The organism is Sinorhizobium medicae (assembly GCF_007827695.1).
GTDB lineage: Bacteria > Pseudomonadota > Alphaproteobacteria > Rhizobiales > Rhizobiaceae > Sinorhizobium > Sinorhizobium medicae.
On record NZ_VITA01000018.1, the window covers coordinates 1 to 112,742 of the forward strand.

Consider the following 112,742-nt stretch of genomic DNA (forward strand, 5'->3'; position numbering starts at 1 on the left):
CATCTCCGCGCCCGGCCTCCTTCGCCCTAACCCGGGAGCAAAATGAATGAGGCACCGTGGTAATATCGGGGAGCATCGTTAGGTGCGGCAATACGCCGTCTCATCCTGATCGCCGCGCTATACTTGCTGGACGTGGCCCTGGCAAAATCGAATATCAAGCTGCGCTGGTTCTACGAAGTGACCAATCTGTCCACCTCGCTCGGTCTGGTCGATGCCCTTAGGGATTTCAGTCCTGCCGCGCATGACGACCCCCCGCAGGATGACCATCCGTTCTTGAACACACGCCCGATTAGCGATCCCGAGATATCGCGTACCATCGGCGTGGTCCGCCGTCGCGGCGGCACCCTGTCGCCGGCCGCGGAAAGGTTTCTCAAGATGCTGATGGGCGTATGGGGCAGTAATTGAGGCGAGACCTTATGCGCGTCAAGTTGAGGTGAACAGATGTGTCAGCGGATCACGCACTTGAGCCTGCTGGGGTCGCTTACCCGCTCCGTTCACAAGGGATCTTGCCCGGTGAATCCACAGAATAGCGGGGCGTTCGCTGCAAGCAGCGCCGACAGACGGTCAGCGACAGCGCGGACGGATTCCCGCTCCCGCTCGTCATCATGCAGCACGATCCACAAGTGGTGGCTCAGCTCGTCAATCACGTGGCCCGCCCGAAGGAAGCCGGGATCGCGATCGCCGATGAAGCACGGCAGAACACCGACGCCCGCTCCCGCCTTCACAAGATCGAACATCGAACGAGGTGCATTCACCCAGTTTGTGATGAACTGGCCCCGATGTTCAAACGTCCACCGCTTCCACCGCTGATTTGCGACGTCGGTGCCGAGCGACACCCAGTTGTTGTTGCGTTGCTGATCAAAACCCTGGGCGCAGTAGGGCGCGTAGGCGATCCGGACGGAACGGCGGGCAGCGACATTACCAGTCTCCGGCCGCTCGGCGGCTAGTCCTATGTCTGCTTCGCGGTACGTCAGGTCCAGGATGGCCTCGGAAGTTTTGAAACACACGCGAAACGAGTCGCTGGGCGACCACAGGTGGTTGAAGCTCGCGGCCGTGAAGCACGACAACGTGCTGTCGGAAAGAAGCCGCACCATTGGCAGCGAGTGCACCGACTCCTGCCAGTTGTGGATATCTTGCGCCGCCTCATACATCGCCTTCACGCGCTCCAGCAGAACGTGTCCGTCCGGTGCAAGCTCGTATCCCGTACGCGCCCGTACAAACAACGCTCTCCCAATGGCGCGTTCAAGCGCCAGCATGCGCCGTCCGATTGTAGGCGCGCTGACGCCCGCCCTCTCGGCGGCACCCGCCAGCCCGCCTTGTTCAGCGACGTGCAGGAACAAACGAAGATCATCCCAATTCTCGAGTTTCATCTCTGAAACGTGCCTTTCGCTTGTGCGTCTACATCTTCAAGCCGCCACGAACCACATTCTGGCCAGACAGCATGGCGGAGAAACGAGATGTTACTGCAATGGACGATTGTATATAGAGAGCTAGTAACCCAACACCGCAAGAAAAGAACCAATGCTTTTGCTGATCCGCTCGACGGGCGCGAATGGGACGGCTTCGGCTGGATCGTTAACTGGCTCGAGAAATCTGCGGAGCGCCGTTCAAAGGCGACGGAAGGCGTGCCAGGCTCAGCCCGTAGCACGAAACTGACCACTAACGCGCCCGGTTTCGCTAGTCCCTGCAGCTTGCGCTCCGCAGCTTGCGATCCGGTCCAGGCCCGCGCATCCCCTAACAAGTAAAGCTATTTTACATTTGTTTTAATCTTAAGTTGCGACGAACCTCGCCTCCGTTGATGCCGATTAGTTCAGCCACCACCTCCTGGAGCCAGGAACCCGGCAGAAGGCCCCAGGTTCCCGTTGTGATCGAAGCCGATCCCGATACTGATGCGTGCGGCGGAATAGTCGTTGCTCCAGAACCTCGTCATCATCCAGGCCCGGTGGAAGCGGCCAGACCGCAAGCCCGGCTTCTCGCGCGCCCGCAGCAGATACGTCGAAACCGACGTTTTGCTAATCTTCAGCCGCTCAGAAACGGCGCGTATCGACAATTCCTGCTCAAACGTCAGCCGCAGTATCGATCGGATGTCCTTCACGTCAGTATGTCTCGCTTGCTTCCGTCTGGGCATCATGTCCTCGCTCAAAAACACGAGGGCAAAGTGCCAGATCGGCGCTCACGAAAATCGATCTAAATCCGCCGCTATGCCTGTCCGCGACTTAGTGAAATCGCTGTCCCGGACTTACTGAAATTGTCCGCGACTTTCTGAAACCGCTGTCCCAATTTAATGAAATGCGCAGTCAGAAGCGGGCCTGGCCCCGAGTATGCGGAAATCGACCGCCTTCATAACGGCGAAGAAGTGTATTTGCACAGCGAGGGGCAAGTGGTTCGGCGTCGTTTACTCCAATCAGCGGCAGCACTGTAACGTCACAGCACCGTGGATTTCTACGCAGCCTTATACTAAGCCTTGTAAGTCAGGCTGGGTTCACCAAAAGTGGGTGAGATTGTACGCAGGCTAGTACCCGGCGGCCTGAAGCGATGTCACCGTGGCAATGGCCGTCAAAAGCGGCTTTGGCCATGCCCGACGCCAACTTCCGTTCCGGGGGAGGACGGAAGTTCGCAGCGTAACGGCGAAGGACGGTAATGCGCCAGAAGCGGACGTACAAAGGAGCGACGACCGGAAAAGACTGAAGCCGGGCGCGGTCAAGGGCGAAGTATAACTGGTCCGCTAGCTTGACCACTTTGGATTGCTTCATGCGCTGCGGTAGCCTCATTGAGGGGAAATTCCTTCCAGAAGGCAGTAGGGAACATGCCTTTGGTGGCTGCTTCAAGAACGTCGGCGGCTCGCTCGTGTGCTGCGAGCCCAGGGCGGGTCAGAAACAGTGACCCCATGGCTTTAAGTGTACCGACTTCGACGGGCGGTGGCGCACCGGTGGAGGCACCGATAGAGACCATAAGCCCACGTGGACGCAGACTGTTGATTGAAGCCTCAAAGGTAAGCTTACCCACGCCATCATAGACCAAGTCAGCCTTGTGTCCGTTCGTGAAAGCCGCGACCTTCTCCGCGAGGTCGCCTTTCCTCCAAACCAGGACTTCGTCGCATCCGAGCACACGCGCCCGGTCTACGCTCGACGCCTTCGAGACGACGCCTATCACCGTCGCTCCAAGGTGCTTTGCCCAAGGTGCCATGATCTGGCCGAGCGCTCCGCCGACGCCATAGAGTAGTACGACCGTCCCCTGTTTGACCTGATAGGTGGATTTCAGGAGGTACTGCGCTGTTATGCCTTCAAAGAGGACCGTCGCAGTGATGTAGGATGTCACACTTGGTGGCAACGGGATGACTCTGTCGGCGGAATCGTCTGGCTTTCTGAGTAAGCTCCCAGAGGACCGAGAATATAGGCAGCGCGATCCCCCACCTTCAGGTCCTTACGGAGGAGCCAACTGCGCTCACGACACCGGCAGCGTCAAGGCCCAGGCCCGACGGCAAAGGTACCTTCACCGCACCATTTCTCTGCGTGATATCGAGGTAGTTCACCCCGATGGCCTCGTTTTCGATTACAACATCATTCGATCCAGGCGCGACGTCGTCGACTTCAGTGGCGTGCAACACATCGGGGTCACCGGTCTCAGTGAATTGGATTGCAACGGGCATGTGGAACCTCCCTGACAGCGGATTTCATGGGCCTTCGGATGCCTCCGACGATCATTTGTGATCGTCGGAGCACGGATACTACATGAACAACGCCCGACTTACACGGACCCCAAAGTCCGCGTCAGGGTTCGTCTTCGGGTCGCCCATTCTTTCCAAGAAGGCGGCAACTGCAATGTCGCGTCGCTTGGGCAGGCGATCCTTGTCGGCCGCTGCCAGCGCACCTGCCATCTCCTCCCGTGTAAGATCAGTGCAATAAGCTGGAGCGCCCGGCTGCTGCCGCCAGGACTCTGCAATGGAACCGGAATACACGGCATCGAGGCCTGAATCTTCAACAAGCATCATCGCGATCTCACGATCTTTGTCCCGGTCGGCCGCGACCGGAATAGCAACGCGGTCTGCGCTACCTGCAGGCTTGCCCTTTCGCGCGAAGGAATCCGAGCCGATGGCGTTCCATGCCTTCGCGATTGGTCGGCTCAATTGCTCCGACACCCACACACTTTCGACTTTCCCCGCTTCGATAGCGTCGATTTTATTGTCTCGTGCTGGATAGTAGTTCGATGTGTCGATGATCACGGTGTCCGATGGGACTGATGCAATCATGGGTGCGACGTTCGGAATACGGTTGAGCGGGATCGATAGGATTAGAGCCTCCACGTCCTTGACCGCCTCCTCTACGTTGACTGCGCGTCCTCCCGATGACAGGACGTCAGAAGGGATGGTTTCCGGGCCGCGCGAGTTGGCTACCTTTACCTCATGTCCCGCCGCGCTCAGCGTTCGGACCAGCGTCTTGCCGATGTGGCCAAAGCCGAGGATACCTATTCTCATGGATCATTCTCCTATTGTCGTGGGTGTGCGAGAGGCGAAGTTCAGCCGTTCCTGTCGTCAACGAGCTATGCCGGAGCATGCTAATGGCACTGGCCTCATGTTGTAGCAGCACGGTTGCGAGCAACCATGTCGTCATGGGAAACCGGCGCTCCCGCTTCCATGAACTGCTTGATCAAAGCGTCCCGAATACTGGCCGCACGAGACCGATCCGCTGCTTCGAGTGCTGCTTTCAACTGCTCTGCCGTGAGTTCGGTGCAATACGCAGGGGTGCCTGGCTGCTGACGCCAGGACGAGACTAGCTCTCCAGAATCCACCGGATCGAACCCGGTCTCCTCGACCAGGTTCATGACAACCGACTTCGCCTTAGGATCGTTGCCTGCAACGGGAATGGCGATGCGGTCTTTGTCCCCTGATTGCTTGCCCCGCTCCGACAGCGTGGCTGCCAGAACGGCATTCCAGGCCTTCACGATGGGATGCTTGATGTGATCGCTGACCCAAACAGACTCCGGCTTTCCGGCATCGACCTCCGGAATTGAACCATCGCGGAACGGGTAGTAATTGGACGTATCCACCACGATGACGTCCTCCGGCACGTTCTGGAAAATCTTGGAAAGATTGGGATAGCTCCCAAATGGGATTGAGAGAATGACCACCTCGACGTCCGCCACGGCATCTTCCTTGGGAACTGCAGTCGCCCCGACGTTGCGAGAGAGGTCGGCCAGGCTAGCCGGACCTTTTGAATTCGCGATCTTGACCTCATGGCCTTGCGCGGCGAGCTTTCGGGCCAGTGTCGCTCCGATATTGCCCGCGCCGATGATGCCGACCTTCATGGGGTGTTCCTTCCTGTTCAAAAATGGACTTTAGTCGTGCGCAGGACGTGCCAGCGCCGTCAGCGTGTCCCGGAGTTTTGCGAGACCGTCATGGTCGAGTTGGCATGCAGTCTTGATCTTCTCGGTGACAATCCAGAGCTCTTCTCGAAGCGCCTCTCCGCCTTCTGTCAGGTTGATCATGACCCGGCGCTCGTCATTTCTGTCGCGGGTGCGGGTAATCATGGAAAGGGCTTCAAGGCGCTTGAGAAGCGGCGTGATCGTTCCAGTATCCATGCCAAGTGCCGCGCCCAATTCCCCCACACTGCGCGGCGTGCCGCCATACAGTTCGAGCATTACCAGGTACTGCGGAAACGTCAGTCCCAGCGGCTCAAGAAATGGTTTGTGCAGGCGTGCCATGCGGTTGGCCGCCCCATAGAGCGCAAAGGACAGCTGCGTTCCCAGTTCACGATCCCCAACGAGTTCCTTTAACACGGCATCTTCCGAGAACACTAGTATCTTGCGCACTAGATAAATAACCGCTTCCGGGTTTCAAGGGTCCGCCGTAAGTTGATCCGCTTGATCGTTGTTGACCCAACTCGATGCCGCAGAACATCGGGGATGAGGTTGTATGCCGGCTTTGGGCCGAAAGCTGCCAAGCACTTCGGTAGCGTCGCGCCCCGGAACGGACGCGGCACTTCAATTCGCGTCCGAAGGCGAGCACTGGGTGATCAGGTCAACCGTCGAAGCCTGTCTGACGACATGGGACGGCTTCACGAAGCCGAGTATTCGACGTTACGCCGCGCTGCTTTTGTCCAGTTCAGGCTGAGCGAAGCGGCAATGTAGAAGTTCCCAAGAGCCGAGCGCGCTTGAGAATCGAGCGTTGCGGGTTTGCATTTGACGCAATGGCCGTGCCGCGTGCGCAGACGATGTCCTCCGGAGCCACAAGGCACGCCGACGACCAGCACCTTGCCCAGTGCCTTGGGCCTCATCCTTCACGTCTTTGATTGACCGCCCCTTCGCGTCGAACACGTCATCTGGACCCAGATCCTGCGGCTTGAGGAACAGAAGTTCGGGTTTTGTCAGCATCCAACACCCATCTAGGGCGCACCCCTTAGCATTACCTTCCGCAAACATGCCATTCCATCTAATAGCCATATTCCCCTTCCCGGCCATAGCACCACCCCACTGCCTGGAGTTTTGCCCCGATCGCCTCCCGACGGCTGCAGGCTTCCCGCGTTTCGTCTGAGGCGCTCGAAGCTGGACCCTCACCGCGCCTTATCTCGCAACGGGCTTTCGGCTCGTAGCGCCAGACCTGCGGGGCACGGGAATTCGGACCAGCCTGAGGGTTGCTACACTATTCCTGAGATGGCGAATGACGTCAGGTTCCTGACAGAGGTTCTGGAACTTGCGCCGACGCACGTGGTCGGCCACTCGCTTGGGGGCGGCTTGGCCAAGCGATCGCCGAGCGATGGCCTCATCTCGTCCGAAAAATCGTTCTTGTGTCGACCTCCGCCGCGCTACGCGAACGTCGGGGGTGGGTGTGGGAAAACATCCGGATGCTCTGCGATCCGATCGATCCAAAAGCCCTTTCATTCGGGAATGGTCTTCTGGCGCAGTTCCGGTCGACGAGAATTTCCTCGCCCATGCCCGCCGTGAAAGCGCCGCGGTCCCGTAACGAATCTGGCATTCAATATTACGAACAGCTCGCCTATGATCCGTCGCCGCTGCTACAGGACATTTCCGCGCCGACGTTCATCCTCCGGGGCGAGGAGGATGCGATCGCTGAGGAACATCAGGCAATTATGCAGGCTGGTATCGCCGGCGCGGAGTTCACTCCCTCCCCGGCCATGGCCATACCCTCCATTGGGAAGACCCTGAAAAGGTTGCCGGCTTAATTCGGATATTTCTGGAACGCCCTCGATGAGCGGGAACCTCTTGCCAACGGACACCGCTGCAAGAATCTGTGGCATTTGCTAAATAAGTCCGATCATTTTTGGGTTGTAGCCTGCGGTGTGCGACCCTCTGTCTCAGTACAGTTAGAGTATGCGGCCAAGTGCCGAAAACCTTAGGATGACCGAACGAGGCACGTTCGGGCATCCTCGAGACCATTTTACCACGCCCGCCATCCAGCCAGTGGATATCCGAGGAAGCACCCTCGCAGCCTCAGCCCAGATTTAGACCTCCATCGCTCGTGAAGCAACGCCTCGCGCAACGGTTATCCGCCTGTCGGGGCGCTCCAGCATTCACATGAATCACATCCGCCACGTTCAAGTGACCGCCGAACCTTCGAACGGTTTCCGGATGCGCATGAGACGGCAGCAATCGCTCTACAGCGACAGCAATTGTTCTGGCGCGGCCGCAAATCAGCTTCGATAGAACATCAGAGGACACGCCAGCAGTGGGTGTCGCCAATAGCTAAAGACTTCACCGGCGACCGCGCTTCCAGTCTAGCCAGGAAGAGTAAGCCACCCAGAATCTAGCACCAAAGAACGCAGGAGTTTTGAAAGATGAACCAGATGATCAATAACTCTCAGAAGGCAAACATAAATCTGGACACCACATCCCAAACGAGCAGACCAGGAACAGAAGAACTGGTTCCGTCGCGCTACGCGCTGCGGATCGGCGAGATTGATGTCCTGGTGGTCAGCGATGGAGTGCTACCGCTTCCAACCGAAATGTTGGGACACAATGCCGCCTTGGCCGACCGGGAAACCTGGCTGGGCGACATGTTCCTGTCGAAGGACGCTTGCGATTGGGCGCTGAACGTAGTTGTGGTGCGCAGCGGAGCTCAGACCATACTCATCGATGCTGGACTAGGATTGGATCCCGACTTGAACCTTCCGAAGGCCGGGCAATTGGTCAGGCGACTGGAGTCTGCCGGCATTGATCTTGGTTCGGTGACCGATATTGTGTTGACCCATATGCATATGGACCACGTTGGCGGGTTGATCGTTGGCGGAGTGAAGGAGCAGTTGCGGCCGGATCTAAGGATTCACGTAGCCGCCGCCGAGGTCAAATTCTGGGAAGCGCCCGATTTCTCTCGTGTGCACATGCCGGCCGGCTTCCCGGACGCGCTTCGGGCTGCCGCCAAGCGGTTCGCGGAAGAATATCGCGGCAATTTGCGCCTGTTCGATGAGGAATACGAGGTAGCGCCGGGAGTGGTCGTTACCCGCACCGGCGGCCACACCCCCGGCCACAGTATCGTGCGTCTGACGTCGGGCAGCGACCGATTGATGTTCGCCGGTGACGCCGTGTTCACGGTCGGCTTCGACCACCCCGACTGGCACAATGGTTTCGAACACGACCCGGAGGAGGCTGCCCGCGTTCGGGTTCGGCTCTTGAAGGAGCTGGCAGCGACCGGCGAACTGCTGGTGGCCACGCATATGCCATTCCCGTCCACGGGCCACGTCGCGGTCGAAGGTGACGCCTTTCGTTGGGTACCAATTGCCTGGGACTACTAACGCCACTTGAGTTGGGGCCGAGCCGGCACGTGTGCCCTTGAAGCTTATAACCGGTTCGGCCTTCCCCCTAATCACTATCGAACGATGCACCCCATACGGGAAGCTGCATATGGAGGTATCTCATGAAAATCGTGATCATTGGCGGAACGGGATTGATCGGCTCCAAGACTGCTGACCGCCTACGAAAGAAAGGGCATGAGGTCATTGCCGCTGCCCCCAAAACCGGTGTTAACACCCTGACCGGCGAGGGCTTAGCGGAAGTACTTGAGAATACAGAAGTTGTGATCGACCTCGCGAACTCGCCTTCCTTTGAGGATAAGGCCGTGCTCGAATTCTTCCAGACCGCGGGCAGGAACCTAATGGCCGCGGAAATGTATGCCGGCGTGAAACACCATATCGCGCTTTCCATCGTAGGCACCGATCGATTGCCGGACAGCGGCTATCTTCGAGCCAAGGTCGCCCAGGAAAAGATTATTCGGGAAGGCAACATTCCATATACAATCGTGCGTTCGACACAGTTCATGGAGTTTCTCGGCGGCATCGCCCAAGAGGGCACGGTCGGGGATACCGCCCGCTTGTCGACGGGTTTCCTGCAGCCGATCGCGTCCGACGACGTAGCTGATTTCGTAGCTGAGGCAGCCCTTGTTGTGCCAGCCAACGGCATCATCGAAATCTGCGGTCCCGAGCGAGCGCGGCTGTGCGACTTCGCGGCGCGCTACCTCAAGGCGATCGGAGATACCCGCAACGTTGTCGCAGATCCGCAGGCCCGGTATTTCGGGGCCAAGTTGGAGGACGGGTCACTCGTCTCCGACAATCATCCTCGCATCGGCCGCATCCGTTTCGATGACTGGTTTGCGACAACACTGAGAAAATAAAGAGCACACGGGCCGCCTGCGGGGCGGCCGGTGCCCCACTCACGAAAGGACGATAGACATGATCAAGTCATTGCATTTTGCCGTTGCGTTGACGGTTCTCCTAGCAGGTGCGGCTCTTGCACATGATGCGCTGGACGGCGGCGAGGGCGCGAAGATTACGGTGGTCTATGACCATGAATTGCCGAACGTTCCCGGCAAGAGCATGAAAGGCGTTCTCGTCGAATATGCTCCGGGCGGGTTCTCGGAAGGCCACACGCATCCAGTGTCCTCCTTCATTTACGCTACCGTTCTCGAAGGCGCGATCCGCAGTCAGGTTAATGACGGTCCCGTCGCGGTTTATAAGGCGGGTGAAAGCTTTTCGGAATTGCCAGGCGACCGCCATGGTCTAAGTGAAAACGCCAGCAAGAGTCACCCGGCAAAGCTGCTCGCTGTCTTCGTGGTCGATACCGCTGAGCAGGAATTGATCTACCCGATCAAGAAATAGTCTATCAGGCCGGGCTTGCAGTGCTGCTGCCCGGCCGTTCTTAGATGCAACCATAATCGGTGATTATGCCATGTTTGGTGATGACAATTTCGTGCCTGTTATTCTGGTCAACCTCCTGGGTACTGCCGGCATCGTTGTTTGGCACATCCAGGGCGGCAACCGCCCGACGAGCCGCTTGCTCCTCCAGATCCTGTTCTTTACCGGCATGAGCCTCGTGCTCTATATGGCAGGCATCGCACCTCATCGGCCAGACGGTCTCTATACGCAGGGCTTTGGTGCGCTGCTTTCCAAATCAGCCAGGATCCTGTGGTGGACTCATCTCGCCTGGGCGATCATCGGGTTCATCCAAATCTACTTCAGATTGAACCGCAAGCCACGCGAAGCGCGTCTCATCCAGGATATGGCCATAGCCATCATCTATCTAGGCGTGGCGCTGTCCGTAATCGGTTTCGTCTTCGACATGCCGGTTGGCACGTTGGTCACAACGTCGGGCGTGATAGCCGTTATCTTCGGCCTTGCGTTGCAGAATACGCTCGGAGACGTCTTTTCCGGCATCGCGCTGACACTCGGCAGAGCCTATGCAATAGGCGACTGGATCCATTTGACCGACGGAACCGAGGGGCGCATCATCGAAACCAACTGGCGCTCCACCAACCTGCTGACCGTTACCCACAACGTCGTCGTGCTGCCGAACAGCATCCTAGCAAAGCAGGGAGTGACAAATCTCAGCCGTCCTGACGAGACCCACCAAATCGCGGTGCGTGTGCGCATCGCCGCAACGCAAGCACCGCGCCTTGTCGACGAAGTCATGCGGTCTGTGCTACAATCCAGCGTCCTGATCATCAAGAATCCACCGCCGGTCGTCGTCCTAAAAGCCATCGACGCCATCGCCATCGAAGTCGAGCTGCAATTTCACGTCGACAGCGTTGCCGTTCGAACGCCGGCCAGGAACGAGATCGTAGACTTGATCCATGATCAATGCAAAGTAAGAGGGCTTTCTCTGGCCATGCCTGCCGAAAGCCTCGCTTTCGTGCCGGCACCGATGGGAAACAATGCTGCCGTGAGCAACGATTCATTCATCTCGATCGATCTAGGTCGCCGCCGATAAAATCCTTCTCCACCGTTGCCCTATTCATAAAGCCGCAAGCTGAAGACCAACATTGACTCCGAATAGGTGTGAATCGATTTCAAGGCAGATATCTTGCGGAGAGCTCAGCCATAGATGAGCGCGCGATCCCGTCCAAGTTGATGATGCCCCAATGGAGCGACCATTGGGCCTTGACGCCGGTGACGACCGCGGTGAGCGCGGACCGTGAACTGATAATAAACGTACTGTTTTCTGGATGGCTCGTCCCGGACAGCGCTAACGCGACCTTGCGAGCGTTCAAGCGCCCTCTCACGACTGACAGGAGAAGGCTTCTATGCGATGGAGCGTGTTACGAGGTGGATCGTAATATAACGAGCTGCGCTCGTGCCATAGGCAGCTCGCATAGTGTGATGCATTCAGAGCTTCGTTACACGCTCAGGATCGGCGGAGGCCAACGCGGCCGCGCGCTCAGGCTGCGGCGGATAGATCCAGACGGTGTTGATCTCCTGCTTGGCCGCCTTCGCTTTCTCGCCGACCATCTCTACCATACCGTCCCAGCCTCGGGTGAAGAGTGCTCCGGCATCGCCGAGGTCCAAGCAAGTGACATAGGCCTCCTGGTGGTATTGCCGTGTCGCTACGCCCAACAGTTCGGCGGCGGCATTGTTGCCCGCGAAGGCGCCCATGCGCGTGGCGTGCTGGCATGACATCAGTGCGTAGTTGCCGCAGTTGTCGCAAGCGGCACGCGCTGCGTCCCCGGCGGCGAAGATGCCAGGCACGGACGGCACACGCAAGCAGCCGTCGACCAGCAGCCGGTCGAACTTATCGCGTTCGCCGGGGATTTTTGTGGTCAGCGGATTGGCGCGCATGCCTCCCGCCCAGATCACGGTCATGGTTTCGATATGCTCGCCGGTACTCAATGTCAAACCTGACTTATCCAGCGATGAAACCCCGGCGTTGAGCCGCGTTTCAACGCCGAGCTTGCGCAGTGCTTCCTCGATGACCGGCCGAGGACCTTCGCCCATATCGGGAGCGACCGCACTGCTGCGATCGATGATAATGACGCGGGGATAAGCGGGTTTGTCGAACAAGGTCCTCAGCCGCGATTGCATTCCGGTCGCCGCCTCGATTCCTGTGAAGCCGGCGCCGGCAACAACGATGGTGTCGCGCGCGGCCGAAGCCGGCATCTTCGCAAGCTCGTGGAGATGGCGATCGAGGGCGATAGCATCATCGATGTTATCGATGCTGAAGGGGTATTCGGCAAGGCCGGGAATATTCGGGCGGAACAGCCTGCTGCCGGTGGCAATCACAAGGCGATGGTACTGAAGGGGCTTTCGTTCGTGCTTGGCATTGACGACGTCGATGGTGCGGGCCTTCGGGTCAATCTCTTCGACGCTGCCCTGCACATAGGCGACATCGATTGCGTCAAATACAGCCTGCAGAGGTGCCGTCAGGGTTTCTGGCTTCGGCTCGTAAAGCCGGGGGCGGATGACGAGCGTCGGTTCCGGTGACACCAGCGCGATTTCGAGCTCTTCGGGCGAAATTCCTTCGATATCGCGCAAGCGGGCTGCGGAAAGTGCGGCGTACATGCCAGCAAAGCCGGCGCCCACTATTACAAGTCTCATATTATTCACTCCGAAATCTGTAGTTTCCGAGGGCCGCGCGTCACCGTTGCCGCTTCTGGTGGGCGGCGAGATGTTCGGCAATCGATGGCGCGCGGATTCGTGAAGCGATGTCGCTTAGCCGGCGATGAACGCCAGCACGTCGGCATTGATGACATCTGCATGGGTCGTGCACAGCCCATGCGGCAGATTCTCGTAGATCTTCAGCGTCCCGGCCTGCAGGAGCTTCGCCGACAACGGAGCAGATGCGCCGATCGGGACGATCTGGTCGTCATCGCCATGCAACACCAGCGCCGGCACTGTGATGCTCTTCAGGTCCTCGGTGAAATCTGTTTCCGAGAATGCCTTGATGCCATCGTAATGCGCTTTCGCACCGCCCATCATACCCTGACGCCACCAGTTTGAGATGACCGCCTGCGAAGGCTCCGAACCCGGGCGGTTGTAACCATAGAACGGGCCACTCGGAAAATCGTGATAGAACTGCGAACGGTTCGCGACCAGTTGGCTGCGCAATCCGTCGAATGCGTCGATAGGCAAGCCGCCGGGATTGGCGGCGGTCTTCAGCATCAATGGCGGCACGGCCGCAATCAGGATTAGTTTGGCAACGCGGCCCTTCCCGTAACGTGCGACATACCGCGCGGCTTCACCGCCCCCGGTAGAGTGTCCGACGTGGATAGCGTTGCGAAGATCGAGGTAGTCGATCATTGCGGCAACATCGGAGGCATAGTGATCCATGTCGTGACCGTCGCTCACCTGGTTAGACCGGCCATGACCGCGGCGATCATGAGCGATCACGCGAAAGCCCTTGCTGAGGAAGAAGAGCATCTGATTATCCCAATCGTCGGAGCTGAGCGGCCAGCCGTGGTGAAAGACGATCGGTTGAGCGGACTTCGGTCCCCAGTCTTTGTAGAAAAGTTGAACACCGTTGCTGGTTGTAATGGAGGTCATTGTGCAGATCCTTTGTAAAATAATTGTTTCGTTGACCGTCATCGATTCGAACGGATCGTTGCTAAAATTGGTTACATGCAAGCCGCCACGGGTCGTTACGATTGACCCCTAATCGGTCTCATCCCACACCCAACCTCTGTTTTCGCAGGATCCATTGGCATGGACGCAATGGTGGTTTAGCGGAACAGGTCTCCCGCTGCGCCAGAGCGATTGGCGCTATTGCAGAGCGATTGCGGTTTAGCCGATGCGGCGCGGTTCATCGCAACGTTTTACACGGCCATGGCTGTCCGCAAGGCACAATGACGCCGCGACCGACGCATGCCAAGCGGATCGCGAAGCACGGTTGTGTGCCCGATCCGATCGCGTGCAAGCGAAGAACGAGAGAGTCCCGAACCTGAGGGAGGGCGAAAGGAGATCGCGGTCAGCCGTGGCGGCGGCGCCAATCTGTCGGTGTTTCACCGGTCAATTTGCGGAACGCAGCTGCAAATGCAGTTTGCGAGGCATACCCGAGGGAAGCTGCGACCAACGCGATCGATTGTTGAGGATCACGTAGCATGTTTATGGCCTGCTCGAGTCGATATTGACGCAGCCAGTTGTGAGGTGAAAGCCCCGTGCTTTCCTTGAAGGCCCGACAGAAATGAAACCGCGACAGCCCGGAATCGGCAGCAAGGGCCGCAAGGGAGACGTCGGCGTCCGCGTCCGACCGTAATCGTTCGACGGCCCTGCGCAGAACGCTCGGCGCGAGGCCGCCGACCGCCGGCCGATAGCTCGGCGCCCTGCCAGTGTGCGCAGCCAGCAGGCGCGTGGCCAGAAGGTCGGTCAACTGCTGCCTGAACAGTGTATCCAGTGCCGTATTGCCTTCTAAGACATCGGCCGCACTCAGGAGCAATCGGGATGTAATGTGGTCCGGATGCGCGGTTCGCTCCAGGAGGTCGGTCGGAGTGAATGTATCGGTTTCGTCGGCAATGCGCGTCAGTGTCGCGTGGGGAAGATAGAGCTGCACGACATCCACCGGCTTTGGAATATCCCAGCGGGAGCTTGACCCAGCTGGAATGATGATCACCACCCCGCGACGAAACGTTCCGCTCTCGATCGATCTTCCGGACCGCCTTTCCATGCGTTGTATCGCGCCGTTATAAGCCATGATGACGTGATCGGTCATAGGCTCGACGACGTCATGCAAGGCGTCGTGATGCCAATGGGCGATTGCGCCGCCGGACGGGTCTGCCGCTAGATGGACCGGCTCAGTCCCGAGAACGCGTGACATTTCGTTCGCGGGATTCCGGTTAACATCGGGCATCTCGTGCCGATGTGCGTCGATTGTCTCAGCCGGAGAGCTTTCGGCAGGTTCGCTGGCGGAAGGCAAACTCATCGATGCACGTTCTTTAGGTGCTGCAGCTTATGTGCGATGTCGGTGGTACTCGCAGCATGAACGTACGTCGGCCTATGGCGGCCGAATTTGTCAGTCCTACTACGCATTTATCCCCCAATGTCGCGAGCGATTTCGCAGTGCTCCCCGATATTCGCACGTTTCTTGTATTGAGCAAATATTACAAATATTCGAAGGAAAACTTCCTGTTCAATAGAGACTACAATGGTCATTGCAGTTCGCTCCTAATCGTACCAGGGTTTAGCGAAGGGAGTCCAACGCTGCCATATTGTCCGGTCAGCGTTGGGGGGGGTAGAGAGCCGATCGATGGTCGCGTTGGACAGTGAAAGGTGGGCTCACTGCTACTGACCAGTCTAAGATCGCTTCGGCAGAATTGGCGCCATTTCTCTCACTCCTTTCAAGCCAAGGTCATACCGCCGTCGACATGCAACTCTACGCCATTGACGAAGCTACCCGCCTCAGAGGCGAGAAAGAGAGCGGCGCGGGCCAGTTCTTCGGGCTGTCCGAGACGGCCAGCCGGGATGATGGTAGCCAAATGGCTTTCGAGCGCCGGGCGATCGGCATCCGAAACTCCAAGCTTGCCGAGGATCGCAGTATCTACCGGTCCCGGGCTCAAGATGTTAACGCGGATCTTTCGGGGCTTGAACTCGATCGCCCAGTTCTTTGCAAATGCGGCGATGGCGGCTTTGGAGCCGGCATAAACGGCATGATCCGGCAGAACTTTCGTGGCAGCCAGCGAGCTCGTGACAATGATATTGCCACCATCGCGGATCAACGGTTCCATCGCCTGCACGCCAAAAAACACTCCGCGCGTATTGGTGGCGAAGTGCCTGTCATAGTCTTCCGGTGTGACGGTGCCGGAAGCGGTAAGGTTGATGATCCCGGCGTTGGCCATGTAGATGTCCAAGCTGCCAAACCGGCTCTTCACTATCTCTGCAAGCTTTTGATGGTGTTCAAGGTCGGCAACATCGCCAACGATGCCAATGACGCCGTTGCCTATTTCATCCACCACCTGATCTACGACGTTCTGTCGCCGGCCTGTGATAAGAACCTGCGCGCCTTCCTGTGCAAACAAGCGCGCAGTCGCCTTGCCGATACCGCTGTTCCCGCCGGTAATCACGGCAACCTTGTCTTTCAAATGTTGCATTGTTTATCTCCGTTTTCTGCTGAGACTGAGATAAACAGGAGTGCCTTGCGCCGTTAGATCACAGTCGGGCACATGAGCTGTGCCGGGGAGATGCAAATGCCAAACCTATTGGGTGAGACGTCGGGATTAATGGCGTTTGTTCGGACCGTAGAAGCCGGATCTTTCAGCGCTGCAGCCCGCGATCTGAACACGACTCCATCGGCAGTCTCCAAAAGCGTTGCTCGGTTGGAAAAGAAAATCGGGACACGGCTTTTTTTCCGCACTACCCGTGCACTCACCCTTACCCAGGATGGCCAGCTTTTTTTCAAACGTGTGGCGCCGCTCCTGCGGGAACTCGATTCGAGCGACGATGCGATCCGGTCTCAAGCTGCACCGTCTGGACGGTTGCGCATCAGCATGCCCGGGGAACTGGCGCCATTACTGCTGCCTGGCCTGTTTGAGCGCTTTGCAACTGCCTATCCGGACCTACATCTCGATATCGGTTTGACGGACCGTTTTGTCGATCTTATCAGGGAAGACTATGACGTCGTTCTGCGTGTTGGAGATCCCAGACAGGGCGATCTCATTGTCCGTCACCTGGCAGATCTCCCAATGGTAGTGGTGGCATCCTCGCCATTCCTGAAGAGTTGGGGATTGTTGGGATCCGCAGAGGCCCTGACAGGCGTTCCGTTCGCCCGATTTATGTCCGGTGGCATGGTATCGCCCTTGCGTTTGGCCGATGGAAGGACATTCATTCCCTCTGGGCGTGTTGACTGCGATTCTGGACGGGCTTTGATCTACGCCGCGCGGAGCGGTCTTGGTGCGGCTTATCTGCTAAGATGTTTGGTCGCCCGAGAGCTGAATGAGGGCGTCTTGCTCGACCTCGTACCCGAACTCGCCCTGCCCAAGCTACCGTTCAATGCTCTGCACGCCTTCGGGCGCACGGTGCCCTTGCGCGTAAAGTTGTTCTGCGACTTCATGGCGGGCGAAGCCAAAGCCCTTGCAGCGATTTGAGCTTCACGACCATTGGACTGGCGAGACATGCCGCCGATTTCGACGCCGCTGAGCGTTACGCTGGATTTGTTGCTGCAAGTTCCAAAGAGATTGCGCCGATATCGCCTGTGCCGCCTTGTTGCGTCGTGTTATCTCCGTTTGGCGTCCACGAAGCCCATGAGGAGGGCTCCGTCCGTTTCGCAGCGGCGCCGCAGCCGAGGGATCAGGTCCGCGGTGTCGCGGACGGGTTCGGGTGCGGAGATGATCCAGCCAGTCCCTCGGCGCTCGGCAACGCACATCCATCGCTTCTTACGGTCGACACTCCAATAGCAATGAGCGACAACAGCCACAGACATTCCCGACCTCCCGCTTTGCACCATGTCCATGACGGCATCGCCATAGAGCGCCGGGCATCGAAGGGTGCGCGGACCAGCCGGTCGAAGGCGGTCCGGTTTTCGAGATAACTTTCGTAGCACGCGCTTGGGCGAACTCCAGACGCCAATGGACCCGCCATCCCGCGCTTGGAGGGCCGGTCATCGAGTGATTGCCGTAAGACTGTTTCGCTTCAGAGAGCGGCAATGGTGGCAGAAACGGTCAACCCCTCACCCGGTCCGAGAATCGTGAGGCCGTGGGCTTCCGGCTTGCCGGGAAGATTGAACGCATCGACGGGATGCGTCACCGGTTCGAAGCAGAAGAAGTCGGCGTCGGCTGCGGGTGAGAAGACGACATATTGGCGGAGCGCTTCGCTGGCTTTCAGATCTGCCGCGAGCCGACGTCCCGGCCAGTCGATACGGGCCTTGCCGTTCCAGCCGTCGAACCAGCTATTGATCCAGCGCGCCGGCAGAGGCTGCGGACTGTTGAAGTCCATATCCGGATGTGCCGCGATCGCTTCATAAGCCCTTGGCAGGTGATCCGATCGCTCGAGCCATACGCCGCCGGCCGGGGCGCGAAGGGTCGTATCCGGTTCGCGCACGAACCAGGGATGAAATCCGGCACCGTAAGGCAGCCGGATCTTGGCACGGTTGACGAAGCTCAGCTCCATCACGAGACCGGCGCCTTGCAGGCGGTAGGTCATCCTCGCAGCATAACAGAAAGGCCCCGGTCCTTCCGACGAAAGGGTGAGCGTGACGGCATCCGTGCTTCGGAAGGCGACGTCCCATGCGGCTGAAAAGCCATTGCCGTGGATCGGGTATGGCTCCGTCTCCAGGTTCCGCGGCAAGGAGTGAAAGGTCCCGTCAAGCGCAAAACCGCCGCCGGAAACGCGACCCGAGAAAGGAAGAAGCAAGATGTTCGACAGGGCGAAGGGATGCGCGGTAGCCGGATCGACACTGCGGAGGATCGGCTGCCAGACGCCGTCGTGGTGCACGTCGAATGCGCACAGCCCGGCGCCCAGATCGGGGCGCACAACGATGCGGGCGTCGCCGTTGGAGAGGCCGATCGCCGTCATCACCAGCCGCCGTCGATCGCGATGTTCTGGCCGGAGATCATGTCGGAAGCCGGCGAGACGAGGAAGTGCACCAGCTCGGCGACATCAAGGGGCTGGATACGCGCCTTCAGCGATTGATTTTCAAGTATCCAGTCATTGTATTGCTGCAGGCGATCGGCGAAAACGCGCTCCTCCGCCTCCGAAACCACCGCCCCCGGCGAGACAGCGTTGACGCGCACGCCGTGGGGACCAAGTTCGCGCGCAAGCCCCTTCGTCAGCCCAAGCATCGCGCCCTTGGACGCAACATAGGGCACATAGCCGTCCCAGCGGCCGTTCAGCGTAAGCGAGCAGAAATTGACGATCTTGCCGTAACGCTTTTCCTTCATGCCCGGCGCGACGGCCCGGGCGAGCGCGAAGGCGGCCGACGAGTTGACGCGGACCTGGTCCTCGTATTCCTCGAGCGAAAAGTCCTCGAAAGGCTTGTTGATGATGAGCGCCGCGTTGTTGATGAGAATGTCGATGCCGCCATGCTCGCCGGCAAGTGCTGCCACGCGTCGCTCCGCCGAAGCCAGGTTGTTCAGGTCCTCCCCCACATAGATCGCCCTGGTGTCGTGATCCGCGGCGATATGGGCGGCGAAGCGCTCGCCGGCCTCGGCGCTGGGCCGGTCGAGCAATAGCAGGGCAGCGCCGGCACGGGCCAGCCGCTCGGCCTGGGCGCGGCCGAGCGTGCCGAGCGCACCGGTGATGAGGACGGTCTTTGCGGAAAGATCTGTCATGGTTGCCTCACAGAAGCGCGTGAACCTCGTCGATGGACGTTTCGGCGGTGGGCTTATCGAACACGATCTCGCCGCGTGCCATTGCGACGATGCGGTCACAGGATTGGAACACGTGCTGCATGTTGTGCGAGATGAAAATGCCGGTCAGGCCCTGTGCCTTCAGGCCACGGACGAAACCGATCACCTTGTCCGTTTCCTTGACCGAAAGGTGGTTCGTCGGCTCATCGAGGATGAGCACCTTCGACTTGAAATGCATTGCGCGTGCAATTGCCACGCCCTGCCGCTGCCCGCCCGAAAGTTCTCCGACCAGCGCATCCGGCGAGCGCAGGTGCAGGTCGACGTCGGCGATGGCCTTGATGCTTTCGGCGCGCATGCGCTGCTGGTCCATGATGCCCACGCCGAAGACGGACCATTTCATCGGTTCGCGACCGATGAAGAGATTGCGGGCGATCGACATAGTAGGGACCATGGAATTGTACTGATAGATCGTCTCCAGTCCGTGTCGCATGGCATCCTTCGGACTACGAAGGGCGACTTTGCGCCCTTCGATAAGCACCTCGCCGGAATCCTGATGATGGACGCCCGAGAGGATCTTGATGAGTGTCGACTTGCCGGCGCCGTTGTCGCCGACGAGACCGACTGTCTCGCCGGGATGAATGGTGAGGTCGACATTCTTCAGCGCATGCACGCCGCTATACCACTTCTGAAGGTTGCGGCACTCGATGATGGGTGTGGTCATTTGTGCGCCTCCACCTTGATCTTGCGGGACATCTTGCCCATCCAGGCATTGGCTATGACAGCGAACATGGTCAGAACGCCGATCGCGAACTTGAACCAGTTGGCATCGACGCGGGAGAGCACGAGGCCGTTATCGATCGTGCGGATGAGGAGCGTGCCGACAATGGCGCCGAAGACTGTCCCGATGCCACCGGCAAGGGCCGTGCCGCCGATGACGGCCGCCGCGACGGCCTGCAATTCCAGCCCCTCCCCGATCGAAGGCAGCGGCGAGCCGAGGCGCAGCACCTGAAGCAGGCCGGCAAAGCCAGCCAGCACCGAGCAGAGCATGAAGCAGGCGATCTTCACCCGCTTGACCGGGATGCCCATCGAGGCGGCGGCCTCGTTGAAACCGCCCGTCGCCCGGATCCAGTTGCCGAAATTGGTGAGCGACAGCAGTGCCGCCACCAGCGCGGCAATGACCACGAACCAGAGGAAGGACATGCGGAAAGGCGAGCCACCGATATAGTCCGTGAACAGCCAAGTCGGCAGGTCGGGCGGCAGGAGCGGCGGGAAGCCCCCGGAGATGACGATGGTCAGCGAACGCGCGATGAAGAGCATGCCGAGCGTCGTGATGAAGCTCGGTATCGAGAATTGCAGGGTGACATAGCCATTGATGAAACCGACCGCTCCGCAGATCATGAGACCGAGCAGCACCGCGGCGGTGAAGGGCACGCCGGAGTTCAGGATCACCGCCATCGACATCGGCATCAATGCAAAGACGGAACCGACAGACAGGTCGAATTCGCCGCAGATCATCAGCAGCGTCACGCCGATGGCGACGAGTGCCATTTCGGGCAGAAGGCCCATGACGCCGCGTATGTTCTCGAAGGAAAGAAGAATGCCGTTCGATTTCGCCTGAAAGACGAGGACGAGGACGATCAGCAAGGCAAGGCCGGCAAGTTCCGGCTTGTCGAGATAGATTTTCAGAAACCGCTTCATGGGTTGCCACTCAAGGTTCGGCGAATTGCCCGTCGGATTGCGACGGTGTCAGGCCGGTTCGGCCTGACACCGTGACGTGATCCGCTCCGTGCCAATTTGCTTGGGCAAAACGCCGGGTTACATTTTGGATGCGTTGGATCAGCGCAGACCCTGCTTCGCCAGTTCGAGGATCGTCGGCACGTCCTCAGGAGTGACGATGCCCTGCCCCGTATCGACGTCGGAGGGCGTCAGCCCGGCGGTCTTCCAGAGATAGGCCTGCATGACGGGGATGAAGCCCTGCATGTATGGCTGCTGGTCGACCTGCACCTGGACATAGCCCGCCTGCATCTGCTGCAGCACCTCGGGCACGAGGTCGAATCCGCCGAGCAGCACCTTGCCGGGCTCGATGCCGCGATCCTTCAGTACTTTTGCAACACCGGCATGCCAGTAGCCCGTATCGAAATAGGCGGTCGTATCCGGATTGGCGTTGAGGTAGGCGCCGATACGGTCGGCCGTCAGCGCGAGGTCCGTCGCAGAGTCGACACGGGTAATGTTGATCTCGCGATCGGAGTGCTCGGCCTTATACTCCTCGAGGAACTTCGTAACCCCGCCGGCGCGTTGCTCCGACCAGGTCTGGCCCGGCGCATTGACGCCGACCACAAGGTTGAGCGGGCCCTCCTTCGGGAAGTTTTCCGATTGGGCTTTGGCGAGCGAGTAGCCGGCAGCGGAGAAACCCTGGCCGATGAAGGCCTTACGGGCGTTGCCCTTGGCGCCTTCGCTGTCGTCGACATTGACCGCGAGCACAAGGATGCCGGAATCGACGGCTTCCTTGATCAGGTTGTCATAGGCATTGTTGTCTACGATCGCGACGAAAATCGCGTCCGGCCTGGAAGCGATCGCCGCCTGCAGGTTGGCCACGGCCTGTTCGACTGCGCCTTCCGTCTGCGTGAGGATCAGCTGGCACGAGGCGCCGACCTTTTCGCAAGCGTCATCATAGCCCTTCTTCACCGCCTGCCAAAATGTATTCGAGGCCGAGGAATGGCTGATGAAGGCGATATTGAGTCCCTCCGCGCTGGCGGCCGGGGCCATCAGCGTCAGCCCGAGGGCCGTTCCTGCTACCAATTTCCGGATCATGATGCGTTACCTCCCGTTGAACATCGATCATGGTTTCGGCGACCTCACTCCGTGCCGTCGAAGAACTCCGCCCGCGATCGTGCGATCTCGGGCAGCGATTTGAGAATTTCGCGCAAATGCATGCGCAGCGCCTGCTCGGCTTCGCCGACCTCCCCCGACGCGATCGCATCGACGATGCGTTCGTGCTGTTCGATCAACCGGCCGACCTGCAGGTCGTCGACGCTCAGGAACCGGACGCGATCCATCTGCGCCTTGACGCTCTCGATCACGCTCCAGGCATAGGCCCGGCCGGCGGCGGTCGCCAGCGTATGGTGGAAGAGCTCGTCGAGCCGCAGGAACGCGGCGCGGTCGTCATGCGGCACCTGCTTCTGTCGAACGATCTGATCGCGCAGCTCGTCCACGGTCGCCGCCCTGTGTTCGCTCGCGACCTGGCGCACGATATCCGCCTCGATCGCCTCGCGCACGAAGCGCACATCCATGACGGACTCGGCCGAAATCCGGGTCACATAGGTGCCGCGTTGGGGCAGTACCTGGACCAGGCCCTCCTCCGACAGCTTGATGAATGCCTCGCGCACCGGCTGGCGGCTGATCGAAAGTGCTTTTGCGATCTCCGCTTCCGAAATGCGTTCCCCGGGCATGAGCTCCGCCTGGATGATCCGCTCGCGCAGAATGCGATGGACCTGCGGACCGACAGCTTCGATCGCGGACAGCACGCGCTGTGGTTTGCTGTTCTGCATCCGCCCCCCCAATGCTTCGAAGCTACTGACCTACTACCATACAAGTCAAGTCCCGATTCACGGTTGGACCTCGGAGCTGCGCCGCGATACCTCGAATTTCCGGTCGAGGTCGGGCGCAAGATCGACCCCGTGCCCTGCCCCCGGCGGAATGGTGATCATGCCGTTCGTCACGGTCGGCAGCTGCGTCGTCAGCTCCGCGTACCACGTTTTGTAATAGGCGCGCACGCTTTCCTGGACGAGCGCGTTCGGCGCATTCAGCGACAGATGCGTCGATGCGGCCAGTACCACCGGCCCGGTGCAATCATGCGGCGCGACCGGCAGGTGCCAGGCCTCGGCCATGGTTGCGATCTTCTTGGCTTCCGAGACGCCGCCGCACCAGGAGAGGTCGAGCATGACAACTCCGGCCGCATCCGTCTCCATGAGATCGCGGAAGGCCCAGCGGGTCGCAAGTGTCTCCGAGGCGCAAAGCGGCGCGCGGCTTGCCGCGGCATAGCGCTTGAGGCTTGAAAGCGAGTCCATCTTGATCGGATCCTCATGCCAGAAGGTGGCATAGGGCTCGAGCGCCCGGGCGATCTGGATGGCGGGCGTCAATTGCCACATGGAGTGGAACTCGACCATGATGTCGATGCGGTCGCCGACGCGCTTGCGGATCTTCTCGAAGGGCTCCAGCGCCTTGCGCAGGTCCGGCCCGGAAATATACTGGCCGCCGCTCTTCTCCGCCGCGATGTCGAACGGCCAGATCTTCATGGCCGTGATACCCTCCGACAGGAGGTCCTCGGCGAGTTCGTCCGCCCGTTCCAGAAATCCGTTCAGGTCGTCATAGTCGCGCCGCGGTCCGCCAATGCCGTAGTTTGCGGTCTGCTGGCCCCTTGCGTCGCGCATATAGGTGTTGCCGGCGCAGGTATTATAGGTGCGGATCTCGCGCCGCGAAAAACCCCCGAGAAGCTGAGCGATCGGCAGGTTCGTCGCCTTGCCGAAGAGGTCCCAGAGCCCGATATCGACCGCCGAATTTCCGCGCATCTCCGCTCCAGTCGAGCGAAAACCGAGATAGCCCGTCAGATCCTTGGAGATGCGGTCGATCTCCAGTGGATCACGCCCGAGGAGTTTGGGGGCTACGACCTCATGGATATAGGTCTCCACGGTTTGCGCCATGAAGAAGGTTTCGCCGAGCCCGACAAGGCCTTCGTCGGTGTGGATACGAACCCAGAGAATGTTGGGAAAGTCACGGACTCGAACCGTTTCGAACGACGTAATTTTCATGCTCAATATACTCCAGCCGCCAGCAGCGCCTTCACTGTCAGGTCGAAATGCTCGACCATTGCCTGTTCGCCTTTCGTCGGGTCGCCGTTGGCGATCGCCTGCGCGATCGTCACGTGCCCTTCAATGCTCTCCTGCCGCGTCTCGTTGCTGCCGCGGCTCGCCCAGCCGATCGGCCAGGTATGCCGCGTAACCACGTGGAACGAGCCAACGATCAGCGCGAACATCGGATTGCGCGAAGCCGTGCCGATCGCTTCGTGAAATGCGATGTCGTGTTCCATCACCCGAGCGGGCTCTTCGAAATCCCGCCGCATCGCTTCCGCCAGCGCGATGATCTCGGCCGCCTCCTTGTCCGTGCGCCGCATGGCGGCCAGCACGACGGTGCGGCTCTCTATGGTGCGGCGGACGTCGAAAATCTGCTGGATCGTCACCTGGTCGGTATGCACAGCATGGTCGGTCACCAGGGCCAGGACGTCGGCCTTAGGTGCCGCGACACGCGGGCGTCGGCCATTGCCGATGTCGATCAGCGTCAGCGCGGCGAGCGAACGGTAAGCTTCGCGCACGATGCTGCGCGAGACGCCGAGCGTCTCGGCAAAGGCCCCCTCGCTCGGCAGCCAGTCGCCGACCTGAAGACCGTTGTCGCGGATATGAGTCTTCACGGCGGTCATTACCCCGCCAAGCAGCCCATCGCCTCTCGAGCGGCCGGCCGACGGCTTTTGTGTTCCGAGCTCTATCAGGTTACCCTCCTACCTATATGATAGGTTAGAATCTACCTTTTGATAGATTGGCCTTCAGCTGTTGTCAACGCTCTTTTGGAAGCGCGTTGCTGCTTCGAGACGGATGACGAATAGTCTGGCGCTCCTTTCCACACCAGATCCCAGGGCGCCCCGGCCGGACCGACCGGACCGCTCTGGGTTCGAAGCAGGCCAAGCTGTTCCCGCCGGCTGCGCGGACGGAGAGATCAGGCCACGGTCCCCTCATGCCGTAGTCGGGCCGCCAGATTCTGCCCTCGGGATATCCGACCGCGGGCTCAGGGTTAAGCGCAGGATGACTGGGCTCATCGGTCAGTTCGTCGAACTCTGCGATGAAATCCGCGAGCAGCGCGACATGGGCCCGGTCGCAAAACCAGCCTGTGAAACCAAGCTCGCGGGCTCGGTGCCAGGCCATGCCGGAGACGGAAACCATGACGTCCCAGGCGCAAAACCAGGCGCCGCGCTCTTCGGAATTGAAGCGGTTGCCTCCTATCATCCCGGGAAGGTGAATGCCGCATTGATATGCGTGTCGCCGTAAATACGCAGGCCGCGATCACGGCGCCGCCAGGCCAATTCCCGAGGATAGAGATGCGGATTGCGGCCGCGCTTTGCGAGTAGCCGGCGCTGGCCCTCGATCTCGGCGAGGACTTGCAGTTCATCGGCATCGACCAGCCCGCCCAGCGCGGTAGGTTGCTGACAACAGCGGACCGGGCCTCGGACCGAGGGCTTGGTCTTTCTCGTGCCGCCCCGCAGAGCGTCGAAAAAGGTCCGGATCGCCAGAATCTGCGGCAGGCCACCTTCGGTGGCGGTTTCGACTGGTCGTGCACCAGCAAAAAGAGGGCTGGTGTTCGGGCGGGCGAACCAGGTTCGGGCGAGTCGCCCGGAGAAGTAGCGCTCAAGAGACTTGTAGAAACCTACCACGGCGCTCGGCCGCAGCAGTTAATCCTTGGTCTGTTCGCCGGAGAAGCCCCGCTTCCGTACGCGCATTCAGGTGCTCTCCGACATGTCGGCGGGACCGGCCGCTTTTCGAAGGCTGAGCGACCCGGCGCCAGCTATCCTAGCATAGGCCCTAAGGCGACAGCATTGTGTTCCGCCGGTTCGTGCGGCTTGCCGGCGATCTGCAGAACGGCCTGCTGTCGTTGCATTGTCCATCTGGCCTTCGTGTAAAGGTCATATGGTCAGGAAATGCGGCTGGATAAGAGAACCAGCAACGATGCCGACCGTCTGATGAAGTATCTTGCAAGCTTCGATCTCAAAAGCGAGGAAGTCAGGAGGCGTCCGACGCAAAATAGGAGGGAAACCGCCGGGCAAGCTCGTTCAGGTCGAGCATTGCGCGCCGCAGGTGGAGCCGCATGGTCTCCTGAGCACTGGCGGCATCCCCTTCGGTCACCGCCTCGAGGACCCTCTGGTGGTCCTCGACCAGCTGGTCGAGCTGGCCAGCCTGTATCGATAGCCGGCGAACGCGGTCCATGTGCTTCTTGGCTTCGGAAATGAAGCTCCACACCCCATCGCGTCCTGCGAGGTTGCAGTAAAGCGCGTGCATGCGCTCGTCGCACTCGAAGAACAGGTCGGGATTGTCTTCGAGGATGGCAAGCTCCTGCTCCTCTATCGCCTGCCTGATGCCGAGCAGTATGCGGCGGTTGCTTTGCCGGGCCGCTTCGGCGACGATTGCCACCTCCAGCTGTTCGCGAACAAATTGTGCCGTACGGACCGCATCCATGCGGATCGGCGCGACCACGACGCCTGCCCTTGACCGCAGGTCGACAAGTCCTTCCGCGCTCAACCGCGACAAAGCCTCGCGCACAGGCGTGCGGCTGACGCCGAGGAGACCCGCGAGAGTATGCTCTCCGATCGGCGCGTTCGGCTTGAGCTCCAACCCGATGATCTTGCGCGAAAGGGTGCGGTAGCAATGCTGCGCCGCCGAGATTGTCGCGTCACGCGCCATATAGTGGTAACCTTTGCTTTCTTGCATGCAAGATTTAATTTTGCGCAGAATAGCTTGAAGCGCTGGCCATTTCTACTCGCTCTATGCAGATGCTTGACGAACGTTAGAATATTGCATACAAGAATGCAACAGGCTGGGAGGTGGCCATGGCTGGTAAAAAGACGCAGGGGATCATGCCATGAGCGAGGTTTCCCTGATCCTCGACGCGAAGGATATCGTCGGCGAGAGCATCCTGTGGTCCGAGGAAGAAAAGGCGCTCTACTGGGTCGACATCGTCGGAAAGCGCATCCATCGGCTGGAGCCGGAAAACGGTCGCCATGACCTGTGGCCGACACCGGATTTCGTGACGTCCATCGGCATGCGGGCAGATGGCGGTTTCATTGTCGGGCTCACCCGTGCCGTTTGCCTATGGACCCCCGAAGGGGTCTTCGAAGAGTTTGCCGTGCCGGAGCCGGATCTGCCGGAAAACCGCCTGAATGAAGGGCGCGTCTCACCGGACGGCTCATTTTGGGTCGCGACGATGCAGAGTAATCTCAACCCGGATGGCTCCCCGAAGGACATGGACCGACAGTCGGGAGCGATCTACCGCATTGATCCTGCCGGTCACGTCGCGCAGCTTACGCCCAACGAATATGGCATCAGCAACACCATGGGCTGGACGCGCGACGATCGCTTCTTTTTCGCCGACACGCTCGCGAACGAAATCTACGTGTTCGACTGCGATCTTTCCGCCGGGACGATCGACAACCGTCGCACCATATCTGCCGGCTTCGAGCGCGGCCTGCCGGACGGCTCCTGCCTCGACGCGGAGGGCCGGCTCTGGAACTGCCGTGTGGCCGGCGGCGCAGCCGTCGCGGGATTCGACGGCAATGGCCGTCTGCTGGAGCTGGTCGAACTCCCCGCAAGCTGGCCGACAAGCTGCGCATTCGGCGGCGCGGATCTTGCCACCCTCTATGTCACGTCGGCGCGCTTTGCCATGCCGGGCGCACATCTCGACGCGCATCCGCTGGAGGGCGGATTGTTCGCGGTCGAGGGCGTGGGGCGCGGACTTGCCGAACCGAAGTTCGGATCGGCGCCGGACATAACCCGTTCTGCTTTGGAGATAGCGCGATGAGTGATTTCAACGGCAAGAGTATCATCGTCACCGGAGGCGGTCTCGGCATGGGCCTCGCCTGTGCCCGTCGCTTTGCCGCGGGCGGCGGCAAGGTGATGATCGTGGCGAACGACAAGGCTTCGGTCGACAGTGCCGTTGCCGAGATCGGCGAGAACGCCGCCGGGTTTGTCGGCGATGTCCGCCGCAACGACGATATGGCGGCGGCGGTTCAGACCGCGGCATCGCGCCATGGCGGCGTGGATGTTCTCGCCTGCTGCGCCGGCATTCAGCGCTACGGGACCGTGGTCGATACGCCGGAAGAGGTCTGGGACGACGTTCTCGATATCAATCTGAAGGGCATCTTTCTCGCCTCCAAATTCGCAATCCCCGAAATGCGCAAGCGCGGCGGCGGCGCGATCGTCGCCATCTCATCCGTGCAGGCCTATGCTTCGCAGGCGGGCGTCGCCGCCTATACGGCGAGCAAGGGCGCGATCAACGCGCTCGTGCGTGCCATGGCGCTCGACCATGCCGGGGACAATATCACGGTCAACGCCGTGTGCCCCGCCTCCATCGATACTCCGATGCTGCACTGGGCCGCTGATCTCTGGAAGGGTGACGGTACCGCCGAGGCGACGCTCGATGCCTGGGGCAGAGGGCATCCACTCGGCCGCATAGGCAAGCCTTGCGAAGTCGCCGAACTGGTCGCCTTCCTCGCCAGCGAAAAAGCCCGCTTCATCACCGGCGCCGACGTCAAGATCGACGGCGGAGTCCTCTCCAAGCTCGGCATCGTCATCCCAGATTGACCGGAAGCCCGTCATGAGACCATTCCCCGATTTCCGCTCGAAAGACTTCCTGCTCGCCCATATGCGCGAGATCATGGATTTCTATCATCCGATCTGCCTCAACAGGGAACACGGCGGCTACCATAACGAATATCGTGACGACGGCTTCATCACCGATCGGAAGACCCAGCACCTCGTCTCAACCACCCGCTTCATCTTCAACTATGCGACAGCCTCCGTCCTCTTCCAGAGGCCGGATTACGCAGAGGCGGCTGCCCATGGCGTCAGATATCTCGACGAGGTCCACCGCGATTCCGAGCACGGTGGCTATTTCTGGGTAATGCACGGGCGCGGGGCAGCGGATACGACGAAGCACTGCTACGGCCACGCCTTCGTTTTGCTCGCTTACGCGGCCGCCATGAAGGCCGGTATTCCAGGCATGGGCGCGCGGATTTCGGACACATGGGGCCTTCTCGAAAACCGCTTCTGGGAGCCGGAGCGCGAGCTCTACAAGGACGAGATCAGCCGCGACTGGCAGAAGATCTCGCCCTATCGGGGCCAGAACGCCAACATGCATATGACAGAGGCGATGCTGGCGGCCTATGAGGCGACCGGTGAGATTCGCTATCTCGACCGTGCCGAAACGCTCGCCCGGCGTATCTGTGTGGAACTTGCCGCCACCGCTCAAGGTGTGGTCTGGGAGCATTACCGCGCGGACTGGTCGATCGACTGGGATTACAACAAGGACGATCCGAAGCACCTGTTCCGACCCTACGGCTATCTGCCAGGCCATATGACGGAATGGACCAAGCTGCTGCTGATCCTCGAGCGCTACCGACCGCAGGACTGGATCCTGCCGAAAGCCATTCTCCTCTACGAGACGGCCCTGGCAAACAGCGCCGATCTCGAATTCGGGGGCATGCATTACACTTACGGTCCGGACGGAAGGCTCTACGATCCCGATAAGTATCATTGGGTCCATTGCGAAACGCTGGCCGCCGCGGCAGCACTTGCCGGGCGCACCGGCCGGGAGCGTTACTGGCAGGATTACGACAGGCTCTGGCGCTACAGCTGGCGGCACCTGATCGACCATGAATATGGCTGCTGGTTCCGCATACTCTCGCCGGAGGGCGTGAAGCAGAGCGATATCAAAAGCCCTTCGGGCAAGACCGACTACCATCCATTCGGGGCCTGCTACGAAATTCTGCGCGTGCTTGGGGAAGCGAAGTAGAGCCCAGGCAAAATATATGGATCCGATTTCCGACCGTATCGTTGCGACGGCGGGCGGAGAGAAGATTGCCCTGCCGGCCAACGAGATCAGGGTGGACGAGATGACCCGCATGATCAGCTGATGCACGCCGCCGGGGTGTACGGACCTGTAGCCGGCGCCCCCTGCCCTCCCCACAGAAGAGATTGCCTGGAGCCTGCCATGAAGCGACCCAGAATCACCGACATCCGTGCAACCACCGTCACGGTTCCGCTGGAGGCGCCGCTGCGCCATTCCAACGGCGCCCATTGGGGGCGGTTCGTGCGCACCATCGTCGAGGTAGAGACCGACGTGGGCATCATCGGCCTTGGCGAGATGGGCGGCGGCGGGGAGAGCGCCGAGGCGGCGTTTCGGGCCTTGAAGTCCTATCTCGTCGGCCACGATCCCTTCGAGCTGGAAAATCTCCGCTTCATGATCTGCAACCCGACCGCCAGCCTCTACAACAATCGCACCCAGATGCATGCGGCCATCGAATTCGCCTGTCTGGACATCATGGGCAAGTTTCTCGGCGTGCCGGTCTGCGACATCCTGGGCGGTAAGATGCGCGATGCCGTTCCTTTTGCCAGCTACATGTTTTTCCGCCTCGCCAACAAGGATACCGGCGAGGGCGAGACGCGCACGGCCGATCAGCTTATCGAGCAGACCTTGGCGCTGAAAAAGAAGTGCGGCTTCACCTCGCACAAGCTGAAGAGCGGCGTCTTCCCGCCGGATTATGAGCTGGAGGTTTTTCGCGCATGGTCAAAGGCGCTCGGCCCCGACAGCGTCCGCTACGACCCCAACGCGGCCTTCAGCGTCGAGGAGGCGATCCGCTTCGCCAGGGGCATCGAAGATCTGAACAATGATTATTATGAGGACCCGACCTGGGGGTTGAACGGCATGCGGCGGGTGCGCGAAAACACGACGATGCCGCTCGCCACCAACACCGTTGTCGTGAATTTCGAACAGCTCGCCGCCAATATTCTCAATCCCGCGGTCGACGTCATTCTGCTCGACACCACCTTCTGGGGCGGCATCCGGCCATGCGTAAAGGCGGCGGGCGTTTGCGAGACCTTTCAGCTCGGCATCGCGGTGCATTCATCTGGCGAACTTGGCGTTCAGCTCGCCACCATGCTGCATCTCGGCGCGGTCCTTCCGAACCTCGTTTTCCATGCCGACGCGCATTATCACCAGCTCACGGACGACATCATCATCGGGGGACCGATGCGTTACGAGAACGGCGCGATCAAGGTGCCGACGGCGCCCGGCCTCGGGGTCGAGCTCGATCGCAACAAGCTCGGCCAGTATGCCGATCTTCACAAGACGCTCGGTGGCTATTCCTATGACCGGGATCCGTCCCGCCCCGGCTGGTTCTCGGTCGTCCCGAACACCCGATGGGCGGACCCCAGCGATGATCGCGTCGTGGACTACTGAGGCCGCGGCACCCGAAGTGGGACCGGCGCTTCTGCAGGATGAGGTCCGGTATAGGCAGAACGCGGCGAAAGTCTTCAAAACGCTTCGCTGATCGCCCATGGAGGTGCCCGGCGGCGAGTGCTTCCTGTTTTTGACAAGCAAACCGTCGAACTGGTGATCCGTGTCGCCGATTACTTTCGAGTCAACGGATTCCGCTTCGCTGCAGGCTGAAATGGAACGAATGCTCATCGTCTCCGTCCTCCCACGGCATCCAGCGCAAGAGCCACGATCCGCCTGAACACGGCATCCTCGGCCAGCGCCGGATTGTACCGGCGGGCCGCAAAGACGCCCAGCAAAGCAAGATAAATGCCCTTGGCGAGCAGCTCAGCCTGAGCCGTGTCGGCGCCCATAAGCGAAAGCTCGCGCACGAGGTAACCGATGCGCTGCGCCTCGATGGCGCGCACTCGAACCGCAGCGGCGGGGTCGAGCACGGCCCAGGCACTGAACGCGCCCTCGGCTTGCGCCACGTCTACACCATCCATGCTCGCGTCCAGCGCTTCCTCAGCGAGCGCGAGCAAGCGTGCGCGTGGCGTCGGCTGGGAGGCGACATTGGCAATCAGTTGGGCCGTGAAGTCCTTCTCCCAAAGGTCGAGCAGGGCGGAAAGCAAGTCTGACCGGTCCGAAAAGTGCCAGTAGAAAGATCCCTTGCTGACATTCAGACTTTTTGCGAGCCGCTCCACCCGGACGGAATCGATACCCCCTTCGGCCAACGCAGCGAGACCGGCCAGAACCCAATCGTTGCGGGTCAATTCCTTTGCTTTCCTGGTCAAATGACTCTCCTTCCCGAACGGCAACAGCGGCATACGAGCTCCATACGCCAGGGTATGGACATTGAGAAGCGAGCATTGTACATACGGTGCCGTATGGAATACTTAGCCAAGGCGGCCCAGCTTCCCAGGCTCGAAGTCCAGGACCAAAGGTTCGGCGTATTAAAAGGATTGCAGCTATGATCAGGTGGAGCGGAATTGCGTTGATGGTGATCGGAATTCTGCACATGGTGGTGCTGGGCATTGATGCCGCGGCTGAAATCACGGGCTGGTTGAGGCTGGAGCTTTGGACGGTGGAGCATTGGCAGCCTCTCCGCACGCAGCGTCTCGAAGTGCTGGCAAGCAATGCCGCATTTTGGTCGACGGTTGGAAGTTTTGCCTTGCCGCTGATCATGATTGGCGCCTTGGTGGTCTGGCTGGGCGGGAAGCATTTACCGCTCCCGTCCTTCCTCGGTTGGTCGCTGCTGGCCTGGATCGTCGTCGCGTCGCTGATAATCGAAGTGAGCGGGTTCCCGCTTGGCATCCCCGTCGCAATCTGCCTCATTATCGGCGCCCGACGACAAAAATTGAGACGTGTGACATTGGAGGAGGCAAGCGCGTGACTGTTCATCCCCGTGCAAGAGCGGAAATGCTTATCCGGAAGCCGGTCCGGGAGGTCTTCGAAGCCTTCGTCGACCCGGAGATCACCGCGAAATTCTGGTTTACGGGCGGCAGCGGCAGACTTGAAAAGGGTAAGAGCGTCACCTGGGAATGGGCCATGTACGGCGTAACGGTTCCCGTGACCGTGAAAGCGCTCGAAGAGAACAGGCGCATCCTTATCGATTGGCTCGGCGATCTGGACAGCTCTACGGAAGTGGAGTGGGTGTTTACGCCGCGCCCGGATGGCTCCACCTTCGTCAGCATAACCAATTGGGGCTTTAACGGTGACGACGTAGAGCGGATCGAGCACGCCGTCGGCTCGACCGAAGGTTTCACACTCGTGCTGGCCGGATTAAAAGCTTTCCTGGAACACGGCGTACAACTGAACCTCGTCGCCGACCGCTTTCCGGACGGGCTCGGCGCCGTAACGCCGGAGGCAGGCGGCGATGAGCCGCCGAGGCAGTGAGGCAGCCGGAAAAGCCGCGCACACTTTATCCTCATCCCGCGCTAAGGCACTGCTTGGCGCTGCACCCGGCTCGACCGGTTGCAAATGGCGGTCGAGCGACTAACTTCAGCAACAGGGCTACTTCCCTCCGTGGCCGGGAGAAAGATGACCGGGAGCAAAGTCATGTGCCGAAACATAAAACCCCTGTTCAACTTCGATCCGCCGGCAACGGACGAGGAGATCCGCGACGCGGCGCTGCAGTTCGTGCGCAAGCTGAGCGGAACAACCAAACCCGCGAAACGCAACGAGGAAGCCTTCGAACGCGCGGTTAGTTCGATTGCGGCATGCGCTCGCGAACTTCTGGATTCGTTGGAGACTTCGCAGCCTGCGCGCAATCGAGAGGAGGTCGCAGCAAAGGCACGCGAGCGATCGGCGATGCGGTTTGCCTGACAACGCTTGTCCTCAGCGCAGCGCCAAGTCGAAGTACGGCCAAGTCGAAGTGCGGGGGCGGAAAGCGCTTTATGCATCAGACGGTCACGACGATCTTGCCGAACTGTTCGTTGGATTCCAGAAAACGGTGCGCCTCTACGATCTGATCGAATTGGAACGTCCTGGCGATAATGGGCTTCAGGTCGCCTTCCTCCAATCCGTCCAGGATGAACGCCTTGGCGCGCTCGAGGCGCATCGGATCGGCGAGCAGTTCATGGACCAGATAGCCACGCAGCGTCAATGTCTTGCTCAGCACGGCCAACAGTGGAAACGGAGTCTTCTGCGGGCTCAGCCCTCCGTACTCGATAAGGATGCCACCAGGTGCCATTGCGGCGGCCAAAGGCTCAAAGACCGGTCCGCCTACGGGATCGAAGACGAGGCGGACCCCCCGCGGGGAAACGCGCCTCAACCGCGCTTCCAGCTCCTCCTCCTGAGAAGCGATGACATGCGCCGCACCGGCCTCAAGCAGAAGCTGCCTCTTGGCTGAGGTCCGGGTGACGGCCACCGGTATGGCGCCGATCCTGTTGGCGATCTGGATTGCGGCAAGCCCAACGCTGCTCGAGGCCGCTGTTATGACGACGAAGTCTCCCCTGCGCAGCCCTCCGATATCCACAAGTCCGCCATAGGCGGTGAGATACTGCATCCACACAGCGGCCGCCTCTTCCCAGGTCAGTGAGGGCGGGTGTCTGGCGAGCAGCGCGGCGGGAAATGTTGCAAGTTCCCCGTAGGCGGGCCACCGGACCATAGATTTTGGCGGCAGCACACTGACCGGGTCGCCAGGTTCGAAACCTTGGACCCCCAAACCGATCCTTTCCACCAACCCGGCTGCCTCGAGACCAAGCCCTGAGGGAAGAGTGGCGGTCTCGATGTAGGCACCCGAACGCATCAACGCCTCCGCCCGGTTCAGGCCCAGCGCCTTGACCCGGATACGAACTTCTCCCGGGCCTGGCTCCGGAAGGTCGACCTCCTCGATCCGCAGCACTTCCGGACCACCCAATTCATGAAAGCGAACGACGCGCGCCATGGCAACACTCCAAAACAAATGCGTTGAATGAGCTATGACAGCGGCGGTGTAGTGGATAAATAGCGAGAAGGGCAGCACAGTCGAAACGGGGAGTTTTCAATATGGATCGCCTGACCAGCATGGCTGTCTTCGTCAAAGCGGTCGATCTCGGCTCGTTTGCCGCGGCGGCGGAAGCGCTCGACCTATCCGGGCCGATGGTCGGCAAACATGTTCGGTTTCTGGAGGATCGGCTCGGCGTGCGGCTTATAAACCGTACCACCCGGCGGCAGAGCCTGACGGAATTCGGCTGCGTCTATTACGAGCGCTGCCGGGTGGTGCTCGCGGAAGCGCAGGCAGCGGACGCGCTTGCCGCCGATCAGCTTTCCGAGCCCAGCGGCAAGCTGCGCGTGACGATGCCGGTCCATTTCGGCCGGCACTGCGTCATCCCGGTATTGCTGGAGCTCGCTCGAAGATATCCGGCACTGGAACTTGATCTGTCGTTCAGTGATCGCCTTATTGACCTCGCCGAAGACGGCTATGATCTCTCCATTCGAACTGGCTTGTTGGAGGACAGGGCCGGATTGATAGCCCGCCGTGTCGCACGACAGCCGATGATCGTTTGCGCCTCACCCGCCTATCTGGAACCGCATGGCTATCCCGAGACGGTAGAGGATCTGTCGCAGCACGCGGCAATCGTCTATCGCCGGTCCGGACCGGTCCCACCTTGGCTCTTTCCAAGGGAGGGACAACGCCCGATCGAGGTAACGCCGCTCCACCGGTTCCGCCTCGACGACCTCGATGCGATAGCGGACGCCGCCATGGCGGGGATGGGGCTTGCCTGGCTTCCTTTATGGCTGGTGCGGAACCGGATCGAGGAGGGCAGGCTCGTGCGGCTTCTGCCCGAGCAGGCGCCATTTCTCTATGATTGTCACGCCTTGTGGCTGCAGACGCCGCATTTGCCGCTCAAAGTTCGCGTTGCAATCGATGCCTTGGCGGCTCAATTGCCCAAATTCATGACCTGAGTGCTTTGCGGGTGCTCGGTTAACTGCGCCTTCAAAACCAGCCCGAAAGCTGTCGCCAATGTCGGCGAATCCCTCCTCTCGCCTGCCATTGACGCGGCCTCGTATGTATTCGTCAGCCGATCGCGCTACCAGTTACCGGGGTCCGCCGTGTGATCCACACTGGCGAACGCATCTGCCTTTTCCCGGTCCAGCGTGAGATTGGTTACAGTCCTTAATTCATCCATGGCCGTGTAGTGCAGAGGTGCCGGCCGCTTCGTCAGCTCCTGATACATAAGCAAGGCAGCTTCCTCGGCGGTGTCAGCTTCGAATTCTTCTGTAATGGTAACAGTGAACTTGTGCATCCCTTGACCTCATCAGTGCCGATTTGCAGGCGGCCACCGAGATCTACCACAACAGGTAGACTCCGAAACCGGGGCATGGTGGAGCTTCTGGCTCCCGTCTTTTCGTACAAGCTTCGCCGGCGCTATGCCGCCCCGAGATTCCAGCCGCGCCCACTGTTGCCGAACATCTCGTATCCGCCGTTCGTGACGGCGAGCGTATCCTCGAGCTTGATGAAACCGCGCTTTGGGTGAAGCATCGTCGTCTCCACAGAAATGACCATGCCTGCCTCCAGCGGCTGATCCGCGTCCTTGCCTTCATAGGCGACCGGGTGGTTGGTCATCAAAAACGGAGCTTCGTGGCTAATGAGCCCCATGCCGTGGCAGAAAAAATCGGTAAAGGCGGCCGATGGCGAGCTTTGCAAAACCTCTTCCGCGGCCGCAATCATCTCACTGGCCGCGGCCCCGGCCTTGATCTTGGCGAAGGCCGTCTGCTGGATCGACTCGACTTCAGCCAGCAGATCTTCGAGCTCCGCATCGGGGTCTCCGAGCACTCCCATACGGCAAAGGTCCCCGATGTAGCCGCAATGGTTCCCCCCGGAATCTATCGAAAGCACCTCGCCCTTCTCCCACGCCTGCAGCGAGGCCGCACGGTTGTGACTGGCACCTAAGGTCAGCAGGCAATACTCGAAATGCAGCCCGCGATTGGTCTCCTCCCGCCTGAGCCGTTCAATGATCTCGATCTTGGTGGAACCCTCCCGCGCTGCCGCGATGGTGGCGAGCATTGAATCCGTGATCAGTTCGGACGCCAGCTTGAGCTTCTGCAGTTCCTCAGGCCTCTTGATCGCCCGCAGTCGCTCCAGCGCGTGCGTCGCATCCATGAACCGCGCACCTTCGAGACGAGAAGCCAGAAAGTCCCGCGCATCCGCCGGCAGAAAGGCCGGCTCAATACCGATGCGAGCACTCGCCTTACCTATCTTCGTCAGATGCTCTACGGCAAGCTCTGCAGCGTCGAGCGTACCCCAAGTCGCTGTATGAACGGCGGGCGTCCAGAACGGATTGTTCTGATGTTCTCCTCCCTCCATGCGATTGCCAACATAAGCGGCATGATCGGGTGAGCCCTTCTCATAAACGACAATCGGCAGATAGCGGCTGTGGCCGATCGCATCCATTGCGGCGAAGAAGATGAATTTATAGCCGCCCAGCAGGTACTGCGTATTGTGCTTGGAGGTGGCGAGCAGAACGTCGATACCCGCCTGTTCCATCAGTCTGTCGAGTTTCGCGGCATCGAAGGGCGGCTCCCCTGCCCGCGCGTCCCTTGCGTTGATGTTCACGGTATTTCTCCCACTCCGTGCGCCTTTAGATCCCAGGCGGAACTAATCGGAAATCAGGCAGATCCCGAAGCGCACGCTCTGGACCGGCCGGCGAATAGACGACGAAGAGTTGCATCGGGCCGTGTCCCGTGTTTTTCGTCGAGTGAAATCGGCTTTCTGGTACATAGATCGTGCAGCCGGGCCCGACATTTTTCGTCACCGGAATGCCGTTCTCGTCCTCCACCATCTGCTCGCCCTCACCCGAAATGACGAAGATGATCTCCTCCGACCCGGGGTGATTGTGGCGCGCATGCCCCTCACCGCTTGGCAAGTCCACGACACCACCCGAGAAGCGTTCGGCCCCATTCACCTCCGGCGCGACCGTCAGTGCGAGACGGCCCCAGTCGAAGCCGAAGCTGTCGACGTCCTTGGGATAAAGAAAAAATTTGTGCTTTGTCATGTCGAGGCCTCCTCTCGCCCCCTTGCCCCGTTTTCAGACCACCGTCCTGGCGGCTAGCGCTTTGAAATCTTCCGTTTGCTTTCGGATCGCCATCTCGGCGGGCAGGCGCTCCATGGAACTTGCGCCATAAAAACCATTGCAGCCTGAGCAATGGTCCAGGATGTAGCGTGCATCCTCGGGCATAGAAATCGGTCCTCCATGGCATAGCACGATGACGTCTTTGCGCACCGACCGTGCGGCCTTTGCTATTGCATCAATTTCTCTCACACAGCCATCGAGCGAGATCGCGGAAGTGGCGCCGATCGCGCCGCCTGTTGTAACGCCCATATGCGCGACGACGATGTCGGCGCCCGCCTCGGCCATCGCGATCGCTTCTTCTGCGTTGAAGACATAAGGCGTGGTTAACAGGTCGAGCCGGTTGGCCTCGGCGATCATATCCACCTCGAGAGCGTAGCCCATGCCGGTTTCCTCGAAGCTCCGCCGCATCCGTCCATCGAAGAGACCAATGGTCGGAAAATTTTGCACGCCCGAAAAGCCCATCGCCTTCAGTTCTGCAAGGAATTGCGGGATGGAGACGAATGGGTCTGTGCCGTTTACCCCAGCGAGTACCGGCGTGGCCTTCACCACCGGCAAGACCTCCAGGGCCATTTCCTTCACGATCTCGTTGGCGTTGCCATAGGCGAGCAGGCCGGCCGCCGAACCTCGCCCCGCCATTCTATAGCGGCCGGAATTGTAGATGATGATCAGGTCGATGCCGCCCGCCTCCTCGGCCTTGGCCGAAATCCCCGTGCCGGCGCCACCGCCGATGATCGGCTTGCCGGCGGCGATCATGGCGTGGAAGTTTTCGAGAATGTTCCGGCGGGGGATGCTTGGCATATTTGTCTCTCTCAATGTTTTGCGATTTCTCGGTAGGCCGCGACTGCGGCCTCGGCAAACTGCGGATCGTTGATGTGAAGCGGAAGACGGACGATACGGCGGCGCTCGGTCCTGTCGACAGTCGCTTCCAGCGCCTCGAAAAGGGCCGCGTCTGCTGTCGGATCGAAAAAGGCTCCCCCCTCGACATCGAGGGCCGACACGCCCTTCTCCGGAATAAGGAAGCGAACGACACCTTTGCAGAGGTTGAGCTTGGCCCCAATCCATCTTCCGATGGCAGCGCACTCCCTCGGAGTCGTACGCATGAGCGTGACGTTGGGATTATGGTGATAGAGAAGTCGCCCCGCGTAGCGCTCCGGCACGGTTTCGGGCGCCCAGAAATTCACCATATCCAACGCACCGACGGAGCCGACATAAGGCAGTCCCGTGCGCGCAATCGCACCGAAGCGATCCTGCGTTGCCGAAAGGACGCCACCAAGGAGAAAGTCGCAAACCTCTGTCGTGGTAATGTCGAGCACGCCTGAAAGAAACCCGCTATCTGCGAGCTTCTCCATCGTGCGTCCGCCTGCGCCAGTGGCGTGGAAGACCAGACAATCGTGATCCGCCCTCAGTCTGTCGACAATGGTGGTCACGCAGGGAGTCGTCACGCCAAACATAGTAAGACCGAGAGCGGGCTTGGAGGCCGCTTCCTCAGTTGGCCGACTGGCCATTGCCGTAATTGCCGCCGCCGCGTTTTGCAAGATCACGCGGCTGATGCGGTTGAGCCCGGCCATGTCTGTGACCGATGGCATCATGACAATGTCGGAAACGTCAACGTAAGGTGCTACGTCGCCGGACGCGAGCGTCGAGACCATGAGCTTCGGCAGACCGAGTGGCAATCCGCGCATGCCCGCAGTGATGATTAATGTGCCGCCCCCACCACCAATGCCTACCACGCCGGCGACATCGTCGCATTTAGGAAGGAAGCGCGCGAAGGCCTCACCCATTGCAGCGACCGCCTTCCCCCGGTCATCGCCGGAAAGCACTGCTGCAACGCCGTCAGGATGCGCGGCCGCCACTGTCTCGGCTGAGATGTCCACCGCAACCGTGGGGCGACGCGTGCCGACATCGACGCGAACGGGCCGGCCGCCGGCGGCCTCGACCCGCGCCGCCAGATAAGTGAGTTCCTCCCCCTTCGTGTCGGCCGTGCCTACGATGTAGATGCGCTGCATTTCTCCTCCCCTGGCGGCTCAGGCCTCCTCTGCCTTGAAATTCCACGCAATCCCGGCGGGTCTGCCGGCTCTTGCAAAATTATGAGATGTGCGTATCGTAAAGATATGGATGTCTCACGTCAACAGAGCGAACCCTCCCCCGAACGCGGTCCCCGAGCCCGCACCCGCAAGCTCATGTTGGAAACCGCTACACGGCTGATGCAGTCCGGTTTCACGCCGTCGGTGAGTGAGGTCGCGGAAGCGGCCGAAGTGTCCCGGGCCACGGCCTATCGCTACTTTCCCAGCCAGGCGGCGTTGGTTCACGCGGTCGTCGATGAGGCACTCGGGCCGATCCTCGATTGGCGCTCCGACGCGCCCGATGCCCTCACCCGCATCGCCGATCTGCTCGCCACGGCTATGCCGCGCATTGACGAATTTGAAGCGACTTTCAAGGCTGCGCTCAAGCTCTCGCTCGACCAGTGGGCGCAGCGCCAGGCCGGCACGCTGGGCAACGAACCACAGTTCATGCGCGGTCACCGCGTGGAACTGCTGCGGCAGGCTACCGCACCGCTGGAGGGCAAAGTTTCCAAGGAGTCGCGAGAGCAACTCGCTCAGGCGCTCTCGCTCGTCTTCGGACTTGAGGTACTCATCGTCCTCAAGGATATTTGGGGTCTCTCGGCCGAACGCGCGCAATCCGTTGCCGAATGGGCGGCGGCGGCCTTGGTCGAGGCGGCGGTCCGGGAGGCGCAGACTGCAGCACCATGAGACACCGTTTACTCCTGTCCGGCAGTAAACTGGTTTGACCAGATTGGTGACCTGCTCGTGAGGCGCAGTTAAACTGTTGGGAGAGCATGCCAGGCTACGTTCCAAACTATAGGTTCGTTTCGCGTGGTGAGTCGGGCGAAGGCCATCAGACAGGAACCTTGACGCTCGTTAGCTTTGGTACTACCAGATTGGGACTACGGCCTGTCAAGGTTTAGATCCGGTTCAAGGCATAAGGGTCGAGGAGGCCCCGCCCGCGGAACCGCCAGGAGGATTTGACAGGCCGACCGCTCGCGCAATCCGGGCGGCGCACATAAAAAGGGGAGGAAATAACATGCGCAAGACAGTGGCCGGACTAATGACCGGCATCGGTTTCATGTTTGCCTGCGGAACATCGGCGCAGTCGCAAGAACTGACGATCTTCTGGGCGGAATGGGATCCAGCCAACTACCTCCAGGAGCTTGTAAACGAGTACGAAGCCGAGACCGGTGTGACGATCACCGTGGAGACGACACCTTGGGCGGATTTCCAGACGAAGGCCTTCACCGAGTTCAATGCCAAGGGATCAGCCTATGATATGGTCGTCGGCGACTCTCAATGGATCGGGGCCGCGTCGGAGGCCGGCCACTACGTGGATCTCACGGAGTTCTTCAACAAGCACAAGCTAAAGGAGGTAATGGCCCCGGCGACCGTGAAGTACTACGCGGAGTACCCGGCAAACTCCGGTAAATACTGGTCGATACCGGCCGAAGGCGACGCTGTCGGTTGGTCCTATCGTAAGGATTGGTTTGAAGATCCAAAGGAAATGGAGGCCTTCAAGGCGAAGTATGGCTATGACCTTGCTCCTCCGAAGGATTGGAAACAACTGCGTGACATCGCCGAATTCTTCCATCGTCCGGACCAGAAGCGCTACGGCATCGCAATCTACACCGACAACTCCTATGACGGATTGGTCATGGGCGTAGAGAACGCCATCTTCTCTTTCGGTGGAGAACTCGGCGACTACAGCACCTACAAGGTGGACAGCATCATCAACTCGGAGAAGAACGTCAAGGCTCTGGAAACGTACCGCGAGCTCTATGGTTTCACGCCTCCGGGCTGGGCCAAGTCTTTCTTTGTCGAGAACAACCAGGCTATCACCGAGAACCTGGCAGCGATGAGCATGAACTACTTCGCCTTCTTCCCGGCGCTGGTCAATGAAGCTTCGAACCCGAACGCGAAGGTCACCGGCTTCTTCGCCAATCCCGCCGGTCCAGACGGGGACCAGTATGCCGCTCTTGGCGGCCAGGGCATTTCGATTGTCTCCTATTCCCAGAACAAGGAAGAGGCGATGAAATTTCTCGAATGGTTCATCAAGGACGAGACACAGAAGCGCTGGGCCGAGCTCGGCGGCTATACGGCAAGCGCCAAGGTTCTGGAGTCGGAAGAGTTCCAGAACGCGACGCCATACAACAAGGCATTTTACGAGACCATGTTCCGGGTGAAGGACTTCTGGGCAACACCGGAATATGCCGAGTTGCTGATCCAGATGAACCAGCGCATCTATCCTTATGTCACCGCGGGCCAGGGCACGGCAAAGGAGGCGCTCGACGCACTTGCTGAGGACTGGAACGCAACCTTCAAGAAGTACGGCCGCCACTAAAGGGCGCTGTTCCGTGGGAGTGAGCCCGCCGTTTCTGGGCTCCCTCCCCTTTCTTCACTGGCACCAGAAGGTGCTCACGCGGCGCAGCCGTCGCGGCTAAGCAATGCGCAGCAGGACGGGAGAGCGCCCGGCGCTGGGTTTGGGAGGAGGAACACATTGGCCACAGTGGTTATGACATCGTTGGATTCGAGGTCGCGTGCTGCTTCGCGAGGCTTGAGCGACATCAAGATTCGCAACCTTTTCATTATTCCGACAATCCTGTTCCTGATCGTCTTCAACATCTTCCCGCTCATCTATTCGCTCGGCTACTCTTTCACTGACTTTCGCGCCTCTTCGAACGCTCCGGCCAACTTTGTCGGCCTGCAGAACTATCGGGAGCTGCTAAACGACCCGTTCATCTGGGCAAACTTCGCAATCACGGCGAAGTACGTGATCGTTTCGGTCACCGGTCAAGTTGTGGTCGGCTTCGGCACGGCAATGTTGCTCAACCGCGCAATTCCGTTCAAAGGCCTGATTACAACGCTGCTCCTGCTGCCGATGATGCTCTCCATGGCAGTGGTCGGACTCTTCTGGAAGCTGCTCTACGATCCGTCCTTTGGCATCATCAACTATGCGCTCGGTCTTGGTACTTTCGAGTGGTTGGCCAATCCCGACATGGCGCTCTACGCTGTTGCGATTACCGACATTTGGATGTGGTCACCTTTTGTGATGCTGCTCTCGCTCGCGGGCCTCTCAGCCGTACCGAGACATCTTTATGAAGCGGCGGCCATCGACCGGGCCGGTCCTTTCTATACCTTCTTCCGCATCACCCTCCCGCTTGTCGCGCCGATACTTATGATCGCGATCATCTTCCGAACCATGGAGGCCTTCAAGACTTTCGACCTTGCCTACATCCTCACGAGCCAGCCGACTACCGAAGTGATCTCGATCCGCCTTTACAAAATGGCGTTCCAGGAATGGCAGACCGGGCGGTCCTGCGCTCTCGCCTATATCGTGCTCATCATGGTGCTCGCGATCACCAACATTTACGTCAAATACCTCAACAGGGTGAAGGAGCGCTGAGATGGCGGCCGTGCAAACTCGCTCCGAGCGTGCCCTCCACCGGTTGGCGATCGCCGCCGTGCTCGTGATCACGCTGCTGTTCCTTGCGCCCATCTACTGGATCACGTCGACGGCTTTCAAACCGCGCAATCTCGCGACAACAATTCCGCCGACGGTTATCTTCGAGCCGGAGATCTCGCCATTCGTGAAGCTCTTTACCAAGCGCTCTCAGTTGCGTACAGCGCCGGCGCCTGAAGTCTATGCCGCCGCTCCCTGGTGGGAACGGCTGGTCTTCGACGGCGGCGAGAAGGTCGTACGCTCGGGCAGGGGTGAGGTGCAATTATCCGGCTATCCCAACCGCTTCATGAATTCGCTTATCGTGGCGATCACCTCGACAGTGCTTGCCGTCGGCATGGGTACGTTTACAGCTTACGGCTTCTCGCGCTTTAGGGTGAAGGGCGAAGCGGACCTGTTGTTCTTCATTTTGTCGACACGCATGCTGCCGCCCGTGGTCGTAGCGATCCCCATGTTCCTTATGTACCGGGCAGTGGGGCTGAACGACACCCACTGGGGCCTTATCATCCTCTACACCGCCTTCAATCTCTCCTTCTCGGTCTGGCTCATGAAGGGCTTCATCGACGAGATTCCGAAGGAGTACGAAGAAGCGGCACTCGTCGATGGCTATACGCGCTTGGAAGCTTTCTTCAAGATTGTACTGCCAGAGGCCGCCACAGGAATAGCCGCGACTGCGGTCTTTTGCTTCATCACGGCGTGGAACGAGTATGCATTCGCGTTGATCATGACGAATCGGCGGGCACAAACGGCACCGCCCTTCATCCCAAGCCAGGTCGGCAGTGGTCTTCCGGATTGGACCGTCATTGCCGCCGGTACCTTCTTGTTCTTGCTACCCGTCGCGATTTTCACGTTCCTGCTCAGGAACCATCTCCTGAGAGGCATGAGTTTTGGAGCGATCCGCAAATGACGTTTCGTGCCATAAACCGGAAGTATTTCGAACCAGGGTCACAGCTGCTGATGATATTCGGCATCATTGCGCTGTGCCAGCCATGGAACCTGTTCCTTCACCGCTACGGGCTGACGATGACACTGGTGGGGCTGATTGCTTTCATGATCACGTCGAAGGTGCCGCCGGATCAAAAGACAGACGAGAGCACGAGCCCATGACGCAGATCGAATTACGCAACATTGAGAAGCGCTTTGGCGCCGTCCAGGTCATCAAGAACCTCAATCTCGCCATCGCAGACAACGAGTTCATTGTTCTGCTTGGTCAGTCAGGCTGCGGCAAGACGACGACGCTGCGCGCGATCGCCGGGCTTGAAACGATTGATGAAGGCGACGTCCTCATCGATGGCCAGCCGGTGCAGCATATGAAAGCTTCGGCCCGCGACATCGCTTTCGTGTTCCAGTCGTTTTCGCTCTACCCGCACATGACGGTCTTCGAAAATATCGCCTTTCCGCTTCGAGCCACTCGCGGCAACCGTAGCGAGATCGAGCGCGAGGTTCAGGCGGTTGCCAAGACGCTGCAGATCACGCACCTGCTCTCCAAAAGACCCTCCGCTCTTTCAGGTGGCGACATGCAGCGCGTGGCGATCGGCCGGGCACTCGTCAGGCGCCCAAAAGCGATGCTCATGGATGAGCCTATCGGCGCGCTCGACGCGAAGCTCCGTGAAGAGATGCGCGCCGAGATCAAGCGACTTCACATCAAACAGGGCTCGACGACAATCTACGTAACCCATGACCAGGTCGAGGCCATGTCGCTCGCTGATCGTATTGTCGTAATGCATGAGGGCGTGCTGCAGCAGGTCGGCACCCCTCATGAGGTCTACGCCCATCCATCCAACATGTTCGTCGCTCAATTCGTCGGTAGTCCGGTCATGAACATGGCTGAGGTGACAGTTTCCGAGGCGGCGCAGCATGCCCAGGTCCTGCTGCGAGGTGCTCCAACCGCTTTCAATCTTCCATCCACTCTTACGGCCCAACTCGCTGCCGCTGGGGCCGAAAACGGCAATCTCACGCTCGGCATACGACCTGAAGGGGTCCTCGTCTCCCGGGAACCACGCGAGGGCTTCGTGACCGCCGAGGCCCATATCATTGAACCGCTCGGCTCGCATGACATCATAGACTTGCAGCTAGGCGATCAGATGCTGCGCGCACGGACAAAAAGTGGGTTCGTGCAGAGACCTGGTGTGGCTGTCTGGGCCAGGTTGAATCCGGCTCAGGCGCATTTCTTCAAGAGCTCTACCGGCGCATCTTTCGGGATCAGGCTCTGATGGCACATATCGAACTCAAGGGCATCAACAAGGCTTTCGGTACCCACACCGCCCTTAAGGATCTCAGTTTCGAGATAGCCGACGGCGAGTTTTTTGTGCTGCTGGGCGAAACGGGCGCAGGCAAGACGACGACCCTCAGGCTGATTGCCGGCCTTGAAAAGCCAACGGGCGGGCAGATCTTTATCGACGGTGAGGATGTCGCCGACTGGGGCGCGGCAGAGCGCGACGTTGCGCTCGTCCTGCAGCAATATTCCCTTTATCCGCGCTACACGGTTCGCGAGAACCTCGAATTCCCGCTCAAGGCTCGCATCCGGCGTGTTGAGCCAGCCGAGATCAAAGAGCGGGTCGCCCGGGTGGCGAGGACACTCCGCATCGAGCATCTGCTTGACCGCAAAACGGACCGCCTATCTGGTGGCGAGATGCAGCGCGTTTCAATCGGCCGGGCCATCGTACGCAAGCCCCGCGTCTTTCTGATGGACGAGCCTCTTTCCGCTCTCGATGCCAAACTGCGGGAGGCGCTGCGAACGGAGCTCAAGAATCTCCAGATGAATCTCGGGGCGACCTTCCTCTTCGTGACCCACGACCAGATCGAAGCCATGTCGATGGGCGACAAGATCGGCGTCCTCAACAACGGCCAACTCGTTCAATCTGGCACACCGCACGAGATCTATCGCAATCCGGTCAACACTTTCGTTGCACGCGCCGTAGGCTCGCCGCCGATGAACCTGTTCTCAGGAAAACTTTCGGGATGCGAGGCGATCGCAGACGAAGGCTATCGCTTACCATTCGGGGCGGCGTTCGGCCCGTCGGCTGAGGGTCAGCGCCTCACCTTCGGGATCCGTCCTGAAGATCTCTTCCTTGAAAGCGGCGCACCCGCCGAAGCGCGCGTCCACGGCGTCGAAAACCACGGCGTCGAGAAGATCGTTACGCTTCGCACAGGCAATCACTTCTTGCAGGCGACGGTTCCGGCTCAGATGGACCTTGCGATCGAGGAGGCTGTTCGCTTCTCCTGGAACCCTGATAAAGTCGTACTCTTTGACGGCGGAAGCGGGAAGAGCCTGCGCCACGTTGGCTAAGACGCGGCCGACAACGGCCGAGCTGGCGGTCTGACGATTGCGACCAGCCACCCTGTCGCCTCCCTAGGATCAGCATTATACCGGCCCCACAACGATGCGCGGTTCCGCAAAAGGAGACCGGGAGTAGGATGGGATCGCTATGCCTTACGCCGGGAACCTTCGCCTATAGTGTTGAATAACCTCAGGGTTGCGCAGATTAGTGGGCAACCCGCCTTCCAAGACGCGGATGGCTTCCGCCGCAGCTTCCGTCCCCATCCGCATCATGCTCTCCTCGGTAATGCCGGCGAGATGAGGCGTCACGATCACATTGTTGAGCCTGAAGTAAGGATGCTCGAGCGGCAGGGGCTGGGTGGAGAACACGTCGAGCGCCGCGCCCCCGATACGGCCCCCCTCTAGCGCCTGGATCAACGCTGCATCGTCCACTACGGGGCCGCGCGACACATTGACGAGGATCGTACCTGGCTTCATGCGCGCTATCCGATCGCGGCTTACAAGCCCGGTCGTCTCGGGTGTAAGCGGACAGCAGAGAACGACGATGTCCGCAGTCGAAACCAAGTCGTCGACCGAAACAAATCGTACACCATGGGGGAGGCTTGCCGGCGCGCGACTGTTGGCCACAATCTCCAGCCCAAACCCGTATTTTGCTATGCGGAAGACCGCCTTTCCCACACTACCCATGCCGACAATGCCCATAGTGCGGCCGGCGAGATCGAGCGCTCGGTCGCTGTGGGCTCGCCCAGCGCTCCACCCGATGTCTCTGAGATCCCGGTCCATCGGACGGAATTGACGCAGCAGCGCAAGCGAAACCATGAGGACGTGCTCCGCAACAGTCAGTGCATTCGCGCCCGGCACGTTGGCGATCAACACACCCGCCGCCGTGGCCGTATCATAAGGGATCATGTCGATCCCCGCGCCGTGCCTGATGACCGCACGCAGCATCGATGCGAGCTGGAAAAACGCCGGTGGGATCCGCGCGCGCACGATGACAATCTCCGCACCCGCGCCTTCCCGAAGCAGCGTCTCGGGATCGGGAGCGGACGCGATGCGCAAATCACCCGCGGCTTTCAGCAAAGCCTCGGCCTGGGGGTGCAGCGGATGGGTGGAGAAAATGACACTCATCGGCTTCCTCTCACTCCACGGCCTATTCCACAACTGTCGCTGGCCCGCCGATCAGGCCCTTCCAGTAGCTTTCTGCGCCTTGAAGATGCGCGTTCATCAATGCCTGGGCGAGATTTCCGTCGCGTGCTAGCAGCGCCTCGTAAATGCGAATATGCTCGTCGTGCGAGCGACGGCTGCGGTCGAGATCCGCGAAGTAGATTGGGAGCCGCTTTTCGCCCATCGTGTAGTAAACGCTGCAGACACGGTGAAACACGCTATTTTTCGTCGCCCGGACGATTTCCAGATGAAAGTCCCTGTCCTCGCGCGCGAGGCCCTCGCCTGCTGCGATCTTCCGCTCGGATGCGGCAAGAATTTCGCGCAGGCGCTCGTAATTTTCCTCCGTCGCCCGCGCGCTGGCGAGTTCCGCCGCCTTGATCTCGTGGATCTTGCGCAGTTCCACCGTCTCGTAGATCACAATCGGATCGAGGGGCACGCCTGCCCGCGCGAACAGTGCTATTGCCTCGACGCTCGCTTCAGTCGTCGTCAGATAGATGCCCGACTTCGCTCGGCGCTCCACGATACGCATGGCCTCAAGGATTGCCAAGGCTTCCCGGACCTGCCCGCGGCTAACGGTGAAATGCTCGGCCAGTTCCCGCTCCGAGGGCGTTCGGCCGTTGCCGCTCGAACTCGAAAAAAGGTGGGCCGCTAGGTCCGATAGGAGGTTGCTTTCTTTCATCGTCACAGTCTTTGCGCGTGGTTCTCTAGGACGCGCTCGTTGATCGTAAACCCCAGACCGGGTCTATCGGGGATCTCTATCATACCGTCCTTTACGGCCACAGTGTCTTCGACGAGGTCGTGGATCATCGGGTTTGCACCGAGGGAGTATTCGACGACGAAGCTTGCCGGAGAAGCCGCACAGATCTGCAGTCCGGAGAAGAAACACGGAGCACCGGCCCACAGATGCGGAGCGAAACGGAGGTTGAAGGCACTGGCGATCGCACCAATGCGCATCGCTTCCGTTATCCCGCCACAGAATGCCGGGTCGGGCTGGAATATATCGACCGCGCGCAGCACAGCAAGGTCTCGGAAGGCGAAACGGGTCGCCTCGCTCTCTCCGGCCGCGATCGGCACGTTGCCGGCGGCACGCACCTCCGCCATGCCGTACTTGTCGTCCGCGATCACCGGCTCCTCGAACCAGGCGAGATCGAAGTCTTGGACGAGTTGGATGAACCGCTTAGCGTCAGCAACCGTGTAGGTGCCATGCGCATCGACCATGAGATCCACCGAAGGCCCCAGCGCCTTCCGCGCGGCACGCACGCGGGCTGCCGAGACATGCGGCCCGGCATCCATCGCACCGACCCGCATCTTGACCGACTTGAAGCCGCCACTGGCAATGTAGGATCGCAGTTGGTCGCCGATCTTCTCAGCTGTTTCCCATCCACCGGAAGCATAGGCAGGCAACCGATCCGCCTTACGTCCGCCAAGAAGCTTCCAAACCGGCACGCCCAGCGACTTGCCGAGAATGTCCCACAGGGCAATGTCGACCGCACTGATCGCGGCGACAGAGAGGCCACGCCGTGCAAGTTCTGGCATCGCATGCCCCGACGCCGCCGCCGTTTCGTGGCGCGTGCCGTTATAAAGCGTCTCCCAGATTGTGGAGATATCAGCGGGGTCGCGACCGATGAGCTGTCGCCCCACCTCATGGTTGAGCATGTGTACGAGTGTGCCGTAAGTACCCGCGCTGCCCGCGGCGTTCTTGCCCTCGCCCCATCCAACTATGCCGTCATTCGTCTCGATTCGCAGGATCGCCGCGTCGAAGGTCGTCAGGCGACCGAAATCGCTGCGATGCTGCCGACTTGCTTCGATGGGTATGCGAACCCACCAGGCCTGGACAGTCTTAATACGCATTTTGCCTCCCTGAACCTCACAGCGCGAGGGCCGTGAGGGCATGCTCGCCCCCGGTCGTCACTTGATCAGCGGCAGTATGGTCTCTGCTGTGATCCGCATCTGGTCGTCGTAGAACTTCTCAGTGAGCAAGCTCGATCCATGATCCTGGATGAACTTTAGCTGCTCCGGCGGGATATCAACCGGAGTGCGCTCCACCATGTCGGGATATTTGGCGGCCGGCGTGCGATCTACCGGTGCCACGAACTCATTCGTGAGCGCACCATCGTATCCGATCTCTTTCAGAGTGGCGACGATCTTCGGCCAGTCAAGATGACCCAGACCTGCCGCAAAGCGGTTGTTATCTGCCACGTGGAAGTCCAAAAGTCGATTTCCGGCGAGTCTGATTGCATCGTATATGTCCTCCTCCTCGATATTTAGGTGGAAGGCATCAAGGCAGACACCGCACTCGGGACTGACTGCGTCGGCGAGCGCAAGCGCTTGCGCAGCACGATTGAAGAGGTATGTCTCGAAACGGTTGAGCGGCTCGACCGCCAGCCGGACGCCTTTTTTCTGCGCGTGGGCGAAGCATTCCTTCGTCGCATCAACAACCCACGTCCACTCCTCCTCCTCGGTGGCATCCGGAATGAGCTTGCCGACAGTTGCCGGCACGAGGGTAACGATTTCGCCTTCGAGTTCACTCACCATTGTGATGACACTCTTTACGTAATCCACCGACTTTGCGCGCTGACTCTCGTCCTTGGCTGCGAAATTGCGCTCGCCCAAGGTTAGTGTCACCGCGCCCCAACAACGGATGCCGTGTTCCTTAAGCAGCGCGCGAGTGTCCTTGATGTCGTATTGGGCCGGCTCACCCGAAATTTCGATGCTCTCGTAGCCATATTTTTTAATGCGCTTCAGCGTCACGGCGAGTGGCTCTGCTCGCATCCAGTTGTGCGTCGAAAGGTGCATAATGTCCTCCGAGACTATCTTTATCCGCGGTACCCAGAGGGTGCGCGCGGCCCTCCTCAACTTGGGCGAAACGAAACTGGTTCGGCCAATTCTTGCTTTTCAGTTGGTTTTATCCTAAACGAGCCCGATCAGCAATGCGTCTGCTCATTCGATTTTTCCCGCGAAATTCAACGAATACGTTGCGTAAAAGAGCATCGCTGGGGGCTCATTTGGAATGAGTGACGTTGCTTGCTTGACCTTGATCGTAGAATTGGTAATACCAGACGCGTGAGTGCAGGAGACTGGCCGCGTTTGCGAGAACCTGGAGGGCGCACCCATGAAGATCGGTATGTGCATGTTTCTCTGGACCACAAGCGTTGGCCGAAAACATGAGAAACTACTGCGGGACATTCATGCGACCGGCTTCGATGGGGTAGAGATTCCGATCTTCGAGGGCAGCCCGGATGACTACCGCCGACTTGGCGGGCTGCTCGATGACATAGGCCTGGAGCGCACGGCGGTTTCAGCCATGCCCGACCCTTCCATGAACCTGATTTCGCCTGATCCTGAGACACGTAATCGCGGCATCACCTACACGCAATGGGCTATCGACTGCACCGCGGCTCTCGGTGCGGACAGGCTGAGCGGCCCTCTGCATTCTACTCTTGGGCACTTTTCCGGCGCCGGGCCGACGGCCGCGGAACTAAGGTGGTCCATTTCCTCGCAGCGGACGATCGGCGAACATGCTGCCAAGCGCGGCGTCACAGTTGCGCTTGAAGCGCTGAACCGCTTCGAATGTTACCTCTTGAACACAATGGATGACCTTGCCGCCCATCTCGATGAGATTGGCCATCCGAATATTCGTGCGATGTACGATACGTTCCACAGCAATATCGAAGAAGCCGACCCTATCGGAGCTTTCACCCGTAACAAGGATTGCATCGTACACGTCCACATTTCGGAGAACGACCGCGGCGTCCCGGGGCGCGGGAACATTCCATGGACCGAGACCTTCAAGGCAATTCGCGCGAGCGGCTATGACGGCTGGCTTACAATCGAGGCCTTTGGTCGCGCGTTAAAGGATCTTGCGGCAGCAACGAAGGTCTGGCGCGATTTCTCCGAGACGCCCGAAGCGGTCTATCGCGAAGGATACCGTCACATCCGGACCGGATGGCAGGCAGCAGTTTGAGGGATCCGGTTATGCGAGTTGCAAGGCACACTTAGAACGTTTGGCGCTCTACCCTCCGGCTTCCCAATCGGCCGTACGGAACGAGTTTGTCGAACGTGGGCATAGGGTGCCTGATTGCCCGTGCATCGTTAGTGTTTCCGCTCAGGTCAGGCCGCACGCGCAGGGCCGGCGGGAAAGATCCCGGACATGACCGTAAACCCTTTGATTCGCTTGACGCGATCGCACCAGCGGCGAATTGCCGGGTAATCCTGCCTGGAGACCCCACCCTCTTCGGACAGCATGACGTAGGGGAAGCACGCGATGTCGGCGACTGTCGGATGTTGCCCCGAGCAGATCCAATCACGCCGTTCCTGCTCGCCGAACCAGAGGTGTTCGTCGAGGATGCGAAACAGCCTGTGCGCCCCGGCTCGAGCCGACTCGACGTCAAGATCGTAGAATAGGCCGTCATGGAGACGTGCGGCCGAAGCCGTGCCGGTGATACCGTCGGCAAAGGCGAGCCATTGGCTGATCTCGCCGAGAAGCGCCGGATCGCTGCGCGGGTACCAGGTGCCGGAAGGATCATATTTGGAGGCGAGATAGACGAGGATCGCCTGCGCGTCGCGCAGCACCAGTCCGTCATCCTCGATCACCGGCAGTTGTCCGAGCGGATTGAGTCTCAGGAACCAATCCGACTTGTGTTCGCGGCCGGGGTAGAAATCGACCGGTACCGTATTGTACTCGATGCCGAGCATGCTCATCAGAAGTCTGAGCTTGTAGCAATTGCCCGAGAGTTCGTAATCGTAGAGGGTGATCATCGGGCAGCTCCTAGAGATCGAGGACGAGGCGCGCGGACCTGGCGCGCGACACGCAGGTCATGATCTTGGTGCCGGACTTGCGCTCGGCATCGTTGAGATAGACGTCCTGGTGGTCTGGCTCGCCCTCGATCACCGTCGCAAGACAGGTGCCGCAGGCACCCTGCTCGCAGGATGAGGGCATGTCGATTCCGGCTTCGCGCATGGTCTCCAGAATGGTTTTGCCGGCGGTCACCTGCAAAGTCACGCAGGAGCGCGCTAAGGCCACCTCGAAGCTCGAGCTGTCATCGATCGTGTTGGTGTTCTTGAAATATTCGAAATGCACCGCGGTTTCGGGCCAGCCGAGGTCCGCTGCGATCCGGCGCGCCGCCTCCAACATAGGCCCGGGCCCGCATAGATAGACGTGCATATCGGGCCGGTACCCGGAAAGAATCTCCTTAAGCTTAGCGGCAGTCGTTTCCGGGAGAAACCCCAGATGGGGCTTCAGTGCCTCGCCCAGGAGCGCGGTCTTTTCCGGGAATGCGAGTTGTTCCTGGTTTTGGGCAAAATAGTGGAACTCGTAGTCGAGGTTCTGATTCTTGAGCGCCTGCGCCATTGCAAGGAGCGGCGTAACGCCGATGCCGCCTGCAACGAAGATGGTGCGCACCGCATCGCGGCGCAGTGGGAAATTGTTGCGCGGCTCCGAGATGGCGAGAAGGTCGCCCTCGCGGACGGTCTCATGCATGCACAGCGAGCCCCCCATCGAATCCCGCTCAAGCTTGACACCAATGACATAGCTGTCGCTTTCGCCCGGACCATTGGTGATCGAGTATTGCCGGACCAGCCCATTCGGCATGTGCACGTCGATATGGGCGCCGGGTTGGAAAGTGGGCAGCAGCCCCTGGACCGGACGCAGCTCGAACGCGGCGATCCCGTCGGCAGCCAGCCACTTCCGCGCGACCGTCACACGGATGGTCGCCTTGCGGCCATGGGCGGTCATTTCCGGCATCTCGGCAAGCTCCGGCGAGACGCGCTCGATTACCGGCTCGAGCGGCGCCGGCTGCGGTGCGGCTTGAGCCTCGCGCTCCGCGATCTCGCGGAGCTTCGAAAGCCGTTCGTTATGATGGCGCAGGATGGCCAGCCGTTCGGCGCCCTGGGGGCCGGCATCGAGTACGCCGCGGATGACCGATCGGCTGGAGTCGACCGGCTGGACGAAGAAGACGACAAGCGTCTCAGCCCCCTCCTCGTAGGCCCGGAGCGCCACCGAAAAAGTATCGCTCCCCTCCAGCGACACATTCGCCGTGTTACCTTGAAGCCTGCCATTCGGCTGAAAGCGATATCCCGTCAGCGCCGAGACAACCGCATCGGCCGGCGCATTGAGCGGGATACCGCGAAGCGCCAGTTGTTCGCCTTCTCGGAGGCCGGCAACGTCCGGCACCCGTCCATGCGGCTCCTCAGCCGACCAGACCAGACCGTAACGCTCGACGCCGGCGAAGGTGCGGTTGGTGATGGTGCGTGCCGGCGCGTCGGCCGGATGCGCGGGTATATAGGTGCAGCCGGCGGTGCGGTTGGAATAGCGCCAGCCATGATACTGACATTTCAGCTCCCGACCGTCGTTGATGCCGATCGACAGGCGGACGCCGCGATGAAGGCAGCGGTTTTCCCAGATGTTGACGTAGCCGTCGTCGGCGCGCCAGACGGCGAATTCGCGGCCGAGCAATTGGGCGTGAAACACGTGGCGGAACGGCAGGTCATAGCTCGCGGCGATGGGATGCCATCTGGTCTTGGCGGTATCGAGCATCGTTCTCTCCAGAATTCTGAAACGTCAGGTGGCGGCCGGGATGACCCCGTAGGTCACGCCCTTCTGGCTGAGCCATCGGCGGTAGGCGATCGCCGACTTGTCGGCTCGGATCGGGGTTTCGGCGCGCGGATCGAGCGGCAGTCGCTTCGGGAACTGGTTCTCCAGGATCGGCTTGTCCTGGCCGAAAATGGTCTGCTGGAAGCGCTTGATCACCTTGTCTTCATTCTCATCGTCAAGGACGCAGAGCATCATATGTGCGCGGATGTGCTCCTGATCCATCGGCTGGAGGAAAACGGCTATGACGTCGAGCCGCGTCTCGTCTACCGGGCTCGATTTGTAGAGGATCGAGCAGTAGGGATGCGGCACCCGGTAGATGTATTCGACGTCGGCACCTTCTGTCGAAGCGGTCGAGGCTTTGGGCTGAAAGAAGCGACAGCGCGTCGCGACAATCTCGTCGCGCTCGACCGAGAGCTCGACATCGTATTCCTTGACCTCTGTGTGCGGTTCCGCCCCGAGAATGTCAGTATGGACATAGGGAAAGTGGCCCATGTCGAGGAAGTTCTCGATGGCGCGTGGCGCAGAGACGTTCACACCGACGGTGGCAGCGTTGAGCCTCCGGCGGTCGGGCTCGGCATATTCAGGAATGAAAAACAGTTCGGTCGGCGGAGTGCCGAGCGATGTCCAGATGTAGCCGTAGGCGACCTTGGCCGGCAGCGCCCTCGTCAGTGCGCCGGGTTCAAAGGGACAGCCGGCTACCAGGTCCGGGCGCGAAAGCCACACTGCGGCGTTGCCGCCGCCATCCGTCGCGTAACTGACACGTTCTTCCAGCAGCACCGTTTCCTGGACGAAACCCGCAGGTACCTCGGCGAGCGCTGCAAGCGGGTGCCACAGGTCGAGGACGACCTGATCCTGGCATTTGGTGGGCGTCATCTGTTGAATCCTCCGTAAATGGCTGCTGTGCCTATGACCGGGGCCAGAAACGCGCCATAGGTGACCACGCGGAGAGAAACTCCATTGCTGCGAAGGGCAGATCCGCTCATCGCATCCTCCCTGGCTAGCACTTCCCCATGAACCTAGCTCTGATGGGATCATTGGAAACACAAGATTGGATATCAATCAATAAAAAATTGTCTGCCAAATATTCTTTTTTGATTGACAGCCCGCGCTGATTGAATACCGATATGCAAATCGTAACGCGGTATATGCAGCCGGTCGATGCTCCATATGCTGTCCCGCAGTCAATTCTGTGGATCGTGGAGAAATTTGTCATGAGCAGCCGTTCGCAGGCGATTGCCGACATCTTGACCCGTGCAATCATCGATCACCGGCTCGTGCCGGGCTGCAAGCTGGGCGAACGTGAGCTTGCCGAAATCTTCAAGGTCAGCCGGATTGTCATTCGCCAGGCATTGATCCGGCTCGCAGACGATGGTCTGGCGCAGATCGAACGCAATCGCGGTGCATTCGTCGCCCGCCCCAGCATGCAGGAGGCGATGGAGATCTACGACGCGCTGACGCTGGTCGAACAAGGCGTGGCCGCACAGCTCAGCGACAGGCTTGGCCCTGCGGGGTTTGCCGAGCTGCGCCAGCACGTGGAACGGCAGCGTCAGGCCATCGAAGCGGGCAATGATGCGCTCGCCGACGTTCTCGGCCAGGAGTTCCACACGCTCTTCGTCCGTCTGAGCCGCAATAAGGTGATGCAGGAAATCCATGCTCAACTTGTGCGGCGCACAACGCTTCTGCGCTCGTTGATCTCCGCCGACTTCGACTATTGCAATCTGCTCGACGATCATCAGCGGGTGATCGACCTGCTCGAACGAGGCCGGCTGAAGCAGGTCATGGAACTGATCGATGCGCATCATCGCAGCGTCGTGCGCGGCTATATCATGGATCGACAGGTCTTTCCGGAGCTGACGCCACGCGAGGCGCTTCAGCCCTATATCGACGGCAAGATCGACAAGGCGCCGAAACCGCTGCGCAAGAAAACCGCAGAAAGCGGCGGGACCGGCACGCACGGCCACGTCCACGCCACGAAATAGACCCGGCGCCACAAGCCGGGCGAAACGACACGAACCGACAAAGGGGTACTGCCATGTTCAGACTGACCAGACGACAATTTCTTCGATATTCCGGCGCCACCGGTGTGGCACTCAGCACCGGCGGCCTTGCGCAGGCTGCCAGCGCCGAAGACCCTCTTAAGATCGGCGTTGTCTATGTGTCGCCAATCGCGGAAATCGGTTGGACAAAACAGCACAGCCTCGGGGTAGATGCGATCAAGAACGAGTTCGGCGACAAAGTCGCCATTACCGTCCTCGACAACATCTTCATGCCGCAGGATGCCGAGCGGGTGTTCCGCGAGCTTGCTGCCTCCGGCAATCAACTAATCTTCGGCACCAGCTTCTCGCATGGCACGCCGCTGCAGAAAGTGGCGCCGCGCTTCCCCAAAACTGCGTTCGAGCACTGTTCGGGCATTGTGCACCTCGCAAATCTCGGCACCTTCGAAGCCAAATATTACGAGGGCACTTTCGTCGCAGGTGCTGCCGGCGCGCATATGAGCAAGTCCGGCAAAATCGGTTTCATCGGCGGCTTCCCAATTCCCGACATTGTCGGGCCGGCGAACGCGCTGCTGCTTGGCGCCCAGAGCGTCAATCCGGAGATCACTTGCAATGCCATTTTTCTCAATTCCTGGTTCGATCCGGGAAAGGAGAAGGAAGCGGCCAATACTCTGCTGTCGCAAGGATGTGACGTCATCTGCTCCATGACCGATACGGCAACCGGCGTGCAGGTCGCCGGCGAAGGCGGCGCCTGGTCGATCGGCTATGCTAGCGATATGGCCAAGTTCGGCTCCGGCAAGCACCTCACAGCCTTCGTCCTTGACTGGTCCACCAATTACGTCCGCGCGGCGAAGGGGGTGGCGGAAGGGAACTGGAAAGCCGAGGCACGCTGGGATGGCTTGGCCGCCGGCGTGGTCAAGATGGCGCCGTATAACGAGGCGATCCCCGCCGATGTCCAAGGCAAGCTCAAGCAGCTCGAGGCCGACATCGGTGCCGGCAAACTCCATCCCTATGCCGGCGAATTGAAGGACCAGGACGGCAACGTGAAAGTGGCGGCAGGGTCTGTCCTCTCCGATACGGATATTCGGGGCATGAACTGGTTCGTCAGGGGAATGATCGGCAAGCTCGGCTGAGCCGCCGGCAAAAGGACATGACCGGCGGACATGCCGGTCGTGTCCAGATCCCTCCCCTCGGCTTTACCAATATTCGGCAGGAGCGGCCATGATCCCCCGCCTCGAACTGCACAACATTACCAAGAGCTATCCCGGCATCGTCGCAAACGAAGACATCTCCCTGTCGATTCAGCGAGGAGAGGTTCATGCGGTCCTGGGCGAGAACGGCGCCGGCAAATCGACGCTGATGAAGATCATCTATGGCGCAGCCCAGGCCGATTCCGGTGAAATCTACTGCGACGGCAAACGGATAGAAGCCCATAATCCGGCAATCTCGCGCTCGCTCGGGATCGAAATGGTTTATCAACATTTCGCGCTCTTCGAATCCGTTTCGGTGGTCGAGAATATCGCCTTGGCGATTAAAGGCGTTTTCGATCTCGACAGGCTCGCGGCCGAGATCAAGACCCTGTCGGCCCGCTACGGCATGCCCATCGATCCGCACCGCCGGGTACATGACCTATCCGTCGGCGAGCGCCAGCGTGTCGAGATCGTGCGTTGCCTGCTGCAGTCACCCAAGCTTCTGATACTCGACGAACCGACGTCGGTACTCACACCACAGGCTGTGGTTAAGTTGTTCGAAACGCTACGCCAGCTCGCGAGCGAAGGCTGCAGCATCGTCTACATCAGCCACAAACTCGATGAAGTGCAGGAACTTTGCGATACCGCCACAGTGCTGCGTAACGGCCGGGTGACCGGCGTGGCCAGACCGAAGGAAACGACTTCGCTGGAGCTTGCCCGGATGATGGTCGGTTCGCAGCTTCCGGAAATGCATGTCAGCCCTTCGGTGCCGAGCGAAAAACCGGTGCTGGAAGTCCGCGGTCTTTCCGCTCCCGCCCGCGACGAATACGGCACCGAACTGACGAATATCTCCTTCGATGTGCATGGCGGCGAGATCGTTGGACTGGCCGGCGTGTCGGGAAATGGTCAGGCCGAGTTGATCGCGCTGTTGAGCGGCGAACGGACCCATTCGCGTTCGGAGACCATCCTCATCGGCGGCAGGCCGTCGGGCCATCTTGGCGCCGGAGAACGGCGCAAGCTCGGAATGGCCTTCGTTCCGGAGGAACGCCTCGGCCGTGGCGCGGTGCCGCCCCATTGCCTGTGGGAGAATGCCCTGCTGACGGCGCACCGGACGGGCCTGGTGCGAAAAGGCCTCGTCGAGCGCGGGCAGGCCCGCGATTTCGCAAGGCGCATCATCGATCGCTTCAAGGTAAAGGCGAATGGACCTCAATCGAGCGCTCAAAGCCTGTCCGGCGGCAATCTCCAGAAATTCATCGTCGGACGCGAGCTCACTTTGGAACCCAAGCTGCTCCTCGTGTCCCAACCGACCTGGGGCGTGGACGTCGGTGCCGCCGCCTTCATCCGTCAAACGCTCGTCGATCTCAGCCGCGCCGGGGCCGCGGTGCTCGTCGTTTCGGAGGAATTGGACGAGCTGTTCGAGATCTGCGATCGGCTGCTCGTCATCTCGAACGGCCGGGTTTCACCGCCTTTGATCAGAAAGCAAACCAATCGCGAAGAAATCGGCCTGCTGATGACACGCGTCGGTCATGGCGAAGCAAGGAGAAGCGAAGTTGCGCTTGAGAATTGAACAAAGGCCGGAACCGTCCGCCCAGATGCGGATCGCCGCTCCGGTGATCGCGACGGCGCTGACCTTTCTTGCCGGCTCCGTCCTGTTTGCCGCGCTGGGCTATGATCCGCTGATCACACTGCACGCTTTCTTCGTCGCCCCGCTCAATTCCATCAACGGCCTGTCCGAATGGCTGCTGAAGGCTTCGCCCCTGATCCTGATCGCTTGCGGGCTCGCGGTCGGATTCCGTGCCAATATCTGGAACATCGGCGCCGAAGGACAACTGATCATCGGTGCCATCGCCGCCTGCGGCGTCGGCCTCTTTTATCCCAATCCGGAGAGCCCGCTCCTGCTGCCGCTGATGTTTCTCGCCGGCACAGGCGCCGGCATGGTTTGGGCGGCGATCCCGGCTTTTCTCAGGGCCCGCATGAACACCAACGAGATCCTCGTCACGCTCATGCTGACCTATATCGCGACGCTGTTGCTATCCTTTCTGGTGCACGGCCCGTGGCGCGATCCGGCTGGGTTCAATTACCCGCAAACCGCGCTTTTGCCCCCGGCGGCAATGTTCGAGCCTTTCGATTATGCCTATCGGCTCAATCCATCTGTCTTCATCACGGCCGTGGCGGTGGTGCTTATGTGGCTCTTCGCCGATCGGAGCTTTCTCGGCTACAAGATGTCGGTGAGCGGCGCCGCTCCGCTTGCGGCACGCTATGCAGGTTTTCGTGAGTCCTCCGCAGTCTGGACAGGATTGCTTGCCGGCGGCGCGGCGGCAGGAATTGCCGGCATGGCCGAAGTCGCCGGTCCTCTCGGGCAATTGTCGCCGCAGATTTCGCCCGGCTATGGCTTTGCCGCAATCATCGTTGCGTTCATCGGACGCCTGAACGCATTCGGCATCGTCCTCGGGGGGCTTTTGATGTCGCTTCTCTTCCTCGGCGGCGAAACCGTTCAGATGACGCTCGGCCTTCCGGCAGCGCTCACCCGCATCTTCCAAGGGGTTCTTCTGTTCTTTCTGCTCGCCGCCGATTTCTTCATCTACTACCGCCTTCGCCACATTCCGGAGCACGCGTGATGGACCTTTTCATTGCCATTTTCACCGGCACCATTATCGCCGCGACGCCATTGATTTTCGCATCCCTCGGGGAGCTCGTCGTCGAAAAATCCGGCGTACTCAACCTCGGCCTGGAGGGAATGATGCTGATGGGAGCGGCTTTTGCCTTTTGGGCGGTGATCTCCGGCCTCCCCATGCCGGTAGCCATTGCGGCCGGCGCACTCGCCGGCGCCGCCACCTCGCTTCTCTTCGGCGTTCTGGCGCTGACTTTTCTGACCAACCAGTATGCAGCCGGCCTGGCGCTCGCCATATTCGGATCGGGGGTCTCGGCGTTCCTCGGGCGCGGTTTCGGCAGCACGCCGATCGATGCGCTCAAACGCATCCATATACCCCTGCTGTCCGATATCCCTGTGGTCGGGCCGCTGTTCTTCCGCTTCGACCCGATGGTCTACCTGGCGATCGCTATATTCGGGCTCATCACCTGGTTCCTTTACCGGACCAAAGGCGGCCTCATTCTCCGCACCATCGGCGAATCGCCCGAGACGTCACACGCGATCGGTTATCCGGTCACCAGGATCCGATATATGGCGGTGCTTTTCGGTGGGCTGATGGCCGGCCTGGCCGGCGCATATCTGTCGGTCGCCTACACCCCACTCTGGGTGGAGAACATGACGGCCGGTAAGGGCTGGATTTCGCTGGCACTCGTCGTTTTTGCGACATGGCGGCCGCTGCGCGTCCTGATCGGCGCCTGGTTGTTCGGCGGCATGACGATCCTGCAGCTACAAGGGCAGGCTCTCGGCATAGCAGTCCCGTCAGAGCTCCTCTCCGCCCTTCCCTACCTCGCAACGATCATCGTTCTGGTGATCATTTCGCAAAATCGCCAGATGCTGGCACTGCACTTTCCGGCCTCGCTGGCAAAGCCATTTCGCGCAGCGAGCTGATCACCGGATCACGATGAGTTGAGATGCGGGATGCAATCAGCGACACCACCACAGCCGAGCGACCAGGCGCTGGCAGCATCGGAGACGATCAGCAGGATCCTTCAGGACGCGCTTCTCGCCGTCTATCTGCATGGATCGGCCGTTTCGGGTGGGTTGCGGCCGCAGAGTGACGTTGACCTCCTGGCCGTCACAGACCGCCCCATGACTGACGAACAACGCAGAGCTCTTCTTTCGGCTTTGCTGCGCATTTCCGGGCGTCATCCCCGCCCGCCGGGAGCTCCACGCTGCGTCGAATTGATGGTGTTTCTGCAGGTAGACATCTCCGCGCCGATGTTTCCCGTTCGGGCTGAATTCATTTACGGCGAATGGTTGCGGGATGCCTTTGAATCCGGGCAACTCCCGATGCCGGTGTCCGATCCGGAGAATACGCTGGTGCTCGCTCAGGCTCGACAAGAGGCAGTGCCGATATTAGGTCCAGAGCCTACGGGGCTCCTGCCCTCCATTCCGTTGGAACACGTCCGCGGCGCAATGCGCGAGGCGCTTCCCGTATTGGTCGACGGTCTCCATGGGGATGAGCGGAACGTATTGCTGACCCTCGCGCGGATGTGGCGCACGTCGGTCAGCGGCGACTTCATCACCAAGGATGCGGCGGCCGAATGGGCGGCGAACCAGATGCCGGACACGGAAGCTCAGACACTGCTCTATGCGCGTGACGCCTATTTGGGCAGAGTGAATGACGAATGGAGCAACCGGAAAACCGCAGCGCAGAGAACGGCAGCGCTTCTGCGTCAACGCGTGGCAGAGGCCCTATGACCGTCCGGGCCCGGGGTGATCCCCGGGCCTCATCCCCCGCTAGCGTGACGTAAGCGCAACGGTGAAGACCGCCGTCAGCATCAATCCGGCCGCGGCCATCGGAAGAATGGAAAAGCCGGTCAGGGCGTAAATTTCGCCGAAGCCGATCGTACCGGCGAAAAGGGCGAGATAGGTGACGCCGCTGTTCAGCCCCATGATGGCGCCGCGTTTTGCGGGATCGAGTGCGGTGAGCCGCATGATCAGCACGTTCAGCCCGAAATGATTGCAGAGGCCCCACAGAAATACGACCCCCAGCATGGCTGTGTAAGAGCCGCTCGCAGCCGACATCGAGACGTAGACGCCAGCGACGGCAAGAAATATCAGCGGCAACAGTCTCGCCGCGCCGAAGCGATCGATCAGGCGGTCGAGGAAGGCTGCAGCGCCGAAGCCAAGGCCGTACGAGACCGCAACGAGGCCGTTGGCACTGAGCGGCAGCCCAAGCGCGGCATGGAGATGATCGCCGATATAGCCGTAGACACCATAGAATGCGGCCATGAAGGCGGCGCAGGCGGCCAGAAGAGGGACGACCCCGCGCACGCCGAGTGCCGCGAGCGGCGAAGTCGCGTTGCCTTTCGATCCCTCCCGCACGGCAGCGAGCCGGACAGCGGCGCAGGCAATCAGCGTGGCGGCGGCGACAAGTGCGTAGACCGCCCGCCAGCCCGCGAAATCGGCGACCGCCGCCGACAGCGGGACGCCCGCTACCATGCTCAGCGTCCAGCCGGTCAGCACCAGTCCGATGGTCTCACTCTCGCGGCCCGCCGGGGCGACAACGGCGGCAAGCGTGTAGATGGCGGGAAGTGCTATGCCTGCGGCGATCCCGACGAGGAGTTGCGCGGCGACGAGAAGCGGCAGGGCCGGTGCGACCGCGCTGCCGCCAAGCCCGACGGCAAGGACCAGAAGCGCGACGGCCAGCATGCGCCTTGCTCCATGACGATCGATGAGACGACCGAGAAAGACTGCGCTCGCTGCCGTGCCGAGACCGAAGGCAGCCGATGCCGTCATCACGGCTGGTACTCCAGCGCCGAGGCTGCGCGCCACTTCCGGCGCGATCGGGCCGAGCGCCAGCGAATTCGAACCGATGACGCCGACGCAGGCGGTCAGCATGAATGCCACGGGCGGAATGCGGGCCCTTTCCGCGGATGCGGCGGGGATGGATTGATTGATGTTCGTCATTTCTCCATAGTTGCAGAACGTTGTTCGGCATCAAGAGGAAACACCTGAATGGAACAAAATACAGATGAAGTTCGGCGGAAGCGGCAGCCCGAGCGTGACCTCGACGCGATGGACCGAAAGCTGTTAGGCGTTCTGGTCGAGGACGCAACGACAAGCTACGCCGAACTCGGCGATCGAGTCGGGCTTTCGCCGCCAGCCGCGCACGAGCGGGTGAAGCGATTGCGGCGATCGGGCGCAATCCGCCGCGTCGCAGCGCTGATCGATCCGGAGGCTGTCGGAAAGACCTTGCTCGCCTTCGTCCATGTCGACACGACCGGCTGGGGCAAAACCCCGGCGCTGCTCGCGATCGAGCAGCACCCGGAAGTCGAAGAAATCCACTCGGTCGCTGGCGACACCTGCATGCTGCTCAAGGTGCGCACGGAAAGCACCCATGCGCTCGAAGGGCTGCTGGCCCGGCTCTACGATACGCCCGGAGTGAAGGCGACACGCAGCTATGTCGTTCTTTCAACCTATCTGGAGCGGCCGGTGCAGCCGGGCACGACTCGCGAATGGCCGACCCCGGCGCAAAATGCCCGGGAGGGGAGTACCGGGTTCGACGATCGGGACTGATGTCCCCTCCCCTCACCGTGACGCGAAGCGCTCGGGGCGGAACGTGGCAAGCATCGGGTGCTCCGAACCGGTTGCGACCTCGTGCGCGAGAAGTTCGCCGATGATCAGGCCGAGGGTCGCGCCACTGTGGCTGAAGGCGACATGGTAGCCGGGAATGGCCCTGAGCGCGCCCACCACCGGTTCGCCGTCACCAGGGATGGGTTTGCTGCCGACGCCGATCGATGCGATCTTCAGCTTCGGATTGCCCTCCATCACCTTGGAAGCCTCCGCGAGTAGCGCCTCTACGATGGTTCGGTCGATGTCGTGGCCGCCGTCCTCGCGCAACCTCAAGCCTTCGTCCGCCGCCCAGTCTGCGTCCAGTGAGAAGGTGCCGCCCGGCGCCGGCCGCACGGCGACGCGCGGCGTGTTCAAGACGGCGCGCAGCGGATGGGCGAGCGGTTTCGTCTGGACCAGAAGGGCGACGGGGGTTGCATCGCCGATGGTCTCTCCGGCCTCGGCCACCATCTTCGGCACCGCCGGGCCGGTGGCGAGCACGACGGCATCGGCCGTAAAGCTATTGCCTGCCGCAGTCTCGGCGCCGACGGCCCTGCCGCCTTCCACCACGATTTTTGCTGCACCCTGATCGGTCACGAGGGTTCCTCCGAGAGCGGCAAATTCCTTTAGGAGCAGGCCGATCAGGCTTGGCAGATCGACCCACCCTTCGCCCGGATTGAAGATGGCGCCCTGAGGCGTAATCGTGCTCGTATCGACGCCAGGCGTGATCGCCGCAACCTCGCCTGCGGAAAGATGTCTCGCATCGTAGCCGAGTGATACTTCGTGGCGATAAGCTGCATCGATGCCGTTACTTGCGTCATCGGCATCCCAGGTCAGGCCGCCTTCGAAGCGAAGCCAATCCGCATCGGGAAAGCGAGCCGAAAGTGTGCGATAGCGATCTATGCCGGCCATGCGCAAGCGATGATAGGGCTCGGAGCGCATTCGGGAGGAATTCAGCCAGGATAGCGATCGACCGGAAGCGCCCCCGGCAGGTGGCCCTTCGTTCAGCATGATCACGCGGATGCCGCGCCGAGCGAGCTGCACGCCCGTGGATACGCCGAAAATGCCTGCGCCGACGATAACCGCCGAGGTGATTGTGTTGTCTTTCATGGTCGCTGTCTTTCAGTCCGTGGGGGATTATGATGGTGAAGGATTGCCGCCGCGATCAGAGCACTTCCGCCAGGAAGCGCTGAAGCCGCGGGCTTTGCGGCTTGTCGAAGATCGCCTCGGGCGTGCCGGCTTCAACGACGCGGCCCTCGTCCATGAAGACGACCTGGTCGGCGACGCGTCTGGCGAAGCCCATTTCGTGGGTGACGACGACCATGGTCATACCGCGCTCGCCGAGTTCGGCCATAAGGTTGAGCACGCCCTTGACCAGTTCGGGATCGAGCGCGCTCGTCACTTCGTCGAACAGAATGACTTCCGGTTCCATCGCCAGCGCACGGGCTATGGCGACGCGCTGCTGCTGCCCGCCGGAAAGCCCGCCGGGACGGTGATGCTGACGGCCTGCCAGGCCGACATCAGCCAACCGCGCGGTGGCGATGCGCTCGGCTTCGGCTTTCGGCAAGCGCTTGATCTTCGTCAGCGAAAGCATGACGTTTTCCAGCGCCGTATGATCCGGAAAAAGGTTGAAGTGCTGGAAAACCATGCCCACCCGGCGGCGCAGCCGTTCCGGCTTCATGGCAAGAATGCTCTCGCCGTCGAGCAGGATATCGCCGTACTTTGGTTCGACCAGACGGTTGAGGCAGCGCAGAAGCGTCGACTTGCCGGAGCCGGATGGGCCGATGACGCAGGTGACGCTACCGGGCTTTACCGAAAGATCAACGCCCTTCAGCACGTCGAGCTCGCCATAGGCCATGCCCAGATCGCGGACCTCCAGGCTGCCACCCTTGAATGTGGCCTGCGAGGCGCGATTTGCGCTGTCGAGTTCGCTGACCTCCTGCAGTCCGCTGGTGATGATCGCCGGGCGCTGCTTGCCGAGCCGGAGGCGACTGTCGATCGCATTGACGACGTGGGTGAGCGGCACGGTTACCACGAGATAGAAGACGCCCGCGAGAAGCAGCGGCGAAAGGTTGCCGGTCACCACGGCCTGGTCCTGGCCGACGCGGAAGATCTCGCGTTCAGAGGCGAGCAGGCCGAGGAAATAGACGAGGCTCGAATCCTTCACATTGCCTATGAACTGATTGACCAGCGCCGGCAGCACGCGGCGCACGCCCTGCGGCACGACGATAAGGCGCATGCCCTGGCCATAGCTCATGCTGAGCGCGCGGCATGCCTCCATCTGGCCCCGATCGACGCTCTGAATGCCCGAGCGAAAGATTTCGCCGATATAGGCCCCGGCAATCAGGCTGAGCGCGAGAATGCCGAGGGGATAGGGCGAGGGCCCGAACAGTTCGCGGCCGATACGGGCAAAGCCCTGGCCGATCAAAAGGATGGTGACGATGGCGGGAAGGCCTCGGAAGATGTCCGTATAGATGCGGGCTGGAATGCGCAGCCAGGGGGCTCGCGAAATACCCATGATGGCCAGTACCATGCCGATGACAACGCCGAGCACCGTGGGGGCCGCCGCAAGGATCAGCGTGTTCTTGAGGCCGACCGTGACCATGGCCGGCAGGACTTCGGCCATCGCATTCCAGTCGAGGAAGCTGCGGCGCAGGTTTTCAAGCCAGTTCATCAGGCAGTCCCTTTGGATCACGATTTTTTAGGTCGGATCGACCTGAGATCATGAACGTGATCGATTCCAGTAAGTTGAAGCGCGGGATGCGGGCGAAAAACAGCACACACTTTTCCTCATCGCGCTCTAACGAGTAGCCGGTCCGGCCGGCAGGGGGCGGACCGGCAAAGCAGGTCAAGGCTTCGGAAGATATGCTTCAGGCATCGGCGTTCCCGGGAACCACTTTTCGTGCAGCGTTTTCCAGGTGCCGTCCTGCATGGCGGCGTGCAGCGCCTTGTTCAGCGCCTCCCGCAGTGCATCGTTGCCCTTCCGGACGACGAAGCCGGCCGGTGCATCGAAACTTGGAATATTGATGGCAATCTTCAGCTCCGGATAGCGGCTCGAATAGTCCTTCGCCGCCTCGTAGTCGAGGAAATGCGCATTTACGGTGGCGTTGTTGAGCGCCGCCACGGCAGAGTTGTTGTCCGGGAATTTGACGAGATCGGCCCCGGTAAAATTCTTCTCGGCATAGATTTCCTGGAGCGTGCCCTGCACGACTCCGAGCCGCTTGCCCTTCAAGCCGGCAGCATCGGTGATGGAGGCATCCGCCGTCAGTACGGAGAGGTAGCCTGCAATATAGCCGTCGGAGAAATCGACTGTCTCCTTGCGCTTCTCCGTGGTGCCGATCGCTGCTGCCGCGACATCGAAGCGGCTGTTGGCGACCGACGGCATCAGCGCGGCGAACTCCTGACCGGTGAAGATCACCTGATCCTTCTTGAAGCCGATGCGCTCTGCGACATTGAGGAAGAGCTCGATATCGAAACCCGTGAAATTGCCGTCCGAGGTGGTAAAGGCATAGGGCTTGGCATCACCCATCGTGCCGACGCTGACGGTGGCCGGATCAATCAGGCCGAGCGGATTGTCCTCTGCGGCAGCCGGCACTGCGGCGCCTGCCGCAAAAGTCAGGACGGCCGCCAGGATCGCTGCTCGCAGTCCCGTAAAGGGTAATTTGATCGCTTCGAGAAATTCCATCGGTTCGTTCTCCTCTGGTTATGTCATTTGCGGTGTTTCGGGCGCAGGGTTCCCCTCCGGGCGACGGCGCAACTCCATCGCCTGGCCCCATGCCGCCACATGCGGCGAAAAGACTTCTCACGGCTCAGAGACCGGTCTCACTCTCTAAGAGACCGGTCTCTTTTTCTGTTCGCAATTGTTATCTTCGCGTTTGCCTGTCGTCAACATCTCTTGTAAGGCTACCGTTCATGGACCAGAACCCGCCCCGATCCACATCCGTCACCGTTGCCGACGTCGCACGCAAGGCAGGCGTCTCCAAGGCGACGGCAGCGCGCGTGCTGGGCGGCTACGGAACGGTGAGCGACCCGGTGCGCGACGCCGTGACAGCCGCTGCCCGGGCACTCGATTACCGTCCGAACGAGCTCGCCCGCAGCATGACGACGGGCCGCTCCGGCACGATCGGCGTCGTGGTGGGCGACATAGAGAACCCATTTTTCAGTCTTGCCATGCGGGGCATCACCGACGTGGCCCGCCAGGCCGGCTTTACGGTCATCCTCATAAATTCCGGCGAGGACGTGGCTGTCGAGAAGGCGGCCATTCGCACCCTGCTGGCCAAGCGCGTGGACGGCTTGATCGTCTCGCCGGCCAAGGAAAGCAATGTCGATCACCTTCAGGAAGCCGCCCGCTCGGGCCGGCCGCTGGCGCTGCTCGACCGCGGCAGTGAGACGCTCGACGTTGACACCGTTATTGCCGATGACAGACACGCCGCCGAAGGCATCACGCGACGGCTCATTGCGCTCGGCCATCGCCGCATCGCCTATATCACTGCGTGCGACACACCGGATCATGTTTTCCGCGTGCCCTCAGACGTAAATACGGGCTCGGTGCGCCGGCGCGTCGAAGGTTTTCTTGGCGTCTGCCGGGAGGCTGGCCTTCAGGGAATGGAAGGCTGGGTGCGTGTGGGCGCGATCACGCCGGACCATACGCGGGGCATCGTCTCGGCGATGTTGCAGTCGAGCGAGCGCCCGACCGCGATCATCGCCTCCGACAGCGTGATCGGCCTCGAAGTTTTCAAGACCAGCCGCGCAGCCGGCATTGCTATCCCGGACGAGCTGTCGCTCGTATCGTTCCATGACGCCGATTGGACCTCGGTCACCTCGCCCCCTGTGACGGTGGTGAGGCAACCCGTCTATCGCCTGGGCGAAACAGCCGCGAAACTGCTGGTCGAGCGGCTGAACGGATATGAAGCAAGTGCCCGCCGAGTCGTGCTGCAAACCGAACTCATCGAACGGGCTTCCGTCGCCGACGCGCCGGCATGACGGTGGTCCTGAAAACATCCTGCCCTGGCGCGGCCGGCCGAAATCGGATCGCGCCGGGGGTTCTGCCGCTCGTGGCCGACGTTGCTTGGCGCAATCAACTCGGCCTTGGGAGAGCTGAGCAACATACTGCGGAGAGATGAAATGACCGACCAGGCACAGGAAGAAGTCGCCGCTCGCTGGAATCAAAACGCCGATCAGTGGACGAACGATGTGCGCAACGGCTACGATGTCTATCGTGACTTGTTCACTTTCCCGGCCTTTCAGCAATGTCTGCCGCCTATTGCAGGCTTGGAAGTCCTTGATTTTGGATGTGGTGAAGGTTCGAATACCCGACATTTCGCGCGGATGGGTGCCAAGGTGACGGGCATCGATATCTCGCAAGGCTTGATCGAGCATGCCCGTCAGGCAGAGGTCGCCGACCCTGTTGGGGTGACCTACAAGGTAGCGTCCTATAGTTCCGACACGGGATTTCCGGCCTCTTCCTTTGATGCCGTCCTTTCGACGATGGCGTTGATGGACGGTCCTGATTTTCAAGGGGCGATGTGTGAAGCCTATCGCTTGCTTCGTCCGGGCGGCTTTGTCGCGTTCAGCGTCTTGCATCCGTGTTTTATCACGCCCGGATTGCAATGGCAGAAAGATGAGCATGGCCGGACGACTGGTCTTTGCGTCGCACGCTATTTCGACAGGTCCAGTTTTACAGAGCACTGGAAGTTCGGAAATCGGCCGACAGGGGAAAATGTCGTCCCATTCGCGGTACCTCGTTTTCCGAGGACGATCGGAGACTATCTCAACGCTGTGGCATCTGCCGGCTTTCGCATAAGCCGAATTGAGGAGCCGCAGCCCACGGAGGAAGCTTGTAAGACAGTGCCCCGGTTCAGCAGATGGCGTGATCTCGGTGCTTTCCTGCTACTGGTTGTGGCGGAACGTCCGATATGATCGCTTGGTGGCCAAGCTCATGAATGAAGGCCGGAAGCGCCTCGTTGACTTTTGTCAGCATTGATGAATTATGTCAGGTCCGTTTCATGAAAGACCGATATGCCGATCCGCGTCAACGACCAGATCATTCACAAGGCCGCCTGGCTTTACTATACGCACGGCCTTCGCCAGGACGAAGTTGCCCGGAGGCTGGAAATCTCGCGTGCTTCCATCGCCATGTATCTGCGGCGCGCCCGGGAGATGGGTATCGTCACGATCACCACCTCATCGGAACTCTTCTCCAGTGACGTTCTCGCCCGGGAACTCGAAGACGCCACGGGACTGACGACCGCTTGGATCGTCCCGGAAGATCGGCAAGCGATGAACCCGGCTGCGGAGGTTCCGGAGGTCGCAGCCTCGGTCTTTCTGGAGCTGATCAACAAGGGCGACCGAATTGGGGTGGCATGGGGCCGCACCGTATATCATATCGCCGACGTCATGCCCTTCGCAGACCTCAAGGGCGTCACCGTCGTGCAGCTTTGCGGCAATCTGGGCGCACCCTATTCCTACCGCCCCGATCAGTGCACCACCGAAATTGCGCGTCGCCTCAACGCCGAGGGCGTCAATATCTACGCACCCCTCGTTCTCTCTTCAGAGCGGCTTGCTGAGGAACTGCGCGCCGAGCCGGTCATTCGGGAGCAGCTCGCGACCATTTCCGACTGCCGGCTTTCGCTCTACTCCGTCGGAGGAATCGAGGACGACAGCCATCTCGTCAAATGCGGCGCCCTTTCGGCCGACGAGATGCATGCCATGGGCGAGAGGGGCGCGGCCGGAGTGATCGCCGGGCAGATCATCGATCACAACGGTCAATGGATGGATTGCGCGCACAATCGGCGCTGCATCTCCGCCGATCTCAATTCCATCCGCGCGATCAGGAAGCGCATGCTCGTCGTGCAGGAGGAAAACAAGTTTGAACCCCTGTTGGCCGCTCTGAAGGGAGGCTTCGCCTCGCACCTCGTCGTCACCGCTTCGATGGCGCGGCGGATCATGGATCGCTGGAGCCGAGACGGGCTTGGCAGGAGTGCCCCTGCCAAGCCCTAGGGCGGCCCAGCGGCCGCCCGGTACCCGACATCAGGGCCTGGGCATCCAGCCAGGCATCGCGACTTCGGCATGGGCGAACTGCGGCAGCTTTGCACCGAGATCTTCCATATTCTTGATGTCCTGATCGTTCAGATCCTTCTGGGTGATGAGCGTCGGCGGTACGATGACCTGACGGCCCGGATCCTCGCCCGCGAGCAGCATGGCGAGCGCGCGAACGGAAACCTGACCCACGACGGCCGGGTTCGTCGCCGCGGTCGCAACCCAGGCGGAATCCGGTTCACGCATGGCCGCGATGTCCGAGGTCGAGATGTCGGCCGAATAGATCTTCACGCTGGAGGACATTCCCGCCTCGTCTACCGCAATCTTCACACCCTTGGCGAACTCGTCGTAAGGGGCGAACATCACGGTGATGTCCGGGTTGGCGGAAATCACGGACCGGGCCTGGTTGGCCACCGAATTGGCGATCGGATTGTCCATCGTGCCGAACTGCGCGGCTTCGTTGATGCCCGAGTACTTCGCCTTGAACGCCTTCCAGGTCTCGTCGCGACGGTCAAGCGGCGCAATTCCGGCGACATAGACGTAGCCGGCCTTAAAGCTCTCGCCGTTGTCCTTGACCGGCTGTTCGAGCGCAAGGCGGGCGAGGTCGCGGTCGGACTGTTCGATCTGCGGAATATTCTCGTTCTCGACATTCACGTCGAAGGCAACGACCTTGATGCCGGCGTCGACCGCGCGCTGGGCGGCTTCCTTCATGGATTCCGTCAGACCGTGCTGGATAATGATGCCCTGCACGCCCAGCGCGATCGCCTGGTCGACCATGTCTGCCTGGAGCGCAGCGTCCTGACGGCTGTCCAAGACCTGCAGCTCGACGCCGAGCGCCTTGGCCTGCGCCTCGACGCCCGCAAGGTAGGACTGGAAAAAATCGCCTGTCGACAGGTATCGCACGAGCGCGATTTTCACCTCGCCGGGCTTATCGAAAGGTTTAGGCAAATCGGCCGCCAGAGACGGCATGGCGAATGCCACCCCCAACAGCCCCAACGTCCATCTGCCCACCGTCCTGCGCGTAATGTTCATTTCAGTCTCCTCCACTGGTGAACTTTGGTTGCCCGCCGAAGGCCGCGCCGTCAGCGTCTGCCTCTTTTCGAGAGCGCAAAGGTGAAAATCAGGGCAATGACCAGCACCGCGCCCTTGACGAAATCCTGGGTGTAGTAGGGCGCGTTCATCATCGTCAGGCCCTGCAGCAGGATGCCGACGAAGAGCGCGCCGACGGCCGTGCCGAAGGCGTTCGGCTTAGTGGCACCGAGTACGGCGAAACCGATCAGCGCAGCGGCGACGGCGTCCAGCAGCAGGTTGTTGCCGGAGGCGATATCCCCGCGGCCGAGGCGGGCCGCGAGCAGGATACCGCCGATCGAGGCAAAGACGCCGGAAATGATATAGGCCCAGATTTTGTAAGCATTGACCGGCGCGCCCGCGAGGCTGGCGGCACGTTCGTTCGAGCCCACGGCGTACATCATCCGGCCGAAGCGCGTATATTCGAGGAAGAACCAGATAACGACCGCAAGAATAATCAGGACCACGACAGAGACCGGCACGAGATTTGGCAGGACGAAATCGAAGCGATGACGCCCGAGCGCCAGAAAGGCAGGGCTGAAAGTGCCGGGCGCAACGGTGCCGTCGGGCAGGGTCATGCCGGCGGCGATCGAGCGTCCCTCTGTCGGGATGCGCTGAAGGCCGAGCAGCAGGAACATCATGCCGAGCGTCGCGAGCAGGTCGGGCACGCGCATGTAGACGATAATGATGCCATTGATCAGCCCGATGAGAACCCCGATCGAGAAGCACACGAGGGTCGCCGTCAAAGCATCCCCACCCAGCACGACCATGACGTAGGACGAGGCCATCATCGCCGTCGTGGCGATGGAGCCTATCGACAGGTCGAAGCCGCCGACGACCAGGGTCGCCGTTACGCCGAGCGCGAGGATGCCTGTGATCGAGACCGATTGCAGAATGAAAACTGCGCTTTGCGGAGAGGCGAATCCACCGGTGACCAATGAGAAATAGAGGATCATCCCGGCCAAAAGCACGAGAAAGCCGTATCTTATCGCTGCTTCCCGCACGCCAGCTGACGACGGAATCGCCTGGCTCGCCGCCGGTTTGCTCTGTTCAATGCTCATGATCCGCTGACCTGTTGGTGTTTTTGCCCTGCGATCTCGGAGAGAAGCCGCTCGACATCGATGCCGGCGTTGCGATGTTCGCCGACGATGGTCTGCTCCGACATGACCAGAATGCGGTCCGCGACCTCGAAGGCTTCGTCCAGCTCGGTCAGGAAAAGGATGGTAGAGCGCCCGACCGCGGAAGCGCGCAGCTTCGCTCCGATGTCGCGGCGCGCAGCGATATCGACGCCTTGGAACGGCTCATCGAGGATGAGAACGCGAGATGGCTCGGAAAGCCAGCGGCCGACCATCACCTTCTGCTGGTTGCCGCCCGACAGCGTTTGCATTTCGTCTCGCTCGCTGCGGCAAACGACGCCAAGGGAGGTGATCTGCCCCCTCGCCCTCGCCCGCTCCGCACGCCGGTTCGACACGCTGAAGCGAGAGAGCCTCCGCAGAAAGGGTAGGCTCGTATTCTCATAGATGTTGAAATCGGGGACGATGCCACTTTCGGCACGATCCTTGGCGACCAGGAAAACGCCGCGCGCAATAGCCTGACCTGTCGCTTTCGGCGCATAAGGCTGCCCATCGAGCACCATCTTGCCGGCGGCGGGAGAACGCGCGCCGAAAAGGGTTTCGGCAAGCGCAGTCTTTCCAACGCCCACCAGGCCGGTGACAGCAACGATCTCGCCGTCGCCCAAACTCAGATCGATGGGGCGCGACTGCGCAGAGAGCCTCAGGCCGCAGGCTTTGAAAACAGGGGCGCCTGCTTCCCTAACATTGACAGAACCTGACGAGACCTTCTTGCCCAGCATCGCATTGACGGCGCCTTCATAATCGAGATCGGGTCCCTCGAAACTGCCGGCAATACGACCATCGCGCAGCGCGACGATGCTGTCGGCAAGCCGCCGGATATCCGACATACGATGCGAAATATAAAGGATGGCCACGCCCCGCGCCTTCAGCCGACCGATGAGCTCGAACAGCCTCTCGGCCTCGGCGCTGGATAAAGACGATGTCGGCTCGTCAAGGATCAGTACCTTGGGCTCATGCGCCATCGCCCTGGCAATCGCCACCATCTGGCGGTCGGCAAGTGTAAGCTCGCTGATGCCGGCGCCGAGGTTTATCGAGAGCCCCATGCGGGAGGCGACCGCCGCCGCCTCGAGGCGCACCCGGCGCGGATTGAAGAAGAACCGCGCGCCCTTTCTGTTGAGACGGTCGAGAGTGAGATTGGTCGCGACGTCGAGATCGGCAACGACGCCGTCGTCAATGCTCTGGTGCACTGTCACGACGCCGGCCCGGATCGCTCCTGCGGGCGTTGCTGGTTCGAAAGGTTGGTCTGCGAGGGTGATCGTTCCGGCATCCCGCCGGTACACGCCACTCAGTATGCGCACGAGCGTCGACTTCCCGGCGCCGTTGGCGCCCATCAGAATGGTGACTGCACCCGGCTTGAGTGCGAGATCAACCCCCTGAAGCACCGGCACAGCCCCGAAGGTTTTCCGCACGCCCGCAATGCGAAACACTGCCTGTTCGCCCATGTTCTCCTCCCAAGGCAGCACGTTAGGATAGCGTCTCATCAAATGTCAAGGTTATTGACATTTGCCAGCATGGTGCCTTAGCTGAGAACTCGTCACGCATGGCGACGTGCCGTGGAGGCTGTACGGCGCATGCAGGAGGAGGACCCTATGGACAAGCAAGTCTTCGAGGCGCTGAGCGCCGAGACGCTGCCGCTCCGCATTGGCGGCAACGCTGCTCTCAAAGAGAAGATCGGCGAGAATTGCGAACGCTGGACGGTCAACGAAGTTGGCGACGGCAACCTCAATCTCGTATTCATCGTCACGGGCGACAAGGGTTCTGCGATAATCAAGCAGGCTCTCCCCTATGTGCGCCTCGTCGGTGAGAGCTGGCCGCTGCCGCTAAAGCGCTCTTTCTTCGAATATCATGCACTCGTGCGCCAGGGCGCGCGCGATCCGGGCATGGTGCCGGAAATCGTCTTCTTTGACGTTGAGCAGGCCATCATCGTCATGGAGTTTCTCACACCGCACGTCATTCTGCGCCGCGCACTGATAGAAGGTCGCCGGCTGCCGAAAATCGGCCGCGACCTCGGGCTCTTCGCCGCCCGCCCGCTCTTCCGGGGCTCCGACTTCTCCATGCCGACGCGCGAAAAGAAGGCCGACGTGGCGCTATTTGCCGACAATGTCGAACTCTGCGACATTACGGAAAACCTGGTCTTCTCCGATCCCTATTTCGAAGCCGAGCTCAATCGCCACACCGCGCCGCAACTCGATCCGCTGGTGGCCGAGCTGCGCGCAGACCGCGACCTCAAGGTCGAGGCGCAACGGTTGAAGCACCTTTTCTCTGCCAAGGCCGAAACACTCTGCCATGGCGACCTGCATACCGGTTCGATCATGGTGACGGACGACGAGACCCGCATCATCGATCCGGAGTTCGCCTTTTACGGGCCGATCAGCTTCGACGTCGGCATGCTCCTCGCCAATTTCTGGATGAGCTATTTCTCGCAAAGCGGGCATGAGGCCGAGCGTGGCTCACGTGACGAGGTGCGCTCCTATCTGCTCGACACGATTGAGACCATCTGGGAAACTTTCCGCGTCGAATTCTCGAGGCTCTGGCGCACGGAACGCCGCGGGATCCTCTACCAGGCAAGCCTCTTCGAAGACCGTGGCGACCCGCTCGCGGCCGAACAGGCATTAAACATCGTGCTCGACGAAATCTACCGCGAGATGCTGGGCTTCGCGGGCGTTGAAATACACCGCCGCATTCTCGGCCTCGCTCACAATGCCGATTTCGAGATGATCGCCGACCCGGATCGTCGCGCCAACTGCGAAAGCAAGGCGCTGAAACTCGGCCGCCATATCGCCGTGAACCGCCACCGTATCCACAGCCTTAGGGACATTCGTGAGACGGCAGAACGGCTTCAGAAGGAAACACTCTCGTGAAAGTCGGAGACCGCCACTACCATACGATCTGGCTCAACGAGGACGGCCGATCGGTCGATATCATCGACCAGCGCTGGTTGCCCCATGAATTCCGCGTGGTGACGCTCAAGACGATTGCCGATATCGCTGTCGCGATCCGGGACATGTGGGTACGCGGCGCCCCGCTTATCGGCGTCACCGCTGCCTACGGCGTCGCGATCGCCATGGCGGAGGACCCCTCGGACACACATCTCGACTCGGTGTGGGAAGAGCTCCACGAGACGCGTCCGACCGCGATCAACCTGCGCTGGGCCCTGAATGCCATGCGCGAGCACTTGCGTGCGTTGCCGGAGCAGGAGCGTGCTGAAGCGGCTTATCAGCGCGCTGCCGAGATCGCAGAGGAAGACATCGAGCTGAACCGTGCGATAGGCGCCAACGGTCTCAAGGTGATCCGCGAAATTGCCGCGAGGAAGAAGCCGGGCGAACCGGTGAAAATCCTTACCCACTGCAATGCCGGATGGCTTGCAACCGTTGACTACGGCACCGCGACCGCTCCGATCTACATGGCGGTCGAGGAAGGTCTTCCCGTCCACGTCTATGTCGACGAGACGCGGCCACGCAATCAGGGAGCCTATCTGACCGCCTGGGAAATGAACGGCCACGGCGTACCTCATACGTTGATCGTCGACAATGCAGGCGGACATCTCATGCAGCATGGGGACGTCGATCTCGTCATCGTCGGCACGGATCGCACCACGGCCAATGGCGACGTCTGCAACAAGATCGGGACCTATCTGAAGGCCCTTGCCGCGCGCGACAACGGCATCCCGTTCTACGTGGCGCTTCCCTCTCCGACCATCGACTGGACCGTCCATGACGGGGTGAAGGAAATCCCGATCGAGGAGCGGGCGGGTGAAGAAGTGAGCTTCGTGCAGGGACGAGCGCCCGACGGCTCGATTGCCAGCGTGCGCATTTCGCCGGAAGGCAGCCCGGCAGCCAACCCGGCCTTTGATGTTACGCCTGCACGCCTCATCACCGGCCTCATTACCGAGCGCGGCGTCGCCGACGCTTCGCCGGAAGGCCTGAAGGCACTTTTCCCGGAACGGAGTTGAGCGACGGCTCGTTCAGATGCCCCCGGGCGGCCAAAACGAAACCAGGTCTTTCGCCGCTATCGCCACCGTCGTACGTGCTCGATCAAGGCCCGCATCTTTGGCGCCATGTTGCGGCGCTGAGGGAAGTACAGATAAAATCCGGGGAATGGCGGAAGGAAATCTTCCAGCAGAGGGACGAGTCGACCGTCCTCCACGAATGGCCGGAAGGTCTCTTCCGTTGCGAAGGTGATCCCTGCCCCGCAGAGTGCTGAACGAAGCATGAAGCGCAGATCATTGGTGGTGATCTGCGGCTCGACCGCCACGTCGAATGGAATTCCGTTTTCTTCGAATTCCCATCTGTAGGGCGCGACATTCGGCGCTCGCCGCCATCCGACGCAGCGATGATGCACCAGTTCGCGCGGATGCAGCGGTGTGCCGTGCGCGGCCAGATAGGATGGGGCAGCAACGGCCATCTCGCGCTGGTCCCCCGTCAAGGGCACCGCGATCATGTCCTGCTCGATCACCTCGCCAAGCCTGACACCAGCGTCGAAACCCGCGGCCACGATGTCGAACTCCTCGTCCGTTACGGTGACATCCATCGTCACCTTCGGATGTGCCTCGGCAAAGGAGGCAATGAGCGGACCGGAAAGGAAACGCTCGGCGATCGAGGTGACCGCGACCCGCAGGTGGCCGCGCGGCTCATCCTCGGCCGCCACACGATCGAGTGCCGATGCAATGTCCGACAGGGGCTGCGACAGAGCCTCACGCAGACGCTCCCCCGCCTCGGTCAGCCGCACCGAGCGCGTGGTGCGGGTGACGAGCGTCGTACCAAAGGCATCTTCGAGCCTCCGCACCCCTTGGCTGACGGCAGAGCGCGTCACGCCGAGCCTATCTGCGGCAGCACGGAAATTATCCTCTTCAGCGACCGCCACGAAGAGCGGCAGAAGGTTCATGTCAATTTGCATTGTAAAGCGCTTCTAACCACCGAGTTCAGTGATCGACGGATACCGGCGACAGTCAACAAAGTCCATCTTATCCGTGTAAGCAACGAACGGAGTTACAGCATGGACAAGGTCATTCTGATCACCGGCGCATCCAGTGGTATCGGCGAGGGCATCGCCCGGGAGCTTGGCGCAGCCGGAGCGAGATTATTGTTGGGTGCGCGCCGCCTGGACCGTATCGAGGCCATTGCCGAAGACATCAGGAGCGCAGGCGGAACCGCCAGGGCGCAGATACTGGACGTGACCGATCGTCAGTCGATGGCAGCCTTTGCGAAGAGCGCAGTTGAGACATGGGGCCGCATCGACGTTCTGGTGAACAATGCCGGCGTCATGCCGCTCTCGCCGCTTTCGGCCCTGAAGCTAGACGAATGGGAGCACATGGTCGACGTGAACATCAAGGGCGTGCTTTGGGGCATCGGCGCGGTGTTGCCGGTCATGACGGCACAGCATAGCGGACAGATCATCAACATCGGTTCCATCGGCGCTCTGTCGGTCGTCCCCACGGCCGCGGTCTATTGTGCGACGAAGTTTGCCGTTCGCGCGATATCCGACGGGCTACGCCAGGAGAGCAGCAACATTCGCGTGACCTGTGTGAACCCCGGCGTCGTCGAGAGCGAGCTTGCGCAAACCATCACCCACGAAGACACCATGGCAGCGATGGACGCCTATCGCGCCATCGCGTTACAGCCGGCCGATATCGCGCGTGCGATCCGGCAGGTGATCGAGGCTCCGGCGAGCGTCGACACCAGCGAGATCACGATCAGGCCGACCGCATCGAGCAACTGATCCGGCGCGAGCCGACCCCGTCGGTTTCCCGCAGTCTCTTCCGGGCCGCCTGACCGGCGCGGAACAGAGCTCGGTCGGCCGCCGCCACGACCTAATTATTGAACCCTTGGAAATGAGGAGATTGACATGCGTAGCTTTGCAACCTTGATGACCGCTGCACTGCTAAGCCAGTCCGTAAACGCCGGAGAGTCCGGTTCTGAGGCCAACCACTCCTATGTCGGGCTGTGGGTCACGGAAGACAACTATATCCGGCATGAACTCCTGCCGAACGGGCGCTATGTCGAGGCGCGCGGTACGCGTGAACGCGCCTATGAAGGACGTTACGAAGTCACGGGCACGCATATCGAATATTGGGATGACACAGGTTTCACCGCAGATGGAGATTTCATTGCGGGCGTGCTGCATCACGCCGGCATGATTCTCTATCGCCGACCGGAACAGCGCGCCCTTCCTTGATCCGGAAAGTCCCGAGTGCCGCCGTATAGCGCGTCAAGCGGAACTTTTGCGTTCTTGCCTCTATTTAGCGGGTGTCGGTTTCGGAGAATTCCGCCATGAATGTGAGCGCTGAAAGAACGGTTTCCCTGTGGGCGGCGGTGGAAGTTGCGCCTGACGCCGCGCCACTCACCCGGGATGAGCAAGTCGATGTCGCGGTTATCGGATCCGGAATCGCCGGCTTGTCGGTAGCCTACGAACTCGCGCTCGCGGGCCAGAAAGTGGCCGTCATCGATCGCGGTCCTATCGGCAGCGGAATGACGGCCCGCACGACCGCGCATCTGACATCGATCTGCGACGACTATTTTTCCAAGCTCATCGAATTGCGAGGGCATGACCTGGCGCGGCTCTTTTACGAGAGCCAATCGGCCGCAATCGACCGCATTGAAGCGATCCAACAGACGGAGCGTGTCGCTTGCGATTTCAGGCGCGTCGATGGATTCCTTTTTCCATCATCCGCAACGCAGGAAGCCGACCTCGAACGCGAACTCGACGCCGCACTCCAAATCGGCGTCGCCGTCGAACGAACCACCGGTCTGCCCTTTGCGGGGTTTTCCGCCTCCCCCGCTCTGCGCTACGCCGGTCAGGCGACATTCCACCCGCTCAAATATCTGCGCGCGCTGGCCGTCGCAGTCCGCGCGCGCGGTGGCGCGCTTTTCGCCGACACCGTGGTGGAAAAGGTCGAGGAAACCGAGAGCGGGGTCCGCGTTGCAACAACTTCCGGCTTCGTCGTCACTGGAAAATGGGCGATCGTTGCTACAAATTCTCCGATCAACGACCGTGTCGCCCTCCATACCAAACAGGCACCCTACCGAACCTATGCCATGTCGTTCGAGATCGCGCGCGGTGTCGTCCCTGACGCTCTCTACTGGGATACCGAAGACCCTTATCACTATGTTCGCCTGCAACCCGGCGATGGAGAAACGGACTCTCTCATCGTCGGCGGTGAAGACCATAAAACCGGCGCCGTCGACGATGCCGGCGAGCGCTTTGCGAGGCTGGGCGCCTGGGTCAGAAGCCTGGTGCCCGATCTCGGCGCCGAAACGCACAGATGGTCGGGGCAGGTGATGGAAACCATCGACTACACCGGCTTTATCGGGCTCAATCCCGGCAACAACAGAGTGTTCGTCGTTACCGGCGACTCCGGCGAAGGCATGACCCACGGTGTGGTTGCCTCTCTTGTGATCCGTGATCTCGTTCGTAACGGCGACAGCCCTTGGCGCGAGGCTTATAACCCTTCCCGCAAGACCGCACGGGCGTTCCGCGATTATCTCGTGGAAAACGCGACGGCGATCAAGAATTTCGCCGAATATGTCGCGCCTGGCGAAATCGATGCGGTGGAAAAGCTGCAGCCGGGTGAAGGTGCCATCGTCCGCGAAGGGCTCACCAAAATCGCTGCCTATCGGGACGAGGATGGCACACTCTACAAACGTTCGGCATCCTGCACGCATGTCGGCTGCCACGTGCACTGGAACTCCCTCGAGCGCTGCTGGGACTGCCCGTGTCACGGATCGCATTTTGCCTTCGACGGCACAGCTCTCAACGGGCCGGCTGTGTCTCCCTTGTCTGACCTGAAATAGCCGCTGCAGGCGTCCAGGACACTTTCCTCATTCCGCTTCTGGAATGGCGCTTCCTGTGCCGCGCACGCCGATACCTCGCCCCCGCGCATTTTGGCTCCCCGCCATCGCTGTTTCTGCTACACTTGATTTCCAACGTGGGGACTCGAAATGACCTCCGATAATGTGCCTGAACAAGTCGATCGGCTTCTCGGCAATTCCGACCTCGTGGAAGCTCTCGAAAACAAACAGTTCAAACGATTTCTCGATCAAGTGCCGATCGCTCTCGTGATCTCCAGAATCGGTAGCGGGGGCGAACGGATAATCTACGCGAATCCCGAATTCGAGAGGCTCTCGGGATTGGCGGTGGCGGAGGTCGAGAACCAGGAATGGGCCGTGCTTGAAGCAGTGCCCGCGGCCGCACAGGAGGGAGCATCGCTCGGTCAAGCCGTTACTGCCGGGACCGACCGCATCGGAACTTACAAAAGGAATGCGGGAGACTCGACCGCCCTGCTCGACGTCTATTCAAATGTGGTCGAAGACGACGAAGGAACGCCGTGCTTCCGCCTCGTCGCACTTGTGGATGTTACCGAGCACAAGCAGACCGAACGCGAGGAGCTCGAAAGTCGCATTAAGGAGCAGGATCTCCTGCTTCGGGAGCTGCAGCATCGTGTGAAGAATAATCTTCAGATGATAACGGCGCTCATCCGTCTCGAAGCTCGCGGCAACCCGCCTCCCGACACGCGCTCTTTCGAAAGGTTGGCGGGCCGTGTCGAAGCACTCACCACCCTTTATGACGCCATGGCTAATGGCGACAGCAGCCAGGAAGTCGATCTCGGCACCTATATCGGTCAGATCGCAGCTGCCGTCATGGCCTCGAACGCCTGCGATGGGGTCAGCCTCGACATGAAAATCGATCCCTATCCGGTTTCCGTCAACGTCGCCATGCCAACTGGACTGGTCGTCAACGAGCTGCTCACCAACGCGCTCAAGCATGCTTTCAACGGCCGCGAAGGAGGAGTAATCACGCTGCGAAGCACTTTTGAGGATGATGGCTACCGTGTCATCGTTGCGGACGACGGAATAGGTTTCCCGGACGGAGAGACCTGGCCCAAACACGGCAAGCTTGGCGAGTTGATCGCGCAGTCGCTTCGCGAAAATTCCAGGGCTGATCTCCAGGTGATCTCCACGCCGGGTCAAGGCACACGCGCAACGATTCGTTTCCGGAACGACTCCGTATAGGCGCGCGAGCGTCCGAGCACCGCGCATCATAAGGCCGCGCGCGAACGCGGCTGCATAGGATGTCTATCGGCCCGGCTTATAGATCTGGTCGAAAATCCCCCCATCGTCGAAGAACTTCGGCTGGGCTTCCTGCCAACCGCCGAAGTCGCCAATGGTGACCAGTTTGAGATCGGCAAAGCGTGCCGAGTCCGCGGGGTCGGCCAGCTCGGGCTTGAACGGCCGATAGTAGTGCTTGGCGACGATCTTCTGGCCGACGTCGCTGTAGAGGTAGCCGAGATAGGCTTCGGCAACATTGCGGGTGCCTTTGCTGTCGACATTCCCGTCCAAGAGCGCCACGGAGGGCTCGGCCCTGATCGATATGGACGGTGTCACGATCTCGAACTTGTCGGGGCCGAGTTCATCGAGCGCGAGATAGGCCTCATTCTCCCAGGCGAGCAGCACGTCGCCGAGCCCGCGATGGACGAAAGTGGTCATCGCTCCCCACGCGCCGGTGTCGAGAACGAGAACCTGCTTGAAAAGCGCCGCCGCATATTCCTGCGCCTTGGCCTCGTCGCCGTTGTTTGCATCCCGCGCCCAGGCCCAGGCTGCAAGGAAGTTCCAGCGCGCGCCACCCGAGGTCTTCGGGTTCGGCGTGACGACCTGGATGCCCTCCTTCGTCAGATCGCCCCAATCCCGGATGCCTCTCGGATTGCCCTTGCGAACCAGGAAAACGACCGTCGATGTGTAGGGCGCACTATTGTTCTCGAGGCGTGTTCTCCAATCCGGGGGAAGCTTGCCGGTCGCCTGAGCAATGGCATCGATATCGCCTTCGAGCGCCAGTGTCACCACATCCGCTTCGAGGCCATCGATCACCAATCGCGCTTGCTTGCCCGAACCGCCGTGCGACATGTCGATCGTCACCTTCTCGCCGGTCTCCGTCTCCCATTTTTCAGCGAACGCAGCATTGAACTCCTTGTAGAGTTTTCGCGTCGAGTCATAGGAAACGTTCACGATCGTCGTGCCGGCGACAGCGGCACCGAGAAAGCCGACTTGCAGGGCTCCGACCGAAATCACGCCGAACATGATCCCGACAAATACACGCGCTCCCATAATGGCCTCCATGATCAGCCCGCCAAAATGGCAAGTTCACAGCAATTCGGTTGTAATGCAAATACATAACAGGTTCTCGAACCGCCGTGCCAACCAACCGCCGTGGAGCTGGCTGGCTTCGAGCTGGACAAACTCAGTCTGCGAGATACCTACCCGGCCGCGAGCTTGAGCTCGGAAATGACCTCCAGCACCCGGTCCTGGCGCGCTTCCACGCCTTCGGCTGGGCGGTGCGTGGCAAGTGCGCGGTCACGTTCGCGGATCAGTCCGGCTATCTCCTCATCCCAGGCGGCGAAAACAGCCGTGAGCCAGCGGTTCACGAGATAGGACGGCCGCGGCATCTGCACGTCGAAACGCGGCAGAAGCGCGATCGTGCCTTCCGCATCGAGCCAATCGTCGCCGACCACCCACTGGTTTACCGTGAAAAGGCGAAGGAGGCGCCCGCGCGCGTCGACCCCGACCGCTGCGAGATGGTGTATTGGTCCCTCCGGGCCTCGAGGGCGCAGGAAGCAGTGGAAATGACCGTGTTCTTCGGCGCCCTCTTCAGCCGGGTGACAGTGGTAGAACCACTGCGAGCCACTGGCCGGATCGAACACATCACCCGGTGGATAATGGTCCCACGCCCTGATTTCAGTGGTATCGCGAAAGGTGTCCGTGAGCACGCTGAGCCCGCCCTTGGCGAGCAGGCTCTCGCAGAAGGCGATCTCGCGCCGGGCTAGCTCTCTCGCGTTCTCAGCCATTTCCCTGGACCGGCAGCGGAAGGGGTGGCGGAGGCGGCGGAAGCTTTTTACGTCCCTCCGGAAGCGGAATCGGCGGCGGGGGAGGCGCGAGCTTGGGCGCCGCGGCCGCGCACGGGGCTGCGGCAGCGCAAGGTGCGGAAGTCGTCGCGGGCGCTGGAGCTGGCGCCAACGGGGCGGCAGCGGCGCAAGGGGCTCCTGCGGCGCAAGGCGGCGCGCTTCCGGCCGAGCCGGAGGCCACCGCGGCCTGCGCGGGTGGAACGGGGTGCGTGTAATGGTCGACGGCGACGGCTGCTGTCGCCGCCGCCAGTGCTGCACCGAAAAGGAGCGTGTTCCTGGCCGTCATTTCCTCGCGAGCCCCTCGAGCCCGAACAGCGGGCGCATCCAGATACCGGCGAGTGAACCGACAAAGGCAGCCGCAAACCACAGCCACCCGTGCAGGCTACCCGAAGCGATGCCGGAAAACAGCGCACCTATATTGCATCCGAAGGAAAGCCGCGCGCCGTAGCCCATCAACAGACCGCCGATAGCGGCCGCCAGTACGGAGCCGAGCGGGATCTTCGCCTTCGGCGCGAATTTACCGGTGAGGCTCGCCGCAATTGCTGCGCCGAGGATAATGCCGAAATTCATCACCGAGGTGATGTCGGCGAGCACGCTGCTGTTGAGCGCCGTTCGCGGGCCCGGCCAGTTCCAGAACGCCCAATCGGCGACCGGAACGCCGGCGATCTGCGCCGCCTTGGCGCCCCACAGGCCGAAGCCAAAGGTAACCGACCAGGGATGGCCGGCGAGCAGCAGCGTCGCAATGTTGAGCAGAGCCATGAGCAGCCCCGCTCCGACCAAAGGCCAAGGGCCGTATAGCACCCATGTCCAGCCCTGGCGCGAGGGTGCCGGCTCCCGCTCTACATCGCCGTGGGCCCGCTGTTCGACCAGGGCAGTTAGCAGCGAAACAACCCCTAGGCCGGCAAGCGTCGCCAGTATGGCAGCGCCGGTCCCAAGCTGCCGGCCGAGATCGATCGTGCCGAAGGACGGGAGCGTCAGCCACCACGGTAGATGCGCCGTACCGATCAGCGCGCCGACGATGAAGAAGGCGAGCGTGACGAGCATGCGCGCCGAGCCGCCGCCCACGGTGAACAATGTGCCCGAGCCGCAGCCGCCGCCGAGTTGCATGCCGAGCCCGAACAGGGCAGCGCCGACGAGCACCGAGACCCCTACCGGCGCCAGCGCGCCGACGAGTGGCTGGCCACCGAGGCTACCTGCCGAGATCAGCGGGATCATGGCAACTGCCGCCACACCGATCATCAGCATCTGCGCGCGGATGCCACGGCCGCGGCGCTCGACGACCATACGCCGCCAACCACCGGTAAAACCGAAGGAGCCGTGATAAAGGGCGACCCCCAGCAGCGCGCCGACGGCGAAGAGCGCCGCCTGCCGCAGATCGACCAGCTGCGCAATCGCGAGAAAGCCGCCGAGCAGCGCGCATCCGGCGACGAGCGCCGGGGCACGGTCGACCGTCACTGGCGGCAAATGACGCGAACGATCAAGGGAAATATCAGTCATTTCGGATCCCGGCGCCTTCAGGTGCCCGACTTGTTCTCGACCGCACGCGCCGGGTCGGCCGTCCATTCGGCCATCGAACCGTCATACATGCTCGTCTTCTTGTTGCCCAGTACCTCGGAAAGGGCAAACCAGGTGACAGATGCCCAGTGACCGGTGTTGCAGAATGTGATGTTCTCCTCATCCGCGGCCAGACCCACCGCCTCGGTCAGCGCCTTCACCGTCTCGGGTCGCGCAAAGAGGGCGTGGTCCTTGCTGTAGAGCTTGGAATGCTCGATATTGGCTGAGCCCGGGATCGTGCCGTTGGCGCGCACGATCGGGCTCTTCGACTTGCCCTCGTATTGCTCGGCCGGGCGACCGTCGATGAGCTTTTTGCCGGCTTCGAGCGCCGCGGCGACTTCCTCGGTCGTCGCCAGCAGCTCTTCCTGCGGCTCGGCGGCGAAGGTGGCCGGTTCAGGCTTTGCCGGCTCCGCGGAACGCGCGCCGCCGGCGGCGTCGTATTGCCGCCAACCGCCATCGAGGATCGAAACCTCGTCATGACCGAGATATTTGAAGGTCCAATAGATGCGGGTCGCGCCTCCGAATTCGCTCGAATCGGTGCCCCAGGGTATGATGACGACGTGATCGTCATTGTCGATGCCGAGATCGCCGATCAGCTTGGTGATCTGCTCGAGCGGCGGCAGCATGCCGGGGACGCCGTCCACCTCGGTGCGCCAGCCGGCGCTCGCATAGGGCGCGACCACCGCTCCCTCGATGTAGGGCTTGTCGCCCAGCTCGGTCTCGGCGACCTTGTCGCGGATGTCGAGGATAACCACGTTTTCGTCGCCGGCCTTCGCCTTGACCCATTCGGCGTCGACGAGCGGTTTGACCTCGGCGGCCAGAGCGGAGGAGGCGAGGACAGTCAGCGTGAATGCCAATGATGCAAGGCGCATTGATGAAGCTCCCGTATTCAGTTGCGGATTTCTACCGCACGGTGGGCGCAGAGTCAGGACATGAGCGACGGGGGATCGCGTCACTATTGGAAAATTCGTCCTGTTCACCGGAGCTCGAAGGAAAGAGGTTTCATTCGAGGCCGCGATGCGTATGTCGGGGCGTCTTCGTGGTCAAGCTCCCTTTTCAATGGGCGGAGACTTGTTTATGTTCCGTTTTCGTTCTGACGGCGCGGCCGGACGCCGCAAGGCTGTCGGTTGCCGAGATTTCGGACGCAGTGCCAGCCGTTCGCATTCAATCTTCACGAGCAGAAGCTATCCCTGACAAAGAGGCCCCATGAACCCTGCCTATCTGGAAAAGCTCAATGACCGCCAGAGGGAGGCGGTGGAACATGGGATCGGTCGCCCAAGCAGTGAAATCGGTGGGCCGCTGCTCATCATCGCAGGCGCAGGTTCAGGAAAAACCAATACGCTCGCCCATCGCGTCGCCCACCTGATCGTCAACGGCGCAGATCCACGCCGTATCCTGCTCATGACCTTTTCCCGCCGCGCCGCTTACGAAATGACCCGTCGCGTAAAAAGCATCTGTCGGCAGGTGCTTGGGAACCAAGCCGCCGCCATCGGCGACGCCTTGACCTGGGCCGGGACCTTCCACGGGATCGGCGCGAGGCTCCTTCGCATCTATGCCGAGCAGATAGGCGTAAACGTGGATTTCACCATTCACGACCGGGAAGATGCCGCAGACCTGATGAATCTCATACGCCACGAACTCGGCTTTTCACGGACCGAAAGCCGCTTTCCGACAAAGAACACCTGCCTTGCCATCTATTCGCGCGTGGTCAATTCCGAGAGCTCGATCTCCGAGGTTCTCAAGTCCTCCTATCCCTGGGTATCGGCGTGGGAGGAGCAGCTGAAGCAGCTCTTCGCGGGCTATGTGGAATCCAAGCAGGCGCAGAACGTTCTCGACTATGACGATCTCCTGCTCTACTGGGCGCAAATGGTGTCCGATCCGGGACTCGCCGAGGATGTCGGCACGCGCTTCGACCATATCCTGGTCGACGAGTATCAGGACACGAACCGCCTTCAGTCCTCGATTCTGCTGTCCCTCAAGCCCGCCGGCCGGGGGCTCACGGTGGTCGGCGACGATGCGCAGTCGATTTATTCTTTCCGGGCGGCGACGATCCGCAACATTCTCGACTTTCCGAAAGCGTTTTCTCCGGCGCCCGCTGACGTGATCACACTCGAGCGCAATTACCGCTCGACGCAGCCGATCCTCGCGGCTGCCAACGGCGTCATCGACCTCGCCCGCGAGCGTTTCACCAAGAACCTCTGGACGGACAGGCAGTCGGAACAGCGGCCGCGGCTCGTTTCGGTCAAGGATGAGGCCGATCAGGCCAACTACATCGTGGAGCAGGTTCTGGGAAACCGCGACCTTGGCGTTCCGCTGAAGCAACAGGCGGTACTGTTCCGGTCATCGAACCACAGCGGAGCCTTGGAAGTGGAATTGACACGCCGCAACATTCCCTTCGTGAAATTCGGCGGTCTGAAGTTTCTCGATGCCGCTCACGTGAAGGATCTGCTGGCCGTTCTCCGTTTTGCGCAGAACCCACGCGACCGCGTCGCCGGCTTCCGCCTTCTCCAGATGCTTCCGGGAGTTGGCCCTCAGACGGCCGGAAAGATCCTCGACACAATAGCCGCCGATCCCGAACCGCTCTTTTCGCTCACCGAAATTCCATCTCCGCCGAAAACTGGGGATCATTGGACCGAGTTCGTAACTCTGCTGTCGACCTTGAGAAAAGCCGGCGTCGGATGGCCCGAAGAAATCGCTTCCGCCCGGGCCTGGTACGAACCGCACCTCGACCGCATCCATGAGGATGCCGGAACGCGCAAAGCGGATCTGCTGCAGCTGGAGCAGATCGCCTCCGGCTATCCCAATCGCGAGCGATTCCTTACGGAACTTACGTTGGATCCGCCGGACGCCACCAGCGACCAGGCCGGCGTACCGCTTCTCGACGAAGACTATCTGGTCCTATCAACCATCCATTCTGCCAAGGGCCAGGAGTGGCGCTCCGTCTTCATGCTGAACGTGGTGGACGGGTGCATTCCTTCCGACCTCGCGGCCGGCACGACGGCCGAGCTCGAAGAAGAGCGCCGCTTGCTTTACGTCGGCATGACGCGGGCGCGGGACAGTCTGGACCTTCTGACGCCGCAGAGATTTTTCACGGGGGGACAAAATGCACTGGGTGACCGTCACGTCTACGCTTCGCGGACCCGGTTCATCCCAGCCACGCTCCTTCAGTTTTTCGAAACGACGAGCTGGCCGAAGGTCACCGCGAATGCCGGCGACCGAAGTGCCCGACAAATCCGAGTGGATGTCGGAGCCCGGATGCGGTCGATGTGGAAGTGAGAGGGCCGCACCCCCGGTCCGGAAGGACGTCACGACAATTCGAATTCCGGAATTGCCTCGAGCGCCGGCCCTGCCTCTTGCTTCAAGATGGCGATGAACCGTTCGACGGCGGGCGGCATGTAGCTTGAATTGCGATGCACTGCGACCACCTCGCGGTGCATTGTCGTCTCCGGCAGGCTGATCTCGACGAGCGGTTCCCCGACGCGTCCCCGGCCGAGATTGCGCCGGGAAATGAATGTCAGAAGGTCGGTCGGCGCGATCAGCCGCGGCGAGAGCGAAATGTTGTTGGTCTGGATAGCGACATCGGGTTCGCTCAGATCGCGTGAGGCGAAGGCCGCATCGATCCATTGCCGGGTCACGACCGAGCGGGCCGGCAGAACCCAGCCGTAGTCCTGCAGATCGGCAATCGTCGCCTTCTTGCGCGTGAGCGGATGACCACGGGCCGCCGCCACGACGACGGAATCCTCACCCAGACGATGGACGGTGTAGTTCGACTCATCGCCCTTCGTAACCGGGCCGACGACGATATCGACTTTTCCGTCGTTGAGCGCGGTGCGCAGCACGTCGTTCATGCCGATGCTGATCTCAAACTTGATGCCCGGCGCCTCCCGGAGAATACGGCTGCAGACGAGCGGCAACAGGTATTCGGCTGTCGTCGCTCCCGACCCCACGCGGACATTGCCGACCGCACCCTTGGCGATGTCCGCCATCTCCCGAAGATTCTGCTCTACCGACATGCGCAGACTGCGCGCGCGCTCCAGCATGACCCTGCCGGCGGTCGTCAGCGCCACGCCGCGACCGGATTTGACCAGCAGCTTCGTGCCGATCTCGCTTTCGATGCGTCGCACCGACTTGCTCAGCGCGGGCTGGGTGCGGCCGAGTTTCTCGGCGGCACGGCCGATATGGCCCGTCGTTGCGATGACTTCGAAATATTGCAGGTCCCGCAGCTCCATTCATTCCCCTTGGATATGTTTTCAGGAATTTTATGAATTTGACCAGCGGTATCACCGAGTGTCAATAGAGGCATGCTCACGGATGGGAGAAGACGATGGGGCCAAAGGTTCTGATGACCGCAAAGACGCTTGCTACGCCGGGGCTGGCCCTGCTCGAGCAAGCCGGCTGCGCGGTCTCCTTTCTTAAGGAAGGCACGGAAGCGGAACTCGCAGAAAGTCTGCGGTCGACTCCCTTCGATGCCGTCATCTCCCGCACCTTGGCGCTACCGGCAATGATGATCGAGACGGCACCTGCCCTGCGCGTCATCTCCCGCCACGGTGTCGGCTATAATAATGTCGATATCGAAAGCGCCACCCGGCGCGGAGTGCCGGTGCTGATTGCCGATGGCGCGAATGGCAAATCGGTCGCCGAACTTGCCGTCGGCCTCGCCCTTTCGGTGGCCCGCAAAATCACGACGCAAGACGCCTCGATTCGCGCCCGCCAGTGGAATCGCTCTGCCTACGGCCTGCAATTTGCCGGCAAGACGGCAGGGATCGTCGCCTTCGGTGCGATCGGCCGGCGGGTAGCGGAAATTCTGAGGGCAATGGACATGCGGATCATCGCCTTCGACCCCCATGCGCGCGACCGTTCCACGACCGGGGTCGATTGGACCGAGACGCTGGACGAACTCCTGCAGGAAAGCGATCTCGTTTCGCTTCATTGCCCGTTGACGCCGGAGACCCGCAACATGATCACCGCGCCGCGGCTGGCGCGGATGAAGCCGGGCGCAATCCTGATCAATACCGCGCGTGGCGGCCTGATCGACGAAAAGGCATTGGCCGAGGCCGTTCTTTCCGGACATCTTGCCGGTGCAGGTCTCGACACCTTCGCCGATGAACCCCTCCCCGCCGACCATCCGTTCCTTTCTCTGCCGCAGATCGTGATGACTCCGCATATGGGCGGAAGCACCGACGTCGCGCTTGATGGCGTTGCGATCAGCGCAGCGCGCAACGTGCTCGACGTCCTGATCGACGGCAAGGTCGATCGCCGTCTTCTCGTCAACCCGGCGGTTCTCGAACACCGCACCGTCGAAGCAAAGTGAGTTTTCCATGACAGTCTCTCTCGCGAAAGATGCTCCTGCCGCCGCGTGGCCGGCAGGCTTCGTCGTCAACCCGCGCCAATCGCATCTCTCGACGGAACTGATCGAGGCCTATCGTTCCGTCCCCGTGCCCCATGCCAGCGACTGCATGGGCCGCCATACTGGCGCCCGCGGGCTTATCGCCTATCATGGCGAACAACCGGCGACGATTGCCGGACCGGCTCTCACGGTCCGTATCCGTCCTGGCGACAATCTGATGATCCACCTTGCCATCATGACGGCCGAGCCGGGTGATGTGATCGTCATCGACGGCGGCGGCGATCTCTCGACTGCGGTCATCGGCGGTCTGATGCGCACCAGCGCTCTTGCTCGCGGCATCGCCGCTTTCGTGCTCGACGGCGCGCTTCGCGATGTCGCCGAGTGGAAGGAGGGCGGCGTTGGTGCCTTCGCGCGCGGCAATGTGCATCGCGGCCCGAGCAAAGAAGGTCCCGGTGCACTTAACGTGCCGGTGGCCTGTGCGGGCCTGTCGGTGATGCCGGGCGATCTGATTCTGGCGGATGCGGATGGTGTGGTGGCCGTGCCGGCAGCGGACGCTGAAAGCCTGCTCGCCAGATGCCGCGCCCATGCCGAGCGCGAACGCGCCATCAATGAAAAGAACAGGACCGGCGAGCCGGACTGGGACCGTTTCAACACCTTGTTGCGGCAAAAGGGCTGCCCGGTCTGAAAACTGGAAATACACATATGCCGGCGCTGGGAAAGCCGGCTCATCTGGAGGAGACGACATAATGATCAGCAGACGTGGATTTCTCGCCGGCACGGCCGGCGTCGCAATGGCGGGTTTCGCAGGTATTCGCATCAGCCTGGCTGCGACTTTTGAATCGATGGACATCTTCATCCCCGGTTCGCCCGGCGGCGGCTGGGACCTCACCGGCCGCGTTATTGACGAGGTCATGAAGAAGAACGGCCTCATCGGCAATTCGCGGATCACCAATGCCGGCGGCGCCGGCGGTACGATCGGTCTGCCGCAGTTCATCAACCAGTATGACGGCGAAGCCGATGCGCTGTTCGTCGCCGGCGCCATCATGGTGGGCACCACCATTACCAACAACACGCCGGTCGACCTGACGATGCTGAAGCCGGTGGCGCGACTGACCGGCGAGTACCAGGTGCTCGTCGTCCCGTCCGCTTCCCCTGTACAGAACCTGACCGACTTCGTGGCACTGCTGAAGAAGGATCCAAGGTCTGTGACCTGGGCCGGCGGAGCGCCCGGCGGCACCGACCACATCTTTGCCTGCATGATCGCGAAGGCGGCCGGTGTCGCGCTCGGCGATCTCTCCTATGTCGCCTATACCGGCGGCGGTGGCGAGGCCATGGCATCCCTTCTCGGCAACCAGGTCTCCTGCGGCATTTCCGGTTACGGCGAATTCGCGGAGCAGATCAAAGCCGGAAATTTGCGGGCGATCGCGATTTCCGCGCCGGAACGCGTGTCCGGCATCGAGGTTCCGACGCTTGTGGAACAGGGCGTCGACGTCACGATCTCCAACTGGCGCGGCGTCTTCGGCGCGCCGAACATCGGCGACGACGAGGTCAAGGCGCTGATCGACCTCACGACCACGATGGTCCAGACCAGGGATTGGAAGGACCAGCTCGCCACACGCGGATGGAGCGATCAGTTCCTGCCGGGGGCCGAATTCGCGGCCTATCTTGAGAAGGATACGATCGCCACGCGCAGCGTTCTCGTGGACCTCGGCCTGGCGAAATGAAAGCGCTCGCGGCACGCCCACAGCTCGTCATCGTCTCCCTGATCGTGCTGGCGGTCGGGGCGGCGGTCATGTGGACTGCGACGACGATACCGGTCGGACCCGGCGTCGCCGCCGTGGGCCCGCGGTCGTTTCCCTTCGGCGTCGGGCTGCTTCTCATTGCCTGCGGCCTGCTGCTTCTGCTGGAGGCGAGCCGCGCGCCCTGGGACTGCGAAGCGACCGATCCCGCAGCACCCGGTCTCGATCTCGTACCGCTCGGCATTCTGGCCTGCGGCATGATCGTGAACGTCCTGCTCATCAAGAGCGCGGGTTTCATTCTCGCATCGACGCTGATGTTCGCCTTCACGGCAAGGGCCTTCGGTGCGCGCCGCCTCTGGCTGTCGGTGCTGATCGGTTTCGCACTCGCCCTTGCCACCTATTACGGCTTTGCCCGCATGCTTGATCTGAGGATTGGCGGCGGCTTCATCGAGGACTTGTTCTGATGGACACCCTCAATGCGCTTCTCGGCGGCTTCGGCTCCGCGCTCTCTCCGATGAACCTGCTATGGGCGCTCCTCGGCGTCACGCTCGGCACGTTCATCGGCGTATTGCCGGGTCTTGGTCCCGCGCTGACCATCGCACTTCTGCTGCCCATAACCTTCCAGGTCGATCCGGCCGCGGCGTTCATCGTCTTCGGCGGCATCTATTTCGGCTCGCAGTTCGGCGGCTCGACGACCTCGATCCTCATCAACACGCCCGGTGAAAGCGCCTCGATCGTGACCGCGCTGGAAGGCAACCGAATGGCCCGTAACGGCCGCGGCGCGCCAGCCCTTGCGACTGCTGCGATCGGCTCCTTTGTCGCCGGCACGATCGGCGTCGTCTGTCTGAGCCTCCTCGCGCCCGTGGTCGTCAAGCTGGCGCTCGCCTTCGCGCCGGCAGACTATTTCGCGCTGATGGTTCTGTCCTTCGTCACCGTCGCCGCCGTGCTGGGCAATTCCGTCATACGAGGACTTACCAGTCTCAGCCTCGGCCTCCTGCTCGGCCTCGTCGGTGTGGATCTGCAATCAGGCCAGGCCCGCTTCACATTCGGCGCGCTCGACCTGCTGGACGGCATCGACGTGATCATCGTCGTCGTCGGACTTTTTGCGGTCGGCGAGACGCTGCATCTCGCCACCCGCTACCGCTCCTCCCCGGAAGAGATCATTCCGGTGAAGGGCTCCATGTGGATGACGGCGCAGGACTGGGCACGCTCCTGGAAAGCCTGGATCCGCGGCGCGCTGATCGGCTTTCCCATCGGTGCGATGCCCGCAGGGGGGGCCGAGATTCCGACCTTTCTCTCCTATTTCGTCGAAAAGAAGCTCTCGAAACATCCGGAAGAATTCGGCCACGGGGCCATTGAGGGCGTCGCCGGTCCGGAAGCCGCGAACAATGCGGCGGGAGCCGGCGTCTTCGTGCCGCTGCTGACGCTCGGCATTCCGACCTCGGCGACGGCCGCCGTCATGCTGTCGGCCTTCCAGAGCTATGGCATCAACCCCGGTCCGCAACTCCTGACCAGCCACGCCGATCTCGTATGGACGCTGATCGCCAGCCTCTATATCGGCAACGTGATGCTGCTTATCCTGAACCTGCCGCTCGTCGGGCTCTGGGTGCAGATCCTTCGCATTCCGACGCCCTATCTTTATGGCGGCATCCTGCTCTTCGCGACCGTAGGCACCTACGGCATCAGCCGTTCGGTCTTCGACCTCGTCATGCTCTATGCCATCGGGCTGGCCGGCTTCTTCATGCGGCGCTACGATTTTCCGACCAGCCCCGTGATCATCGGCATGATCCTCGGACCCCTCGCCGAGCAGCAGTTCCGCCGGGCCATGACCATGTCGCAGGGGGATCTCTCGGTCTTCGTCGCAAGGCCGATTTCAGCAAGCTTGCTTGTACTCGCCTTCATCGCCCTCACGGCACCCATCGTCCTGTCCTTCCTCCGCAGCCGCCGGGAAACGGCTGCCGCCTGAAGGCCCATAGCGGGAAAAAACATGTCAGATCATGTCATCCTTGAGGCTGAAGCGCTGCGAGGCTTCACCGAAGACGTCCTCAAAGCTGCCGGTATGCGCCCGCAACCGGCGGCAACCGTCGCCGATACGCTTGTTTACGCCGATCTGCGCGGCGTTTCTTCTCATGGCGTCGCGCGGCTGGGTTCCTATCTGGATCGTATCCGTGCCGGCGTCATGGAGATCGATCCGCAGATGAGGCTCATCCGCGAAGCGCCGGCAAGCGGCCTGCTCGACGCAGGCAACGGCTTCGGCCAGATCGCCGGCATGACGGCAATGGAGATTGCGATCGAGAAGGCAAAATCCGCAGGCAGCGCGGTGATCGGCATTGCCAATTCCAATCATTTCGGCGTTGCCGCCTATTTTGCCGAACGGGCGACGCGCGCCGGCATGGTGGGGATCGTGTTGACGAACTCCTCCCCCGCCATGACGGCCTTCAATACCCGCATTCCGCTGATCGGCACCAATCCGATCGCCTTCGGAATCCCCGCCGGCGCCGAGCGGCCGATCATACTGGACATGTCGACCTCGTTGGTCGCTCGCGGCAAGATCCGCCTCGCCTCGCTCACCGGCAAGCCGATCCCTCTGGGCTGGGCCTATGACGATCGGGGGCTTCCGACCGAAGACGCGCATGCCGCGCTGAAGGGCAGCCTTGCTCCTATCGGAGGACCGAAGGGGGCCGGCCTGTCGCTGATCATCGATCTTCTGACCGGCGTCCTGACCGGTACGGGGCTGACCGGCGAGGTGAAGAATATCACCGACATTTCCGGCCCCTCCCGCACCGGACATCTGATGATCGCTTTCGACGTCAGCCGATTCATTTCGCCGGAACTCTTCAAGTCGAGTGTCGACAGCGTAGTCGCCAACATCAAGGCAATGCCGTCGGCCGACGGCGGTCCGGTCTTTATGCCGGGAGAAATGGAGGCCATAGGGGCCGAAAGACGTGCTCGGGACGGCATCGGTGTTCCGCGTGACATCGTCGATACGCTTCGGGGGCTCTCCGTCACCTATCTCGGAGAGCTCAGACTGTAGCCGGGCTTGAGATCGGGTGCCTGTAGGTCGATCCGCTGAAATCTTGAGAGCAGTGCCGCCCTAGACCTTGCGAGCCGAAGCGCTCGCATTCGCGCCAGGCACAAGCGCCGGGTCGTCGAGCGCCGGATTATAGAACAGCGAGAGCGTCAGGCTTCGGGCGATACGCTCCGCCGTTTCCATGAACCAGGCCTTCGCCTCGTCGTTCGGCGCAATATCGTCGAGCGTCGCAGCAAAGAGCTCCAGCCATTTCGGGAAAAGCTCCGGCGTCAGATTGGCAACGCCGAGATGCGCCTGAACCGGTTTGCCGCCATAGGCACCGCTGCGGAAGGCCACGGCGGACCAGAAGCTTTTCATCTTCTCCATGTGCTCGGGCCAGCGTCCCGATAGCCTTGCGTCGAAGATGGGTCCGAGTTCCGGATGTGCCAGCACGCGGGCATAGAACGTGTCGACCAGAGTGCTGATGAACGCGTCATCGACACCCATGGCCTTCATTTCCGCTTCCGCCCGTTCCCGGATCGCAGCGGCATGGATCGTGCGGCTCTGCATTTCGTCAGCCATTTCAAACTCCGGCTCTGCCGCTCTCATATAGGTTTTGCGCCTGCCGGACCAAGGGCTCAATCGTCTCTTGCGGCAATCTGTCTGAATCCTGGAAAGATGGGGTTGGCTGACAAAGCAGCCTGATGTAGACATGACCTCATGGTGAGCCAGGAGCAACTTCTCAGCACCGCGAAACCGGACGTGGTTTCAGGAGAGGATTTCATCCTCTCCGCTCTCTCGACAGATTTGCAAAGCTGGGCCCTGTTCCTCGATATCGATGGGACATTGCTCGACCTTGCGGAAACCCCGGACGCTATTACCGTACCGCCTTCGCTGCCCGCCGATCTCGACGCCTTGTCGAAAAAGCTCGACGGTGCGCTCGCGCTCGTGACCGGCCGCAGTCTTGACTACGCCGACCAGCTCTTCTCGCTGTCGCATTTTCCCATTGCAGGACTTCACGGCGCCGAGCGCCGCGATCCGGACGGTCAACTGCACAAGGCCACGGCGACGGCAGAGTTCGAGCGGCTGAAGGCCGATCTCGTGGCCGATACCGCCAGCTGGGCGGGCGTTTTCATCGAGGACAAGGGGGCGGCAGTCGCCGCCCATTACCGGCTTGCGCCGGACAGAAAGGACGACGTCGAACTGGTGATGGAGCGAGCGTTGATCCGCGCCGGACCGAACTGGACCGTCCAGCAGGGAAAGATGGTGATCGAAATCCGTCCGGCCAGTGCCGACAAGGGCAAGGCAATATCGGCCTTCCTGGCCAAGCCCCCCTTTGCAGGCAGACGCCCGATTGCGATCGGGGATGATGTCACCGACGAAGCGATGTTTCGCGCGGCCAACCGTCTCGGAGGCTATTCGATACGCATCGGACCACACTTGCCTGCGAGCGAAGCGCTCGGTTCCACCCGCTCTGCCGAGGCGCTGCGCGGCATCATCGCCGCCCTGGCCTCCTGACTGTTTGAGCACCTGACCTATATTCCTGCATGAAAGGAGTTCGGCATGAGCCGTCTCGTAATCGTTTCCAATCGTGTGCCCGTTCCGGACAAGGGTGGCATTGCGCCCGCCGGCGGGTTGGCGGTCGCGCTGAAAGTGGCCCTTGAAGAGCATGGCGGCATATGGATGGGCTGGTCGGGGCAGTCGAGCGGCGAACACGAGCCGCAGCCCATGGCTCAACTGCGCCAAGGCAATATCACCTATGCACTCACGGATCTGACCGATACCGATGTCGAAGAATATTACCATGGCTTCGCCAACAGGGTTCTCTGGCCGATTTGCCATTATCGGTTGGATCTCGCGGAATATGGTCGCAAGGAGATGGCGGGGTATTTCCGCGTCAACCGCTTCTTCGCCCATCGGCTGGCGCCGCTCGTCGAACCGGATGACATCATCTGGGTGCATGACTACCACTTGATTCCTCTCGCCGCGGAACTGCGCCAGATGGGTTTGAAGAACCGCATCGGCTTTTTCCTTCATATTCCCTGGCCGCCTGCCGACGTGCTCTTCACCATGCCCGTTCACGAGGAAATCATGCGCGGCCTGTCGCATTACGACGTCGTCGGCTTTCAGACCGATCATGACCTTGAGAACTTCGCCGGCTGCCTCAGACGGGAAGGCATCGGCGATGAACTTGGCGGGGGCCGCTTCAGTGCCTATGGCCGTGTGTTCAAGGGGGGCGTTTATCCGATCGGCATCGAGACCGCGGCCTTTGCCGAATTCGCCAAAAAGGCGATGACCAACAAGACCGTCAGAAAAGCGCGCGAAAGCATCGAGCACCGCAACCTCATCATAGGTGTCGATCGCCTGGACTATTCCAAAGGGATCACGCAGCGCATCGATGCGTTCGAGCGTTTCGTCCTGGCCAATCCGGCTCAGCAGGGGCGTGTCACCTATCTGCAGATTACGCCGAAGTCCCGCTCCGAAGTGCCTGAATACGAAGCCATGCAGCGCACCGTGGCCGAACAGGCCGGCCGGGTGAACGGCGCGCTCGGCGCGGTCGACTGGGTTCCCATTCGATACATCAACCGCTCGGTCGGCAGACATATTCTTGCCGGTCTTTACCGGTTCGGCAAAGTCGGCCTGGTGACGCCGCTTCGAGACGGGATGAACCTCGTCGCAAAGGAATATGTAGCCGCGCAGGACCCCGAGGACCCAGGCGTGCTTGTACTTTCGCGCTTTGCCGGAGCTGCTCGCGAACTGAGAGGCGCTCTGCTCGTCAACCCGTATGACATAGAGGGTACCGCCTTTGCCATGGCGCGGGCGCTCAGCATGCCGCTGGACGAGCGGAAGGATCGCTGGAAGTCGATGATGGATCACCTGCTGGAACACGACGTTTCACGCTGGTGCCGGGATTTTCTCGACGACCTGACGGTATCGGCCGGTCAGCCGGGTTCTGAACCTGCATGAGAGGCCCGATGCCTTCTCCTATGGCAGATTGAGGCTGTCCGCCCATTGCGCAGAAGGTGGCGGCAGCCGGCAAATGCCGGCCTCACGCACGCCGCCATACGCTCCGACCCGCATCGCAGGAAAGGCGCTTAAGCCGGCCAGCCGTATCGAACAGGGATATTGAACCCGGGACGGAAAGGTGCGCTAGCATGGCGTGACAGCGGCGCCGGCCCGTGGCATAGGGGTGCCCGCACCCAACCAGGCTCCCCTTCCTATGATCCGTGTCGAAAATATCAGCAAGTCCAACAGCCATCGCATACTCTTCATCGAAGCTTCAGCCGCGTTGAATCGCGGCGAAAAGATCGGGCTCGTTGGCCCGAACGGGGCGGGAAAGACGACCCTCTTTCGGATGATCACCGGTGAGGAGGAACCCGACGAGGGACAGGTTTCCGTCGAAAAGGGCGTGACGATCGGCTATTTCGATCAGGATGTCGGCGAGATGTCCGGCCGGTCGGCCGTCGCGGAGGTGATGGAGGGGCAGGCCCAGTCAGCGCCGTGGCGGCGGAGCTGCGGGCGCTCGAGGCGGCCATGTCGGACCCGGACCGCATGGATGAAATGGATGCGATCATCGAGCGCTACGGCGAAGTGCAGGCCCGCTATGAGGAGCTCGACGGCTATGCGCTCGAGGGGCGTGCGCGCGAGGTTCTCGCCGGTCTCAGCTTCAGCCAGGAAATGATGGACGGCGACGTCGGCAAGCTGTCGGGCGGCTGGAAGATGCGCGTGGCGCTCGCCCGCATCCTCCTGATGCGTCCGGACGTCATGCTGCTCGACGAGCCGAGCAACCATCTCGATCTCGAAAGCCTGATCTGGCTGGAAGACTTCCTGAAGGGCTATGACGGCGCCCTGCTGATGACGTCGCACGATCGGGAGTTCATGAACCGGATCGTTACCAAGATCGTAGAAATCGACGGCGGCGCGTTGACGACCTATTCCGGCGATTACGGCTTCTATGAGGAGCAGCGGGCGCTGAACGAAAGGCAATTGCAGGCCCAGTTCGAGCGTCAGCAGGCGATGCTCGCCAAGGAGATCAAATTCATCGAGCGTTTCAAGGCCCGCGCCTCGCACGCGTCGCAGGTTCAAAGCCGGGTGAAGAAGCTTGACAAGATCGACCGCGTCGAGCCGCCGCGTCGTCGCCAGACCGTCTCCTTCGAATTCCTGCCGGCTCCGCGCTCCGGCGAAGACGTCGTCAATCTCAGGAATGTCCACAAGGCCTATGGCAGCCGCGCCATTTACGAGGGTCTCGACTTCATGGTGCGCCGGCGCGAACGCTGGTGCATCATGGGCGTCAACGGCGCCGGCAAGTCGACGCTGCTCAAGCTGGCCACCGGCACAACCACACCGGACAGGGGCAGCGTTTCACTCGGCGCCAGCGTGAAGCTCGGCTATTTCGCCCAGCATTCCATGGATCTGCTCGACGGCGAGAGCACCATTTTGCAATGGCTGGAGGACCGCTTTCCCAAGGCCGGACAGGCGCCACTCCGGGCGCTGGCCGGCTGTTTCGGCTTTTCGGGCGATGACGTCGAGAAGCGATGCCGGTCCCTCTCCGGCGGAGAGAAGGCACGGCTGGTCATGGCCGCAATGCTGTTTGACCCGCCGAACTTCCTCGTCCTGGACGAGCCGACCAACCACCTCGACCTCGATACGAAGGAAATGCTGATCCAGGCGCTCTCGGCTTACCAGGGCACCATGCTGTTCGTCTCGCACGACCGCCGTTTCCTGTCGGCACTTTCCAATCGCGTGCTGGAGCTGACGCCTGACGGCATCCATCAGTATGGCGGCGGTTACAGCGAATATGTCGAGCGCACCGGACAAGAGGCGCCGGGTCTGCGCGGGTGACGGCTGCGCCGCCACCGAGCGGAAGCAGCTTCTCCCGACGTTAGAGACAACGGCCGAGGATAAGACATCCTTGAAATCGCCTCAGTAAGAGCCGCCTCGGCGGAAGATGGGGAGGAACCGGGCACCACGGTATAAAAGTGTCGGTCGATCGGGTTCCCAGCGGCGGGCGTGAGGTCGAGGACGTTCCCAATCAGCATGCACTGGACAACTTCGGCGGATCTTATCGTCATGGGCGCCTACGGGCGTTCACGCCTTCGGGAAAAGGTATTCCGCGGTGTCACCAAGTAGCCAGACCGAAAGATGTCCGCCCGTTTCGCATAGCATGCTTCGCGTACGGGTGCGAAAGCCAATCGATTTGTCCGTCAGTTTCGCATAAAACGAGAAAATGTCCGCCAATGTCGCATAAGGCGGTCAATCGCTTAGCAGGTGATGAGAGGCGGTGGCCGATAAGAGCCATTATCGGCCGTCCAACCGACTTTGAGGTGTTGCACTTTCTGATGTAAGGATATTCACGACGTGCTATTTAGGCGTGAAGAATAGAGGTCGAGTAAGCAAGCCAATGGAATACAAGGCGGATTACACGAAGATGCTCCGGTGCCGAGTAGCTATAGCGGCGTCGTTTTCCGTTCCCGCTTAGAGGCTCGCTGGGGCTGTTGAGCCGAAACCTGCCATCGAGCGATCTTCTGCATGACGGCTTGAATCGACAGTAAGCGCGATTTTCCCCGCACGTTGGCGCCGCCTTTCGGCGTTTAATTGGGAAAGCGTCGCGCTGGATCAGCCGGCAGTGGTGGTTTTGGGGAAGTTGAAGGACAGCAGGTCGGTGATATCGGCGAAGTCGGCACGCTGAGGCAATTCGGTGAGGACGTGGCGCAACCAGGCTAACGGCTCGACGCGTGAAGCGAACGCGCACGGCGCTCGTCCAAAGATATCTTTGCCGCATCAGGAACCGACATGCGGCTGCCGACACGTTGCCGGTAGATCAAGCGAAAAGCTGACGAGGTGAGCTAACAGGAATGGACGCTGGAAAGGCTCCCTGCTGGCCGCAGAAAATGGGCGTCAGCGGACTTGGAGGTCGTCGGCATAAACCGAGAGTACCCAGTCGGGTAGTCGGTAAGCGGCTTCCAGAAGACGCCCATTCGCAAATGCAAGAACCTGACGAGGGGGCTCGTTGAGGCGGGAGTTGTCGAAAACCATACCGCGGTCGGAACGCAGGATGGCTTTGCGGATGAGTGGCTGTCCACGGGTGTAGCGTGTTCGTATCTTCTCTTCCGGAACGTCATGGCCGCCTTCGCCGACCGCCCTTTGACCCGTGCAACCGAGAGATCAGGACTCTCTACGCCGACGTGCATGACGATGACGATGTAGCCGCGCGACCGTGCCTCTTCGATGATTTCCAGTTTCGATGGATGGGAGAAGACGGTCCCGGTCGCAAAGCTCTTGCCTGAGCCAAACAACTCCGCCCGACGGTCGCGCGCAACCTCGGCTGCCTTATAGGACGCTTCCGTGGAGGCGTCCTTGATCTCCTTGCGCTGGATGATGTCCGCTTTGACGAAAGGACCCGCGAAGCGTGGAGCAACGCGGGTCTGGTAGAGGGTAGACTTGCCAGCGCCATTCGGTCCCGCAAGCAGGACAAGGCTGGGTCTCATGGGGCTACGTCATCTTTCGCGTAGATGAGGTTGCCGCCAGCATCCAACCCGACTCCGCGGCCCAACATCCTGCGCTGAGCGAAGAACTCTTGTTCATCTGCCGTCGGTTCAGCCATCTTGTTGGTGAGCTCGTCCAGCCAGGCGGCCTCTTCACCCTCTTTGAGTTCGGTCGTGTCGAGCCGGCCCTCGAGCGCCTGCTTGATCCGGCTATAGTCGAAAGCGCTGGAACGTTCGATCGCCCGGCCGATCTTTATCCAATGGGCGATCTGCCCTGCGACGGACCTGCTCTGAAGCTCGGCTTCCCGGCGCACCAGTGACATTACATCGTCTGCGAGTTTTACGGACTGGGCCATAGTGAACCTCCTGCCTGACGAGAGAGGTAGCAAAATGCCACCTGAAAAACAAGGTGCGAGGGCCATAAGCACGCGGCGGAACGAGCCTCAAGCCACAGACAACGAAGAGCGATGGCGACGGTGCTCACGGAAATCGCATCGTGGAACCACGAAAGAACAGAGGCTGGTCTGGAGCCCATCGGAACAGGATCGGCTTGCACTCCGGGGAAGTTGTCGTCGGCAACACCGGACATGCCAGAAGACTAGAGTACACGATCATCGGGGACACCGTGAATGTGGTAGGCTGGAGAGGCTTACTCGGGGAGCCGCGTCTCACGTGATGGTCAGCGGCGATCTCATCGCGGCCATACGTTCTCAGAGGATTGAGCCTACCAGCCTAAGACGGCCTTGTAGCTCGCGCTTACCGGAGCTTCTTTCGTTTCGAGCGAGGTGTGAGGGATCGCCGCTCGCGAGCCAGCGGCAACCAGGGCGGCGGTTAATGACAGCTTCTTAAGCATCGGAATTCTCTCCTGGGTCGGATTCCGGCTCCCGCCGGCGGGGATCGCGCGGACCAGTTCCGGGGTCCGCTTCATTGCTGACGGGACTGACTTGCGGACTCGGCGCCCGCCTGCTTCACAAAGTTCGATAGCCCGCACCTGGACGAACGATGGTCTGCGGCAGGCAGTTTCCGGCGTGCGAAGGCACGCACGACGCCATCGGGCGATCGGCGGCGGGGCTCGAGGGACTGGCGGGATCATGGTCGCTTCTGCGGACGAACAACTCGCAGTACGCAAGCAGGACAGCGCGTGAAGACCGCGGCGTTAAAATCGGCGACTTGTAGGTGCATCCGGCAGCGCCGAGGACATGCCGCATCCAAGAATGCAGCACTCGGGCAGCTTGTCATGATCGCCGCCGCCATGCCGGGTGTCAGAATGGCTTGCGCCCGTAATGCAGAGCGGATTGCCGAACGCGTCGAATGGTAGGATGTCTGGTGCCTGGCCGGCGAACGCGGGAACGACGGAATGCAGGACGAGCATGAAGGCGGCGACCAGCGCCAGCCCCCGGCTCGATCCCTTCCGTCGTCTCGCCCTCATCCAATCTCCATTCCGGCGCTGCAATCAACCCGACAAATAGACGAGCCTCCGGATCCGGACATTGTTCCAGATCAACAACCGTTGGTGTCGTAGAGATATCCGCTGTCGCCGCGGTCAATTAAGGCGGCAACGTGATTGCGGCTTTCACCCGTCAACTTGCTTGGGCACCCTGACCCCACGCATGACGCCGATCGCAGCTCCCAGCGTCCCCCCGGCGACCACGCCCGCAGAACCGCCAGCAAGGACCGCAATCAGGCAATTGAGGACGACAGCCCCCAAAGCGGCGTCCGACAGGAAAGCGATACCGGCGACGAGTCCGACTAGAGCGCCGATCGCTCCAAGGGCAATTGCAAACAGGGTGACGGACTCCGACGGATCGATCTGCCGGTCGGGAACCTCTTTCTGTGTCGGATCTGGCCCCTCTGTGGCCCGCTGGCGTTCATCCGTGTTTGGCATTGGATACTCCGGAATAGAGCTTCGATTCATCGTCCTCTTTCGGGCGAGAACACTGGCGTCTGTTGGCAGTTCCGTTCCGAACCGGGTCCGCCAGCGGTCCCTCGTCTTCCTCGTCGTCCAGCAGGATCCTCTCGGCCGCTCCGTCGAGATCATCGTATTGCCCGGAACGCAGCGACCAGAAGAATGCCAGTAGTCCGACGAAGCCCATCGCCAAGGCAACCGGAACGAGGAGAGCAAGATAATTCATATCTTCACCGTGGCTGGCTTGGTCGCGCCGAAGGTGCGCGGCCCCTTCTTAACCTTTGCACCTAGGCGCAGCGCGTTTCCAACGACAACGATCGAGGACAGGGACATGGCAAGCGCAGCAGCGAGCGGCGTAACCAGTCCGGCAATCGCGAAGGGCACGCTGACGACATTGTAGGCGATTGCCATTGCGAAGTTCTGACGGATCAGCACGTCGGCCCTCGCCGCGGTCAGGATGATGTCTCGGACAGCCAGCAGGCTCTGTCCGAGAAAGACGAAGTCGGATGCGCTCCGTCCGACGTCCGTTGCCGACGACGGGGCGATCGACACGTGCGCGGCCGCCAGCGCCGGCGCGTCGTTGAGACCATCGCCGATCATCAGCACCTTGCGGCCTTTCGCCGCGAGTGCCCTGATGGCCTCGACCTTTTCATCCGGAAGCAGCTCAGCCGAGAACGCCTCGATTTCCAATTGCCCGGCGATGGACGAAACCGCGGCACTACGATCTCCCGAAAGGATGCGCACCGAAACGCCGGCCGAGCGCAGCGTCTGGACAAGCTCGCGAGCACCGGGGCGGACGGATTCCTCGAACGCGAAAACCGCCATCGTTTCGTCGTCCTTCGACAGCACGGTTGCCGACGCCGTCCCCAGGTCGACTTGCGTCGCATTCGACGCCCACGACGGGCGTCCGAGCCGGTAGACCGCGTCCCCTGCCCGACCCTCGATTCCGCAGCCATGAACCTCCTCCAGGCTGTCGAACTCCACAGGCGCGGTATGCCGTCCGGCGCCCGCCAGGGCGATGGCGGCGGACGCGGGATGCCGCGAGACCCTCGCCATCGCGGCTGCCAGCGACAGGAGCCGGGGCTGAACGTCGCCCGCGTTGACCAGGCGCATCTCGCCGAGGGTCAGCGTTCCGGTCTTGTCGAAGAGCACGGTGTCGATGTCGTTCAGCCTCTCGAATGCGGATCCGTCGCGCGCCATGATGCCTCGTTCGAAGAGGCGCCGGGCCGCGACCACCTGCACCATCGGAACGGCAAGTCCAAGGGCGCAGGGGCAGGTAATGATCAGCACGGCTATGGCAATGGTGACGGACTTGTGGAGATCTCCGGTTCCATAAAACCACCCGAACATCGAAAGGAGGGCGACGCCGTGCACGACAGGCGCGTACAGGCTTGCGGCGCGATCAGCGATGCGACGGTAAGTGGAGCGCCCGCTCTCGGCAGCCTCCATCATGCGGGTCATTTCGGCCAGAAAGGAACCGTCGGCGGACACGGTCGCCAACAGGGTCAGCGGATTGCCTACGTTCATCACGCCTGCCTGCAGCGCGATTCCCGGCTCGGCACGCTTCCACGCGCTCTCCCCTGAAACGAGAGAACAATCGAGCTCCGAGGCTCCTTTGACGACAACGCCGTCGACCGGCACGCGCTCTCCGGCGGCGACGAGCAAATGCATGCCCGGCTTGATCTCGGAAAGCGGCACGTAATCGATCGCGCCGTCCGCCCGGATGACATTGGCGCCCCGCGGCGCGAGCCTTTCAAGCGCTCCCACGGCGGAACGCGCCCTGCCCCGCATCAGGTGGTCCAGCGTCCGCCCTGCCAGCAGGACGAACAACAACGAAGTACTTGCGTCGAAATAGGCATAGGCCGCGTTGTGAAGGGTGTCGTAGACGCTGAGCGCGAAGGCGAGGAGAACGCCGACGCTGATCGGTACGTCCATGTTGGTGCGACCATGCCGCAGTGCCTCCCAGGCCGAGCGGTAGAAGACCCTGCCGGAATAGACGATCGCCGGCAGAGCGAGCGCCGCCGAGATCAGATGGAAAGCATGGCGCGTCGCGGGATCGGCTCCGGACCAGACCGATACCGAGAGGATCATGATGTTCATCGCCGAGAAACCGGCGACCGCGAGCGCCTTCAAGAGGGAGGAAAGTACCGGATCCTGGCCGTCCTCCTCGATGGAGGCCAGATGCGAGGCATAGCCGATTTTAGCAAGTTCCGCGGCGAAATCCGGACTCTCGTCGTCATTGCCCCGCCAGTTGATGGTGACCCGACGGCTCGACAGGTTCACTCGGGCAAGCTCGACTCCGGAGATTTTCCGGAGAGCGCGTTCCACGGCAGCAATACAGGCTGCGCAATGTACATCGGGCAGCGTCAATATGGTCTGGCGAAGACCGTCGCCCAAGTCGCGGCTTGCCAGGCGGATCTCCTCCGCACGCGCTGACTTGTCGCCCGCGCCCGCGGTGATTGGAACAGCAATGCCGGAGCAGCAGGACATGGCTAGCGCACCGCTCTGTAGGCGTGCCAGGTGGCATGCCCCAGCAAGGGGAAGATCACGACCAGACCCAGCAGCCCGGTGGCGACGCTGAGCAGGAACAGTCCCAGCACGATCGCGCCCCAGACGAGCATCGGACGGAGGTTGTTCCAGACGAGCGCCACGCTGACGCCCATTGCCGTGAACGCATCGATGCGCTGGTCGAGCAGCATCGGGATGGAGAACACGCTTATGGCAAAGGAAAATCCGGCAAAAATCGCGCCGATGAAAACACCGACTGCAAGCATGGCCCAGCCGGTGGGCGTCGTCAGCAGCATTTGCGTGACATGCCCGAGGCCGGGAAACGGCCGCACCCCGAAGAACAAGGCATAGATGAGCACGGCCGCGCGCATCCACAGCAGCATGAGCATGCACAGCAGAAGCCCGGTGAAGAACACCTGGGCGCCGGCCACCGGTCTGACGCGCAGCATGCTCCCGAGACTGACCGGCTCGGATCGCTCGAGGCGCGAACTCTTCAGATAAAGCCCGGTGGCGAGCAGCGGCGCGATGATCATGAAGCCGGCCACTGCGGGGAACAGGAAATAGTCCCGTCCGGTGGCGAACAGGAGCCAGATGATCAGGAAGGAAACCACAAACACGGCAACCCCGTAGCTCAGGCTGAGCATCGGGTAAGTGATCAGGTCACGCCAACCTTTCGCCAACCACTCAAAGGGTGCCTGGGCCGGCAGATGGCGTTGCCACTTCGGATTCCAGGTCTCCTCTATGCCTGAGACCTCGCCTACCCACCGCTGTAACTTTCCAGTCCCGGACATATGTCTCTCCACGGGTACACCATGACGTTAGCAGGATGATTTCGCGGCCCTGTACTGTCCCGGCGCCGATCCCGTCTCTTTCAGGTGAGCGGCGCATCCGGGATCGCTGTCGATCGCGACGTAAAGCATGTGGGCGTTGGCAGCGAGAAAGACGGCCGCGGCGACAAGGCCCCACCAGCCTAGAAGCGACCTGCTTCGTCTGCCGGCAGCCTTCGTCATCACGGTTTCTCCACGCCCAGAGAGTTGACATAGAGCGCCAGAATTTTGATCTCCGCGGGCGTCAGCCGCTCATCCCATGTCGGCATGTGACCCTGGCGCCCGCCGTGGACGGACTCGATGATACTCTGCATCGTGCCGCCATAGATCCAGTAGGCGTCGGTCAGGTTCGGAGCGCCGACCTCCCGACTGCCTCTCGCGTCCTCGCCATGGCAGGCGGCGCAAGTCGTGAGGAACACTTCTCTGCCCGCCTCGATACGGCCGATGTTTTCCGGCGTGGAGTATTCGGGATTGGTCAACGAATAGACATAGGCGGCGACGTCACGGACCTGGTTGCGTTCGAGCATCTGGTCACGTCCGAACGAGGGCATCTGAGCAACGCGGCTTTCGATATGCCGCGTGTTGATACCGACCCTGAGGGTCTGTTCGATATCCTCCGGTCCACCGCCCCAAAGCCAGTCATCGTCGGTTAGGTCCGGATAGTTGCTCCGGCCCTTTCCGTCGACGCCGTGGCAGACGGCGCAGTTGTCGCCGAACACCTGATGGCCGGTAGAGCGGACCGTCGCCATCAGCCCCTCGTCCGCCCTTATCTGCTCGTAGGAGAGCGTATCGATCCTCTTCTCCCAAACCGCCCTGGCTGCAGCCGCGGCGGCAAGCTTCTCTTCGACGACGTTCCGCTCGTCAATTCCGAGCAGGCCCTTGGTGTAGGTGGTGCCGAGCGGCCACGTCGGCAACAGCACCCACCAGAGGAGGGCGAAGACATGGGTGACGACCAGGAAAAGCAGCACTCCTCGGGGAACCGGCGTGTCGAGCTCCTTTATGCCGTTCCACTCATGTCCGGTGGTCTTTCTACCGCTGATCGGATCGACTTCCTCTACGTCCATGGCTGGTCGTCCTTGTCGAGAATTCCCTTCTTGGCGCGATCGAAAAGCTCCCGGTTAGCCGGCCAGAACGTGTAGATGATGACGCAGATTGAGAATCCGATGAGATAGAAGAGCCCCCAGCTCTTCGCTGCCTCGACCAGTGTCGCGTGCGTCACGTCCATGACGATTTATCCCTTTTTCGTTCAATCGCTTGGATCGGGTACCTGTTCCGGCGCTGCGGTGTTCTGGTATGCCGCCTTTGTCAGCCGTCCGAGGATCTGCAGATACGCGACGAGTGCATCCATTTCCGTGACCCGTGTTGCGACCCCGTCGAAGGCGCTGACCTGGGTCTCCTCGCCATATCGTTCGGTGACGCCCGATGCCTGCTCGCTGTCGGGCACCGCCTGACCGAAAGCATCGCGTGCGGCGTTCTCTATCATTTCGTCGGTATAGGGCACGCCAACGCTTCGCTGCGCCGCCAGATGAGAGCCGAGATCGTCGAGGCGCAGCGGGGTTCGCGCCAACCAGGCATAGGCTGGCATGTTCGACTCCGGCACGACGTCCCGCGGGTTGGTGAGATGGGCTACGTGCCAGAAATCGGAATACTTGCCTCCTACCCTTGCGAGATCCGGTCCGGTTCGCTTCGATCCCCACAGCATCGGGTGGTCATATTTGGATTCGACCGCCAGCGAGAACGGGCCGTAGCGCTCGACCTCGTCGCGCAGCGTGCGGATCATCTGACTGTGGCAGGCATAGCAGCCCTCGCGGATATAGATGTTGCGGCCGGCGAGCTCCAGCGGCGTGTAGAGCCGCATGTCCTCGACGTCTTCGACGGTCTCGTCGATGGTGAACAGCGGAGCGATCTCCACGATGCCGCCGACACTGGCCGCCAGGATGATCGCCAGCACGAATCCGATCGCCGTCCGCTCGAGCTTTCGATGGATAAGTTCGCGCATGTTCCTACTCCGCCGGTCCCGTTGCCGCGCCGTCCGCTAGATGCGCGGCAACCGGAACATCCTCGTGCCGCTCGGCCAGAGCGGGGACGCCGCGAACGGTCATCCAGATGTTGTAGGTGGCGACGACGGCTCCGATCAGGAACAGCAGGCCGCCAAAGGCGCGGGCGATATAGTAGGGGTACATCGCCACGAGTGAGTCCACGAAGGAATAGGCGAGCGTCCCCTCCCCGGTATAGGTCCGCCACATCAGACCTTGGATGATGCCCGAGTTCCACATTGCGAAGACGTAGATGACGGTGCCGGCGAAGGCGAGCCAGAAATGGACCTCGACGAGGGCCGCCGAATACATCCTCTCGCGCTTCCAGATCGCCGGCACGAGCGTGTAGAGCGACCCGTAGGTGATCAACGCCACCCAGCCCAGGGCCCCCGCATGGACATGGCCGACAGTCCAGTCGGTGTAGTGCGACAGCGAATTGACGGGACGAACCGCGAGAAACGAGCCCTCGAAGGTCGAGAGGCCGTAGAAGAAGGCGGCCATCATGATGAAGCGCAGCGTCGCGTCGTCACGAACCTTGTGCCATGCGCCGTTCAGCGTCAGCAGGGCGTTGCCGGCCGATGCCCATGAGGGAACCAGCAGCATTACCGAGAACGTCATTCCGAGGTTCTGTACCCAGTGCGGCAGGGCCGTGTAGTGAAGGTGGTGGGAGCCGGCCCACATGTAGAAAAAGGTTATGCCCCAGAAGCTGAGGATCGAAAGCCGGTAGGAAAAGATGGGCCGCTCGGCTCGTTTCGGCAGGTAATAGTAGAGCATCGCCAGGAAGCCTGCCGTCAGGAAGAAGGCGACCGCATTGTGCCCGTACCACCACTGCACCATCGAGTCCTGCACGCCCGGCCAGATCGTGTAGCTCTTGGCATGGCCGAGGGAGACCGGAACCGTAAGATTGTTGATGATGTGTAGGATCGCCACGACCACGATGAAGGCCAAGTAGTACCAGTTGGCGACGTAAATGTGAGGCTCCCTGCGGCGCGCCAGCGTACGGATGTAAAGGACGAAATAGGTGACCCAGACGATAACGAGCCAGAGGTCGGCATACCATTCCGCCTCCGCATATTCCTTCGATTGCGTCACGCCCATGAAATAGCCGGTCACGGCCACGATGCAGAATAGATTGTAGCCGAACAGAACGAACCACGGGCTGAGTTGATCCGCCAGCCGGGCGCGCGAGGTCCTTTGAACCACATGGAACGAGGTTGTGATCAGGGCGTTGCCGCCGAACCCAAAAATGACCCCGGTCGTGTGGGCGGGCCTGATCCGCCCGAAGCTCGCCCAGGCGGTGTCGAAATTGAGGCTAGGCCAGGCAAGCTGCGCCGCCGCCCAGACGCCGATGAACATGCCGAAGATCGCCCACAACAGCGTAAACCAGACGCCGACCTTGATGGGATCGTCGTAATAGCGCGAGATTCGCGACGGGTCCGGAGGAGGTCCGAAAGAGCTGGACATGATGAGATACAGCAGGCCGAGGCTGTATAAGAGGACGATAGCCCCATGTACCCCGATCGGATCGAACCGGCCTGCTGCCGCCATGGCAATGCCGACAATAGCCAGGACGAGCAATATTGCCGCGGCCAGATCCCGTTCGCGGGTCGTCAACTGTCCCATGAAGCCGCTCCCTCGCATGACAGCCCTGAAACGAGCATCTATCTCCCAGGGTAACAAATCAAGGCTTAGACCGATGTTTTGCCGATGCGCATCTATCCTTGTGGTTCGGTGCTCCAAGGTACGGCATATGGCTCCCAGTGCAACTGCAACAGAGCCTTATTTTTAAAACCTGTTAGATCAAATGGGGCTGGCAATCTAAGCCGCGCTGGAGGAAAACGACCTGGACTTCGCTGCGCTCCTGAAGCCGGTGTCGACAGGGTCCGGAACAGCTCTTCACCACCTTGGCGTCGACCCAGTTCCTTCGCTGGCACAGAATTTAGGAAGAAGCTCGAATGGGCTGATCACCGGGAGCACTATGAGGGGTAGATCCGCGGCGTGCCCGACGAGCGAAGAAGGTCGCATCAGAACCGCTCCAGCGCGTGCCTGTCGTGAATTTCGATCATCCGGCCTTTTACGATGACTCCGGACTGGCGCAGCGTCGAGAAGGCGCGGGACAGGGCTTCCGGGGCGACGCCAAGTTTCCCTGCAAGTATGTTCTTCTGGAACGGCAAGCGGAACGAGAAGCTTGTGTTGGTGCCGTTTGGACAATGGCTGAGGATGTAGCTTGCAACGCGCTGCGTAGCGGTGAGCAGACGATCTTGCGCGAGCATGTCTTCCGTCATTTTGCCTCGATGGCAGAGATGCTCAATGAAAGCCTGTGCCACATCGGGGTCTGCGGCCGCGATTTTGCGAAGCTTAGAACTGTCAATGCGCGCAATTACGGATGCTTCGGCAGCCTCCGCGCTGGCGGTGGCACGCCCTAGATAAATGGCGTTCTCGGCAAACATTTCGCCTTTTGACAACACGGCGACATCTGCCTCGCGCCGGTCTTTCCCAACACGGTAGAGGCGGATCAGACCTGAAAGTACAAAGAACACGTCGCCGATGCTGTCGCCCTGGTGGAAGAGGACGTCGTGCTCCTCGTAGGTGGACAGCCTCGTCTCCTCGAGAATGGCCTCCACGGTGGAGCGCGGCAGCCGCACGAAGAAGCGCGAACCCAACAAAGTGGTCCAATCGCTCGAAGTCAATTGCAGTGTCTCCATTGCGCATGTCCCAATAAACACCCACCAGTTTAGCCCTCTGTCGGTTTCGGTAAGTTGATCTTGGTCAAACAGCTAGCCTGGCTTGAGTCACCCTCCCCATCGCCGTCATCGAGTATGCGCCAGGACGCCCCGTCGAGGTCCTCGTATTGCCCGCTCTTGAGCGCCCACAGAAATGCGACGAGCCCCAGACCACCGAGACTGAGTGCGACCGGTATTAGGTAGATGAGGGTGTTCATGAGGTCACCGCCCCTGATTGGATCAATGCGGCTGCTTTCGCGACCTTACCGGCAGCAAGGGTTCGCTTCAGTCTCAGAGCATTGAAGACTACCACTAGCGACGAGGTGGACATCGCTACAGCGGCAATGAGCGGAGTCGCGTAACCAAGAATTGCGATTGGTACGGCGATGACGTTGTAGCCGATGGCGAGCGCGAAGTTCTGCCGGATAAGTCGGC

Annotated in this window: 111 protein-coding genes and 6 pseudogenes (1 of these 117 running past the window's edge); 50 read left to right on the plus strand and 67 right to left on the minus strand. The window is 61.0% G+C overall.

The window, feature by feature from the left end; genetic code table 11:
- Positions 1-123: 123 nt before the first annotated feature.
- A pseudogene (locus FB009_RS24980) lies at positions 124-405 on the plus strand (LysR substrate-binding domain-containing protein); the annotation flags it as partial.
- Positions 406-494: 89 nt separating this feature from the next.
- Here the strand turns inward: FB009_RS24980 and FB009_RS24985 are convergent.
- The 8 genes and pseudogenes from FB009_RS24985 to FB009_RS33300 all read right to left on the minus strand — a co-directional run bounded on the left by FB009_RS24985 (position 495) and on the right by FB009_RS33300 (position 6,272).
- The gene (locus FB009_RS24985; RefSeq protein ID WP_018009625.1) at positions 495-1,370 is read right to left on the minus strand and encodes a LysR family transcriptional regulator; all 876 of its coding nucleotides are present in this window, start codon (positions 1,368-1,370) and stop codon (positions 495-497) included.
- A 525-nt stretch (positions 1,371-1,895) separates the two neighbouring features.
- Positions 1,896-2,128: pseudogene (locus FB009_RS24995) on the minus strand (IS21 family transposase); the annotation flags it as partial.
- Between the two features lie 572 nt (positions 2,129-2,700).
- The gene (locus FB009_RS25005; protein WP_201270936.1) at positions 2,701-3,330 is read right to left on the minus strand and encodes a zinc-binding dehydrogenase; all 630 of its coding nucleotides are present in this window, start codon (positions 3,328-3,330) and stop codon (positions 2,701-2,703) included.
- An 85-nt stretch (positions 3,331-3,415) separates the two neighbouring features.
- Positions 3,416-3,649, minus strand: a complete 234-nt coding sequence (locus tag FB009_RS33010) for an alcohol dehydrogenase catalytic domain-containing protein (RefSeq protein ID WP_201270937.1) — start codon at positions 3,647-3,649, stop codon at positions 3,416-3,418.
- Positions 3,650-3,727: 78 nt separating this feature from the next.
- Positions 3,728-4,474 carry an NADPH-dependent F420 reductase gene (locus FB009_RS25010; RefSeq protein ID WP_011970619.1) on the minus strand — a complete coding sequence of 249 codons (747 nt, stop codon included), beginning with the start codon at positions 4,472-4,474 and terminating at the stop codon, positions 3,728-3,730.
- A 95-nt stretch (positions 4,475-4,569) separates the two neighbouring features.
- Positions 4,570-5,304, minus strand: a complete 735-nt coding sequence (locus FB009_RS25015) for an NADPH-dependent F420 reductase (RefSeq protein WP_011970620.1) — start codon at positions 5,302-5,304, stop codon at positions 4,570-4,572.
- Between the two features lie 30 nt (positions 5,305-5,334).
- Positions 5,335-5,775, minus strand: a complete 441-nt coding sequence (locus tag FB009_RS25020) for a MarR family winged helix-turn-helix transcriptional regulator (RefSeq protein ID WP_011970621.1) — start codon at positions 5,773-5,775, stop codon at positions 5,335-5,337.
- 278 nt (positions 5,776-6,053) lie between these two features.
- A complete protein-coding gene (locus tag FB009_RS33300) occupies positions 6,054-6,272 on the minus strand; it encodes a hypothetical protein (protein ID WP_011970622.1) in 219 nt (72 codons plus the stop codon).
- Between the two features lie 260 nt (positions 6,273-6,532).
- Between FB009_RS33300 and FB009_RS33780 the strand changes: the two are divergent.
- From FB009_RS33780 to FB009_RS25050, 5 genes and pseudogenes are all read left to right on the plus strand, one after another.
- Positions 6,533-7,207, plus strand: a pseudogene (locus FB009_RS33780) (alpha/beta fold hydrolase); the annotation flags it as partial.
- A gap of 583 nt (positions 7,208-7,790) precedes the next feature.
- On the plus strand, positions 7,791-8,744 hold the full coding sequence (locus FB009_RS25035) for an MBL fold metallo-hydrolase (RefSeq protein WP_011970623.1): 954 nt from the start codon (positions 7,791-7,793) through the stop codon (positions 8,742-8,744).
- A 122-nt stretch (positions 8,745-8,866) separates the two neighbouring features.
- Positions 8,867-9,619: an SDR family oxidoreductase gene (locus FB009_RS25040; protein WP_145162121.1), complete on the plus strand. Its 753-nt coding sequence runs from the start codon at positions 8,867-8,869 to the stop codon at positions 9,617-9,619.
- Positions 9,620-9,677: 58 nt separating this feature from the next.
- Positions 9,678-10,103: a cupin domain-containing protein gene (locus FB009_RS25045; RefSeq protein WP_145162123.1), complete on the plus strand. Its 426-nt coding sequence runs from the start codon at positions 9,678-9,680 to the stop codon at positions 10,101-10,103.
- A gap of 70 nt (positions 10,104-10,173) precedes the next feature.
- A complete protein-coding gene (locus tag FB009_RS25050; protein ID WP_145162125.1) occupies positions 10,174-11,211 on the plus strand; it encodes a mechanosensitive ion channel family protein in 1,038 nt (345 codons plus the stop codon).
- A gap of 395 nt (positions 11,212-11,606) precedes the next feature.
- Here FB009_RS25050 and FB009_RS25055 read toward each other — a convergent pair whose 3' ends face one another.
- The 4 genes from FB009_RS25055 to FB009_RS25075 form a co-directional block, all read right to left on the minus strand.
- Positions 11,607-12,812 (minus strand): NAD(P)/FAD-dependent oxidoreductase, encoded by a 1,206-nt coding sequence (locus FB009_RS25055; protein WP_018210591.1) that lies wholly within the window; start codon positions 12,810-12,812, stop codon positions 11,607-11,609.
- Positions 12,813-12,926: 114 nt separating this feature from the next.
- Positions 12,927-13,757, minus strand: a complete 831-nt coding sequence (locus tag FB009_RS25060) for an alpha/beta fold hydrolase (protein ID WP_011970628.1) — start codon at positions 13,755-13,757, stop codon at positions 12,927-12,929.
- A gap of 421 nt (positions 13,758-14,178) precedes the next feature.
- Entirely contained in the window at positions 14,179-15,129 is a 951-nt protein-coding gene (locus tag FB009_RS25070; protein WP_018210592.1) for a helix-turn-helix domain-containing protein, read from the minus strand.
- A gap of 415 nt (positions 15,130-15,544) precedes the next feature.
- Positions 15,545-16,294 carry an SDR family NAD(P)-dependent oxidoreductase gene (locus FB009_RS25075; RefSeq protein WP_011970631.1) on the minus strand — a complete coding sequence of 250 codons (750 nt, stop codon included), beginning with the start codon at positions 16,292-16,294 and terminating at the stop codon, positions 15,545-15,547.
- 96 nt (positions 16,295-16,390) lie between these two features.
- On the opposite strand from FB009_RS25075, the gene FB009_RS25080 reads away from it, so the two are divergent.
- On the plus strand, positions 16,391-17,287 hold the full coding sequence (locus tag FB009_RS25080; protein WP_101806495.1) for a LysR family transcriptional regulator: 897 nt from the start codon (positions 16,391-16,393) through the stop codon (positions 17,285-17,287).
- Between the two features lie 544 nt (positions 17,288-17,831).
- Here the strand turns inward: FB009_RS25080 and FB009_RS25090 are convergent.
- The 11 genes from FB009_RS25090 to FB009_RS25145 form a co-directional block, all read right to left on the minus strand.
- Complete coding sequence (locus FB009_RS25090; protein WP_024324907.1) at positions 17,832-18,713, minus strand: aldose 1-epimerase; 882 nt, start codon at positions 18,711-18,713, stop codon at positions 17,832-17,834.
- A complete protein-coding gene (locus FB009_RS25095; protein WP_018210597.1) occupies positions 18,713-19,468 on the minus strand; it encodes an SDR family oxidoreductase in 756 nt (251 codons plus the stop codon). The genes FB009_RS25090 and FB009_RS25095 overlap by 1 nt, the downstream gene beginning before the upstream one ends.
- Positions 19,469-19,475: 7 nt before the next feature.
- Positions 19,476-20,207, minus strand: coding sequence for an ATP-binding cassette domain-containing protein (locus FB009_RS25100; protein ID WP_011970636.1), 732 nt, complete (start codon positions 20,205-20,207; stop codon positions 19,476-19,478).
- Positions 20,204-21,184: an ABC transporter permease gene (locus FB009_RS25105; protein ID WP_018210598.1), complete on the minus strand. Its 981-nt coding sequence runs from the start codon at positions 21,182-21,184 to the stop codon at positions 20,204-20,206. The genes FB009_RS25100 and FB009_RS25105 overlap by 4 nt, the downstream gene beginning before the upstream one ends.
- Before the next feature lie 138 nt (positions 21,185-21,322).
- A complete protein-coding gene (locus FB009_RS25110; protein WP_018210599.1) occupies positions 21,323-22,297 on the minus strand; it encodes a sugar ABC transporter substrate-binding protein in 975 nt (324 codons plus the stop codon).
- 44 nt (positions 22,298-22,341) lie between these two features.
- The gene (locus FB009_RS25115) at positions 22,342-23,034 is read right to left on the minus strand and encodes a GntR family transcriptional regulator (RefSeq protein WP_011970639.1); all 693 of its coding nucleotides are present in this window, start codon (positions 23,032-23,034) and stop codon (positions 22,342-22,344) included.
- A gap of 57 nt (positions 23,035-23,091) precedes the next feature.
- Positions 23,092-24,294, minus strand: coding sequence for a mandelate racemase/muconate lactonizing enzyme family protein (locus FB009_RS25120; RefSeq protein WP_018210600.1), 1,203 nt, complete (start codon positions 24,292-24,294; stop codon positions 23,092-23,094).
- A 2-nt stretch (positions 24,295-24,296) separates the two neighbouring features.
- Entirely contained in the window at positions 24,297-24,959 is a 663-nt protein-coding gene (locus FB009_RS25125; protein ID WP_011970641.1) for a FadR/GntR family transcriptional regulator, read from the minus strand.
- A gap of 133 nt (positions 24,960-25,092) precedes the next feature.
- On the minus strand, positions 25,093-25,539 hold the full coding sequence (locus tag FB009_RS33785) for an RES family NAD+ phosphorylase (RefSeq protein ID WP_327435607.1): 447 nt from the start codon (positions 25,537-25,539) through the stop codon (positions 25,093-25,095).
- Positions 25,536-25,964 carry a hypothetical protein gene (locus tag FB009_RS33310; RefSeq protein ID WP_225996839.1) on the minus strand — a complete coding sequence of 143 codons (429 nt, stop codon included), beginning with the start codon at positions 25,962-25,964 and terminating at the stop codon, positions 25,536-25,538. The genes FB009_RS33785 and FB009_RS33310 overlap by 4 nt, the downstream gene beginning before the upstream one ends.
- Before the next feature lie 346 nt (positions 25,965-26,310).
- Positions 26,311-26,988: a GntR family transcriptional regulator gene (locus FB009_RS25145; RefSeq protein WP_018210601.1), complete on the minus strand. Its 678-nt coding sequence runs from the start codon at positions 26,986-26,988 to the stop codon at positions 26,311-26,313.
- Positions 26,989-27,166: 178 nt separating this feature from the next.
- On the opposite strand from FB009_RS25145, the gene FB009_RS25150 reads away from it, so the two are divergent.
- The 4 genes from FB009_RS25150 (at position 27,167) to FB009_RS25165 (ending at position 31,540) form a co-directional block, all read left to right on the plus strand.
- A complete protein-coding gene (locus FB009_RS25150; protein ID WP_011970644.1) occupies positions 27,167-28,102 on the plus strand; it encodes an SMP-30/gluconolactonase/LRE family protein in 936 nt (311 codons plus the stop codon).
- Positions 28,099-28,884, plus strand: coding sequence for an SDR family NAD(P)-dependent oxidoreductase (locus FB009_RS25155; RefSeq protein WP_018210602.1), 786 nt, complete (start codon positions 28,099-28,101; stop codon positions 28,882-28,884). The genes FB009_RS25150 and FB009_RS25155 overlap by 4 nt, the downstream gene beginning before the upstream one ends.
- 13 nt (positions 28,885-28,897) lie before the next feature.
- Positions 28,898-30,094, plus strand: coding sequence for an AGE family epimerase/isomerase (locus FB009_RS25160; RefSeq protein ID WP_018210603.1), 1,197 nt, complete (start codon positions 28,898-28,900; stop codon positions 30,092-30,094).
- Between the two features lie 198 nt (positions 30,095-30,292).
- Positions 30,293-31,540 (plus strand): enolase C-terminal domain-like protein, encoded by a 1,248-nt coding sequence (locus FB009_RS25165; RefSeq protein WP_018210605.1) that lies wholly within the window; start codon positions 30,293-30,295, stop codon positions 31,538-31,540.
- Positions 31,541-31,764: 224 nt separating this feature from the next.
- On the opposite strand, the gene FB009_RS25170 is transcribed toward FB009_RS25165, so the two are convergent.
- Complete coding sequence (locus FB009_RS25170; protein ID WP_024312084.1) at positions 31,765-32,349, minus strand: TetR/AcrR family transcriptional regulator; 585 nt, start codon at positions 32,347-32,349, stop codon at positions 31,765-31,767.
- Positions 32,350-32,525: 176 nt separating this feature from the next.
- Here FB009_RS25170 and FB009_RS25175 point away from each other — a divergent pair, with 176 nt between their 5' ends.
- The 3 genes from FB009_RS25175 (at position 32,526) to FB009_RS25185 (ending at position 33,880) form a co-directional block, all read left to right on the plus strand.
- On the plus strand, positions 32,526-32,948 hold the full coding sequence (locus tag FB009_RS25175; RefSeq protein WP_018210607.1) for a DUF6463 family protein: 423 nt from the start codon (positions 32,526-32,528) through the stop codon (positions 32,946-32,948).
- 26 nt (positions 32,949-32,974) lie between these two features.
- The gene (locus tag FB009_RS25180) at positions 32,975-33,451 is read left to right on the plus strand and encodes an SRPBCC family protein (protein WP_018210608.1); all 477 of its coding nucleotides are present in this window, start codon (positions 32,975-32,977) and stop codon (positions 33,449-33,451) included.
- A gap of 162 nt (positions 33,452-33,613) precedes the next feature.
- On the plus strand, positions 33,614-33,880 hold the full coding sequence (locus tag FB009_RS25185) for a DUF2277 domain-containing protein (RefSeq protein WP_024312083.1): 267 nt from the start codon (positions 33,614-33,616) through the stop codon (positions 33,878-33,880).
- Positions 33,881-33,956: 76 nt separating this feature from the next.
- On the opposite strand, the gene FB009_RS25190 is transcribed toward FB009_RS25185, so the two are convergent.
- Positions 33,957-34,943 carry a zinc-dependent alcohol dehydrogenase family protein gene (locus FB009_RS25190; RefSeq protein ID WP_011970652.1) on the minus strand — a complete coding sequence of 329 codons (987 nt, stop codon included), beginning with the start codon at positions 34,941-34,943 and terminating at the stop codon, positions 33,957-33,959.
- Between the two features lie 101 nt (positions 34,944-35,044).
- Between FB009_RS25190 and FB009_RS25195 the strand changes: the two genes are divergently transcribed.
- A complete protein-coding gene (locus tag FB009_RS25195) occupies positions 35,045-35,944 on the plus strand; it encodes a LysR family transcriptional regulator (RefSeq protein ID WP_018210609.1) in 900 nt (299 codons plus the stop codon).
- A 125-nt stretch (positions 35,945-36,069) separates the two neighbouring features.
- Here the strand turns inward: FB009_RS25195 and FB009_RS25200 are convergent, their stop codons facing one another.
- The 5 genes from FB009_RS25200 to FB009_RS25220 all read right to left on the minus strand — a co-directional run bounded on the left by FB009_RS25200 (position 36,070) and on the right by FB009_RS25220 (position 40,118).
- A complete protein-coding gene (locus tag FB009_RS25200; RefSeq protein ID WP_018210610.1) occupies positions 36,070-36,285 on the minus strand; it encodes a hypothetical protein in 216 nt (71 codons plus the stop codon).
- A gap of 122 nt (positions 36,286-36,407) precedes the next feature.
- Entirely contained in the window at positions 36,408-37,595 is a 1,188-nt protein-coding gene (locus tag FB009_RS25205) for a M24 family metallopeptidase (RefSeq protein ID WP_018210611.1), read from the minus strand.
- Between the two features lie 25 nt (positions 37,596-37,620).
- Positions 37,621-38,034 carry a cupin domain-containing protein gene (locus tag FB009_RS25210; RefSeq protein WP_018210612.1) on the minus strand — a complete coding sequence of 138 codons (414 nt, stop codon included), beginning with the start codon at positions 38,032-38,034 and terminating at the stop codon, positions 37,621-37,623.
- 33 nt (positions 38,035-38,067) lie between these two features.
- Positions 38,068-38,910: a phosphoenolpyruvate hydrolase family protein gene (locus tag FB009_RS25215; protein ID WP_011970657.1), complete on the minus strand. Its 843-nt coding sequence runs from the start codon at positions 38,908-38,910 to the stop codon at positions 38,068-38,070.
- A gap of 11 nt (positions 38,911-38,921) precedes the next feature.
- Positions 38,922-40,118, minus strand: a complete 1,197-nt coding sequence (locus FB009_RS25220) for a Tm-1-like ATP-binding domain-containing protein (protein WP_018210613.1) — start codon at positions 40,116-40,118, stop codon at positions 38,922-38,924.
- A gap of 105 nt (positions 40,119-40,223) precedes the next feature.
- Here FB009_RS25220 and FB009_RS25225 point away from each other — a divergent pair, with 105 nt between their 5' ends.
- The 7 genes from FB009_RS25225 to FB009_RS25255 all read left to right on the plus strand — a co-directional run bounded on the left by FB009_RS25225 (position 40,224) and on the right by FB009_RS25255 (position 46,906).
- Complete coding sequence (locus FB009_RS25225; protein ID WP_024312082.1) at positions 40,224-40,862, plus strand: TetR/AcrR family transcriptional regulator; 639 nt, start codon at positions 40,224-40,226, stop codon at positions 40,860-40,862.
- Between the two features lie 331 nt (positions 40,863-41,193).
- On the plus strand, positions 41,194-42,501 hold the full coding sequence (locus FB009_RS25230; RefSeq protein ID WP_011970660.1) for an ABC transporter substrate-binding protein: 1,308 nt from the start codon (positions 41,194-41,196) through the stop codon (positions 42,499-42,501).
- Between the two features lie 156 nt (positions 42,502-42,657).
- Positions 42,658-43,563: a carbohydrate ABC transporter permease gene (locus FB009_RS25235; protein ID WP_011970661.1), complete on the plus strand. Its 906-nt coding sequence runs from the start codon at positions 42,658-42,660 to the stop codon at positions 43,561-43,563.
- A 1-nt stretch (position 43,564) separates the two neighbouring features.
- Positions 43,565-44,524 carry a carbohydrate ABC transporter permease gene (locus tag FB009_RS25240; RefSeq protein WP_011970662.1) on the plus strand — a complete coding sequence of 320 codons (960 nt, stop codon included), beginning with the start codon at positions 43,565-43,567 and terminating at the stop codon, positions 44,522-44,524.
- Positions 44,521-44,724 carry a hypothetical protein gene (locus FB009_RS25245; protein WP_011970663.1) on the plus strand — a complete coding sequence of 68 codons (204 nt, stop codon included), beginning with the start codon at positions 44,521-44,523 and terminating at the stop codon, positions 44,722-44,724. The genes FB009_RS25240 and FB009_RS25245 overlap by 4 nt, the downstream gene beginning before the upstream one ends.
- Positions 44,721-45,830 carry an ABC transporter ATP-binding protein gene (locus tag FB009_RS25250; RefSeq protein ID WP_018210615.1) on the plus strand — a complete coding sequence of 370 codons (1,110 nt, stop codon included), beginning with the start codon at positions 44,721-44,723 and terminating at the stop codon, positions 45,828-45,830. Before FB009_RS25245 ends, FB009_RS25250 begins: the two co-directional genes overlap by 4 nt.
- Positions 45,830-46,906 carry an ABC transporter ATP-binding protein gene (locus tag FB009_RS25255; RefSeq protein WP_011970665.1) on the plus strand — a complete coding sequence of 359 codons (1,077 nt, stop codon included), beginning with the start codon at positions 45,830-45,832 and terminating at the stop codon, positions 46,904-46,906. The genes FB009_RS25250 and FB009_RS25255 overlap by 1 nt, the downstream gene beginning before the upstream one ends.
- A gap of 144 nt (positions 46,907-47,050) precedes the next feature.
- Here the strand turns inward: FB009_RS25255 and FB009_RS25260 are convergent, their stop codons facing one another.
- Genes FB009_RS25260 through FB009_RS25275 form a run of 4 tightly spaced genes read right to left on the minus strand, consistent with a single transcriptional unit; the run spans position 47,051 to position 50,857 of the window.
- Positions 47,051-48,025 (minus strand): NAD(P)-dependent oxidoreductase, encoded by a 975-nt coding sequence (locus tag FB009_RS25260; protein ID WP_102045621.1) that lies wholly within the window; start codon positions 48,023-48,025, stop codon positions 47,051-47,053.
- A 22-nt stretch (positions 48,026-48,047) separates the two neighbouring features.
- Positions 48,048-48,740, minus strand: a complete 693-nt coding sequence (locus FB009_RS25265; RefSeq protein WP_011970667.1) for a FadR/GntR family transcriptional regulator — start codon at positions 48,738-48,740, stop codon at positions 48,048-48,050.
- Positions 48,741-48,742: 2 nt separating this feature from the next.
- Complete coding sequence (locus FB009_RS25270; protein WP_018210618.1) at positions 48,743-49,912, minus strand: mandelate racemase/muconate lactonizing enzyme family protein; 1,170 nt, start codon at positions 49,910-49,912, stop codon at positions 48,743-48,745.
- 57 nt (positions 49,913-49,969) lie between these two features.
- A complete protein-coding gene (locus FB009_RS25275; RefSeq protein WP_018210619.1) occupies positions 49,970-50,857 on the minus strand; it encodes a sugar phosphate isomerase/epimerase family protein in 888 nt (295 codons plus the stop codon).
- Positions 50,858-51,173: 316 nt separating this feature from the next.
- On the opposite strand from FB009_RS25275, the gene FB009_RS25280 reads away from it, so the two are divergent.
- Positions 51,174-52,025: a sugar phosphate isomerase/epimerase family protein gene (locus tag FB009_RS25280; RefSeq protein ID WP_011970670.1), complete on the plus strand. Its 852-nt coding sequence runs from the start codon at positions 51,174-51,176 to the stop codon at positions 52,023-52,025.
- A 146-nt stretch (positions 52,026-52,171) separates the two neighbouring features.
- Here FB009_RS25280 and FB009_RS25285 read toward each other — a convergent pair whose 3' ends face one another.
- From FB009_RS25285 to FB009_RS25295, 3 genes are read right to left on the minus strand one after another with little or no spacing between them, the layout of a single operon-like run.
- Positions 52,172-52,819 carry a glutathione S-transferase family protein gene (locus FB009_RS25285; protein ID WP_011970671.1) on the minus strand — a complete coding sequence of 216 codons (648 nt, stop codon included), beginning with the start codon at positions 52,817-52,819 and terminating at the stop codon, positions 52,172-52,174.
- Between the two features lie 10 nt (positions 52,820-52,829).
- Positions 52,830-54,596, minus strand: a complete 1,767-nt coding sequence (locus FB009_RS25290) for a Rieske 2Fe-2S domain-containing protein (RefSeq protein ID WP_011970672.1) — start codon at positions 54,594-54,596, stop codon at positions 52,830-52,832.
- 24 nt (positions 54,597-54,620) lie between these two features.
- On the minus strand, positions 54,621-55,526 hold the full coding sequence (locus FB009_RS25295) for an aromatic ring-hydroxylating oxygenase subunit alpha (protein WP_011970673.1): 906 nt from the start codon (positions 55,524-55,526) through the stop codon (positions 54,621-54,623).
- 338 nt (positions 55,527-55,864) lie between these two features.
- On the opposite strand from FB009_RS25295, the gene FB009_RS25300 reads away from it, so the two are divergent.
- From FB009_RS25300 to FB009_RS25325, 6 genes are all read left to right on the plus strand, one after another.
- The gene (locus FB009_RS25300) at positions 55,865-56,632 is read left to right on the plus strand and encodes a GntR family transcriptional regulator (RefSeq protein WP_011970674.1); all 768 of its coding nucleotides are present in this window, start codon (positions 55,865-55,867) and stop codon (positions 56,630-56,632) included.
- A 53-nt stretch (positions 56,633-56,685) separates the two neighbouring features.
- Positions 56,686-57,780 (plus strand): BMP family ABC transporter substrate-binding protein, encoded by a 1,095-nt coding sequence (locus tag FB009_RS25305; protein ID WP_011970675.1) that lies wholly within the window; start codon positions 56,686-56,688, stop codon positions 57,778-57,780.
- Between the two features lie 88 nt (positions 57,781-57,868).
- Positions 57,869-59,404 (plus strand): ABC transporter ATP-binding protein, encoded by a 1,536-nt coding sequence (locus FB009_RS25310; protein WP_145162129.1) that lies wholly within the window; start codon positions 57,869-57,871, stop codon positions 59,402-59,404.
- The gene (locus tag FB009_RS25315; RefSeq protein WP_011970677.1) at positions 59,388-60,455 is read left to right on the plus strand and encodes an ABC transporter permease; all 1,068 of its coding nucleotides are present in this window, start codon (positions 59,388-59,390) and stop codon (positions 60,453-60,455) included. The genes FB009_RS25310 and FB009_RS25315 overlap by 17 nt, the downstream gene beginning before the upstream one ends.
- The gene (locus tag FB009_RS25320; protein ID WP_011970678.1) at positions 60,455-61,375 is read left to right on the plus strand and encodes an ABC transporter permease; all 921 of its coding nucleotides are present in this window, start codon (positions 60,455-60,457) and stop codon (positions 61,373-61,375) included. Before FB009_RS25315 ends, FB009_RS25320 begins: the two co-directional genes overlap by 1 nt.
- 30 nt (positions 61,376-61,405) lie before the next feature.
- On the plus strand, positions 61,406-62,188 hold the full coding sequence (locus FB009_RS25325; protein WP_011970679.1) for an aminoglycoside nucleotidyltransferase ANT9: 783 nt from the start codon (positions 61,406-61,408) through the stop codon (positions 62,186-62,188).
- Between the two features lie 39 nt (positions 62,189-62,227).
- Here the strand turns inward: FB009_RS25325 and FB009_RS25330 are convergent, their stop codons facing one another.
- Positions 62,228-63,400 carry an MFS transporter gene (locus FB009_RS25330; protein ID WP_011970680.1) on the minus strand — a complete coding sequence of 391 codons (1,173 nt, stop codon included), beginning with the start codon at positions 63,398-63,400 and terminating at the stop codon, positions 62,228-62,230.
- 48 nt (positions 63,401-63,448) lie between these two features.
- On the opposite strand from FB009_RS25330, the gene FB009_RS25335 reads away from it, so the two are divergent.
- Positions 63,449-64,009, plus strand: coding sequence for an Lrp/AsnC family transcriptional regulator (locus FB009_RS25335; RefSeq protein WP_011970681.1), 561 nt, complete (start codon positions 63,449-63,451; stop codon positions 64,007-64,009).
- A 12-nt stretch (positions 64,010-64,021) separates the two neighbouring features.
- Here the strand turns inward: FB009_RS25335 and FB009_RS25340 are convergent, their stop codons facing one another.
- From FB009_RS25340 to FB009_RS25350, 3 genes are all read right to left on the minus strand, one after another.
- Complete coding sequence (locus tag FB009_RS25340) at positions 64,022-65,152, minus strand: NAD(P)/FAD-dependent oxidoreductase (RefSeq protein ID WP_011970682.1); 1,131 nt, start codon at positions 65,150-65,152, stop codon at positions 64,022-64,024.
- A gap of 55 nt (positions 65,153-65,207) precedes the next feature.
- Positions 65,208-66,716 carry an amino acid ABC transporter permease/ATP-binding protein gene (locus FB009_RS33705; protein ID WP_145162131.1) on the minus strand — a complete coding sequence of 503 codons (1,509 nt, stop codon included), beginning with the start codon at positions 66,714-66,716 and terminating at the stop codon, positions 65,208-65,210.
- Between the two features lie 174 nt (positions 66,717-66,890).
- On the minus strand, positions 66,891-67,727 hold the full coding sequence (locus FB009_RS25350) for an ABC transporter substrate-binding protein (RefSeq protein ID WP_018210626.1): 837 nt from the start codon (positions 67,725-67,727) through the stop codon (positions 66,891-66,893).
- Between the two features lie 227 nt (positions 67,728-67,954).
- Between FB009_RS25350 and FB009_RS25355 the strand changes: the two genes are divergently transcribed.
- From FB009_RS25355 to FB009_RS25365, 3 genes are all read left to right on the plus strand, one after another.
- Positions 67,955-69,025 (plus strand): LacI family DNA-binding transcriptional regulator, encoded by a 1,071-nt coding sequence (locus FB009_RS25355; protein WP_011970685.1) that lies wholly within the window; start codon positions 67,955-67,957, stop codon positions 69,023-69,025.
- Positions 69,026-69,166: 141 nt separating this feature from the next.
- A complete protein-coding gene (locus FB009_RS25360; RefSeq protein WP_011970686.1) occupies positions 69,167-69,961 on the plus strand; it encodes a class I SAM-dependent methyltransferase in 795 nt (264 codons plus the stop codon).
- Between the two features lie 99 nt (positions 69,962-70,060).
- Entirely contained in the window at positions 70,061-71,041 is a 981-nt protein-coding gene (locus FB009_RS25365; RefSeq protein ID WP_011970687.1) for a sugar-binding transcriptional regulator, read from the plus strand.
- Positions 71,042-71,071: 30 nt separating this feature from the next.
- On the opposite strand, the gene FB009_RS25370 is transcribed toward FB009_RS25365, so the two are convergent.
- From FB009_RS25370 to FB009_RS25380, 3 genes are read right to left on the minus strand one after another with little or no spacing between them, the layout of a single operon-like run.
- Positions 71,072-72,112 (minus strand): substrate-binding domain-containing protein, encoded by a 1,041-nt coding sequence (locus FB009_RS25370; protein WP_018210628.1) that lies wholly within the window; start codon positions 72,110-72,112, stop codon positions 71,072-71,074.
- A gap of 50 nt (positions 72,113-72,162) precedes the next feature.
- The gene (locus FB009_RS25375) at positions 72,163-73,209 is read right to left on the minus strand and encodes an ABC transporter permease (RefSeq protein ID WP_011970689.1); all 1,047 of its coding nucleotides are present in this window, start codon (positions 73,207-73,209) and stop codon (positions 72,163-72,165) included.
- The gene (locus FB009_RS25380) at positions 73,206-74,723 is read right to left on the minus strand and encodes a sugar ABC transporter ATP-binding protein (protein ID WP_164830060.1); all 1,518 of its coding nucleotides are present in this window, start codon (positions 74,721-74,723) and stop codon (positions 73,206-73,208) included. Before FB009_RS25380 ends, FB009_RS25375 begins: the two co-directional genes overlap by 4 nt.
- 147 nt (positions 74,724-74,870) lie before the next feature.
- On the opposite strand from FB009_RS25380, the gene mtnK reads away from it, so the two are divergent.
- Both mtnK and mtnA read left to right on the plus strand, forming a co-directional pair.
- Entirely contained in the window at positions 74,871-76,142 is a 1,272-nt protein-coding gene (gene mtnK / locus FB009_RS25385; protein WP_186447677.1) for an S-methyl-5-thioribose kinase, read from the plus strand.
- On the plus strand, positions 76,139-77,233 hold the full coding sequence (gene mtnA / locus FB009_RS25390; protein ID WP_011970692.1) for an S-methyl-5-thioribose-1-phosphate isomerase: 1,095 nt from the start codon (positions 76,139-76,141) through the stop codon (positions 77,231-77,233). Before mtnK ends, mtnA begins: the two co-directional genes overlap by 4 nt.
- A 56-nt stretch (positions 77,234-77,289) precedes the next feature.
- On the opposite strand, the gene FB009_RS25395 is transcribed toward mtnA, so the two are convergent.
- Positions 77,290-78,177 (minus strand): LysR family transcriptional regulator, encoded by an 888-nt coding sequence (locus FB009_RS25395; protein ID WP_011970693.1) that lies wholly within the window; start codon positions 78,175-78,177, stop codon positions 77,290-77,292.
- A 99-nt stretch (positions 78,178-78,276) separates the two neighbouring features.
- Between FB009_RS25395 and FB009_RS25400 the strand changes: the two genes are divergently transcribed.
- The 4 genes from FB009_RS25400 to FB009_RS25415 all read left to right on the plus strand — a co-directional run bounded on the left by FB009_RS25400 (position 78,277) and on the right by FB009_RS25415 (position 82,289).
- Positions 78,277-78,999 (plus strand): SDR family oxidoreductase, encoded by a 723-nt coding sequence (locus FB009_RS25400; RefSeq protein ID WP_011970694.1) that lies wholly within the window; start codon positions 78,277-78,279, stop codon positions 78,997-78,999.
- A gap of 126 nt (positions 79,000-79,125) precedes the next feature.
- Positions 79,126-79,455: an Atu4866 domain-containing protein gene (locus FB009_RS25405; RefSeq protein WP_018011297.1), complete on the plus strand. Its 330-nt coding sequence runs from the start codon at positions 79,126-79,128 to the stop codon at positions 79,453-79,455.
- 95 nt (positions 79,456-79,550) lie between these two features.
- Entirely contained in the window at positions 79,551-81,071 is a 1,521-nt protein-coding gene (locus FB009_RS25410; RefSeq protein ID WP_145162135.1) for an FAD-dependent oxidoreductase, read from the plus strand.
- Between the two features lie 147 nt (positions 81,072-81,218).
- Entirely contained in the window at positions 81,219-82,289 is a 1,071-nt protein-coding gene (locus tag FB009_RS25415; RefSeq protein WP_011970697.1) for a sensor histidine kinase, read from the plus strand.
- A 63-nt stretch (positions 82,290-82,352) separates the two neighbouring features.
- On the opposite strand, the gene FB009_RS25420 is transcribed toward FB009_RS25415, so the two are convergent.
- The 4 genes from FB009_RS25420 to FB009_RS25440 form a co-directional block, all read right to left on the minus strand.
- Positions 82,353-83,378: a sulfate ABC transporter substrate-binding protein gene (locus FB009_RS25420; RefSeq protein WP_011970698.1), complete on the minus strand. Its 1,026-nt coding sequence runs from the start codon at positions 83,376-83,378 to the stop codon at positions 82,353-82,355.
- A gap of 149 nt (positions 83,379-83,527) precedes the next feature.
- Positions 83,528-84,115: a DUF6969 family protein gene (locus FB009_RS25425; RefSeq protein WP_011970699.1), complete on the minus strand. Its 588-nt coding sequence runs from the start codon at positions 84,113-84,115 to the stop codon at positions 83,528-83,530.
- Positions 84,116-84,454: 339 nt separating this feature from the next.
- Positions 84,455-85,669 (minus strand): YeeE/YedE family protein, encoded by a 1,215-nt coding sequence (locus FB009_RS25435; RefSeq protein WP_011970701.1) that lies wholly within the window; start codon positions 85,667-85,669, stop codon positions 84,455-84,457.
- 17 nt (positions 85,670-85,686) lie between these two features.
- On the minus strand, positions 85,687-86,598 hold the full coding sequence (locus tag FB009_RS25440; protein ID WP_011970702.1) for a sulfurtransferase: 912 nt from the start codon (positions 86,596-86,598) through the stop codon (positions 85,687-85,689).
- Between the two features lie 334 nt (positions 86,599-86,932).
- Between FB009_RS25440 and FB009_RS25445 the strand changes: the two genes are divergently transcribed.
- On the plus strand, positions 86,933-89,002 hold the full coding sequence (locus FB009_RS25445) for an ATP-dependent helicase (RefSeq protein ID WP_011970703.1): 2,070 nt from the start codon (positions 86,933-86,935) through the stop codon (positions 89,000-89,002).
- A gap of 29 nt (positions 89,003-89,031) precedes the next feature.
- Here FB009_RS25445 and FB009_RS25450 read toward each other — a convergent pair whose 3' ends face one another.
- A complete protein-coding gene (locus FB009_RS25450) occupies positions 89,032-89,955 on the minus strand; it encodes a LysR family transcriptional regulator (RefSeq protein ID WP_011970704.1) in 924 nt (307 codons plus the stop codon).
- 95 nt (positions 89,956-90,050) lie between these two features.
- On the opposite strand from FB009_RS25450, the gene FB009_RS25455 reads away from it, so the two are divergent.
- The 6 genes from FB009_RS25455 to FB009_RS25480 all read left to right on the plus strand — a co-directional run bounded on the left by FB009_RS25455 (position 90,051) and on the right by FB009_RS25480 (position 95,846).
- Positions 90,051-91,037: a hydroxyacid dehydrogenase gene (locus tag FB009_RS25455; protein ID WP_011970705.1), complete on the plus strand. Its 987-nt coding sequence runs from the start codon at positions 90,051-90,053 to the stop codon at positions 91,035-91,037.
- A gap of 7 nt (positions 91,038-91,044) precedes the next feature.
- The gene (locus FB009_RS25460; RefSeq protein ID WP_011970706.1) at positions 91,045-91,758 is read left to right on the plus strand and encodes an RraA family protein; all 714 of its coding nucleotides are present in this window, start codon (positions 91,045-91,047) and stop codon (positions 91,756-91,758) included.
- 61 nt (positions 91,759-91,819) lie between these two features.
- Positions 91,820-92,797 (plus strand): Bug family tripartite tricarboxylate transporter substrate binding protein, encoded by a 978-nt coding sequence (locus FB009_RS25465; RefSeq protein ID WP_011970707.1) that lies wholly within the window; start codon positions 91,820-91,822, stop codon positions 92,795-92,797.
- Complete coding sequence (locus FB009_RS25470; protein WP_011970708.1) at positions 92,794-93,276, plus strand: tripartite tricarboxylate transporter TctB family protein; 483 nt, start codon at positions 92,794-92,796, stop codon at positions 93,274-93,276. Before FB009_RS25465 ends, FB009_RS25470 begins: the two co-directional genes overlap by 4 nt.
- A complete protein-coding gene (locus FB009_RS25475) occupies positions 93,276-94,778 on the plus strand; it encodes a tripartite tricarboxylate transporter permease (RefSeq protein ID WP_011970709.1) in 1,503 nt (500 codons plus the stop codon). Before FB009_RS25470 ends, FB009_RS25475 begins: the two co-directional genes overlap by 1 nt.
- 21 nt (positions 94,779-94,799) lie before the next feature.
- Positions 94,800-95,846 (plus strand): Ldh family oxidoreductase, encoded by a 1,047-nt coding sequence (locus FB009_RS25480; RefSeq protein ID WP_018210630.1) that lies wholly within the window; start codon positions 94,800-94,802, stop codon positions 95,844-95,846.
- A 60-nt stretch (positions 95,847-95,906) separates the two neighbouring features.
- On the opposite strand, the gene FB009_RS25485 is transcribed toward FB009_RS25480, so the two are convergent.
- Complete coding sequence (locus tag FB009_RS25485) at positions 95,907-96,404, minus strand: group III truncated hemoglobin (protein ID WP_011970711.1); 498 nt, start codon at positions 96,402-96,404, stop codon at positions 95,907-95,909.
- Between the two features lie 138 nt (positions 96,405-96,542).
- Between FB009_RS25485 and otsB the strand changes: the two genes are divergently transcribed.
- From otsB to FB009_RS33325, 4 genes and pseudogenes are all read left to right on the plus strand, one after another.
- Positions 96,543-97,340 carry a trehalose-phosphatase gene (gene otsB, locus FB009_RS25490; RefSeq protein ID WP_011970712.1) on the plus strand — a complete coding sequence of 266 codons (798 nt, stop codon included), beginning with the start codon at positions 96,543-96,545 and terminating at the stop codon, positions 97,338-97,340.
- A gap of 45 nt (positions 97,341-97,385) precedes the next feature.
- A complete protein-coding gene (gene otsA, locus FB009_RS25495) occupies positions 97,386-98,789 on the plus strand; it encodes an alpha,alpha-trehalose-phosphate synthase (UDP-forming) (RefSeq protein WP_011970713.1) in 1,404 nt (467 codons plus the stop codon).
- Positions 98,790-99,042: 253 nt separating this feature from the next.
- A pseudogene (locus FB009_RS25500) lies at positions 99,043-100,664 on the plus strand (ABC-F family ATP-binding cassette domain-containing protein).
- 125 nt (positions 100,665-100,789) lie between these two features.
- Positions 100,790-100,952 (plus strand): annotated as a pseudogene (locus tag FB009_RS33325) (universal stress protein); the annotation flags it as partial.
- Positions 100,953-101,438: 486 nt separating this feature from the next.
- Here FB009_RS33325 and FB009_RS25510 read toward each other — a convergent pair.
- From FB009_RS25510 to FB009_RS25590, 16 genes and pseudogenes are all read right to left on the minus strand, one after another.
- Positions 101,439-101,564 (minus strand): annotated as a pseudogene (locus tag FB009_RS25510) (transposase domain-containing protein); the annotation flags it as partial.
- A gap of 104 nt (positions 101,565-101,668) precedes the next feature.
- A complete protein-coding gene (locus FB009_RS25515) occupies positions 101,669-102,310 on the minus strand; it encodes a hypothetical protein (protein ID WP_234837611.1) in 642 nt (213 codons plus the stop codon).
- Positions 102,307-102,663 carry a TA system antitoxin ParD family protein gene (locus FB009_RS25520; RefSeq protein ID WP_011970716.1) on the minus strand — a complete coding sequence of 119 codons (357 nt, stop codon included), beginning with the start codon at positions 102,661-102,663 and terminating at the stop codon, positions 102,307-102,309. The genes FB009_RS25515 and FB009_RS25520 overlap by 4 nt, the downstream gene beginning before the upstream one ends.
- Before the next feature lie 800 nt (positions 102,664-103,463).
- Entirely contained in the window at positions 103,464-103,736 is a 273-nt protein-coding gene (locus FB009_RS25530) for a hypothetical protein (RefSeq protein WP_011970717.1), read from the minus strand.
- Positions 103,737-103,880: 144 nt separating this feature from the next.
- The gene (locus FB009_RS25535) at positions 103,881-104,192 is read right to left on the minus strand and encodes a membrane protein (protein WP_024312069.1); all 312 of its coding nucleotides are present in this window, start codon (positions 104,190-104,192) and stop codon (positions 103,881-103,883) included.
- Entirely contained in the window at positions 104,176-104,439 is a 264-nt protein-coding gene (ccoS, locus tag FB009_RS25540; protein ID WP_024312068.1) for a cbb3-type cytochrome oxidase assembly protein CcoS, read from the minus strand. Before ccoS (FB009_RS25540) ends, FB009_RS25535 begins: the two co-directional genes overlap by 17 nt.
- Positions 104,436-106,703 carry a cation-translocating P-type ATPase gene (locus FB009_RS25545; RefSeq protein ID WP_127658634.1) on the minus strand — a complete coding sequence of 756 codons (2,268 nt, stop codon included), beginning with the start codon at positions 106,701-106,703 and terminating at the stop codon, positions 104,436-104,438. The genes ccoS (FB009_RS25540) and FB009_RS25545 overlap by 4 nt, the downstream gene beginning before the upstream one ends.
- Positions 106,704-106,705: 2 nt before the next feature.
- Positions 106,706-107,512, minus strand: a complete 807-nt coding sequence (locus FB009_RS25550) for a DUF2189 domain-containing protein (protein ID WP_024324923.1) — start codon at positions 107,510-107,512, stop codon at positions 106,706-106,708.
- Positions 107,513-107,539: 27 nt separating this feature from the next.
- The gene (locus FB009_RS25555; RefSeq protein ID WP_011970722.1) at positions 107,540-107,731 is read right to left on the minus strand and encodes a hypothetical protein; all 192 of its coding nucleotides are present in this window, start codon (positions 107,729-107,731) and stop codon (positions 107,540-107,542) included.
- Positions 107,731-108,612, minus strand: coding sequence for a cytochrome-c oxidase, cbb3-type subunit III (gene ccoP, locus FB009_RS25560; protein WP_011970723.1), 882 nt, complete (start codon positions 108,610-108,612; stop codon positions 107,731-107,733). The genes FB009_RS25555 and ccoP overlap by 1 nt, the downstream gene beginning before the upstream one ends.
- Positions 108,603-108,773 (minus strand): CcoQ/FixQ family Cbb3-type cytochrome c oxidase assembly chaperone, encoded by a 171-nt coding sequence (locus FB009_RS25565; protein ID WP_011970724.1) that lies wholly within the window; start codon positions 108,771-108,773, stop codon positions 108,603-108,605. The genes ccoP and FB009_RS25565 overlap by 10 nt, the downstream gene beginning before the upstream one ends.
- Before the next feature lie 21 nt (positions 108,774-108,794).
- Positions 108,795-109,547 carry a cytochrome-c oxidase, cbb3-type subunit II gene (gene ccoO / locus FB009_RS25570; RefSeq protein ID WP_011970725.1) on the minus strand — a complete coding sequence of 251 codons (753 nt, stop codon included), beginning with the start codon at positions 109,545-109,547 and terminating at the stop codon, positions 108,795-108,797.
- 4 nt (positions 109,548-109,551) lie between these two features.
- Complete coding sequence (gene ccoN, locus FB009_RS25575) at positions 109,552-111,207, minus strand: cytochrome-c oxidase, cbb3-type subunit I (RefSeq protein ID WP_024312063.1); 1,656 nt, start codon at positions 111,205-111,207, stop codon at positions 109,552-109,554.
- Positions 111,208-111,608: 401 nt separating this feature from the next.
- Positions 111,609-112,289, minus strand: coding sequence for a Crp/Fnr family transcriptional regulator (locus tag FB009_RS25580; RefSeq protein ID WP_011970727.1), 681 nt, complete (start codon positions 112,287-112,289; stop codon positions 111,609-111,611).
- A 29-nt stretch (positions 112,290-112,318) separates the two neighbouring features.
- Entirely contained in the window at positions 112,319-112,525 is a 207-nt protein-coding gene (gene ccoS / locus FB009_RS25585; RefSeq protein WP_011970728.1) for a cbb3-type cytochrome oxidase assembly protein CcoS, read from the minus strand.
- Positions 112,522-112,742, minus strand: the final stretch of a protein-coding gene (locus tag FB009_RS25590) for a cation-translocating P-type ATPase (protein WP_127582241.1). The gene runs 2,053 nt beyond the window's last position; the window shows 221 of its 2,274 coding nt (coding positions 2,054-2,274); the start codon falls outside the window, past its right edge; its stop codon occupies positions 112,522-112,524. Before FB009_RS25590 ends, ccoS (FB009_RS25585) begins: the two co-directional genes overlap by 4 nt.

Coding starts and splice junctions, on each gene's coding strand:
- FB009_RS24985 (WP_018009625.1), bottom strand. CDS start 1,370: ATGAAACTCGAGAATTGGGATGATCTTCGTTTGTTCCTGCACGTCGCT.
- FB009_RS33010 (WP_201270937.1), bottom strand. CDS start 3,649: ATGCCCGTTGCAATCCAATTCACTGAGACCGGTGACCCCGATGTGTTG.
- FB009_RS25010 (WP_011970619.1), bottom strand. CDS start 4,474: ATGAGAATAGGTATCCTCGGCTTTGGCCACATCGGCAAGACGCTGGTC.
- FB009_RS25015 (WP_011970620.1), bottom strand. CDS start 5,304: ATGAAGGTCGGCATCATCGGCGCGGGCAATATCGGAGCGACACTGGCC.
- FB009_RS33300 (WP_011970622.1), bottom strand. CDS start 6,272: ATGAGGCCCAAGGCACTGGGCAAGGTGCTGGTCGTCGGCGTGCCTTGT.
- FB009_RS25035 (WP_011970623.1), top strand. CDS start 7,791: ATGAACCAGATGATCAATAACTCTCAGAAGGCAAACATAAATCTGGAC.
- FB009_RS25040 (WP_145162121.1), top strand. CDS start 8,867: ATGAAAATCGTGATCATTGGCGGAACGGGATTGATCGGCTCCAAGACT.
- FB009_RS25045 (WP_145162123.1), top strand. CDS start 9,678: ATGATCAAGTCATTGCATTTTGCCGTTGCGTTGACGGTTCTCCTAGCA.
- FB009_RS25050 (WP_145162125.1), top strand. CDS start 10,174: ATGTTTGGTGATGACAATTTCGTGCCTGTTATTCTGGTCAACCTCCTG.
- FB009_RS25055 (WP_018210591.1), bottom strand. CDS start 12,812: ATGAGACTTGTAATAGTGGGCGCCGGCTTTGCTGGCATGTACGCCGCA.
- FB009_RS25060 (WP_011970628.1), bottom strand. CDS start 13,757: ATGACCTCCATTACAACCAGCAACGGTGTTCAACTTTTCTACAAAGAC.
- FB009_RS25070 (WP_018210592.1), bottom strand. CDS start 15,129: ATGAGTTTGCCTTCCGCCAGCGAACCTGCCGAAAGCTCTCCGGCTGAG.
- FB009_RS25075 (WP_011970631.1), bottom strand. CDS start 16,294: ATGCAACATTTGAAAGACAAGGTTGCCGTGATTACCGGCGGGAACAGC.
- FB009_RS25080 (WP_101806495.1), top strand. CDS start 16,391: ATGCCAAACCTATTGGGTGAGACGTCGGGATTAATGGCGTTTGTTCGG.
- FB009_RS25090 (WP_024324907.1), bottom strand. CDS start 18,713: ATGACGGCGATCGGCCTCTCCAACGGCGACGCCCGCATCGTTGTGCGC.
- FB009_RS25095 (WP_018210597.1), bottom strand. CDS start 19,468: ATGACAGATCTTTCCGCAAAGACCGTCCTCATCACCGGTGCGCTCGGC.
- FB009_RS25100 (WP_011970636.1), bottom strand. CDS start 20,207: ATGACCACACCCATCATCGAGTGCCGCAACCTTCAGAAGTGGTATAGC.
- FB009_RS25105 (WP_018210598.1), bottom strand. CDS start 21,184: ATGAAGCGGTTTCTGAAAATCTATCTCGACAAGCCGGAACTTGCCGGC.
- FB009_RS25110 (WP_018210599.1), bottom strand. CDS start 22,297: ATGATCCGGAAATTGGTAGCAGGAACGGCCCTCGGGCTGACGCTGATG.
- FB009_RS25115 (WP_011970639.1), bottom strand. CDS start 23,034: ATGCAGAACAGCAAACCACAGCGCGTGCTGTCCGCGATCGAAGCTGTC.
- FB009_RS25120 (WP_018210600.1), bottom strand. CDS start 24,294: ATGAAAATTACGTCGTTCGAAACGGTTCGAGTCCGTGACTTTCCCAAC.
- FB009_RS25125 (WP_011970641.1), bottom strand. CDS start 24,959: ATGACCGCCGTGAAGACTCATATCCGCGACAACGGTCTTCAGGTCGGC.
- FB009_RS33785 (WP_327435607.1), bottom strand. CDS start 25,539: ATGATAGGAGGCAACCGCTTCAATTCCGAAGAGCGCGGCGCCTGGTTT.
- FB009_RS25145 (WP_018210601.1), bottom strand. CDS start 26,988: ATGGCGCGTGACGCGACAATCTCGGCGGCGCAGCATTGCTACCGCACC.
- FB009_RS25150 (WP_011970644.1), top strand. CDS start 27,167: ATGAGCGAGGTTTCCCTGATCCTCGACGCGAAGGATATCGTCGGCGAG.
- FB009_RS25155 (WP_018210602.1), top strand. CDS start 28,099: ATGAGTGATTTCAACGGCAAGAGTATCATCGTCACCGGAGGCGGTCTC.
- FB009_RS25160 (WP_018210603.1), top strand. CDS start 28,898: ATGAGACCATTCCCCGATTTCCGCTCGAAAGACTTCCTGCTCGCCCAT.
- FB009_RS25165 (WP_018210605.1), top strand. CDS start 30,293: ATGAAGCGACCCAGAATCACCGACATCCGTGCAACCACCGTCACGGTT.
- FB009_RS25175 (WP_018210607.1), top strand. CDS start 32,526: ATGATCAGGTGGAGCGGAATTGCGTTGATGGTGATCGGAATTCTGCAC.
- FB009_RS25180 (WP_018210608.1), top strand. CDS start 32,975: ATGCTTATCCGGAAGCCGGTCCGGGAGGTCTTCGAAGCCTTCGTCGAC.
- FB009_RS25185 (WP_024312083.1), top strand. CDS start 33,614: ATGTGCCGAAACATAAAACCCCTGTTCAACTTCGATCCGCCGGCAACG.
- FB009_RS25190 (WP_011970652.1), bottom strand. CDS start 34,943: ATGGCGCGCGTCGTTCGCTTTCATGAATTGGGTGGTCCGGAAGTGCTG.
- FB009_RS25195 (WP_018210609.1), top strand. CDS start 35,045: ATGGATCGCCTGACCAGCATGGCTGTCTTCGTCAAAGCGGTCGATCTC.
- FB009_RS25200 (WP_018210610.1), bottom strand. CDS start 36,285: ATGCACAAGTTCACTGTTACCATTACAGAAGAATTCGAAGCTGACACC.
- FB009_RS25210 (WP_018210612.1), bottom strand. CDS start 38,034: ATGACAAAGCACAAATTTTTTCTTTATCCCAAGGACGTCGACAGCTTC.
- FB009_RS25215 (WP_011970657.1), bottom strand. CDS start 38,910: ATGCCAAGCATCCCCCGCCGGAACATTCTCGAAAACTTCCACGCCATG.
- FB009_RS25220 (WP_018210613.1), bottom strand. CDS start 40,118: ATGCAGCGCATCTACATCGTAGGCACGGCCGACACGAAGGGGGAGGAA.
- FB009_RS25225 (WP_024312082.1), top strand. CDS start 40,224: ATGGATGTCTCACGTCAACAGAGCGAACCCTCCCCCGAACGCGGTCCC.
- FB009_RS25230 (WP_011970660.1), top strand. CDS start 41,194: ATGCGCAAGACAGTGGCCGGACTAATGACCGGCATCGGTTTCATGTTT.
- FB009_RS25240 (WP_011970662.1), top strand. CDS start 43,565: ATGGCGGCCGTGCAAACTCGCTCCGAGCGTGCCCTCCACCGGTTGGCG.
- FB009_RS25245 (WP_011970663.1), top strand. CDS start 44,521: ATGACGTTTCGTGCCATAAACCGGAAGTATTTCGAACCAGGGTCACAG.
- FB009_RS25250 (WP_018210615.1), top strand. CDS start 44,721: ATGACGCAGATCGAATTACGCAACATTGAGAAGCGCTTTGGCGCCGTC.
- FB009_RS25255 (WP_011970665.1), top strand. CDS start 45,830: ATGGCACATATCGAACTCAAGGGCATCAACAAGGCTTTCGGTACCCAC.
- FB009_RS25260 (WP_102045621.1), bottom strand. CDS start 48,025: ATGAGTGTCATTTTCTCCACCCATCCGCTGCACCCCCAGGCCGAGGCT.
- FB009_RS25265 (WP_011970667.1), bottom strand. CDS start 48,740: ATGAAAGAAAGCAACCTCCTATCGGACCTAGCGGCCCACCTTTTTTCG.
- FB009_RS25270 (WP_018210618.1), bottom strand. CDS start 49,912: ATGCGTATTAAGACTGTCCAGGCCTGGTGGGTTCGCATACCCATCGAA.
- FB009_RS25275 (WP_018210619.1), bottom strand. CDS start 50,857: ATGCACCTTTCGACGCACAACTGGATGCGAGCAGAGCCACTCGCCGTG.
- FB009_RS25280 (WP_011970670.1), top strand. CDS start 51,174: ATGAAGATCGGTATGTGCATGTTTCTCTGGACCACAAGCGTTGGCCGA.
- FB009_RS25285 (WP_011970671.1), bottom strand. CDS start 52,819: ATGATCACCCTCTACGATTACGAACTCTCGGGCAATTGCTACAAGCTC.
- FB009_RS25290 (WP_011970672.1), bottom strand. CDS start 54,596: ATGCTCGATACCGCCAAGACCAGATGGCATCCCATCGCCGCGAGCTAT.
- FB009_RS25295 (WP_011970673.1), bottom strand. CDS start 55,526: ATGACGCCCACCAAATGCCAGGATCAGGTCGTCCTCGACCTGTGGCAC.
- FB009_RS25300 (WP_011970674.1), top strand. CDS start 55,865: ATGAGCAGCCGTTCGCAGGCGATTGCCGACATCTTGACCCGTGCAATC.
- FB009_RS25305 (WP_011970675.1), top strand. CDS start 56,686: ATGTTCAGACTGACCAGACGACAATTTCTTCGATATTCCGGCGCCACC.
- FB009_RS25310 (WP_145162129.1), top strand. CDS start 57,869: ATGATCCCCCGCCTCGAACTGCACAACATTACCAAGAGCTATCCCGGC.
- FB009_RS25320 (WP_011970678.1), top strand. CDS start 60,455: ATGGACCTTTTCATTGCCATTTTCACCGGCACCATTATCGCCGCGACG.
- FB009_RS25325 (WP_011970679.1), top strand. CDS start 61,406: ATGCAATCAGCGACACCACCACAGCCGAGCGACCAGGCGCTGGCAGCA.
- FB009_RS25330 (WP_011970680.1), bottom strand. CDS start 63,400: ATGACGAACATCAATCAATCCATCCCCGCCGCATCCGCGGAAAGGGCC.
- FB009_RS25335 (WP_011970681.1), top strand. CDS start 63,449: ATGGAACAAAATACAGATGAAGTTCGGCGGAAGCGGCAGCCCGAGCGT.
- FB009_RS25340 (WP_011970682.1), bottom strand. CDS start 65,152: ATGAAAGACAACACAATCACCTCGGCGGTTATCGTCGGCGCAGGCATT.
- FB009_RS33705 (WP_145162131.1), bottom strand. CDS start 66,716: ATGAACTGGCTTGAAAACCTGCGCCGCAGCTTCCTCGACTGGAATGCG.
- FB009_RS25350 (WP_018210626.1), bottom strand. CDS start 67,727: ATGGAATTTCTCGAAGCGATCAAATTACCCTTTACGGGACTGCGAGCA.
- FB009_RS25355 (WP_011970685.1), top strand. CDS start 67,955: ATGGACCAGAACCCGCCCCGATCCACATCCGTCACCGTTGCCGACGTC.
- FB009_RS25360 (WP_011970686.1), top strand. CDS start 69,167: ATGACCGACCAGGCACAGGAAGAAGTCGCCGCTCGCTGGAATCAAAAC.
- FB009_RS25365 (WP_011970687.1), top strand. CDS start 70,061: ATGCCGATCCGCGTCAACGACCAGATCATTCACAAGGCCGCCTGGCTT.
- FB009_RS25370 (WP_018210628.1), bottom strand. CDS start 72,112: ATGAACATTACGCGCAGGACGGTGGGCAGATGGACGTTGGGGCTGTTG.
- FB009_RS25375 (WP_011970689.1), bottom strand. CDS start 73,209: ATGAGCATTGAACAGAGCAAACCGGCGGCGAGCCAGGCGATTCCGTCG.
- FB009_RS25380 (WP_164830060.1), bottom strand. CDS start 74,723: ATGGGCGAACAGGCAGTGTTTCGCATTGCGGGCGTGCGGAAAACCTTC.
- mtnK (WP_186447677.1), top strand. CDS start 74,871: ATGGACAAGCAAGTCTTCGAGGCGCTGAGCGCCGAGACGCTGCCGCTC.
- FB009_RS25395 (WP_011970693.1), bottom strand. CDS start 78,177: ATGCAAATTGACATGAACCTTCTGCCGCTCTTCGTGGCGGTCGCTGAA.
- FB009_RS25400 (WP_011970694.1), top strand. CDS start 78,277: ATGGACAAGGTCATTCTGATCACCGGCGCATCCAGTGGTATCGGCGAG.
- FB009_RS25405 (WP_018011297.1), top strand. CDS start 79,126: ATGCGTAGCTTTGCAACCTTGATGACCGCTGCACTGCTAAGCCAGTCC.
- FB009_RS25410 (WP_145162135.1), top strand. CDS start 79,551: ATGAATGTGAGCGCTGAAAGAACGGTTTCCCTGTGGGCGGCGGTGGAA.
- FB009_RS25415 (WP_011970697.1), top strand. CDS start 81,219: ATGACCTCCGATAATGTGCCTGAACAAGTCGATCGGCTTCTCGGCAAT.
- FB009_RS25420 (WP_011970698.1), bottom strand. CDS start 83,378: ATGGGAGCGCGTGTATTTGTCGGGATCATGTTCGGCGTGATTTCGGTC.
- FB009_RS25425 (WP_011970699.1), bottom strand. CDS start 84,115: ATGGCTGAGAACGCGAGAGAGCTAGCCCGGCGCGAGATCGCCTTCTGC.
- FB009_RS25435 (WP_011970701.1), bottom strand. CDS start 85,669: ATGACTGATATTTCCCTTGATCGTTCGCGTCATTTGCCGCCAGTGACG.
- FB009_RS25440 (WP_011970702.1), bottom strand. CDS start 86,598: ATGCGCCTTGCATCATTGGCATTCACGCTGACTGTCCTCGCCTCCTCC.
- FB009_RS25445 (WP_011970703.1), top strand. CDS start 86,933: ATGAACCCTGCCTATCTGGAAAAGCTCAATGACCGCCAGAGGGAGGCG.
- FB009_RS25450 (WP_011970704.1), bottom strand. CDS start 89,955: ATGGAGCTGCGGGACCTGCAATATTTCGAAGTCATCGCAACGACGGGC.
- FB009_RS25455 (WP_011970705.1), top strand. CDS start 90,051: ATGGGGCCAAAGGTTCTGATGACCGCAAAGACGCTTGCTACGCCGGGG.
- FB009_RS25460 (WP_011970706.1), top strand. CDS start 91,045: ATGACAGTCTCTCTCGCGAAAGATGCTCCTGCCGCCGCGTGGCCGGCA.
- FB009_RS25465 (WP_011970707.1), top strand. CDS start 91,820: ATGATCAGCAGACGTGGATTTCTCGCCGGCACGGCCGGCGTCGCAATG.
- FB009_RS25470 (WP_011970708.1), top strand. CDS start 92,794: ATGAAAGCGCTCGCGGCACGCCCACAGCTCGTCATCGTCTCCCTGATC.
- FB009_RS25475 (WP_011970709.1), top strand. CDS start 93,276: ATGGACACCCTCAATGCGCTTCTCGGCGGCTTCGGCTCCGCGCTCTCT.
- FB009_RS25480 (WP_018210630.1), top strand. CDS start 94,800: ATGTCAGATCATGTCATCCTTGAGGCTGAAGCGCTGCGAGGCTTCACC.
- FB009_RS25485 (WP_011970711.1), bottom strand. CDS start 96,404: ATGGCTGACGAAATGCAGAGCCGCACGATCCATGCCGCTGCGATCCGG.
- otsB (WP_011970712.1), top strand. CDS start 96,543: ATGGTGAGCCAGGAGCAACTTCTCAGCACCGCGAAACCGGACGTGGTT.
- otsA (WP_011970713.1), top strand. CDS start 97,386: ATGAGCCGTCTCGTAATCGTTTCCAATCGTGTGCCCGTTCCGGACAAG.
- FB009_RS25515 (WP_234837611.1), bottom strand. CDS start 102,310: ATGAGACCCAGCCTTGTCCTGCTTGCGGGACCGAATGGCGCTGGCAAG.
- FB009_RS25520 (WP_011970716.1), bottom strand. CDS start 102,663: ATGGCCCAGTCCGTAAAACTCGCAGACGATGTAATGTCACTGGTGCGC.
- FB009_RS25530 (WP_011970717.1), bottom strand. CDS start 103,736: ATGAGGGCGAGACGACGGAAGGGATCGAGCCGGGGGCTGGCGCTGGTC.
- FB009_RS25535 (WP_024312069.1), bottom strand. CDS start 104,192: ATGCCAAACACGGATGAACGCCAGCGGGCCACAGAGGGGCCAGATCCG.
- ccoS (WP_024312068.1), bottom strand. CDS start 104,439: ATGAATTATCTTGCTCTCCTCGTTCCGGTTGCCTTGGCGATGGGCTTC.
- FB009_RS25545 (WP_127658634.1), bottom strand. CDS start 106,703: ATGTCCTGCTGCTCCGGCATTGCTGTTCCAATCACCGCGGGCGCGGGC.
- FB009_RS25550 (WP_024324923.1), bottom strand. CDS start 107,512: ATGTCCGGGACTGGAAAGTTACAGCGGTGGGTAGGCGAGGTCTCAGGC.
- FB009_RS25555 (WP_011970722.1), bottom strand. CDS start 107,731: ATGACGAAGGCTGCCGGCAGACGAAGCAGGTCGCTTCTAGGCTGGTGG.
- ccoP (WP_011970723.1), bottom strand. CDS start 108,612: ATGGACGTAGAGGAAGTCGATCCGATCAGCGGTAGAAAGACCACCGGA.
- FB009_RS25565 (WP_011970724.1), bottom strand. CDS start 108,773: ATGGACGTGACGCACGCGACACTGGTCGAGGCAGCGAAGAGCTGGGGG.
- ccoO (WP_011970725.1), bottom strand. CDS start 109,547: ATGCGCGAACTTATCCATCGAAAGCTCGAGCGGACGGCGATCGGATTC.
- ccoN (WP_024312063.1), bottom strand. CDS start 111,207: ATGGGACAGTTGACGACCCGCGAACGGGATCTGGCCGCGGCAATATTG.
- FB009_RS25580 (WP_011970727.1), bottom strand. CDS start 112,289: ATGGAGACACTGCAATTGACTTCGAGCGATTGGACCACTTTGTTGGGT.
- ccoS (WP_011970728.1), bottom strand. CDS start 112,525: ATGAACACCCTCATCTACCTAATACCGGTCGCACTCAGTCTCGGTGGT.